An 85,153-nucleotide genomic window follows, 5' to 3' on the forward strand; every position below is an offset into this window, starting at 1 on the left:
TCCGAAGCAAGGCTTCTGAAGCAACAGCTGGATTAACTCCACTCCGAAGCAAGGCATCTACAGCAACCGCAGGATTTACGCCACTCCGAAGCAAAGGAACGACAAAAGCATCTAAAGGAACAAGCACCTTACGCACATCTACAGCATCTTTCTTTGCTTGTAAAAAAGCGCAAATTTCGTCAGCGTTCATCCCTATCCGCTCCAAAAAATTTACATTTCCTTTTACAAACTCACTCTGAAATAAAACATTTATTGGAACTCCAAGAGCATACATAGCATCTGCAATTTCAATAGGATTAGCAACCATAGCACCCATAGCACCCAATTTTTTTACAGCGCTCAAAACATTATCTAAAGAGCAAGCATAATTATCGACCACAGGTTGCTCTTCACTAACCGCAGGTTGTGGCTGCAAAGATTTTTCATAATCTTCACAAGCATTTTTCAACAATTTTTCGCGAGCCTCTACTGCTTTGTCATTTCCTCTAATCTTCCAATTTTTAAAAGCAGTTTGATGACAACTCCAAATTGCATCGACAAAAGCCTTATAAGAAAGGTTTGATTCATCAGGAATCGCAACTTTTTCGAAATATTTTTTTACGGGTTTCGATACAGAATGGAGACTTGTAAACATATGAGGTATTTTTTCAAAAGCCCAATAAGATTCTTGATCCTGCTTACCATTTGTTTCTTTTACATTTTCTATCATTTTTTTTAAATTCTCTAAAGCCGTTCCATGAGCTCCATTATTCATATACGCAATCGGTTCGGGAATGTACCCATTTTGGGGCCCATCAGTATATCCAGTTCCCCCAGAAGTCAAATTCCAAAAAACCGTTCTCCAATTTTTCTCATATAAATTCAATATTTTGAAAAATTGAGGAAGAGACTCCCATGGTTTATTTGGTCTCCAATTGTAAATTCCCGACAAAACACAAGGGCCTTGACGACAAAAATCAATATAATATTTCCTTTTCTCTTTATCTGTTAGGCTTTTATTTATCTCATCTATAGAAGTGTCATCTCTCGCATCACTATCAATCCAACGATATAGATGAGCTCCAGAATTTTGAGACTCTTCCATAAGCATCGCTCTTGCTTCATAAAACGGGAAAGTGTACGATTGCGCCTCAGGATAATAGCCATCACTAATAGCAGAGCCATGATCAATAGTATTTACAATTATTTTTTCTTCCATCCAATTTGGGTCTATAACAACTTGTTTATCACCCAGTTTTGTAAATTTTTTTTTCATAGCATCCAGTTCTGTGGCAGACATTTTGTTAGGTTCCTTTTGGGGGACACCCTGCTTTGAAGCATCCGATTTTGAAGCACTCGTTTTTCTATCTCCCAATCCAACTAAATCATACATAAAAGGAATTATGGTTATAGAATGATATGGAAGTTTATAAGTCTCTATTTTCGACTTTACATTACGTACATAATTCTGAACTTCGTTTTCTGGCTCTCCAAGTTCTTTGTGGGAAACTTTTTTTTCATCCTTATTATAATGATATCGACAAGCATTTACTCCCATATATACGGAAGCCTGTCCCTTATATTTCCTAATTTCTCTGTTGTACAAATCACCCAACTCCGAAACTCTATCCCCCCCCCCCAAACATTCAAAAGCAATATGAGGCAAAAATTTATTAGCCATCATTCTATTTGGCAACACCTCCTTTGATCCCGTTAAATAAATATGCTTATATTCGGATACACATTGAACTGCATTATTTGAGGAGTTTATACATTTTAAAGAAAATAGTCCATTTTTTCCATTTTCCATTTCTTTGCACTGCACAGCCTTCTCCCCCATGACATCTGCTTCATGCTCCAGCCCTGCATTGTCATTCACCGGCATGCCGTTGATATTTGTAGTTGGCGAAACCCTTCCTGCCATTTGCTGAGCGACGTGCCATGCTTCATGCGGGAGGTGCTTTTCTTGTCCGGGGGCAACATGTATGTCTGTTCCTTGCGTGTATGCGAGCGCTTGCACGGTAGCGGGTTTTGAACTGTTGTAATGCACACGCACGTCGTCCATGGAGAAACCGGAGAGGCTCTCAATACCAGACTTTAAATTGTCCGGCATCCCTGTGTTGTTCGGTCTCGGGGCTTCTTCACGCTGGGCGGCGTTGTTTGCCATATCGGCTTTACGCTGGAGGGCTTCGCTTTGCGAAGATGCGTCAAGAACAGAGGATGCTGTGTTCTTTGATGCTTTTTGTATCGGTTCAATTTTTTTAGAATAATTTTGTTGCATTGTCAAATCCTCTAATAAAATGAACGGGCCCTAAATGGATACATCATGGATGTTGCTTGTTGTTTTGTTATAGCTTCTAGTTCACATATTCTGCCGTGAATCCTTCTTACTTGGTAACATCCTGCTGGCATGTTGTACAAGTCCTCATAGGAGTATGTGTTCCAGTATTTGTTGGGGGTATTAAGAATATGGAACCGGAATCGATGCCCCAGGTTTTGAATTGCGGAGTCGATGTCGCTAGAATGCCTTTCTCGAGTTAATATGATGTTGACTCTTGCGGTAAATAATCTTTGTGGCGAGAAAAACGGATGGTAGAATCGCTCTTGCCTTGCGCGGCCTAATGAATGAAAGGCGACGTCGTTGTTGCTTGGCAAAAAATCATTTTGATCTTGGTATTGTCCTTCGTCTGGGCTTGGGCCGGGGTTCTGCATAATCAAATCGCACCTTGTAATGTTTGTGTTATTGGTGAATCGCTGGTATAGTAACCCAGCGATGACTGTACCCCTGCTGAATCCTGTGATGGTTAAATGTATTTTTCCTAATGCTCTTATTCGCCTGTTGAGCAATAGGGTCGCCGCGTTGACTATGGCATTTATGCTTGGCGAGGCGCTTGATGCTCCGCCCATTGCCGATGCTCCCGAAAATGTGTACTCTTCTGTCGAATTGCCTGCATTGCTGGGGCCGTTACCTTGGTTTCCCCATGTTTGTTGGGGGCTGCCCTCTTTAAAATTGATTTTTATAGTATGTACTGGTTCTGCGGGCTTTAATTGCGTTAACGCCTTTGTCTGAGCGGTGTTGTTTATTAAGTCCGCTTTGCGCTGCAGGCTTACGTTTTGCGAGGAATCGTCAAGAATGGAGGCTGCTTCGGGGGCGGCCTTTTGCTGCGCGGGAGCTTGTTGTTGAGCGTACTGCTGTGCAGGCATTTTTTCCTCGGCGTTTGGGTTTAAGTCTCTTTGGCGGGTTTGCTTTTAGGCGAGTTCTTCTTCCTCTTCGGGGAGGGCTTCGCGCTGGATAGACTTGCCCTGCACGGGTTCTTCCTCATCTTCGAGGGAGATGCGCTGGAGTGCTCCGTCAGCGAGGTCGGCTTTGCGCTGGAGGCTTGCGCCCTGGGCGGAATCGTCCATGATGCTTGCGGCGTTGTTGTTGGCCACTCGCTGGAGGGTGTCGTTTTTTTGCGTGTAAGTAGCGTTCATTTTTTTCTCCTATTTGATGTTCCTTTTGGGTAAATCGGTGCTTTGGTACACTTTCAATAGCGAAACTGCGATTACGGAAAGTAAGAGTATGACGATGGGCAAAAACCGGATGGCGCTTGAGAGTGTTGCGGTTACTGGGTCGAAGAACATGAGAATGGTCGTGGTCAGTGCTGGTGGCAGAATCACAACACCCACGAACAGGGCGAGGTGCTTGTCGAAAAAGGCACTCGCGGTGCAAGAGATAAAATAAGCGAGCAGCAGCATGATGACAATGGCGTACACCAGTGTATTCAGCAGCCGGAATATCCAACGGTACATGCAAAAGAACGGGACTGCTTCTCGAACTTGCGAATTGAAGGTGATGTCAATGTCATCTTTTTTATAGAACTTGTTTATGCAAGTCCCGATGTTGCCAGAGCTGCCGCATAGATTGGCGGCATCCATGTCTGTAAAGAAAGGGGCGATTCCCATTCCGTAGTATGTGTCGTTGTAGTAAGAGATGTCGTCGCTCAGTTGGTCCCATTGAATTCTATTTAACCAGATTACGGGGGCGAGCGCTTTCCGGACAATATGACGGTCATCTCCTTTGAGACGTAGGCTTAAATCGTTATGGAGTAGTCGGTTGCTGCGAGAAAAGGGCTCTTCGTTTATCACTAATAGCCGGTTTGATAGACTATCAATGATTTCTTCTATTGGTGGCTTCACCCCGTTTACGCTTTCGGGCTCGGTGATGATTTTACGGAAGTTTTTATAGGTGTAAATTCCTCTGGAAATGTCGGTTGTGATGGAATCGTTGCGAAAACTATAAATGTCTTTGGAGAGTTCTATACGGTCTGCCATCATGTTCAATTGTGCGTCGAGATTTTTTGCACGCATCCTCTTATGCAGATTTTTGAAAAATTCGTTGAAGATTGCCGTTGATGCCGAATCGGTGGGATAGTTCTTGAAATAGAGGGTGACGCCGTCACCGCGGAATCCGTTGTCGTCGCCGGAGAAACTCAGGTGGTTCACGATGCGCTGGAATAAGGAATTATTTTTTTCGCTCACCAATGAGTCGATTTCATTGGAGAGGGTGCTGAAGAATGTTGCAAGTTGTTCAGGGGTCTTGTATGTTGACCAGTTGGATTTCGTTACAATCCAATCCATTTTGACATAATGCCTGTGTGCCGTGGCCACGAAATTGGAAAAACCTTTTTTGTTTAGGTAGGCGAGCGCGGGCATGCCCGAGGGCATGTGGAGTAGCCCTTCTGCGTCGGCGTATAAACTGAAAAAAGAAATCCGGGTTAATGCGCTGAAATCAATCCACTTGGTGGTATCTCCGGCTAGCCAGTAGGGGTATATGCCGATAACTTCTCCGTTAAGTTGATCTTGGAGGCTGCATCCGCAACCATTGTCATTCCATACAATTGGCTTGCTGTCGTCAAATGCGATTTCGATTTGCATCGCCTTGTTTACAGAACGTTCCTGCATCTTCATATAGAGGGTATCGAGTAGTGTGAATGCTCGGTACCATCGTTCGTCGCTGCAACTGTGCCCTTGATACCATTTTAAGATTTTGATGCGCTCGTCGGGTGTTAGTTTGCGTGGTTCGTTTCTTTTTGCGCCAGATTTGCCGGCCTTGTTCTGTTGCTCCTGTTCCTGCATTGGAAGCTTTTGCTTGATGAGATCGTAAAAAGCATCAATTTCTTTATTGCCCCAAACGACGGAATCAAATAAATCAATAGCATTTGCGGTGTCTATGCAAATTCCAAGGGAGAGCGCCAAAAGTGATACTGCATAGTGGCGAGCGGGTAGAGAATCGATGAACCGAATGCCTTGCAAACTTGTTAGTAAATTGAGTGTTGGCGTAGAAAATGAATCGTCATTGATGTCTTGGACTATTTTTTGTTTGAGTTTGCTCATCCCAATTGAGTCAATCCAAATTTTCTCAATTAGCGAATCTCCCCAAACTGAAGATCTCTTCATTTCGATGACGGCCGCATCGCCGGAAATAAAGTTGTTGATTGTTCTTGAGAACTGCGGATAATCATGGATGTCGTTTGCAACCAAAGCGAGTAGTTCTTCACGGGTGTTGCTTCTCCAGTCAATGTATTTGTTGAGGATTTCAAAGATTTCCGTGGTGTCGTTCTTTTTGCTTTCTTCTACGTATTTTACAATGTTATCGGCAGTGACCTCGTAAGTACAGAGCTCACATATTTCCGCATGAGCGGCGACAGCAAATACGACGGCTAAACTACGCACAAGATTTCGGATAATGCGCATCATAATGCTTTTCCTTCTTTTTGAAGTTCTTTGGATATACCTTGTATCAAATCTAGTCTGGTTATCTTTTTTCGTTTGTCTATAATTGCGGACAGTGCTGCGTAGCGTGCGACGTTGGTGAGCGCACCACCGGCCAGTTCGTATTTTTCTGCGAAATATTCAAAATTCTCTTCGCGATTTTCTACGTCGGTCTTTTCGAAGATGTTTTTCCACAAAATAAGGCGTTCTTCTGGCTCGGGCATGGGGAAATAGACCGCACTCTGGAAGCGGCGTGAAAAGGCTTCGTCGATATTTGACTTGAGGTTACTTGCCAAGATGACGATGCCCGGGAAATCTTCTACGCGTTGCAACAGGTAAGAGATTTCTTGGTTGGCGGCACGGTCGTTGGAATTGCTGGTTTGCGTCCTTGCGCCAAAGAGGGAATCGGCCTCGTCAAAGAAGAGTATCCAGTTACGGCTTTCGGCCTGGTCAAAAATGCCGGAGAGGTTTTTCTCGGTCTCGCCGATGTATTTGGAAATTACCTGCGAAAGGTCTACGCGGTAAACGTCCATGTTCATTTTTTTGCCGATGAGAGTCGCTGTCAATGTCTTGCCTGTGCCGGGCGGGCCATAAAAGAGGACGCGGTAACCGCTCTTGAGGTTTTTGCGCAACCCGAACCCGTCCAGAACTTCTTCGGAGTGGCCAATCCAGGTAACGAGCTGGTCGATTTCTTGCCTTGTTGTTTCGGCAAGGACAAGGTCTTCCCATTCTAAACGGGAGGTGATGAGCTTTGCCGGAAAGTGCATGCTGTAATCGGGCTTGTTTTGCACGCCGGTAGTGAAGTATTCCAAGTATTCCGAAGAAATGCGGAGTGCCGCAGAATTTTTGGGCTCGCCAGGTTCGCCGTATTCAAGTTGTAGGATCCGCTTCAAGACGAGTTTATGGTCGCTGTCGAAAATCCGCATGGCCTCCATGCGGCGCGAAAGGTCGTTGCCGGCGAGCAAGAAGAGCGCTGTTTCGCAGGTGGGCAAAAATCCTGAGTGGCTTTTCCCGTGCCACCCGCCGAATTCCGTGTAAGGCCTGCCGAGCAGTTTGTTGTTCAAGAAGAACGAATCGAGCGCTTGTGGGCAAAGGTGCGGGAGCAGTGCGAGCGTGAGCACTAGCCGCTCGTCAAAACCGAGCTGCATTTCGGTGACGATTTTCCCGTAGGGCGATTTTGAGGTGAGTTCTGGAGGTGTGCACTGCTGTATATCCAGCATTTTGCGTTCATCGTTGTCGGCGCAAAAATACTGCTCAAAACGCAGGTCTATGACCTCGCGGCACCAGTCGATTTCGTTCTTGAGCGATTCTTCCATTTTCACCTCTAGCGCCACTTCACATGCAAGGGAGTCTTCATCCAGGATAGTTTTACGGTAGAGTATCCCCACGGCAGCTTGTCGAGCAGCATGTCGTATGTGGAACTTTCAACCGAGAGTTCTTGCCCTTCTTCGCCATTTTCCAAGATTCCCCGGCGAATCAGGAAAGAGGCTCGCAAGCCGTCGGCAGATGTGTGCCCAAGAGCGCCCCAGTTCGCGATAACCCCTTGGAGCAGGCTGTCTGCCAGTGCCTTCAGTTCGTCTGAAATCGGGGGCAGTTCCGTGAGCTTTTCTCCGGCATCGAATCCGCAGATTAGTTGTGCTATCGACTTTTCGGCCTTGGGCGGTTCGTAGCTACCGCAAACCGTGTAGTTCAGGAGCGCAACGGCCATTTTTTTGCTCCCGTCGTCGATGAATTTGCCTGCTTTTATGCACCCTGCCTTTTCGAGGAGCATCGGTATGTACGGAGTGAGCAGCACGATGCCGCTGTCCCCTGCGTGCGGCTGGCGCGGCGCAGGAGCGGTCGGTTTCTTTTGCCCGAGCGATTTCAATTTTTCAAAAACGCTACATGCGATTTGCCGGATGTCGAGCCCCGGATTTTGTGCTTGGACTCGTTTCAAGATGACTTCGGCAACGCGCAATGGGTCAAATTTTTCGTCGGCATGTTCCAGGCACCATTCGGCGATGCAGTTGTTGATGAGCTTTTCGAGCATCGTTGATTTTTCAAGAGTAAGGCGCTGGCCGCAGGAATCTTGCAAGATTTTTGCGACAGGGATACACTGCCTTTTGAGCAGGTCCATTTTGACTTGCTTCTTGAATTCTTCGGGCAATTTCTGGAGAATGTGGCCGAGCGGGTCTTGTGCAGAGATTGTCCCAAGGTCTATAGAAAGTTTGTCTAAAATTATATCTTCGCCTTCGGGGGCAAGCGAATCGAGGATGCTGTCCAGAGTTTCCATCAAGCCGTTTCGTGCGAAATCGTAAAGACGGCTCTCGATGTCGTTCGCCTGTTCGGGGTTGGCGCAGGTCAGGTCCAGAGTCATGTCGCCGATGCGGTTACATTCAATCATAGCCATAATGCCTCCGAAACGTAGTCTTCATGTCCATCGAGCCATTTCTTTGCCGTGTCCGTTCTTTCGGCGCTCCTGTAAAATTCTTCGGACATTTCCGAAGTCACCCAGTAAAAGATGGGGACCAGATGGGCGGGCAGTTCGTCACGGATAAAGCGCTCTATTCCTGCCCGCTTTTTTTGTGTATTGGTGTATGGTGTTTCGTTCGACCAGACAACGTATATTTTGCCGAATCCGTTTTCGAGATAGATGCCGTCCAGTGCGTGCATGTGTATGGAGGATTCCTTGCTAGACAATGGGATGCCAAGCATCGTCTCTATTCGGGGTTTCCACCAGATGCCGCAGCGATGGAGGTGGAGTTCGGGCAAGTGTCGCAGGTAACGTACTTTGGCGCGGAGTAAATTCCGGTATGTGGTGGTTGCATCCATGACTATTTCGCTGTCCGTATTGTCGTTTTCCCGCAACAACAGGAATAGTTCTTCTGGGAATTTGACTCCGTACATGGCGAGCATCTGGTTCAAGATTTGGTTGTAGTGCTCAAGATCGGTCTTGAGGGAATATACCGAGAATATGTCGGCAAAGTCTTGCATTGCTTGCAAGAAAATCAAGAAGATATGCTCTATCGGTTCCAGATATTTTTTGAGCTCGTCGGCGTTTTTGCTGTAACGGTAAATTGAAGGGAACTGCTCAATTAGGGGTGTAAAATCCATAAAGTTGCATGGATTGCCCTTCGGCAAACTTAGCGAAGTATTTTCGCGAATTTCGAATAACGTTTTGTGTTGGTGGTGTATCGGTTCAGTCTTGCCTTCGCTAATGGTAATGTTGCTGACTTTCTCGCCAAGGCAACGCCAGTTGCTCCAGAGAGTCGAGAATTTTTCTGCAAGAGAATCGCTGGATTCTGTGGATGATTCTGCCGGCCAAAGGCGAACTGAATAGATTCCTGGAGATTCTACATGGAACAGGACTCGCTCACAGTCAAGTTTGGTTTTGAAAAAGTGCTCGTAATCGTGGCGTGTTACGGGGAATTGCCGCATGATTTGTTCGCGGCTGTAAAGCGCTTCGCGGCTATAGTCTATTTTGCCGTCTGCTTGCGCAAGGAATGTTTCGATGTCAAATCCAGTTTTGTAACCCAAATCGGTCAGGGCGAAGACTATCTGCTCCAGGATAGTGATGCCCGGATCGTGCGGGTTGTAATCGGTCCAAACGTTTCCGCACAGTTTTTGGATATAACGGATGCCTTCGAGGCGAAGCGTCTCGTAGTCAAGCTCCTGTGGCTCCGTAATTTTTTTAAGCTGCTTAATCAAGGGCCGTTACCATGAAGTTATCGTACCAGAGTTTTGTCAGGCGGTAGCGTATGTAAGAACCGTCTTTATAAGCGCAGTGAACGCGCAGTTGTAACTTGAAGCTGTATTTTTTGCTTCCCGATTTCCAGCGCACGTCAATTTTCGAACCGCGCCCGCCGTAATATGACTGCGTCTTGTTTATTTTACTGTGTCCGTGAAAAACGTTCAAGGCAATGGCGTGAGTCAGTGCGAAGCGTCCTTCGTCTTCTTGGCCTCCGGCACCTGCCATAATTTCAAATGCCTGGCAACCGCTCATCTCGTCGGTGATGTCGTGCCATTTTCCATCGGTGGGGACTTTAAATTTTTCGTTTTCTTTGCCAATACGCCCTGAGGAGGCGATAATGCCATGAACGTCCAGTTCGCATTCGGGCTCGCGCGTGCCGATACCAACGGCAATGTCTTTTTTTTCGCTGTCGGGCTGGGGCCCCACCAACGAGAGTACGCTTGACGCTTCGTCAACTCCGGGGGTACTCAGGTGCATCCCGCTCCGCTCCGCATTCATGTCCAAGCGCATTTCGGCCTGCCACAAGGGTTGGCCTTCGGTGGAGTTCTCATAAAAGCTCATCAACTTGCCGGAATCTGTGATTTGCGAAATTTTGAGACCGGTCTCGCGAGTTTTTTCAATTCCTTCTTCTTCCATGTTGACCATGGAATCAATGAGGTCAATAAAGTCTTCTTCGCAGGGCATTTGTCCTGCTTTGAATCGATTTTTCAAAAGGGAGCGATTTAATTTAGCCATTGTTTCTCCTCTGTATGATAAAGGTGGAGCCGACTTCGAGATCGCCGTAGCCTATGGTGATGTCTCGGAATTCTTCAACTTTTGTAACAACATTGATAAAATGCTTTTTCATGGGTGTGAGAATGCTCCATGGGTATGTGCCGCGAATTTGGTTGGTGTTGTTTTCTCCAGTTTCTTCCATATGGTAATCGGTGTGGTCTTTGGAACTGATGCGGAGTACAGAAAAGTCATGGACCGCTTCAACATAGGGCAAACTTTGAATGAACATCAGGAGGCGTTCTTTGTCAAGTGTACAACCAAAAAATTGCGTCAATCCACCTTCATTCCATGGAGAAAGGTAATGGTTGATTTGTTCATTCAGTTTCAGAAGCTGTTCACCTTCATTGATGTCGTTGACAAAATCCACATTGCAGCGCACCTGTATTTTTTCGAATTGCGGGTTTATGACGACGATTTTCGAAAAAGCCGAAGTCCGTTGTTTTAGGAAGGTTTTGATGTTGTCCAAAATCATTCCGCTCAGGCATGGGTCCCAAATACGGCCTTCGTCGTAAAGGGGAGAAACGGGGACAACGAGCATATGCCCAGGGCATGCGACATCGGGTGTTTTGGGGTTGAGCCCGGCGAAGCACTTGACCAAGTGTACGTCGGGGAATTCTTCCAGAATCATGCGTTCACAGTCTTTTGCAGTCAAAACACGATTGCGGTGGTACAGGTATTCGGCAACGCGGGTTCGCATTCCGTCGTCATCTTCTTCGGGCTCCCCGCCAAAGGTCTCGTCGAATTGATAGACCTCCGAAATGCCGCTGATACTTTCTACCAGCGTGTCAATGCTTCCTGGCTTGCAGTGGCTGAAGTTTTGTATTTGCCCAAAACCTCCGCAGCGCACGACTTCGACTGCTTGCGCATAGACCGAGAAGAGGCTACTGCAATGGCGCCATTCTCCTTGGGGCTCCAAGCGAATCCAGCATAGCCCTTGAGGCATCATGGGGGAGTCTACCTGGAAATCCTTGGGGAGCGAAAGCGAGACAATCCCGGAGGTTGTAAAGTTTGCCGTTGTGTTGTACAATATGTTGTCGGCAGAGAGTTTCATCCATCCGTTTGTTCCCAGGTAAGCCCAAAGGAATCCGATTTCGTCTTCTCCGTAAATGTTGTCGGAATCGCGATTCATCTGGAAATATAGATTGACTTTTTTGCCGGCGGCTGTCGGTGAAAGCCCTAGAAAGAGAGCCCCGTCCTGGAGTTTCAAGTGATTCTTTGTGCTGATTCCCCAAGGCCGCAAGAACACGATTTGCCCATCGCTATGATCTCTGCGCCTCATATTGATTTCTGCGGTGGCGGTATAATTGACAGAAAGATTTTCCAGTTCCGGTGTGTAGGGCTGATTCGGCAAATCAAGTTCTGCACCCAAGTTCTTTTTGATGGCTTGGTGCATCAGGCTGCCACAAAGGACTTTCGAATATTCCTGATGCAAAAAGGCTTTTTCGGGCGATGCCAATTTTAGTTTGAAGAATCCGTCGCGTGAACTTGGCGTGAATTCAAAATTTTCGGCATCGTAATTTTGGCTGAACGATTTCCCGCCAAGAACACTGTCGCACGTTATGGAAAATTTGTTAGAAATGCTGTCGGGATGGGATTCGAATAAGTCGTAGAGTACAGGTGTTTGCGAACTGGACGGGTACCAGTATCCGCCCAACAAAGCCGATACCGACACTTTGAAATCTCGAGTAAGGGGAGCATCGGGGTATTGTTTGTACCAATCGCAGAAATTTCGCGTGTTGGGAATTCCGCGCCAGTTTCCGCGAATTTCGAAGGACGAAAGTCTCTTGCCCCGGATTTCTTCGCAACCTACGACAAATGAGTTCCCCAGAGCGGGCAGGGGGCCGAACGGCTGTACCGGAGTGTTCATTGAAAGCGGCCCGATATCGCTGCTGAGTGCGAGCCGTCTGCAACCCGTCACTTTTGTTTGTAACCTCACCTCGCGCAAGACCATGTTCCTGAAGTTTTTCCATGGATTGTACGACGAACTTGATGTCATGAGAATGCGCATCACAGGGTGATTCATGGTGAAATCTTTGCCATGAACAGAGGGGTCGCAATTTACGATTGACGGGGCCATATCCGGAATTTGGAAAATTAGGCCAATGCTGTTCGGGAGGTATTGAGGGTCTAGGACACATGACTCGAGTTGGTATCCCTCCGCTTCGTACCAGCCTTCTTCTGTTGTAAGCGATATGCGAAATGCGTTTGAAAATACTCTGAGGAACTGTTCGGGGCTTTGTCCTTTCTCTAGGAGTGTGCCTTTGACTGATTCTTCTTCAAAAACCATCTGTACCCTTATACGTCGGGTACCCTCGTTCAGGTAGAGTAATCGTGAAGATACGGCTAATCCGACTCGTGCATATTGCGAGGTTGTTACGCGGTCGCCAGATCGTGTGAGGCCGAACAACGGATAGGGCGTATGTTCCTTGCTTTCTAGGGCCTGCTCCGGTGTATAGGTGGGGATTTCCGTAAACATCGGAGCGCTGTTTTCGGGAATGGCAAGGGTTAAAATCTTTTGTACCTGAGTGTCGTTGAGTTCGGCGTTGGTTACGGATTCAAACTCAATGGTTTCGCCTTCTTCGTTTGTGCCTGCGGTAAATCGCGTTCCTTTGGGTAATTTGTAGTTGAAATCTTCTACCTCGATGGGGAATACGATATGGGCATGGTCACCATGTGCTTCGTTTGGCTTTTCTCCGAGCACTTTGCGGAAATAGAAGTCAATACGGCGTTCCGGCAATTCGTTCAGGTGCTTTTGGATGTGCTCTAGAAGTTTTGCGAATATGGCGTAAATGGCTGCCGAGGGTTCTGCATTCCCGTCGGCCTCCGATTCAATGGCGCGCACTAGGGCCGGAATATCTTTTTTATCGAGGACTTGCGGGCAATCGTGTTGCTGCTCGTAATCGTAGATTTTTTCGAGTAGCTGCTCTAAGGACATGTCGTTGATTGCGACAAAATCCCTCGCTAGTTCCTTGAACGAGCGGGCTTGCTGACTCAATCCATCATTGACGAAAACGTGGTCCTTCACAAATATTCCCTTATATTGAGGTGTCTGTAGCTTCGTTTATGTAGAACGGATACACCAAATTGCGGCGGCTGTTGGTGGCGATGATTTTGTAATAGATGCAGATTTCCATTACCTCGTCCATTGCTTCTGCTTTAATGTCAATGTTCTCTATTTCAATTCTTGGCTCGAATTGTTTTATGGCATCCTTGATTTCGTCCGTGATTTGCAGGAGTGTCACGTTGCTGTAATCATTGAAACAATACTTATGGATGCCGCAACCGAATTCGGGGCGCATTATGCGTTCGCCAGGGTGTGTCCCTAGCAAAATGCGCAGGCTCTCTTCGATGTCTTCTTCGGCTTCGGACATGGTGACGGTGCCATTTTCAAATTTCAATGGGAATTTCCACCCACGTCCAAGAAAAGTCAGAGAATCCATTTATCCTCCTATCTGCACCGTAGGGCAACCCAAGACGATGGTGCCGCCATGAGCGGTGGAATCGCCCATGCGCGCGGCGGGTTTCTTGTTAATCATGACCGTGGCGGAACCTTTGACAATTACGTCGGGAGGGCCTGAGCATACGCAGTTGTCTCCCATGACGGCGGCGGGCATGCCGCCAATCAAGACGGTGGGAACTCCGGGGCCGATGACTGGCCCGCCTACGTGCGGTACAGGCGGAACAGCGGGAGTCTGCATGGGGCATGTGTGCATATCGGTAATTCTTGCTGCTGGTGGCATATTTTCTCCCTAGTTGATCATGACCATGGCGCCCTTGACAACGGTCTGTCCCGAAGCCGAAATTTCTGCCGTGGCAGTCCCTTGGGCCTTGAGCCCGACTTTTGCTTTGAATTCTACGTTCAAACCTTCGCCTTTCAGGTCTGTTGCCGATTTGAGGATGATGCCGCCCTTGGCATCGACATTGAATTTCCCTTTGGTGCTGACGACGATATCCTTCGGCGAATCAAATTTGATTCCGCTGCTGCTCATTTCGACTTTGTTCTTGTCGGGATCTTCCAGAGATATTTTTTTGCCATCGTCGTCCAGTACGATTTTTCTTTTTCCCGGGGTGGTTATTGTAATGGATTTTTTTTCTTCGTCAAAAACAACACTGAGTTTTGCTCGGGTTAAAAGTTGCTTGATGTTGTTTGGCTGTTCTAGTTTCTGTGGGACATTGTTTTTTGAACTGTAGAGGCTCCCGAGAATTACAGGGCTGGATGGGTCTCCGTTAAAAAATCCGAGTACGACTTCGTCGCCTTTTTCTGGGAAAAAGAACCCGCCAATACCGTTGGAGGCGTATGGAGTCCCGAGGCGAGCCCATATTGTTTTTTCATCGCCTTGCATCAGAGGGATTTTTACTTTGACTCGATTGAGTTTGTCTGGATCGTCGTTAATCTGTTCGACAATGCCTGTCATGAGGCCCGTGATTCCACAGTTGTAACCGGAAGCTGCTGGAGCCATGGTATTGAATTTTTCGGCATACCATTCTTTTTTCATCCCAAAGGAGAAGGTCGTTTTCCAAAAGGCGGGCTCTAAGTGGTGGCGTATTCCCGATACGAGGGCGTCGCCATTAAAACGTGTGCTTATATAATCAAGTTTGAGCTTTTCGCCTAAATTTACTTTTGCGTTCCCGATGCATGTCGCATTGCCATAAATGCGGGAAAGTTCATTTTTTAGTTGTTCCGCTTTTGCCCAAGCTTTGAGTGTGTTGCTGTCTATTGGAGAATTTGTTTGCAATAAGGCGTTTGGTATGGGGAGGGCTTTTTGCAAATCAGTTGCAGCTAGGTTTCCTTGAGATTGAACGGTTTGCGCATCGGAATTGTTGGAAATCATATCTTGTTTGGTGATATCCCAGGAACATGATACCGCTTTTTTTATTTGGTTCTCGGCATCAACTGTCGCATTGAAATCAATGAGGTCGGTTCCCCAAGTGAGCGAAATGGCCGCATTCCCTCCGGCGGCAATGGGTTTTATTGAAAGGCCTTTGTTATCTGCCAATAACCAGCAACCATTTGCTTCGGCTCGGGTCATGATGAAATCCCAGTCTGTGCAGTAATATTGCAATATTTCTTTATGGGCGGCGCCCCCCATGGATGAGCTGATGTCCACATTATATTTTGATGTTATTTCGGAGACGATTTTGTCGTCGGTCTTGTTCACATAACATACGCTTTGGCGTGATTTTGTCATTGCGATTGCCTTGTGGCGGCACTCGATCTTTGTACAACTTCTTCCATTTGCTTGAGTGGTGACCCCTAGGCGTACGATTGTGCCTGTAAAAATAGGCTCAAGATTTGCATCGTATCCCGCTTTGAGCGTAATCTCCTTGCCTGGCTTTAATTGGTCATCTTCACACAGCTCAAATTTACCTCTGGTGATATCTCCATCGGCAAGGACAATCGTTGCCTTTGGGATACAATTGATGTGATAATCTACATCTGCAGATAAAATCGTCGTCGTTGAAGGTAATGCTTTCCCTCCACAGAAAAGCGCGCATTCAACAACCTGGCTGGCACTATTTAAAGGAGACTCTGGCATCTTTTACTCTCTGATTGGCGGAAATTCCAGCATCATCCCTGGCTTAATCTGTCTGAAATTTGTCAAGCCGTTGATTCGTGCTATTTGAAGATAATACGAGGGGTCGTTATAGATACGATTGCACATCAGCGGTAAAGTATCGCCTGCTTTTACTTCTACAAGGTGTGTTAAATCAGGAGATTTGTATTCTTCGTACGGCCAACCCTCAGAAAAATCTTGGACGAGATCCAAAGTGACTTCAGCGCGTAATGGGACTCCTTTGACGTTGAATAAAGTGTAATCTGTTTTTAGCCCTGAAGCATAAGCCGTAAAAGACATTCCGCACCAATGTATTTTTATTATGGGGACATTATGAGCTTCTCCATAAGGCATAATGGTTGCTTTTTTCAGGCAATCCATCATATCTTTGATGCTGTTGCATCCTTTGGGCCACAAATCTTTTGGAATCGCTCCCGTTGCATCGAGGAGGATGGTCGAAAGTTTGAATGTCGAACTTTTGAGCATGTGGAATTCTTGATTTATTCTTCCATCGAAAAAAGAAACCTTTTCAATTCCATCGATGACTGTAAATGTTTCTGGGTTCAACATGACGCTGAACGGGTCCCGATTAGGGATGCGTTGCAATTTTTTCCCGCTTTTGAAATATGGGACTAATGTCAACCTACTTAGATGTTGTGACATCTTATCTCTCCTTGTCCCATCGGATGGATTCTTCAATCATCTGGCGACATTCCCTCAAGACATCTTTTTTAAGGGAATCTGAAGATTCATGTTCCTTTTCGCCTGCTTCGATTCTTACGCTGATACTAAGGTTCCTGATTTCTAGCGACATGGTTATAATATCCTCTCTATACTTCGATATTTCAACGAAACCGTTTCTATCATCACTTCGGCCTTCATGGCGTCAAGTGTGCTGAACGACCATTTGAACGGATATGCCCCTTCAAATGTCCACGTTGCTATGGGCTTGCTCTTCTCATCTAGCAAGGTGACTTCGATGGGTTGAGGGTCCACTTGGAATGCGTTCATCGACGAATTCATGTTCTTCATGCACCATCTGAAAAATGGGTCGCTATCCTTGAGTATGGCCCGTTTCAAGACCAAATCGGAAAGCTTTATTTTTTCGGGTAAGTGGTAAACTGTCGAATTGTCACCCCCGCTGCGAACTTCCTTCGTTTCTATCGTCGTTTCCAAACCAGAGACTTCGCTGAACGCAATCTCCGATTTGCCCAACTTTACAGAAAAGTGGAATACAACGGGAATTGACCATTCGACAGTATCACCCATGGCGTCCCTTAGCTATTTGAAATCGTCATGCCTTCATGGACAATTTCAATGCTTTCTACTGCGACTTCGTTCCCTTCGGCTTTGAGTTCGTATCCCGAAATCTTGGTCGGCCAGGCGTTCTTGAGCGTCCAGGTCATTGCCGGGGCGTCTGTTTCGTCCAAAAGACTAATCGTAATATCGATCCTCTTGATCGTATTCATCTTAATCTGGTTGAACCAATCCCAGAACTTGTTGTCGCCCTTGAAAATGCCCTTCTTCATTGTGACATTGCTGTACTTGATCAGGCCAGGCATCTTAACAACAGAATAAACCTTGCTGTTGCCAACGCGGTACTTGATTTCTTCGGATTGTGCATCCAGGCCGGTAACTTCCTGGAAAGACATTTCTTGATCGCCCCATTTCACCTGAAAGTGGAATTTGGGCATCGGCCATACGCTGGCGTGTTGTGTAGAACCATCTTCTGCCATTTTTATTACCTCCTATTAGGATTTCTGTTGCTGTTGCTGGAAAGTGAGTTCAATGAATTCTGCCGGGCGAATCAAGGCGACCTTGATGGTGATGCGCAGAATGCCTTCGAGGATGTCTTCGGGGGTCATGGTTTCGCCAAGGCCCACGTGGACTTCGAATGCGTCTTCGGGGCTCGTGCCGGCGAGACCACCGCGCTTCCAGACGCTGGTCAAGAAGTTACTGATCATGCCCTTCATGGTCACCCATGTGTTCGCGGTGTTCGGCTCAAAGACGAACGCCTTCGATGCGAGCTTGATGGATTCTTCGAGCATAATCATGGTGCGGCGGACATTCACGTAACGCCAATCGAGGCTGTTGCCATCGAGCGTGCGCGCGCCCCAGACTTTGTTGCCGTCGCCCACGAAGGTGCGGATGGCGTTCACGGCCTTGCCGTTGATAGGAACGTTCAAGTCTTCTTGTTCGTCATTCGTGAGGTTGACGGTCGGAGTGATGACTCCGTTCACGCCTACGTTGGCCGGAGCTTTCCACACGCCGATGGAGTTGTCCACCAAGGTGTAGATGCCAGCCATGGCACCTGCGGGCGGCATCAAGTTCAGCTGTTCGCGGACCAAGTCCATAATCGTTGCATAGTTCGGGCAAATCACCGAAAGGGTGCGGTGGATTTTCTGCACCTGTGCATCGTCCTTCACGTCGGCGGCGGCCATTTGGGCGATTTCGGCCTTGATCTGTTCGGCCTTTTCGGCGGGCTCCGGCGGGACAGCTGCTGTGAGCATCGTCGTGAGTGCGTCCAGGTTTTCGACGTTCGCAAACGTGACTTCGTTCGGCTGCACCACGCTCGTGTTGAGCCACGGATAGTAAACCGCACCGTAATTCAAGAACGACGTCACCTTTTCGCGGAAGGTGGAGATACATTCGCGCGGTTCCTTGTAGCCGTCGAACACGTCGAGAATGGCGAAGCGGTTCTTCATCTTCGCGCAGTGGGCAAGCATCGCGTTCTGCACGTTGGCGCAGGCATCTGCAGTTTCCAGCGAGACGGCTTCGGGAATCACGACCAATGTCGGTTCCTGTTCCTTTTCGAACGGGATGATGGCTTCGGTCAAGGCTTTTTCCGAGATTTCCTCGCCGTAGGGGCCCACCGCCATGATATAGCAGGTGGCACCACCGTTCTGGTAGAACATGCGAATGGCGTCGAAGAGGCGGAAGCGGACTTTTGGCGGGACCACTTTTCCACCTTCTTCGAGCTTGTAGCGCATCAGAGCGCCCTCGCCAAAGATGGCCCTGTATTCCGCAAATGACGAAATGCGGAAGGGCTTGTTGAACACGGATTGTCCCTTGTATTCGGCCTTTTCGGTATAGCCGATAAACATGGGTATTGCCGTGGCAACTTCCACTACAGAACTTGGGAATGCGTTTTTCTCGACGAGATAGACGCCCGGAGTTTTGTATGATGTAGGCATTTTGTTTTATCTCCTATGGGGTTATGTGTTAACAAATGATTCAGCGACAATCTCTCGCCTACCGTCGAGAATGACCGTGGAGACCGATCGCGCGTCCATGTTAGGTAAACACTTTATGATTGCTTTTGACGTTTTCTTTTCACGCAACTGAAAAAGCGGAGGTGCGCCATAACGTAGCGGGATTTCTTGTTTCGATACGAATACCGATTCTCCTAGATTTCCCTTGGTGGTGTCGAAAGGGGAGGCTTCTTTGTCGCCTTTGATTTTTACGATTTCGGCTGTGTCGTTATCGGGTAGGCCCGAAATGTAGTAGTACCATTTCATTTTTTTTGTCTTGAGCGATAGCGTGATGCTTGCGCCTGATTTTCCCTGGGAATTCGCGATTTCCATGCCGAACATGGGCTTGGGAAGTTGCATTGCCTCGGGAATGTCGCCTTTTGAAGTTGTATCCCATTGCAGGGATTCGTCTTTGATCTTGGCAAACGGAATGGAATCTGTCGGGATTTCGCCGAATTCTGTTACATTCCACAGGTTGCGATGCACTGGGTATGCCCAGAAAACGAGGCTTATCTCATGGGAGAATGCAGATTCATCTGCAATCAGCCGGAATCCTCCTGCTGTTTCGCGCATCATGATGCCTTCGCGCTTCATGGTTTCTGCTGTTGGCGGGTCTGGCCGGAAGGTGAAATCTTCGCACCTGCCGCCAACGTATTCGTGTTCCATAAAAATGTCTGCCCAAATCCCGTAATTCATCAGTAGGCTCCAATAGATGCTTCTTCTGGGACGTGAACGACGTAAGGACGGTAGTACGAGTAGCCACTCCCGAGTGCGACCGTGCGGACCTTGTACATGACGGAAGGGACATATTTGCAACCCACGAGGCTCCACAAGTTGCACATTTCCTGCAAGTTCAGGTTTTCCACATCGACAATCAGCTTTTCGAGCCCTGAGTTGAGTTCCGGGAAGGAGGTTCGGTCGAAAACGCTATGGTCTTGGAAAAAGCCCACGGCTCGAGAAAGGTATTTTAGCGATTCCTCGTAATGGCTTGCCTTGAAATTGGCCGCCAAGACAATGTGCAAATTCAAGAAAATCGGCTTGGAATGAATGATGTTGCGAAATCCGTCGAATTCCGGCTTTGTGCTGGCTTGCGTCATGGAATCTTTTTCGACGTTGGCGAGGAACATGACCAGCTTGTTTGTTGCACTTTCGGATTCTCGCCCATCGTTGTCCATCATCTTCGACACAATAGCGACATTTTCTTGTGCAGAAAACTTTCTACGCAAATATTGGTTTAGCTGTGAGACTAAAAATTGCAAAGCAGCGTTAATCATAAATTTCTATTCGGTTCTTTGCGTGCAAAATAAGATAACTTTTCGAATAAAGCAATATGGAAAATTTACAACAAAATATTTTTCCATTTTTTAGGAAAAATGGTGCGTTATATTCTGTAATTACTTTTGATGTAAAATGTGTATAAAAGAGCGTACGTTATCGCTACTTTGTTATGCAGATTCTAAATAATAGTGTAAATATTTTTTTACTGCATAACTTTTGCATAACTTGTGGATGCTTAGTTAACTTCTATTTTGTATGTAAAAAGCCCTGCACTGGAGCGTAGTGCAGGGCTATATTTTTTATGTTGTTCTATAGGCTTGTTTGCCGACTATTAGTATTTGGGTTTGTCGTAGACCGCTGTTATCATGCCGGCACCGACTGTACGTCCCCCTTCGCGGATTGCGAAGCGAAGGCCCTTTTCTAGAGCGACGGGTGTGATGAGCGTGACGTAAATGCTTACGTTGTCACCCGGGAGTACCATCTCAACACCTTCCGGCAACCGGACTGTGCCGGTAACGTCTAGAGTGCGGATGTAGAACTGCGGACGGTAGCCGTTCCCGAACGGGGTGTGGCGCCCGCCTTCTTCCTTCGTGAGGACATAGATTTCTGCATCGAAATAGGAATAAGCCTTTATTGTGCCGGGGGCGGCGAGGACCATGCCACGGAGGATGTCCTTCTTTTCGGCACCGCGGAGCAGGATGCCGACATTGTCGCCGGCTTCGGCGTAATCAAGGAGCTTGCGGAACATCTCCACACCGGTGACGGTGTATATGGCGGGCTCGAGAATGCCGACGCGTTCGACCCTGTCGTTCAGGTGGATGACGCCGCGTTCGATACGGCCCGTGGCGACGGTGCCACGGCCAGTAATGGTGAACACATCTTCGACAGGTAGCAGGAATGGCTGCTGGATTTCACGCTTCGGCAGTTCGATGTAGATGTCGCAGGCTTCCAGGAGTTCCATAATCTTGCCCATGTAGAAGTTGTCTCCTTCAAGGGCCTTGAGTGCGGAACCGCGGATGACCGGGGTGTTGGCTCCGTCAAAACCGTACTGGGTCAGTAGATCGCGGATTTCCATTTCGACGAGGTCAATTTGTTCTTCGTCGTCGACCATGTCGCACTTGTTTATGAATACGACGATGTACTCTACGCCGACCTGGCGGGCAAGCAGGATATGCTCGCGCGTCTGGGGCATCGGGCCGTCGGTGGCTGCTACGACGAGGATGGCTCCGTCCATCTGGGCGGCACCGGTCACCATGTTCTTCACGTAGTCGGCGTGCCCCGGGCAGTCAACGTGAGCGTAGTGGCGGTTGGCTGTGGTGTATTCCACGTGGGAGGTGTTGATCGTGATGCCGCGGGCCTTTTCTTCTGGGGCGTTGTCGATTTCTTCAAAACGCTTGGCGTTGGCTAGGCCCTTGGCGGCGAGGGTCGTGCAGATGGCGGCCGTGAGGGTGGTTTTGCCGTGGTCAACGTGGCCGATGGTGCCGATGTTGCAGTGCGGCTTGCTTCTGTCAAAATGTTCTTTTGCCATTTTTCCTTCCTTTTGTGGGTAGTGGTTTGTCTCCAACCTTGCTAAAAACAAGTTTTTGTAAGTTTATTTTAAATAAAGATAATAAACGAATTTATTGACTTGGACTGCCATCGCTGGTTTAATTTATTCTGTAAATATTATGTTCGCTTGAATGGAGTAATCAGGGCGCGTGATAAAGGAACAGATGTCGTTTGTTTTGTCAAAGATGTAATATTGTGTTAACATTGTATATGTATTGTATTACAAATTTGAGGCGGCGACCGAGGAGACTTCGGTTTGCTCTGGGAGTCGTTTTGTTCCGTTAGCAAACAAAAAAAAGGGAGTGGTGCCTTGGCATCGCTCCCTCAGTTTTTTTTTTTGGGGGGGGGCTGTTATTACGGGCCGACTTTACGGATGATTCCGGTTGCGACAACTTTAGTTTTGTTGCGGATCCTCACCTCAAGGCCGGTTCCCAACGCCACGGATTGCGCCAATTTGATATGGGCGGAGAAGTACTTGCCGGGAGTGACTATTTTACTCAAAATTTGGATCGTTCCGGGCACCCTGGCGGTGCGGATCTGGAATTCCAGTTCCGAAACATTCTTATGATTCGGAACATTCTTCTGATCCGTAAACGGATTGTGGGGTATGCCTATGTCTTTCACTGGAATTTTAATATCGGCATCGAATTCCTTGCCTTCTTTTACGGTTCCTGGGGTGGCGACGACCATGCCTATGACAACGTCGTCTTTGCCGGCTCCACGGAGGAGAATGGACACGTCGTCGCCTTCTTTGGCGCTTTCGCGGTTTTTGTCGGAAACGCTGATGCTTGTAACGGCGTAGTTAGCTGTTTTGCCAAATCCTACACATTCGCTCATGTCGAGCAAGTTGAGAGTGCCTTGCTCGACTTTGCCCGAAACGATGGTCCCGCGCCCTGTTACTGTGGCTACGATTCCACTGATGGGAATGAGGTACGGCCTGCGCAGAATGAGTTGTTTTACGATGCCCATTCCGATTGTTCGTCCTCCTACGCGAATTGCAAAGCGCTGGTCTTTTTCCAAGGCAATCGGAGAGATCAACTGAATAGTGGCCGATGCGGTGGTACCGGGCGTTACCGTTGTCACGCCCCTTGGGAATTGCATCGTTCCTGTCACGTCAGTAGTGCGGAAGTAAAACTGGGGACGGGAACCGCTCGTGATAGGAGTGGCGCGTCCACCTTCATCGCTTGTTAACATGTATATGTCGGCATAGAAGTCGGTGTACGCTTTTATTGAACCTGGTGCTGCAAGAACCATCCCGCGCTTGAAATCGTTTTTATCTGCGCCACGAAGGAGCATGCCGACGTTGTCGCCTGCTCGTGCTTCGTCAACAGACTTGCGGAACATTTCGATTCCGGTAACTACGTATTTTTCTGTTGTGTTTGAAAGCCCGACGCGCTCAACTGTGTCTGCCAGGTGTATGACGCCTCGTTCAATGCGGCCGGTCACTACGGTGCCTCGCCCGGTAATGGTGAAAATATCTTCTATTGGCAACAGGAATGGTTTGGTGAAGTCGCCTGCGGGAACCTGAAGATACTCGTCGCAAACATCCAAAAGTTCAATAATCTTGTCTTGGTAGGCGGATTCTCCATTAATGGCTCTTTGGGAGGAACCGTGGATAACTGGTGTGTTGTCACCGTCAAAGCCGTAGCTGGGCAATTGTTCGCGTAACTCGCACTCAAGGAGATCGAGGATTTCGGGGTCGTCTACTTGGTCTGCCTTGTCTATGAAAACGACAATTTCCTTTAGACCGATTTGTTTGGCGAAAAGCATGTACTCTCGCGCTTGGGATAGAGCGGAGTTCTGGGCCTGCATGACCAATATGGCTCCATCCATTTGGGCTGCACCGATTATCATGTTTTTAATGTAATCGGCACGTGAGTTGGAGGTGTTTATAATAGCGTAGTGGCGGTTTTGGGTGTTGAACTCCTTGGCGGATGTGCTTACGCTGCAAATGCCTCGTGCATTAAGAGTCGTTAGGATCGCTGTGACCAAGGCGTTGCGGTCGCTTTCGGCCCCTAAGAATCCAAGATTCATGTGAGGCAGGCTCCTTTGAAAATGTTCTTTTGCCATATTTTCCTTCCTTTGGTGGGTGGTGGTTTATCTCCAAACTTTTTGAAAAACAATTTTTTGTAAGTTTATCGTAAATAAAGATAATAAACAAATTTATTTGTTTAGACTGCTGTTGCTTGTTTAATTTGTTCTTCAAATATTATGTTCTTTTAGATGTACTCAAAGAAGTGCGTGAATATTGTATAGCATTTGTAATACAAAGCGAGACGACTACATTTTTGATTGATTGTGTACAAAAAAAGGAGTGATGCCTTGGCACCGCTCCCTTTTTTTGGTGGGGGGGGATTTGTAGTCTTATCCTTTGATTAGTTTGCCGATTCTTGTTACGGTTCCGCTTGCAGTTTGAAGATTACTGCTGCGAACGGTAAAGGAAAGGCCTTTTTCCAATGCAACGGATTTCGCTAATTTAACGTGGACGCTGGCCGTTAATTTCGTTGTTGTGTGAGAAAGTGCTTTTATAAGGGTCATTGTTCCAGTGACAACGGCCGTACGGATATAGAATGTTAGTTCTACTTTTTTTGCTGGTTTTAAATCTTCTAAATGCGGGATGAGTTCAGGAACTTTCTTTCTGATTGCGGTGATGTCCGCATCGAATTCTGTATTCTCTGCCACGGAATTCGGGGTCGCAACAACCATGCCTCGGACGATATTTTTGTTGCTGGCGCCCCGAAGGAGCAGGCTTGCTTTGTCACCTTTCTTGGCTTTGTCAACTTGGCCAGCTTCTGTGCTAATGAGGGTAACTATGTATTCGGCGGTTTTGCCAAAACCGATGCATGCGACGGTATCTCCAACTTTGACCGTGCCTCGTTCGACCTGACCAATGACAACAGTGCCACGTCCGGTAATGAAGAAGAAGTCCTCGATGGGCATGAGGAATTTTGCCAAACGGATGTTGCCGGGGATTTTTTCCAGTGTGCCGGGCTTTAGTGTCAAATCAAGAGCCGGATCGAGCGGTTTTTTTGTAGCCATTGTTTTTCTCCTTTGTTAGGGTGAGGTGTAAGATTACGTTAAAAAAATAATAAACAAATTTTTGCCCGAACCGCCAGTGCTGGTTTAATTTGTCTAATAAATATTATGTTCGCTTGAATGTACCACAAAAAAAGAGCGGTGCTTTGGCACCGCCCTTTTAAATGAATTTGGAAAAATTAGAGCTTTTTGAACACGAGCGACGTGTTGACTCCGCCGAAGGCGAAGTTGTTGCTCATGATGTAATCAACGTCCATTTCGCGGCCGCTGCCGGTAATATAGTCGAGCGGAGCGCAAGCGGGGTCTACATTTTTGAGGTTGAGGTTCGGGCTGAACCAACCCTTGTGCATCATGTGGATGCTTGTCCAGGCTTCGATTCCGCCGCAGGCACCGAGCGTGTGGCCGATGTAGCTCTTGAGGCTGCTGATAGGCACTGCGCGCTTGCCGAGTGCATTGTAGGTGGCCCAGCTTTCGGCGTTGTCCCCCTGCGGGGTGGCAGTGCCGTGGCCGTTCACATAGCCAATCGCTTCGGGCGAGATGCCTGCATCTTCGATGGCGAGCTCCAATGCGCGTTGCATGGTTTCTGCCTTGGGCGAGGTGAGGTGATCGCCGTCGGTGTTGGTGCCAAAGCCGACAAGTTCGGCGTAAATCTTGGCTCCGCGGGCTTTTGCGTGTTCGTACTCTTCGAGGACGAGCGTGCCGCTGCCTTCGCCGATAACGAGCCCGTCGCGGTCCTTGTCATAGCTGGCGGGAGCCAGTTCGGGGTGGTCGTTCATGGTCGAGGTGGCGAACAACGTGTCGAACACAGCGGACTGGGTCGGGTTCAGTTCTTCGGCGCCACCAGCAATCATAGCGTCTTGCATGCCGTATTTGATGTATTCGTAGGCGGTGCCGATGCTGATACTGCCAGAAGTGCATGCCGTATTAGACGTGTAGAGGCGTCCTGTGAGGCCGAAGTACACCGCGATATTCACGGCGCAGGTCTGCGGCATGGACTTGATGTAGGTGGTCGCCGTAATCTTGGAGCAGTCGTCGGTGACAAGCATCGAGAAAAAGTCCACTAGCGGGTAGACGCTTCCCATGCACGAACCGTAGGCGACACCCACGCGGCCCGATTGCAAAAAGGCGGGGTCTTGGTCGAGCCCGGAATCTTTGAGGGCCCTGACGGCAGATGCCGTGGCGAGCAGGGCAACGCGGCCCATCCCGCGGATTTTTTTGCGGGGCAGGTCGGGGACTTCGAAATTGACCGGCGAGGCGAGCCGGGTGTTCATTTGCGTGTAACGGTCCCAATCGTCCATGCGGACGACCTTGTTCTTGAGCTGGTGAAGACTATCGAAAATTTCGTCGACTTCGCAGCCCAGGGCGGAAATGCAGGAGCCGCCGGTAACGACAACTCTACGGGTCATGCGAGACCTCCATTGACAGAAATGACTTGACGTGTGATGTAGGCGGCTCCCTCCGAAAGGAGGAATACCACGGTGGCTGCCACTTCGGATGGCTTGCCGACGCGCTTCATGGGCACTGCCTGCAAGATGATGTCGAGCGGGGCTTCCTTGATCATCTCGGTTTCGATGACGCCAGGGGCGACGCTGTTGACGGTGATGTTCCTGCTCGCAAGTTCCGTGGCGAGTGCTTTGGTGGCTCCGATGATGCCCGCCTTGGATGCGCTGTAGTTCACCTGACCACGGTTGCCGATGACGCCAGAAACCGACGAAATGGTGATGATGCGTCCGATGCGTTTGCGGCACATGGGCATGACGAGCGGATGCACGACATTGAAGAATCCGTTCAGGTTGGTGTCGAGCACCTTGTCCCACGATTCATCGCTCATGCCGGCGAATGTCATGTCGGAGCATACGCCTGCGTTAGAGACGATGCCGTAGTAGACGCCGTTTTCTTCGATGTCTTTTTCGAGAACTTCTTTGCACTGTTCGCGGTTGCAAATGTCGAATTGCAACGTGCGGATGCTACCTCCGGCGGCTTGAACCTTTTCGACGAGGGCGTCAACAGCCGCCTTGCCGCGGTTGTAGTGCGCGACCACAGTGTAGCCGGCTTCGGCCACGGCGAGAGCAATGGCGCTGCCAATGCCTCCGCTTGCTCCTGTAATGAGAACTTGTTTCTTGTTGTCCATTTTGTTCCTTTTGTGTTCCTTAATTTTCAAGTACCGCTTTGGGGTCGTCAATTTCAATCGTGTTGAGGACGGCGGTCGCGAAGACGGTGTCGCCTATGGAAATGTTTCCGTCGAAGGTGACGATGTTGTCCATGCGCATCGTCTGCCTTACAGAAATTTTTGCGACGGAGTTCGCCGGGAAAACGGGCTTGTTTGCGGTAAAGTTGTTCACGCTCATGATAAACCCGATTTTCGGCTCTTGACCCTGTGTCTTGCCGTAGATGCCAGAAAGTGCGGAAATGCTCTGTGCCATGTATTCGAAACCGATCCAGACCGGGATCCCGTCGATGTCGTTGTCGAAGAACATGCTGCCGGGTACGATGTCCACTTCGGTGTGGATTTCGAGCTTTTCGAAGTTGTAGTCAACGACCCTGTCGAGCAGGGACATCTTCCCGGAGTGGGGAACGATTTGCATTATTGCTTCTTTTGTTTTGTATTCTTCCATTTTAGACCTTTTCTACGATAAGCGATACATTGCAGCCGCCGAAGGCGAAAGAGTTGCTTTGGATGCGACGGATGCCTTTGCATCGGTCACCTTGGCGTACAAGGTGGACTGCGGGAATTTCGGGATCGAATTCCCCGTCGTAAAGGTGGACGGGCAAAAGCCCTTCGGGGTTGGAGTCCGAAAGTACCATGCAGCAGAAAGCGAGTTCCAAGGCACCGGCCGCACCGAGTGTGTGCCCGGTAAGCGCTTTGGTGGAACTGCAGGGGACGTTGTCGCCGAACACTTTGTGTACGGCGATGCCTTCCATGGAGTCGTTCAGGCGGGTGCCCGTGCCGTGGAGGTTGATATAGCCGATGTCGCTTGGTTCCAGGCAAGCGTCTTTGAGTGCGCTTTCCATGGCGCGGCGAGCGCCTTCGCCATCGGCCCTCGGGGCGGTGATGTGGTCGGCGTCGGCGCTTTCACCGATGCCGGTAATCTTGAATTTTGCGTTGCCGGGTTCCCTTGTGACAAGGAAGAATGCAGAGCCGTCGCCGAGGGTGATGCCTGTGCGGTTCTTGCTGAAGGGGTTGGTAGGTGTCGGGGAGACGGCCGCGAGTGAATTGAACCCGAGGACGACCGCTAACGAGGCGATGTCTACGCCTCCGATGATGGCTGCGTCGCAATCCCCTGCATAAATGTGGTGGCGTGCGGTCGCAATAGCGGTGGCACTCGAGCCGCATGCGGTGGACTGTAGTGCGCACGGGCCGTGGATGCCGAATCTGGACATGATGTATTCTAGCGGGAAGTCTGCCTTCTGCTTGTCCAGTTTGTACCCTGCGGGGAATTCTCCGTGCTGCTTATGGTAACGTAGCGCATTGATGGAAATTTCGGAACCGTTGTCGCACGACCCGATAAAGGTGCCGATGCGCCCAGCGCCATATTTGTCGATGGCCGCCTGCACGCTTTGAGCTATGTCGCGCAGCGAAATTTCGGCGAGGCGGTTGATTCGTTCGTTGTAGTAGGGGTTTTCCGGTGCAGGGAAATCTGTTGTATCGATATTCGAAACGCAGAAACGTTCTGCGCCGTGTTCTAGCGTGGTGAAATCCCCGCGTTGCCCGTTAATAAGTTTGTCAAAAACCTGGGCCTTATCGTGGCCGAGTACAGAATGGAAACTAAAATCTTGTATGTAGAGCGGCTGGTTCACTGTGCCTGCCCTCCGGTCACTGTGTAGCTGTAGTTGCGTAGGGAATTTGCCAGTTCGATGGTATTCCCGTTTTTTCGGATAGTGAGGATGTCCGTACTCCCTTTGGAAAGTTTGCGGACGGTCGTGTCCCCTTCGGTTGTCTCGGTCAGCGTGAATCCGTACGATTCAAAATGCGGTTTGAGAACGGCCATGTCGAAATAGCAGAGCTGGATATCGGCGATGATATATTCCGCTTTGATTTTCCCCATGTCCATCAGGGTGCTGTTGAAGCGGATGGAATCCCGCGAGCAGGTGATTTCGGCCAGCGTATTGCCGAAGGAACTGAACAAGACGACGCTTAAGAGCGAATCGTTCATGCGCATCCAGGCGTCCATCGAGAATTCTTTTTCACCATAACGCCCGTCGATATGCTGGGGAGCATCCATCGAGAACCCACTGCCAGAAATATCGAGCAGGTGAACAAAACTATCGTCGGTGTAGTAAACCGGTTCCACGGATAGTTTATTTTGGTTGCTGTGGCAACAGCACAGGAGCATACCAGCCATCGCGATGAGGACTTGAGCCAAACCAAATGCGCTATGATGATTGCCGTTAGAATTCATCGGGTCAAAGATAGAAAAGTTGGGGGGTCAGTTCCGTTCTTGGGTAAGTGGAGAAAGGAGGAAGCAGGTCAGTGTGCCAATAAATATCGATAATCCGAAGACATGCACGGGCTGGAACTCGCTAAAGGAGAGCGTTCCGAACGAAAGTACCGTCGTGGCCGCCGAAAGGGCAATGGCGAGAGCCGTCGTGCCGACGTGGTTGCTCCCTTCGCGGAAGAAGAGCGAGTAGTCGATCCCGACCCCTAGGGTGAGAATGACGCCCGCGATGGCGAAGAAGTTGAAGTCGATTCCGGCCAGACCAAAAATACTTGCGACCGCGATGCCTGCGCATACGGGAATGCGGATAATCTTGAATGCGGTCTTCAGGTTGTACACGGGAATGAAGATGATGAACATGAGTAAGTTCGTGATGGCGACGAGAATAATCAGGATGTGCGATATGTCTGTGAGGGACTTGCTGATTTCTGGTACTTTGTTCACGAAGTAGACTCCGTCGCAGCCGTCGGCAAGCCTAGGCAGTGCGGCAGCGTCTTTCACGTGGAGCGGGAAGACGGCGCTGTAGTAGGCACTGTCGATTTTCCCGAGCCAGAGCGTTTGCAATGCGCTTTGCCAATCGCTGGGGAACGAGTCTTCGGGGGTGATGGCGCTGAAGTTATCGAGGCTCTTTTGGAACAGGGAGTCACTGCCAAGTTGCTGTGATTTTAGGAAATCTGCGGCGTCACCTTGCAGTGCTTGTTTGATGGTCGCAAAATCTTCTTGCTGCCGTTTTTGCGATGGGACAAAGTAACTCATGGCAAGGTAGTTGCGGAAGACGGAATCCTTTTTCCCTTGTTCCATCTTGCGTACAAATACTTCTTCTTTTTGCAAAACATCTTCGGCCGACGCCCCTTTGACGATGTAGTAGCTGCCGCTCATGCCGAAATCAATGACCTTGTTTGCAAGGAACTCAGATTCTTTGAGGGAATCGGATACGGTGTAGAGGTTGTGCAAGTCGGTCTGGATGTTCAGGCGGATGAGCCCTGGAATGGCGAGCGCACAGAGCAATGCCGGTAGCGCGATTTTCAGCGGCCAGCGCAGGCGGTAGTACCAGTCGTACATGTGCGAAAGCGATGTGGCGAAGCGAGTCGCTTGCCCAGCATGGGCCGCCTTTGCTTTGGGGAATGCCTGGAAGAGGAACAACGTTGTGCAAAGTGCGCTTGCGAGCCCAGTGGCGGAGAATAGGGCCATCTGCCTCAGGAGCGGGAATGGTGCCACGGAAAGTGCAATATAGCCCAGTTCGGTTGTTGTGAACCCGAGGATTAGCCCCTTAAAAATGCGTTTGCGGACTTCTCTGCCATCGTGATTTTCGTTGGCGAATTTCCAATCGGTGAAAAAGTGGATGGCGTAGTCGATGCTGATGCCAATGATGCTCGTGCCGAATACCAGCGTGAACATGTGAATTTCCCCGAATGCGCTCCATGTGATGGCGAGAGCCGATACGACGGCCATGAGGATGGAGAACAGCGTGCTCGCGATGGGGATGAATGTCCTGAAAATAGCGATGAGGAGAGCTAGCGCGAGAATGATAGAGATAGTTGAAATCCAGGTGATTTCTTTTTGAGCGTTCTTGGAACTTTCGTAACTGTGGAACGGGACTCCCGACTTGGCGACAGAAATACCCGGATAACGTTCACGGAGGGTGTCGATTGCGGCATTGACCTGTTCCAGCACATGTCCTTCGCCTGCAATTCCCTTTTCGCCGGGCCGGATTTTTGCACTCCAGAAAATGTATGTCTTGGTAGAGTCGCTTGCGACGAGGCGCCCTTCTTTGAGGGAGAGCTTGTTCGAAAGCAGGGGAGAGTGCATCGTGAATCGCTCAAAGGCGTGCGCTCCGAGCAGGTAAGGGTCTTCTTCGAGGTGGGAAAGGTCGCTTAGGCTGAATGCGCCGTAAATGCGCTGGAGCGCTTCGTCGCGTGCGAATTGTACTCCCGCCGTGCTGGCGAGCGCCTGTATGTAGGTATCCCCGAGCAACGAGAAACGGTGATGGTAGGTGTATTCGGCAGTTCCTTCGAGGGCTCCGTCGGATACCATGTAACGGATAGATTCCAGCCTGGGGTCGCCTTTCAAAGTGGAGTCGAACCAGTCCGCCGCATCGCATGCGGTCTGGAAATCCTCGTGGCCTACGAGGATGTTCAACTGGTTCATGGTCTGTTCGCCCATCTTCTTTTCGGCATCGCCGACTTCTTTGAGCGAATTTGCCGTAGGGAGGATAGAGTAAAGCGACGTGTCGATGTTCCAGGGGCGCGCGCACAATGCAAGCACGAGCATGGTGACATGCACCATGCTCCAGATGGCGATACCTATGAATTTCGACTTATTTTTCAAGGAGAGCCTTTTCTTTGGCGGTAAGTTCGCTACTGGGCTTGGGGTTTGAAAGTTCGTATAGGAGGGGGCTCCCGCTCCCGTCTACCAATTTTATGCGTTCTAGCCAGGCGCTCCCGCTCAGTTCGATGGACTGGATTGTCTTTTTCACGGAGGATTCCCTCGGGACAAGGCCCACTGTCCAGTTTTTCCCGTGTCTGTCGAAAAACACGTGGAATCCGGCTTGCAACTTGGCTGTGCTGCCCGAAAAAACGGACTGGATTGTCTTGGCAATTTGTGCGAAGACTACGTTATCCTTGGCGCTGACTTCGCTGCGCGTACCATTCGCGTTCTGTTGTACCATCCCGGATTCGGTAATGGCGAGCTGGCTTGCGAAGGGCTTTTCGGTATCCCAGAGGAGACCGTTCCCGTTTGCGATGGTGAATTTCCCGACCGATACAAATTCCCGGTTGAGCTGCGCGATGAACTTGGTCTGCTTGAAATCTCCGCGCACGACTTTGTGTGCGGTCATGGGAGCAAAGGTGCTGTCGATGGCCGTGGATTCGCTATCCTTGACGGGGTGCTTCCAGATTTCTCCTTCGGCGGAGAATCCGTTTGTGGCAAGTAGCGCGCAGGCGCAGAACAGAATGGTGGCAAATTTCATCGGGCTTAGCATGGTGAACTATCCGTTCGCGTTAGCGAGTTTCTGCCGGTAGGCTTCAATTTTTTCAACGAGTTGCCTGGGGGAGACGAGGCTTGTTTCGCGAGTCCTCATGTCGACGGCCATTTGTGTCGATTCCGCCTTGGTGGTCACCTTGCCGGTCTCGATGTCGACGAAGGTATAGGAAAGACGGAGCCCGAATTCGTATTCGGTGATTTTCGCCGTGACGCGGACCTTTTGGCGGAACTGGAGCGGCCTCATGTACTTGACATGAACATCGACTACGGGCCAACCAAACCCGTCTTTTTCCATGTCTATGTAGGTGTAACCGATTTTATCGAGGAGTGCGCAGCGGGCCCTTTCCATGAAGTTGATGTAGTTGCCGTGCCACATGATTTGCATCGGGTCGACTTCGTAAAAGGCGACTTCGATGTCGATGGAATTTTCAATGATGGGTTCGCTCATGGCTGTTGTTCCTTTTTTTCCCAAAAATCAAAAAAGTTGTACCACTGGTAGGGATGCTCGCAGCAGCATTCTTCGACAAATGCGATGTATTCTTCTATCAGCGGCTGGATTTGTTGTTTCCGTTCTTTGCGGCTGCCCGAAAATTGGGTCGAAGCCTTGCGGATCTTGAATTCGTATTTGGAGTTCAGGCTGAAATTCTTGCAGCGGATACCGGCACCGAAATAGACGGGGGCGCCGAGGATGCTTGCGAGTATGAAGGTCCCCTCTGGAAATTCGGCCCATTCTCCGAAAAACTTGGCACGGAGAGTCCGTCCGCGGTTTGTGGCGGAGGTCCTGTCGCCGGCGATGACAATGAGATAGCCCTTGTCTATCTTGTCCTTGATCATGATTGCCGAATCGACGCCGATGTCGCTTGCGTTGATGAGGTTATCCATCAATTCCGGGTTCAGTTTGCGTAGGAGATCGTTATACTTGGAAGTACTTTCGATGTCGACGATGGGGCAGATACGCAAATCCTTGATTTTGGCATTCCCGTCGATATCGCCTAGGGACCGGAACATGTCCAAGTTGCCGAGGTGAGAACTCAATAAGATGGCACCATGCCCTGTTGTGAGGAATTTCTGGAATTCTTTTAGTTCGGGGCTAGGTTCCAAGTCCGACACGTTCAGGCGTCCCATCCAGCTGAGCATCTTTTCGAGCATCTGGAGTGCGAAACAGAGAACGTGCTTGTAGCAGTCAAGTGTTGTCGGGCTTTTTCGCCCGGTCGCTTTTGCCACCTTTTCGAGGTAGGCTCTCGAGTTTTTCCGGATGGGTTTTGCGCCGAGGAAAAAGAAAAAGCATATTATGGCGGATATCGTTACAATCAGGGGACGCGGCAGGTACTTTGCCATGAGGAGCATGAAGGTGAACGTCCAGGACGTTCCCGACGATACTTCCTTGTGCTCGGACCAGTGTTCCTGAGAGTTATCCATTTTTCTTGATTTTCCTCAAAAGCAGGATGGGGAGGCGGAATACCATGCCGAAGAAAAGCTTGGTGTGCAGCCATGAAATGGAAATGTTGTCCCGAACCATCCTGAAGTTGGAAATACCGTTTTCCGGGTACCGGACCTGGATGGGGTAGAAATTCATCTTCACGTTTCTCCACTTGAGCCTTACGAGAATTTCGATATCGAAACCCATGCGGAAGTCGGAAAGTTTGCGGATAACAGGGAGAGTCGGTTCAATCGGATAAATGCGGAATCCGCACATGGCGTCGGGAATGTCGAACGAGAGCGTCTCGACGGCAATCCAGAAGTTCGTAATCTTGCGGCCGTTTTCGCGGCTCTTGGGCACGGATTCATCGTACTGCGGAAAACCGGCGATGAGATTTCCGGGGTGCTTCTTGGAGGCCTTGACGAAAAATTCCAATGCGCCCAGGTCGTGTTGCCCGTCGGCGTCGACTTGTATGGCGTAAGAGAAACCGGCCTCGGATGCGGCTTCGATTCCCTTTGACACGGCATACCCTTTCCCGCAGTTTTTAGCGTAGGAGATGAGCGTGATTTCTGGAATCCTCTGGGCAATGTCTTCGAGAACCTTCTTGGCTTCGGGGGTGTTCCCGTCGTCGACTATGAACACATGAAGCCCTTTTTTGATGATTTCCTTGGCTACCGCCTCAACGGTGCCTTCGTGCCTGTATACGGGGATGATTGCGCAATAAGCTGTATTTTCCATAGTTTATACTTCCGTTCCGATCTTGATGGCTCCATTGGAGTATTTCTTGCCTTCCGCATTCCTGAAGCAAAAGGCAATACGTCCGGTGTCTTTGTCGTAGTTGAGATCCAGCAGGATTCGCGTGTCCGGCAAAATCGGGCTTGTGAACTTTGTACGCTGGATTTTCTGCATCGAGAGGGATGTGCCGAGATACTTGTGTGCGAGTTTCATGACGAAATTCACCTGGACTACGGCGGGGAGCAACTTGAATGTGTCGAAGTGCCCGTTGTAGAAGTCGCTTGTTTCGGGAATCTCGATTTCGATCGTTGCCGCGTTTCCCTGGACATCCGCGTTATGGATTTTGTAGTTCGGGTCTTCTTGGGAGTCTTCGAAAAGGGCCTTGATGTCTGCCGTCTTGATCTTGCCCATGGCATCCTGCGGGAGCCTTTCGGGGAACCGCCAGCGTTTGGGAATGACGGTCGATTCGAGATACTGCGAAAGGAAGTTCCTGAAGAACTTGTTCATTTCGAGCTTTGCCGCATCCTTGAATTTTTCCTTGCCGTCGCAATTGAGGGCGATCGCTGCCGCGAGGTATTGGCGCTTGCCGGCCATGGCGATGACGCGGACATCTTGCACCAGGCCTGTCTGGCGGAGTCGCATTTCGACTTCGGGGAGGGAAATGCGCTTTTCTTCGATTTTGACAATGGAATCGATGCGGCCGAGCAGCGTGAAGCGGCCGTCTTCTTCGAGCTTGACGAGGTCCGCTGTCGAGAAACCGCCCTCGTCGTAGATGTAGGGGGATTCCACGTGGAGGCAACCGTCTTGGGTCAGCGTGATGACGTTGTGCGGGAATGGCTTGTAGAGAGGCCCGTTTTTGCTCTGCCTGTGAGCCATGCAACCCGTTTCGGTGCTTCCGTAGATTTCGGTGGGCCAGTATTTGAGAATCTTTTCTGTTTCGGCGGCGGCGTCTTCGGGGAGCAGGCCACCTGCCGACAAGATAAACGGCGTTTCGGCAAAATCGACGGGCTCGTTTTTCCCGCCGGCAAGCCTCTTGAGGAACGCCGGGCTTGCGACAATCACGAGCCGGTGGGCTTTGAGCGCTTTCAACTCTTCGGGGAACTCGACCGTGTTCCTGCGGAACGGGGCTCCGCTCATCAGTGCGAGCAAGAGCGAGAAGGTGAGGCCGAAAATGTGGTGGTGATTCACCGTCCTCACGACATAGGCATGATCGTATTTTTCGAGGAACTGGGTCGCGAACTCGTTGACTTCGTCTTCTAACTGGATGAATTTCTTGGGGGATATTTTGGGCTTGCCTGTGGTTCCCGAGGTGTACATGTCCACGTCGGACGATTTCGGGTCGAACATGACCCACTTCCCGTCATCTTCGTGCTTTTCGATAACGTCTTGAATCAGTGTGGCACCGTCGGCGGGAATATCGGTCAGGAACGAGACCCCTTCCGTGCAGATTTCCTTGATGAATTCTTGCGAGCGGTTGGCAGAAATTTTTGCGGCCTTGCCGCCCTGCATCACGGCGACCAGGGCGACCATGAAGTAGTAGCTGTCTTCGAAATTCAGGAGCCATGCCTTTTGCGGCCCGGCTTCGATTTCTTGGCGGACCTTGGACACGTCGGCGGTGAAGTCGGCCCATGTTTTTATGTTGCGGTCTCCATTGCCGTCAAAGGCGAAAATGGAATCGGCGGCTCTCGAGTCGCGCGAGAAGGTGGATATGTATTTGTATTGGATCATTTTTTTCTGCACTATTTTTCGAATAATAAATTCACTTGCGAAGAGAATTCCCATGAGAATGTAGGAAATTAGCCCGTTGTACAGGGCCCATAGCTTGTCGGAGCCGGCGAAACAGGTGTATGCCGCGATACTGCCGTTAAAGACGAAGAAGGCGCACCAGACGATAGTCACTTTGGTGCAATAAGGCTCCACGAATTGGCGCTGTGCAGAGTTTTTCAGGGTCTTGTCGCCAAGGCATGCCAGCCTGAATACGAGGCTGGGGCCAAAGGCCAACGTGGAACCGAAAAGGGCGAGTAGCCCCACGCTGACGGTTACCGGGTAGAATTTCAGGGACAGGATATTGTCTGTGGCGAATGCGAAAAGTCCGCAGGCGAGAGCAAAGAAAAAAAGCAGGCTGCTTTTCAGGGCCTGCTTTCTACCCCGTCCGGCTGTCTTTAACAGGGCGACGAGGTTAAAAAATGCTATTGCTAACAGGGCGATGCTCAGGACTCTCGGGCGCAGCCCCCAAAAACAGAGACCGCAAAAAATGAGCCCTGGGTAAAGAACCGAAAGGGCGGCAAAGGAAATCTTTCCCGCCGCGGTTCTCATTTCTTCTCGCCCGATTCCTGGATGAGGTTGTAGATGGCGTCGACGACGTCTTGCAACGTGCGTACGGACTTGAACACTTCCGGGTTGATGTTGCGCGGGAGCATGGACTTGAGTTTGACGATGAGGTCGACGGCATCGATGGAGTCGAGGTCGAGGTCTTCGTAAAGTCGAGCTTCCGGAACGACCTTGGAGCTATCCATGCCGAATTCACTGATAAGGGCGTCTTGGAGTTTCTTGAGAATTTCGGATTTTTCCATGTGTGTATCCTATTTGTTGGCCGAAATAAATGCGGCAAGTGCGTTTATCGAGGCAAAATGCTTGCGGGTTTCTTCGTTTACAGCCGTGAAAGTGACACCGAAGTTTTCCTTGATGGCAAGGCCGAGTTCCAAGGCGTCGATGGAGTCCAGGCCAAGACCTTCGCCTTCGCCGAAGAGAGGAGCGTCGTCGTCGATGTCCGCCGGCGTGATGTCTTCAAGTTCAAGTGCATTGATGAGGATGTTCTTGATTCTCGTGTTGAGGTCTTCCATAAGTCCCTTTTTGTGTTATTTTTGTTTTTTTCCGAACCAAATATAGAATAGTTGTCAAATATTTTTAAATTATATTTACATATCATTATTTTGTTTTTGCGTATAATGTCCAGACATATATATATATGCAGGTTTAGCTTCTGGGCTCCGGGTTTGGAAACCGCCGAGGACTTAGCTGCCTATGCGCGTGGGGATAAGAATATTTCCTGTGTTTCCGCTGTCCCGGCGCTTCCGTTCGTGCCGATGCTCATGCGGCGCCGCCTTAGCGACGTCTCCAAGATGGCCGTCTACGTGAACCATTTTGTTTCGGAAGGGCTCCCAGAAGCGAAAATAACCTTTGCCTCGGAATTTGGCGAGGTGCGGCAGCAACTGAAAATATCGGAACACCTGATCGATACGGAGACCGTGTCTCCTGCGGCGTTCAGCCTTTCCGTGTTCAATGCCCCGGTCTCGTGCGCGACGATTGTCGAAAAAAACATGGCCGGCTATTCTGCCGCTTATGCCGGTGCGGGCTCCTTCCTGAACGGCCTTCGGGATTGCGCCGATGCGCTTTCTACGGGCGAGGGTGGCGAGCGGGTGTTCCTCTTTGCCGACGAACTTGTCCCCGAGGTTTATGCTCCGGTCGTGGAGGGTTACCCCAATGTGCCCTGTGCCATGGCTTTGCGACTTTCTGCCGAGAAGCAGCCCGGCTGTATCGAACTGGATATCGACGAAATCCCGGAAACGCACTTTGCCGCCGAACAGGCGCTTTGGCTCCTTAAAAAGATACTCGTGGAGAATCCGTGATGTTCCTTTTTCGGCGGATAGCCTACTGCTGGCGTGTATTCATCAAGTTGATGACGCTCTTCTGGTTCGGCATGGGAAGCTTGTTCCTCGCGACATCGGTGTTCCCGACGCTTTACCTGCTGTCCGGTTTCTCCAAGGAGCGGTTCGGCCGCTGGGCGCGTCTGGTTGTGCATTATTCCCATAAATTGGCCCTTGCGCATTTTGTCTATTTTGGCTTGGGGACGATCCATGTGCAACACCGAGAAAGGCTCAAGGGGCTCCGGTCCAAGGTCATCGTCGCGAACCATCCGTCCATCTTGGATGTGGTAATCCTGTTTTCGCTGATTCCCAATGGCGACTGCATCGTGAAGGGCAGCCTGGGCCAGAACCGGTTCATGAAGGGCATTGTCAATTCGATTTACATTGTGAATTCCAAGATGTTCACGAAACAGCTTGCCGAGACGGACAAGTCGCTCCAGCGGGGCAACTGCCTGATTATCTTCCCGGAAGGGACTCGTTCCGTGCCGGGGGTGCGCTGGCAGTTCAAGAAGGGCGCTGCGCGTTTCGCTCTCCATTCCAAGTGCGATGTCGTGCCGGTTTACATCGGGAGCAATGACTTTCTCGGGTTACGCAAGCACGATCCCGTATTGTCGGTCAACCGGACGGAACGGTACCATTATAACTTGGATATTCTGGATCCTATCCCAATTGAAAAATTCCTGGATTATCCGCCAAGCCAGGCCGCAAACCTCTTAACGAGGGAAATGCAGAACGTGCTGGAAGCCCGCCGTGACCAAGATGCCGCAAATGCGTAATGTACGTATGCGGTGGTAGGTATTTTTATCCATCATGCACTGACGGCTGAAATGGATGAATGCTATATTGGGGATAAAGAGGTAGAATATGAAAAAGAGTATCGGAATCTGCGTATTTTTTTCTTTGTTGATGGGTTCACTGTTCACTTTGACGGCGTGTTCCTCCTATGAACGTGTCCAGACTGCGGAAATGATGGAAGGCCTTCCGAATTGTCTCGGCTTGCACATGACGGGAGCTCGTTGGCATTATACCGACGTCAATGGAAATGCAATCGATGTTATTGGACGGTGTACTCAGGGACGGTTGCATGGAAACTTCGACTATTCGATGAACGGAATCTTGGTGGCCAGGACCAAGTTCGTCAATGGAGCGGAATATAAGACTGCTTGTCTCGTGGGCCAGAAACACAGAGCGTTTTTGCAAGCTTGTTTGAACGAGGCGGCAATGTTATATGCGCAGGGCCAACCCCGCCCGGTTTCTGAAGGGTCTGCGCAACAAACTCAGACGGTCGTGGTCCCGGTGCAGGCCGGGCAACAGGTCATGGTTCCCGTTCAGCCTGGGCAGACGGTCTTGGTTCCTACACAGCAGGATGGCCAGACGGTTCTAGTGCCTGCGCAAGCGGGCCAGGCAATCGTGGTCCCGGTCCAGCAAGGACAGCCTGTCGTGGTCCCAGTACAGCAAAATCAGACTCCAGAACAATCGGCGCCTTAATTTTTTTATCGGTAATCCGTAAAAATTATTTTTTTTTAAATTTGCGCCTAACATTCTGGATTTTTATCGTCTAATTCTGTATTTTGAGGTCATTGATTTTTAAACGACGGTTACATAAGGCCTTTTTGAATGGCCTTGCGGGTGCGCTTATCGCGGTGGGATTCGCCTATGCACAGGCGGCGTCTGCGCCCGAATCGCAATCTTCGGATACAGATCCGGCTGAAGCCCAGCCGGATCCTGCCGAGACGGAATGGCAACCGTCGATCAACTACATTGACCTTCCTCCTTCTGCAGCTCCGCTTGACAATCTTTTGCCGTTCAATGGTGTCGGTGCGAACCCGAGCCTGATGAACACGAACAAGGGGCGGGTGTTCAGTCACGATATCGACATCGCCACCCGTGAACTCGACGTGAGCGAAAAACGCGTGAATTCCATTTCCCGCGATACGACGACTCTCTGGACCGCCCACTACCCGGAACTGGCCGACTACGTGTCCGACATGTACGATGTGGGCCGTAGGCGCCTGTGGTTGAACGGGCTCGTGGGCCAGCCGAACGACGGATACGAGGCCCCTGAAACCGGTTCCGTGTTCGATATTACGATTCCGGTCAATATGCCCGCATGGATGAGGGATTTCGGCCTCGACAAGCCGAAACTCATGCTGCAGGGTACCATGGATATCCGCCTCAAGGGTTACGGCGAGAAGGACGACGCCCAAGGCAGCGACAACACGAGCCTCTGGCCGTCCCCGTCGCTTTCGTACGATCCGAGCTTCATGGTGAAGGGCAAGATTGGCCCCTACATCACGGTGGAAATCAACAACGTCGAGAGCGGCCTCGGGGTCAAGAACCAGGTCCGCGTGGTCTACGAGGAATCGTACAAGGACGAGTTTGAAGACTATATCTTGCAGCGCGTGGAAGCGGGTACCACATCTCTTACGCTCTCGGGTACGGAGTTGACGGGTTATTCCGAACAGCACCAAGGCCTGTTTGGTATCAAGGCCGACTGGAAACTGGGTGACTGGCGCCTCACGACGATTGCCTCGCAAGATGGTGGAAGCCAGGAATCTTATTCCATCAATGCGAGCGAGTCTACCACGGAATTCCAGATTCTCGATAAACAGTTCCTCGCTTACCGTTATTACTTCTTGAATCATGATGCGAGGAATGCCTATATCAATTCGGCTATTGCTGGGCGCACGGTGTCCAACTATCCGGCAAAGGACCTCAAACTTTATAAGCGTATCTCGTCGAATGCCAAGGATGTCATCGACAGCATGATTGTCGTTTATACGACTCCCGACGGTAAGAGAATTGAAAAGACCGTGATGCGCATGGCCGAAATCCCCAAGGAAGATTTCGACTACGATAGCAAGACGGGTATTTTGAAGGTGTCTGGTGCGAACCGCAACACCTTGATTGCGGCAAGCTGGAGCGATGATGGTACCGGCCGTAAGGGCGGTGACACCAAGATCCGTGACGGTTCGAAGGTCGTCCTTATCCAGTGGGATGCGACGCTCCCGGAATTGACCGACATCGACAAGTTGATGCTCAGGAACGTGTATTCTGTAGGCATTTCCGATGCAAGCTCCAGCAGCTTTATCTTGCGCATGAAGAACAAGTCCGGCGTGACGAACAGTTTCTTGAAGGATTTGGGTGTTGCCGACGAGTCGACCGGAACTCCGCTCGTTAACGACGCGACGATTTTCAAGAAGGACGCCTCCGGAAACTACACCGGCGAAATGTGGTTGCCTTGTAAGCCTCTTTCCAAATATAAGGGGCAGAAAAATGCAGCCGAACTCGCCCGTGCAAATTGCTTGGAACCTTTGCGCAATCTGGATTCTTCGGCAGCGATGTCGCAACTCTACACGCTTCCGGTTTATAACCTGAACCGCTACACGAGCAGGTTCTACTTTGAGTCAGTCGGTAAACGCCGCAATTCTACAATCAGTGTCCGCGACCCCAACTCCAGCTATTCTGTGAGTGCGGGTTCTTGTATGGACATTTCTCCGGGTTCGGAAAAGTTGACAGCCGGTTCCACGGTGCTCGTCCGCGATGTGGACTACGAAGTCAACTACGAACTGGGCCAGATTGAACTTTTGAGCGAAAGAGCCCTTGACCCCAATAAAGAAATCAAGGTGACGTTCGAGTGCGAACCTCTGTTCGAAATAGACAACAAACTGTTGTTGGGTGCTCGTGCAGAACTCCCATTGGAACGCTACGGGTTCGGCAGTGGGTCTGTGTTCGGTCTCACGGCCCTGTACAAGAGCCAGAGTACTACGGCAAAGACTCCGACACTCGGTAACGAACCGTACAACAGCTTCCTTTGGGGGATGAACCTCCGCTTGCAGGATACTATTTCTGCATTGACTTCCCTTGTCAACATGATTCCGCTCATCGAAACGCAGGCGGTTTCTAACTGGCGCTTCGAAGCCGAATTTGCAAGCAGCCGCCATAATGCCAATACGAGCGAAGCCAATGCCGCTCTGGTCGAAGACTTTGAATCGACTGCTTCTGGCCTCGTGTTCCCGATGTCCCGCCTTTCTTGGTATCCGGCGTCTCCTCCGGGTGGCGTGAGCACGAATCCTTCGACCTATATTGAAAATTTGGACTACCGTCATAAGGGTGAGTTCATCTGGCATAGCAACAGCACCGAACTGTACAAGTACATCTATCCGAACGTGGGCAATTCCGATGTCGACAACCAGCACTTGACCGTGCTCAAGATGACGTTGCGTGCCAACGACAACCTCATGGGCAATTCCTGGGGCGGTATCATGCGCCCGAACAGTTCGTATTACCAGGATTTGAGCGACTTGAAGTATATAGAGATTGTCGCCCGTGGTAATGTGGGGTCTATCTATATCGACTTGGGCTTGGTCAGTGAAGATATCTCTATCAATGGCCGGGCCCCGAACGGGCAGTACAATGGTGAAAACGAAATTGGAACGACCACGGCGTTGCACGACATGGGCCTGGATGGTGTCACCGGGAGTGACGAAGCCGACAGCTTGACGAAGTGGGTCTGCCGTGGCCCTAGCGCAAGCGATTGCGAAGACAAAACGCCCAAGGCCGATGCGGCGACAACCGATATTGCCCGCGATAACTATTCCGATAAATACGACGATGACAGTGATCCTCCGGTGAATATCAACGGTACGGAAAACAACTCCGGCGAACGCAAGTATGATACCGAAGATATCAACCGCAATGGAACTCTGGACCAGGATATCAACTTTGTCCGTTATCGCATCGATTTGTCCGATACGACATCTCCGTATATTGAAAAATTGAGGAACGGCTGGCGCAAGTGGACTATCCCGTTGAGCCAGTACGATACGATTGTTTCTCCGATGGCTGCCGACTATTTGAGCATTTTGGCCGGTGCCCAGTACACGCGTCTCTGGCTTGGAAACCTGAATCCGGGCGTTGCCGAATCCAAGGTGCAAATCGTCAGCATGGGTGTCTTGGGGAACTCCTGGGAAGAAACGACGGTTGCTGACCGCTATGTGACTTCGACTTCCGAGAACTCGCAGGTGGTGGAAGTGAACGGAGTAGAGACGATTGTTACAGAACAGGTGGCAAGCCGCGATACGAACTATATCGAAGTCTCCACGATTAACAACCGCGAAAATTCCAATACGTATTTCAAGTCGCCCAATATCAAGACCGAACGCGATACCGAAACGAATGCCCCGCTCAAGGAAACTTCGCTCCAACTCAAGTACAAGAATATGTACGCCGGTCAAGAAGTGGGTGTGACTCGTATTTTCGAGACGGACAAGAAGGACTTCTCCATGTATAAGTCCCTCAAAATGGAAATCCATTACGAAACCAAGGCCGACCATGTGCCCATCCGTTTTGCCTTGCAGTTTGGTGAGGGTTCGCTTGAAGGGTCCAATGATTATTACGAATGGAGCTTCCGCCCGGTAAAGCTGGAAGAACATTGCGGAGGCCGTCCGCAGGATTGCCACGAACAGAACTGGCTCGATAACGCCTTCTCCATGGACATCATGGACTTTTCGCAGATGAAACGTGGCCGTCGCCCGCCTTTCCTTGAACCGATCGAGAAAGATCTCGGTGGCGATCGTGAAGAACATCTGCGCTTGGTCGGTAATCCCTCTATTACGAACATCGATTGGGTCCGCTTTGTCATCATTGCCGATTCCAGCGCCTCTCCCGATGACCTCGAGGGTACGTTCTGGATAAATGATCTTCGCCTTTCCGACATGGATACGGAATGGGGCTATGCGGCGCGTGTGGGTGGCCAGGTCGACTTCGCCGATTTCGTTTCTGTTTCTGGAGCGGTTCGTTACCAGGATGGCGACTTCGCGACGCTTTCAACTTCGGGTGGTTCGCCGAAACCGAAACTGTCCGATGCGGCGACACAGCTTGATGTTTCTGGCGATATCAACTTTGCCTTGAACAAGTTCCTGAACGACAGTCTCGGTTTCCATATCCCGTTGAGCTTGGGTTACGCAAGTTCCACGAAGCGCCCGTACATGAAGCCTACGGACGACATGATTCTTGACAAGAGCAGCTTCTCCGACATTACGGGAGACATGTTCCAGAACGACTTGAGCGTGACGTCGAACAAGGAAGAACAGAAACTTCGTGACGAGGGTAAGTCCAAGGGCTATGAATCTTATACCCGTGACAAGACGCTCGGCTTGAGCTATAGCAAGGATTACAAGGCTAACGAATCGGCTATAGGCGAAGTGCTTTCGCAGGTGCTTTTGGAACGCCCGGCATGGAGCTATTCGTACCATGAGACGGAGGCGCGTGCGACAACGAGTGCGGACTCCACCTATTCTTATCATACCATTATCGAATATAAGTTGGGTACGTTCAGCTTGTTCAAGTTGACTCCGTTCGGTGGACTTGCTCGGTATGGCTGGGCTTCGGACTTTTCTAAAATCGAGTTTGAACCATGGCCGCAGACATTCGATGTTACGTTGTTCGATTTGAGCTATATCCGCTATGTGGACCAGGATCGTGATCCCGATTTTGTAGAACCGCAGGTAGACAAGGTGGTCACCTACACGACGGATTTGTCCCATAAGTTGAACATGCGTTGGAACATCTTCAATTTCCTCTCCACCTCTTACAGCTTGAACGTGAGACGCGACATGTATGGTGGTGGCGACCGTGAGGCATTCGTCAAGGAAAACTTCTTTAGCCCAGATGACGGCGGCCTCTTCGCAAGCGATGTGGTTTTTGATTACGACCATACCGACCGCAAGGTTTATGTATCCAAAGACAGTACGGTGATTATCCCGTACGACACGATTCCTCGTGTAGATGCCGACGGCAAACCTCTCGCTATCGACATGCAGAACCCGGATAGTTATGAAATCCGCTACGATACCACTGCGTTCTATAAGGTCGATAGTGTGGGTACGAGGGAATACGGTAAGTCTTACGGTATCCTGCGCAACGAACGGTCCAGGACGCAACAGTTCCGGGTGAATTTCAACCCGAATATCATCCCGTTCATTCCGTTCACGACTTCGTTCTCCTCTGATTTCAACCAGCAGAAGACAATTCCTGATGAATACGATATTTATGACGAGACGAACGTTGAGAAAAACTACTGGACTATATCACAGACCAACCGTTTTGATTTCAACCCGACGTTCAGGATTCTCGATTTCGTGAAGTCCTTCGGTAAGACAAACCCCGTGGCTCGTGGCATGGAAACGATTCGCTGGCGTGAAATCCGTTTCAACTGGACGGCAACCACCAATACTCTCGGTGAGAACTTCACTTTGGCCCAGCTGTACGAAGAACAGGGCGTCACTCCGTTCCAGTACTATCTCTACGGTCTCGGTATTGGTAACGGCTACCGTAACCGCGGGCTGTGGAACATCGTCTCGGGTGACATGGGTCTAGACCATCGCGACGACTTTAGAGATTTCGCGGAATACCGCAACCGCCATGTCGACACGCTTGTGTATCAGGGCAATTTCCGTCACTCCGTCTCCCGTTCGTTCCAGACGGGGACCAGCATCATGTTGCCGTTCTGGGATATCGGCGTGACTGGCGATTTGCAATGGAAGGAAGAATTCTCCCAGGCGCGTGAGTACCCGCTGTATATCGACACGACCACGGTCTGGCCGAAGATTGGAGTCGCTGTCAACGTGCCGAACTTCTCGCAGCGAGTTTCGTTCTTGAACGGTTTCCGTAGCGTTTCGGCGAACAGCCGCCTTGACTACACCTATGTTACCACAGTTCGCCCGTTCCAGAGCGCCGAAGATTCTTGGGGCACGGAATGGAACTTCAACCCGCTTATCCGTTTGAGCTTCCTCACGCAGAAGAACATTCGCATCGAGAACTCTGTCCGCTTAAAGATTACCGATGTCGACCGCCGACCGAAACAGGAAGTCATCGGTATCACGAGCTGGCCGGATTCTGCTGGGCATGGGATCGACACCTCGAAGTACTTCTGGGAAACCCCGTGGATCCACACCTCGCTGTATAACGACTTCGATATCAACGTGGGCGACGATTTCTCCGTTTCTTACCCGCTCAAGACGAAGCGCGGGTTCCAGTTGTGGAAATGGTATTTCAAGTTGGATAACGACATCGACCTCAAGTTTACTGCCGGCTACGATTACAAGAAGAGCATCCGCAAACAATACGATCCTGATCCAGATTACGACATGTGGAACAAGGAAAGCGGGACCGACGGAATCTTTAGACAGTGGAAATTTGATGTCGACGAGCCATACACAGTGTATAATCCGAAACTTTCGCTTACCGATCGTACCGTACCTTCGCGCACGCACGAATGGTTTGTTCGCCCGAGTGCCGGTTACCAGTTCAACAAGATTGCTTCCATGAGCAGTTATATTGAATACAGGCAAATTCACGAAAAATTGGACGACGAAACCGCCCATTTACGCCAAATTCTGCAGTTCGAAATCGCCTTGATGCTTAGGTTCAACTAATTTTCCCGATTCCGGTTTTCCGGGAAAGGATAAATTATTCTATAATGACGTTATAAGTTCATTATCCTGGAGCGTCAAGACAATGCAAATATTTTCGGCAGGGGATTATCTGTACCGCATTCGACGGTTTGTGCGGAGCCATCTTTTCGACAGGCTTGCGCAGGACGATTACGAAGTTGCACTCCCTATACCGGATTGCAGTATCATCGATACTGAAGATGCCCATCTGTATTATCCGATTTTCAAATCGGAAATCGATATCAACAAGGAAATCGATTGGCATCTAGACTTGTCGACAGGCAAACGCTTCCCGGCAAGGTTTGCTTACGATATCGATATTCGCAGTGGTTTCTTTGGCAGCGTGAAATATGTGTGGGAAGTGAACCGGATGCAGTTCCTGTTGCATCTCGCTTTTGTGTACAGGGCTTGCGGCGACCTGAAATGGCTCGTGTTGTTCTGCCATTATATCGCCACCTGGAGGGAAGATAACCCCTACATGGAAGGCGTGAATTGGTACAGCAATGTCGAAGTGAACTTGCGACTGATATGCTGGTATTTCTGTTGGCAGATACTGAATGTGGACGACTTGCGGAAGCACAATAGTGCCATAGACGAGTTTATCGGGGATGCGTGGATGCAGATGATCTGCGAACATGCAGAATACTCGTACGTACATCCGTCTCTCCATTTTTCGGCGAACAACCATAGGGTTGCAGAACTTGTCGGGCTGTTTGTGGCTGCTGCGGGCTGGAAGATTCCACACAAAAAATCGCGGCTCGCTTACGCGAAGAAGGGGCTGGAAAAAGAAATCCTCTTGCAGAACACTCCAGAGGGCGTGAACCGCGAAGAAGCTGCGGAATACATCCAGTATGTCAATGAACTCTTCTTGGTTGCGGCCATTGTGGGCAAGCGTGCCGATAGCGAATTTTCCAAGGCTTACGACGAACGCCTGCATGCCATGGCGAACTACATGAACGCATTTGTCGATAGCCACTACAACTATCCTATGTACGGTGACGGTGACGACCGGTATGTGTTGCGGCCAGATGCGGGCGGGCATTTCAATAATTTCAAGTCGCTGCTTGTTTCTTTTGCCACCTATTTTGGCGATGCCTCGTTTAAGCGCGAAGGCCTTGTCTGGGACGAGAAAAACAGTATCCTTTTCGGGGAAGAGGGCAAGAAAAAATTTGAGTCGCTTCCCTGCACGCCGCTCCAAGACGGAAACAGGTTCTTTGCGCAAAGCGGCCACTTCGTATTTAGGAAGTTGGAGCAGGATCACGAAACCTATATGCATTTTGATGCTGCTCCGCTTGGCTACTTGAGCATTGCGGCGCATGGGCATGCCGATGCGTTGTCGTTTATCTTGCATGTAGACGGGCACCCTGTCATTGTGGATCCGGGAACGTACTCCTGCTATATGGATAAGAACCTTCGCGATTATTTTGTGAGTACGTTAGCCCATAATACCATTTGCGTGAACGGTAAAAACCAGGCAGAGCAGATTGGGCGTACGATGTGGCAGAATCATTACAAGGTGAATGTCATCTCGTGCGATGAAACTGCGGGCGAGGTGACTGCTTCCCATGACGGTTATGCACCCGAGGGCGTAATACACACGCGCCAAGTCCGGTACGACCGTGAAAGTGACGAATTTACAATCACAGATTCCTTGCTGTGCGCGAAAAATGCCGTTTTAGAAATCCCGTTCCACTTGCATCCGGATGCCTCTGTGGAATTGCGCGGATCGACGGCTGAAATTTCTGTGCCGGGTTGCCGCCGCGTGGTCCTTGAACTGGATTCAAAACTCTCTTACTCCGTCCGCGACGATGGTTGGTATTCCGAACACTTTGACGATAAAGTACCGACAAAGTTCCTTTATGCCAAAATCGAATGTAGCGGCAATACCGATTTTGTGACCAAGGTAAAAATCATCTAGAACATTTGTTCCTGATAAATCTCGTTATTCTGAACAAAAAAAATTACATTCGCCTGCGGTGAATGACTTTATGTTATATTTACAACGGGGTATGGGAAACCTAAACGATGTGGAGTTTTTATGCCGTTGTCTCTGGGGTTGAAGATTGCCTTGCTTGTGGCCTTTTTCGCAGGCAGTCTTATGGCTGAAACGTTGTCTTTGGATAACCTCGATTGTCCCGAGAACGAATACTATTATGCTGCGAGGAAACGAACCGCTCTAAAGATGTTCCAGTATTGCCAGAAGAAAAAGCCTTCTTCGTTTACGTTTTCGGTTGGATTGTGGATCGGAGGCTTCAGGGTGGTGGATGTACCGGTCTATCAGAAGGACACGGATTCCTACGAAGACGATACGCAGGGCATGCCGTTCGAACGGCCAGAAGTGAAAAAGCTTGAAAAAGACGAGTGCCTGAATCAATATACGATGTATGTGGATACGCTTGCGGCGTGCCTTTCTAAAACGTTCCCGCAAAAGAGCCTATTCTCAAGGGAAGAACTTTCTGCTTATTTTGTTGTCGGAGAGGCTGTCGGGCCTTTCTGGGAAATGATTGATAAGTATGGGCAGGAAAATTCACCGATGCTTAACGAAAACGTTGTTGACCGTTATAATGAAAAAGACGAAACATTTCTTGCATGGCTTATGGATGAAACCCGTTTTGTCGGACGTATGTCCGCCTTGCCGATTACGCGCGAAGATAAAGATGTCGCTTTGCTCTATTTCCGGTATTTGAAAATGAAATACGACCGTAAATACTGCGTTGCTCAATCGGAGGGATATTCGGAATGCAGAAAGAAAATTTGGGTTGAAAGGCAAAGGTCGGCTTTCTTCGAGAAATATCCGGACTCGCGCCATCGGGCATTTATCAAGAAGGAAATGGTGTTCGAAGAGCTTACTCCAGAAGAAGAGGAAAATGCAAAGCGTTACGATGCGGCAATGATGGAATCGAATAGGATTGTCGAAGGGGAGTACGATGAATTCGTGAGAAGAATGAAAGAACGACGTGAAGATATTAAGGAAGAGAAGGAAATTGCGGCAGAAAAATTCCAGTGGGGTATCTCTGCTTTTGGGGCGTATGGTCCTCTATTATGGGCTCCTTGTAGTGATTATGACGATCAGTACGATGTTTCTGCCTTGGCGACGCTCGGCTCTAAGTTCCAATATCGTTGGTTCGCCGCTCAATTCCAGTACGACATCTCTTTTGGAGACAACGCTCATGGCGATGTCGTGTCGTATAAGGGATTTTCTGTTATGGCTGGAGTCTCTGCGGGTGCGTACAAGGTGTTTGTGGCGGATCTCCTTTTAGGCGTTTCGGTCGTTGATGCTTATCCTGTTGAGGAAAAACTGCATACCATAAAAAATACGGTTGGATTTGCGGGAGCCTTTCAGTTGAATTACTTTATTCCGATAACAAAATCCTTGGATATTTTTCCGCATGTTGAACTTTCGACTAGGCTTGCTCCGTATTTTCAATGGAATGCTAGACAAGACAGAATCTGGGGGACGTCTGGCGATCTCATGACCACGATTAGTTTCGGTTTGGGTGTCCGTTTTTGGAAGCCGAAAACAAAGAAGTCTGCATCCGAAGAAAGACAGCAAGCTGTTGAACCGGATGAGTCGGAATATGTTGATTCGGGAGAGTTCCATTAGGGAGGTTTGATGTCTAGACGCGTTGCTTTGTTTGTTGTTGCGTGTGCGCTTTTCCTGGCGACCGACTTGTGGGCAGCAATGTTTGTGTGCCCTAAAGACGAAAGCCAGTTTGTTCAGAAGAAACACGAAATGTTGCAAAAATTCAAGAACTGCCAGAAAGAGTATTCTGTCAACAGTGTTTCCGTTTCCACTGGAGTCCCTGGCCTCAGTGTGAAGGTTTGGGAAGGCGAATCGGGTGTTGAAGATAGGCTCCTGTGTCTTGAAGCGTATACACAAGAAATTGCCTTGGTAGAACAATGCCTCCAGGCTGTGCTGCCCGGCAAAAACTTTTTTTCCCGTGATGAATATGCGGGGCTCCTCTTGAACCGTGAACAGATGAGCGAATACTGGCAATTGATAGACCGCTATGCGACTGAAGCCCGCCCAAGGACGTTTGAATCCGTGATAGACCGCTTCGATACCAAGAACGAGGAAGTCATGTTCAAGACGTTGTCGGAAACAAGGCTTGTTGATGGCCTAAATACTATGTCGCTTTCCCGCGAAGATAAGGATGTCGCAATTCTTTATTTTCGCTATTTGATGTCGACATATAACTATGAGTTTTTCCATAAGCGGAATGACGAATGGTATTCAGGTCTCGGATGGCTGGATCAGGAGAAAAAGAATTTCCTAGAGAAATATCCTAATTCTCGACACAGGGCATTTGTGGAAAGAGAAATGATTCGTATCTATCCGACCGAAGAGGAAAAAATCGAGATGGGTACGGAAAAAGTCCGCCAGCAAATCGCCAAGAAGGCCGTATGGATGTCCCTTTCAATGTTCGGCATCGTTGGGCTTCCTTTAATGGATGGCTACGATACAGAGAATGTTGATATTCCGGCCCTGTTCTCTTTGGGCTTGAAATACCAGTTCCGTTTTTTGTCGGCTCAGTATGAATACTTCTTCTCTTGCGGCGGCAATAGCCATGACGGAGCCTTTTCCGAAAAAGGAATGGCGCTGATGCTTGGGTTCTCTGCCGGATCGTACAGGCGTTTTAATATTGATTTCCTTCTGGGTCTATCTCTCCTGGATGTGTATCCGAACAAAGAGGATCTCCCTATACAGAAGAATGCCGTATATCCTCGGACAGCCATCCAAGGGAGCGTGTTCTTCCCTATCGCAGAATCTTGGGACATGTTCCTCCACACTCAATTTTCGCTAGGCCTCAATCCTGCGGGTAGCTATTCCCATTATCATGAGGAAGATGAAGTTGAAGTGGGTTTTATGGGCGTAGTGAGTGTCGGTATTGGTTTCCGCTTCTGGAAACCGAGGCCTGTCTCGAGCTATCCTGAAAAATACACGAAAAATTTATAAAGGAAATGCTTCATGAATCGGTTACTTGTCTTGTTCCTGTGTTTTGCTGCGATGCTTTTGGTGTCGTGTGGCGGCACTCGTTTGAACGTTGACCCCACATGGAACGAAAAACCGAAATCTTTGACTGTCCTCATTACAGAACCCTATGTGTCAAATACGGATGACCTTGAAGACGACCTCCCGGAATACACCACGAAATTTGGAGAGTGGATGGCGTCGCAGTTGCAAATGGAACTGCAGTTGCGCACAGGGGTGAATGCCGAAATGAGAATCGAAAAGGATGAAAATTTTGCATTTGCCCAATTGCCTATAGGCAAAAATATGGTTGACTTCCAGCTCCCGAATCCCGAAAAGATTAAAGGCCTGCACGGGATGGTTCTTACGGTTCATCCGATTCAGTTTTGGCGTGATATGGCCCCGTGTGTAGGGCAGGGCGGTTGCTTCAATAACAAGTTCTTGATGGCCAAGGGAACCTACGTCTTTACAGATGTGGATAGCCGCCGTATTATGGGCCATGGCGTCTTTGGCGTTAGCAGCAGTTTTTCTTTTGCGATGACCAAAGGGAACTGGGAAGATGTCGTCAAGTCAATGGCGAAGGAGATTGTCGAGGATACCCCGCTGGAATAGCGTTGCTTACCTGACAATTCCCACGTTGGATTTTTTCACGAAGCCGCGGATGGCGTCGCCCAGGCGGATTTCGACGAAGTTGCCCTGTTCCGAGAGCACTTCGAAGCTCGTACCTTCGGAAAGCGTGTTGAGTGTTTGAGACCTGTCGCTCGGGGCGCTGGTGATGTCGGCATCCTTTGCGGTGACGACTCCCGTGATTTCTGTTTCGGCGACAAACGCCTTGTAGGCGGCACTCGTGCCGATGACACCGAATATGACGGCGATAAAGAATACCGCTCCAGTGCAGGCGTTCTTCGCGCGGTCCCCGTGGACGAGGATGCGCAATACAGAGACAATAGCAATGAGCCAGAACAGGCCGAGCAGCACAAAGAGTTGCACCTTGAGCGATAACGCATGGTGCGCCTTGAACAGCGCCGAGAGAATCGGGTTCTCCTCTTCGTCGTCCACCTTGTCCTTGGTCATGGCCTGGGCGAATTCCAAGTTGTGCATGTAGTCTTCGTCGTTGGGGCGGAGTCGTAGTGCGGTCTTGTAATTATAGATGGCAAATCCGAGCTGGCCGTTACGGAAATAGGCGTTGCCCAGATTGTAGTAGAGGTCCGCGTTCTGGTAGCCGTTGTCGACGCAGTTCTGCCATTCGTCAATAGCGCGTTCGTATTCACCTTCGTTGTAGGCCTTTGTCCCGGCGTCGATCCCGGCACAACCCGCACTTTCCGCAAAACTAGCGACAGTACCACCAATCAGTACGATCAATGCGAATAGAAAAGATTTCAACTTCATGTTACTACGTTCCTTCCAAATTCTATTTACTTCTTCAATCAGGTTCGAGGCCCGAGCTGTGAGGTCATCGATGACCGGCGGAGATTGCTTCCGCCACGCTTCGCTCGCGGCAGGCTCTGGCAATCGCCCCTCGCAATGACAAAACCTAACCACCAACCACTTCCTACTTCCTACTGTCTACTTCCTACTACCTACTAACTCACACAACTCTTCCACGCTCTTGAGCATGGCGTCTTGTTCGTTGCGGGTGGTTGACACTGGCGCAAACCGTGCAAATGCACACTTCTCGAGCCACTTGTCAATCTTGTCGATGGCGCCCTCGTCGAGCCCGAGCTTCCCGAGTTCCAGCTTCATCTGGTCGCGGGTCATGCCTTTGAATTCCAGGTTGTTGATGTCGCTCAGGTAGTCGATGAGCCCGGCTTCGAGTGCCGCGTAGAATGCCTTGGTGTCGCCGTTTTTCATGGCTGCATGTGCGCTCGCGAACTTGCCCTTGAGCATCTTCTTCGCCTTGCCTTTGCGGATGAGCGCCGCGTCGCTGCTATGCTTGCGGTGGCTGCGGATGAGGCAGACTGCCACGAGGTAGAACGGGATGGCTGCGGCAAAGAGAATCCAGAAAACGATGTTCCTGTGCGGAGCCGGAGATTCTCCGTTGCCCTTGATAGCGTGGATAAAGCGGATGTCGCTGCCGAGCGCTTCGATTTCTTGCTTTTGCACTGTGGTGGGGCGGGTGGCTGCCGGCATGAATGCGGCTTCGGTCGCTGCGTCGCCCTTCTCAACCTCGATGGTCCAAGGGCCGAGCGTTTCGGACTGGTATGCCCTCTTGGCCGGGTCGAACCACGAGTACGAAATTTCCGGGATTTCGAACGTGCCCTTCTTTTTGGGGTAGAGGAATATCTTGATGCTCTTGGTTGTCACGACCTTGCTGCCGGATATCTTCTTGTCGATGCTGTTTTCGGGCGGCACGGAACGGAAGTCGTCAAAGCTGGGCAGTTTCGGGTCGGTGATGGTGCCGGGTGTTCCGTCGCCCCTGATGGTGATGGAGAGTGTGAGCGCTTCGCCGACCTTCAGGTGGTCTTTGTCGAAGTCTGCATTAAAGCTGTAGTTGCCCACCATTCCCGAGAAGTTTGCGGGCCTCCCCTCGGCAGGGAGCGGCTTTACGCTGATGTTCACTACGGGGGTGGTCGCTTCGGTCTCGATGGATTCCTGCTTCACGCTCCGGCTCGAGAACGACATGTTGCCCATCTGTTTTTTCTCTTCGACAACCTTGGGCTCGCCGCGTTTGGTATACTTGAACTTGAACGGCGGAATCTGGAGGTTGCCGCTCTTGGTGGGGCTGAGCCAGGCGAATTTCGCGCTCGCCTGCATTTCGCGGCGGGCACCTTCGACCGGCTTGAATTCCATGTTGGAGAGGTCGCTCCTGTGGACGATAAAGTCGCTGCCGGTGTTCATGTCGGTGGCCTGGAGGTTCCCTTCGAAATGTTCGAAGGTGTGGAAGCCAAGCGTGACGTAGAACTGTTCCCCTTCGTAGATGCTCTTTTTGCTCGGGGTGAGGCTCACGGCCAAGGCGTCGTCGTTGTAGGAACGCTGCACGTTGACGGGAATGCTCCCGCTGACGGCCTGCGGTTCCCCGTTGATTGTCCAGATAATCTGTCCCACGTCAATCTGTCCCGTCCTTTTGGGGGCCCGGACCTTGAATGTGTAAATGCGCGCCTTGTAGGCCCTGCCGCCGCCACCGAAGAACGATTCGAACATGTCGTCAAAACCGGGACGGATGACTTGGTCTGTACTGTCGAGGCCCATGAAGGTAAAGCCGTTCTTTGTCTCTAGTTGGGGGACTTCCCTGTTGCCCGGGAGTTCCTGCAGGGGGACGATAAACTGGAGGCCGAATGCCTGCCCGGCTTCGATGCGTTCGCGGTCCAACTGGAGCGTTGGCCGTGCCGCTGCGAGAGCTGCGAGGGCGAGGCAAGTAATTAAAACGCGTTTCATGCTCCCAAATTTACCAATTTTCCTTGTGCGAGATGTAATCGGTTGTGGGCAAATGGAGCCGTGAAATCCGCTGTCGGGGAGGGGGTAGTTTGGCAGGTAATGAAAAAAAAGCATTTCTTATATACTTTTTTCCCTTGAAACGTTAGTAAAAAATTGTTAATATTGGCGCCGACAAAAGAAAATGGCGATAAAACGTCGGAAAACAAGGTTAAAAGGAGAATAAAATGTACTGCATCCTCGCTGTCCTGCTGGTCAAGGGATTCAAGAAGTACGCTAAGCACGCCTAATCGGTAAAGCTGGCTTGATTTTTTGGGATCACTTTGGAAAACAAGGTACCCCCGGTTTATTGACCGGGGTTGTCTTTTTTTAGGGGGGAAACGGCGCCTCCCGTTGCCTGTTCCGTTTTTTTGTGTTATAATTAGTATAGAAGCTGTTCCTTAGGAACAGGTGAAGGAGAAAAAATGGAAGAAAAGAAGGAATACGTTGCTCCCGAGATGAAGGTCGTGGACATGGAATACACGCAGATGCTGTGTGGCAGTTGTGTGTGCCCTGATGAGAATCCATGCACCTGTGATGAGATAGGATAAAAATCTTCTTCTCTCACTAATTATATAGATGCATGGAAAAATCACGCAATATCTTTTCGCGCGTATAAGCACACGTTGGCTAGCCCGCTGTGCTTAATTTTTTAGGTCGGTAGCCTTAGTCAAAATTTAAACTGCGCCGGTACGGCGTGAATCCTGCATTCCGTATAAATTCTTCGGCCGCCTCGATGGTCGTGAGCCCGTGGTTCTGTAATACGTTTTCTTCTATCACGATGCTGTTGATGTCGTCGGCGCCGCTGTGCAGCCCGAGTTCGCCGAGCGATAGCCCCATGCCGAGCAGCGAGACTTCGATGTGCGGGATATTGTCAAGGTAAAGGCGGCTGAGGGCGAGCAACTTGAGGTATTCGTCGCCGCGCACGTGCCGGATGGGAAACTTGTCCGTCTGCGGCTGGAATGTCCACACCACGAAACTCTTGAACCCTTGCGCAATGTCCTGCGTCTTGCGCACGTAATCCAAATGCTCGATGATTTCTTCGGGCGTCTCCACACTGCCGAACACGATGTTTGCACTGCCGGGGAGTCCCTTCTTGTGGCAGGCTGCGAGCGTATCGCACCACTGCTGCGCGGGGAGCTTCTTGGGACTGAGCATTTGTCGCATGCGGTCGGAGAGGATTTCGGCGCCTGCGCCCGGCACGGAACTGAGCCCGGCCTCCTTGAATATGTCGAGCAGTTCGTCCAAAGCAATGTTGCTGAACTCCGCGATGCGCACGAGCTCCACCGGCGAGAATCCGCGTACTTTCACGCCCATTTCTTGCGTGAGCATCTTGAGCACGTCGGTGTAGTAGCTGAGCGGGATTTCCCGGTTCACGCCCCCTTGCAAAAAAATCTGGTCGGCGCCTTTGGCCTTCGCTTCAATCGTCTTCTGCCGGATTTCGTCGAGGCTAAGTATGTAGGCTTCGGGGCTATGTGCCGGCCTGCAAAAACTGCAAAAACTGCACGTGACTTCGCAGACGTTCGTGTAGTTCACGATGCGGAATGCCGTGTAACCCACTTTGTTTTCGGGGTGCATGCGCCTGCGCACGGCATCGGCGGTCTCTGCGACCTCGGTCCACGGGGCGTTTTTCAATATATCGAGCGCTTCGGCGGGGGTAATTCGCCCGTTTTGAACAGCTTTTTGTAAGATAGGGTTCACGCAAACAAGATAATTCTTTTCTTGCCGTTTGTAAACTTTTTGCCGTGGATTTATTGTCCATGAAAAACATTCCGGGGCTGTGACGTTTCCCACATTATGAGGATATCTTGATAAGGCAATATGAGGAATATTGGCAATATGAGGATGTTTTGGTATGAAAAGTACACTAGCAATAGCTGTGTCGCTCGTTTGCTCTGTTGCTCTCTCGGCAGTTGAGGCGAGTGCGTTCACCGTAACCGGTAAGGTCAATGACGAAAGTGGCAAGGCCATCGAAAAGGCTTCTGTCACTCTTTTGGGCAAGGGCCTCCGTGCGGAAACCGATGCGACGGGATCGTTTTCCCTCCATCAAGACGAGGCCGTTCCTGGGAATCCGGGGCAAGTCGGTCCACAGGACTCGGCGGCTTCTGTTGGAGGTAATCTGACAGATTCGCTCCAGGGGCTTGCGGTATCGCGACCTGTGGGGTATTTGTCGGTGAACAATGGGGTGCTTTCGTTCTCCCAGAGTTCAGGCAGCCCAGTTCGCGTGCAAGTGTTCGACATGGTGGGCAACCGCCTGCTCGACGAGACCCTGTACGGCACGGGAACGGTAGACATGAATGCGTCTATTAAGGCTAGGGGTACTTACTTTGCCCGCGTCAAGGTTGGCAGTGCGCAACAGAACTTCAAGTTCACTGCCGACGGGAGCTTTTCCGCCGCATTCGGCGAAAAAGCCCACGCACGGGCTTTACTCAAAGTGGGCGACAACGATGACCTTCGCGTGATTGCGAATGGCTACGATACGCTCACGGTTCATCTGACCAATTTGGATACGAACTTGACGCTCGTCTTGAAAAAGCCTGCGCCGCCACAACCGCAGTATGCTTATGGTTGGGGCTTGAAGAACGACCCCGTTCCCAGTAGCGGTTGCGGTAAAGACACCAAGCTCGACTACAAGTACCGTGGCGACAAGCCCTACATCGAATTCAAGTGGAGCAAGGGAACGCGCACCGTGCGCATCGATATCCCCAAGAGCTACGACAAGAACAAACCGTACAAACTCATTTTCGGAATGCAGTGCATGGGCGGCTGGGCCGGCGGCGTGCAGGACGAAGGCTATTATGGTCTGAAGCAGTTTGACAAGGATGAGACTGTCATCTTCGTCGCCCCCGAGGGCAACGGAAACCAGGCCCCGTGGGCTCAGGATGACTACACGCTTTTCGATGAACTTCTCGCTTATCTCGAAGGCAACTTCTGCATTGACTCTAGCCGCGTGTTCTCGACAGGCTTTAGCTACGGCTCCATGTTCAGTAACGGACTTTCATGGAACCACCAGGAAGTGCTCCGCGCCGTGGCCGTGTACGAGACCGCCGAACGCAACATCTGGCTCCCGGAACGCAAGAAAATGGGTGTCGGTTGGATGGGTGTGCTCGGCTTGCAAGATGACTTGTGCCGCCCGGAAATGGGACGTGCCGCCCGCGACATTATCCTGGAACTCAACTCCGAAGGTGGCAAGGCCAAGAACGAAAAGGCTCAGGAATATGGTGGCAACGGTCCGCATGTGTGCTACGATTACACGACTGTCGAGGAACGCTTCCCAGTTCGCTGGTGCACGCAGAACGGTGGCCACATCTGGGATCACAAGGATCCGGGCCAATTCCAGTCTTGGGTTCCGCAGACTACATGGGATTTCTTCAATAAGTTCTAGGCAAAATTTATACTCCTCCAAAAACAAACATCTTTCTGCATTGCAGAAAGGTGTTTTTCTTTATGGGTTGTTTGATGAGATGGAAATTCAAGGGTAGCACCGCATAGGCCCGTTTTCTATATTTGATATTATGGAATTTAAGCGTTTTGAGGCCTTAATCGAGATGTTCCCGCAGGTGCAGATTTTTAGCACCGAAGGCGAGGACTTGGATAGGGTCATTACTCATTTTTTGAACCAGCAGAAAAACGTCTCCACGATGTCGGAAGCGATGCAGCGGAAAATCCAGCATGCGCTCGCCCCGTTTTTCCAGCAGCGGTTCATCAGCCTGCACGACGAAGAAGCTCCGTTGGTGCGGCACCTGCTTTTGAAAAAGAAGTTCTTTTTGCAGACGGACCGCTATATCGACGATATGGCCTGGCCGGAAACCGACCCCGAGAAATTGGACGAAGCACTTTCGATTGCGGAACTTTCGCCGGAAATTCTAGACCGCAAACTGCTGAGCCTTTCGAACGGCGAACTGCGCCGCGTGTTGCTTGCGCGCATGTGGATGGAAAAACCGGAATGGATTTACTTCAACGACTTGTTCGGTGGACTCGACCCGGAATTCCGTAGCCACTTGGCCGCGAGTGTGGTGGACTTGTCGAAACGCCCCGGCGTGAAACTTGCCGTGCGCCTTGCTCGCGAAGATGAACTGCTGCCGGAAATCCCTGCGTTCGTTTATGCGAATAAAACCTTTACGCAGTACGCAGGAGAACTCCCGAGTGCCGCCGCGAAACCCAAGTACACGAAGGCGGAGCTGAAGGACTACGAGATAGTGGAACTTCGTGGAAGTTCCCTGAGCTTGCCGAAGGGAACTGTAGTTGATTCAAATCAGGTGGTTCGGCAGGCTCACCAACCTGATTCGCAGTCCACTGCCGAGATTTTGTTTGACCTCAAAAACGTCAACGTCCAATTCGGGGATACGACGGTGCTCAAGAATCTCAACTGGACGGTGCGCAAAGGCGAACACTGGGCGGTGATGGGCGAGAATGGTGCCGGCAAGAGTACGCTCCTCGGGATGCTCACGGCCGACCACCCGCAAATCTACAAGAACGACATTACTTTGTTAGGAGAACGTCCGGGGCATGGCCTCAACATTTGGGACCACAAGGCGAAACTCGGGTTCTTCTCTCCTGAACTTGCGCTCCAGTATCGTGAAGACCTGGACCTTTCCGAGGTGCTTTGCACGGGCTTTACCGCTAACCTCTGCAAGGCGGAGAACACCACCTGGGAAGAACGCGCAAAGGCGAAGGAGTGGCTTGAGTACCTTGGCTTTTCGGATGTGCATGCTCGCTTCCGCAACCTTTCGCCTATCGACAAGCGAGTGGTGCTCATGGCGCGTGCCGCTATCCGCCCGCCCGAGGTGCTACTGCTCGACGAACCCACGCAGGGGCTCAAGGGCGAATACCGCGAGAAACTCTTTAACCTGCTGCAACTGCTTTCGACCGAGACGACCATCATCCTGGTGAGCCACTACGAAGAAGAATGGCCACCTTGCATGACGCATCTCTTGAGAATGCCTAAGTTTTCGTAACCACCAACCACTTCCTACTGTCTACTTCCTACTTCTAACTTCCTACTTCCAACTCCCCTATGCAACTGAACGAACAAAATATCTTAAGTGCCTTGCGTGCGGTCCAGGATCCGGACCTGCACAAGAACATCGTGGAACTGAACTTTGTCCAGAACCTGAAGATAGAGGGCGACAAGGTGAGCTTCGACCTGCGGCTCACGACTCCGGCATGCCCCATCCGTGACCAGTTCAAGGACCAGTGCATTGCCATCGTCAAGAGCCTCGGCGCAAGCGAGGTGAACGTGACGTTCACGGCGCAGGGCCGTGTAGATGGTGGCAACGCCGCAACGCAGGCTCCGAAGGTTTCCTACATCGGTGAGGTGTCGCATGTGGTCGCGGTCGCGAGCGGCAAGGGCGGCGTGGGCAAGTCGACCGTGACGGCGAACCTCGCGATGGCGCTCAGCCTCTCGGGGGCCCGAGTGGGAATCTTGGATGCCGACATCTATGGCCCGAGCATGGGGCTCATGTTCGGCATCGACCGCGCTCCCGAAGTTTTTGACGACAATACGATTGCGCCTGTCGAGGCGAAGGGCGGTATCAGCATCGTCAGCATGTGCATGTTCGCCGATTCCGACAAGGCGACCATCTGGCGCGGACCGATGGTTTCCCAAATGATACAGCACTTTATCCACCATGTGCGGTGGGGCAAGCTTGACTACCTGCTGGTGGACTTCCCTCCAGGAACGGGCGACATCCAGCTTACGCTCACGCAGAACTGCCCGATGGCCGGTGCCGTCGTGGTGACGACCCCGCAGGAGGTGGCTCTCGCCGACTGCCGCAAGGGGCTCGCGATGTTCGATTCCGTGGGCGTACCCGTGGTGGGCGTGGTCGAGAACATGAGTTACTTCATTTGCGACCAGTGCGGCAAGCACCACAACATCTTCCGCGAAGGCGGTGGCGAACGCATCGCGAAGAGCTGGGGCGTGCCATTGATTGCAAAGGTGCCGCTGGAACCTGCGGTGGCGGGCTGTGGCGACGAAGGAACCCCTGCGGTGCTCCGCTACCCGAACTCCGAATCGGCGAAGGCGTTCATGCAGGCGGCCGATGCTACGGTACGCACGCTCTCGATGTTCGCATCCGAAGGTGACGGTGTGCTCAAGAGCTTCAACTACGAGTTTGAACAACTTCCGGTGGAGGACGCATGATTCAGCCCAAGAAGATTTTCAGGACGAAGGACGGGAAACTCGGCTTTGAATGGAGCGACGGGACTCGCGGTGCATGCGGCATTCGCGAACTTCGCCTTGCATGCCCCTGTGCGCTGTGCGTCGATGAGCATACGGGAGAAAAACTTTTGGACGATTCCACAGTTCCTGCGGACATAAAACTTACAAGGATTCAATCCATCGGTCGGTATGCTGCGGGACTATCCTTTAGCGATGGTCACAATTCGGGAATTTACCCTTACGATAAACTGTTCAATTTGACGAAACGGGAGTAAAAAACCATATTTGTTTGACCGACGGTTTTTTGCCCGAGGGATTGATAGGTGTGTATTCCATGAGTGATTTTAACGAAGCGCTATACTTCCGGGACTTGAATAGGTATCCTACGCTGACTCCGCAGGAGGAATCGGCGTTGTTGAAGATCATCAAGACTGGAGAGACGGAAGAGATTCGCAAGTCCGCACTGCAACGCCTTATCCGAGGCAATTTGCGGTTTGTGGTCAGCGTTGCGCGCAAGTACCAGGGCCGCGGTCTTTCCCTTTTGGATTTGATTAACGAAGGCAACCTTGGCCTTTTCAAGGCGGCCAAGCGTTTTGATATGGACAAGGATGTCAAGTTCATCAGCTACGCCGTGTGGTGGATTCGCCAGTCCATCCAGAAGGCGCTGTTTGAACAGGTGGGTGCGGTCCGCATTCCGCCGAACAAGCTTGCCTTGGTGAACCGCTTCAAGCGTGCCTTGATGCAGAACGGCGGTGACTACGAAAAGACCATCGCGATGGAAGAATTTGCCCCGTATGAGAGGGATATCGTCGAGGTTATGGAAAAAATCGTCGACATTTCTTTGGACGCCCCGATCGGCGACGATGCCGGTGGTGGCTCCAGCAGTGCGGATTCGGTGAGCACCCTCATGGATGTGCTCGGTTCCGACGGCAACCAGGACGAGGACCTCGAGCGCGACGAGCGCCGCAAGCTCATCCAGGAGACGCTGTCGTCCTTGCCACAGCGCGAAGAAGAAATCCTCCGCATGTTCTACGGCCTGGATACCATTGAGGATACGACTCTCAAGGATATTGGCGAAGACCTGAAACTCAGCCGCGAGCGGGTACGCCAGATAAAGAACAAGACCCTCCGTAAATTGCAAAAGAGCAAAGAGCATAAAGAAAAACTCGTGGACTTCCTGGAGCTGTAATGTCTACTCCGTCGGCATTTGCCCGAAGGGCTGCCTACTTATTCCTGGTTATGTGTGTCGGCGCGGCAATCGCGTTCGTTGGCTATTACTTTTTCGACATCTACGGCCCGTCCAAGGTCACGGTCGAAGGAGTCCCCTTCGGGCTCCCGGCTGGCACGTCTTTGATGCTGGGTGATACCCCGGATTTCCAGAAGGGCGTGTCTTCGCTCCCCGTCCAGACGCAGGCTGAACTGCGCCGCGCAACAGAACTTTCCCGTTCTGGCTCGCTGAAGGCCGCCTACGACATTTACGAGGCTATCGTGATGTTGTTCCCCGACTGCATACCGGCGGTGTGGGGTGAAGCTAATACTTTATTTGAAATGGATACGCTTACGGATGCCCAGCAGAGCCGCATGAACATGCTGGTCGCAAAAATTCAGGCGAATTTCCCCGGCTCGGGTGTGGCGGCCTACATGGATAGCCGCAAGGCCTACGCCGTCGGCAATACCAATGCGTCGCTGGAACTGGCCCGTATCGCCTGCGACAAGGCCCCGGCCTTGTACGAGGCTCGCCTCTGGTATGCCAAGTTGTTGGCCGAGCATTCCCGCGTAAACGAGGCGTTCGCCGAGGCCCACGCCGCCGTGAGCCTTTCGTTCGGCAAATCCTCGGAAGCTTTTGAACTGCTTGCGGGCATGTACCATTCCCAGGGCATTTTGGACAGTTGCGCCTCCCTTGTGGACTATGCGCTCTCGCAGTATCCGGTGAACGTCCGCCTGCTTTTGCTGAAAGGTTATTTGGAAGAATATAAGGGACACTTCGATTCCGCCGAAAAAATTTACCAGCGCATTTTGGCCATCCGTCCGGATTTCAACCCGGCCCGCATGGCCGTGGCGACCATCGGCGAAAAGCAGTCGCCTGTGGGCGGCATGGGCACCCAGCTGACTCCGCGTGACAGGGCGAAGGTCGCCTGCGAAATCCTTGAACCGCTGGTGGAACGTTATCCCGAAAACCTCCCGCTGCGCGAGGCCCTTGGCCTTGCCTACCTCAACGGTCGCGATTTTGATTTGGCCCGCAACCAGTTCCAGGAAATCATGGCTCGCGATCCGGAATACCCCGATATCGCCCAGCGCATCCAGGAAACCAAGGTCAAAAAGCCGGTCGTGGTCGAGACGAACAACGCCGGGCTCGCCAGTGATTTGAACCGCGCCGTCGACAGCCTCCGCCAGTCGATGGAACCCGCGACAACGCACGACTTCTCCACGATGCTCGGGCATTACCTTGTTCGTTATGGCGTGACTCCGCGTGAGTTCTTCAAGAAGTATTCCATCTCCAACTTCCGCCCCGTTGCAGACAACGTTTGGCAGGAGTCCTTCTATGTTGCGCCGTACATGCACCGCTATACGGTCGTGTTCGATTCCAAGAAGCAGTTCCGCGAGGTTCACGTAGTGGTGTACGATTCCTCGTCGGCATCGAACCACTTGGGTGTCGCTCCCGAAGTTTACACGCGCCTGCTCAAGCAGAACTCCCGCATTTCGGGCATTGGCAACAGCACGGGCGAAACAGACTGCGGCGATGGAGTTGTCATGGATGCCGCCGTGTGGGAAACTCAGGACAACTTCGAAATTCTGGCCCGCTTCATCGGCAAGCCTGCCGAAGTCCGCATGGTCCGCTTCGACAAGAGCGCACTGCCGCCGGGAATCAAGCTCTGCGACTACGTCAAGTACCTGAATCAGTATTAGGCTCGAGGTACGAGGCTCGGGGCACGTGCCTCCTTTCAATTTGGCTTGACTTTGTATAAAAGTTTGGATATCTTTTTGTGGTAAAAATCACATCAGTTTGTGAACTGTTGAAAAGGGATTCTTATGCCGTTCCTGAAAAAAAGACCTTGGATTGCTATGGCGCTGGTAGTAGCGTGTATTTGCATGTGGGGGTGTGAATATCTTGGAGAAGAGCCGAAGCTGGTTGAATCGGGGTCAAATAAGGGTATTGGTTTTGCCATGGTTAGCGATTCTACAGCCCTTTTGGCAGTGGATTACTATGAAGTTTACGAATGGAGTAGTGGAGCCGAAAGGCGTGATTGTGTCAAGAAGGGAATACGGTTGGTTGGCACGAAAGGGGTCGAGTACAATTATTGGGAGGGACTTGTTGATTGTAGGGGTGAATATAACCCCCTTTCAAGGATACATCCATTGGGTGATTCTACGGTGTTGTTCCAGTTATCAGACAAAAAAAATGAGTTTATCTATTACGTTTGGAAAGTGGGACAGGAACCAGTAGAAAAAAAAGCTGTTTGGAACAAATATATAGATGTTTTTTATGGAAATGAGATTCTTCGGCAATGGAAGGAAGGGAAATTTCTTTTTAAGTATTATGATAAATTTGCCTTGCTAGACACTGCTGCGAATACCATCACGCAGATTACGAAGGAAGAGGCCGGTTGGCCCGATGATGTAGATGATGCGCAGTATTTCGGAGATGATTTGATGACAATTGTCTTGTATCCAAACAAGTTTAGTTTTGCTATTATACGGAATGGTACTGATACGTTGTCAACATTCTACGAAGAAGCTCCGAATGACTACGATGAACGCCATGAACGTTTTAACGGACGATATATAAATCGGATGAAAAAAGATGGATGGTATTTGTATTCAACTGATAGTAACTGGCAGATTTCGGAAAAACCGGTAGCCAGATATCGCGATCAGCGTTATTTTGCCCCTTTAAATCAAGAGTAAAACAAATATGAAAAAGAAGATAATCGCCCTGTTTGCCCTGGTTCTGGCAAACAGCCTGTACGCCTCTTGGCCCATGGAAAGCGTGGATATGTATAATATAGTGCTTGTCCATGGTGCGGCTGACAGATGGCAAGGATTGGACTGTGAAAATGGGGATGGCGGAAATCCATATACAGAGGCATATAGTAACAAACAAGGTGTCGTTACAGATCCTTCTACATGCCATCTGGATTCCGTTGAGGTTCCGGTTCCTAACGAAAGCAAACCCGATTCGACTAGAGATTCCGTGTTCACGAGATGTGACACGGCGTATTACAATCCCAAACGTATCGGCGGTGTCATGAAACCCAATGGCGACATTGGTGGCATGGCTGTCGGCATGATAAAAGACCTGTTCCCTTTCCTGAATGACGAACTTTTTGAAAATCCGTACGCTGCCTATCTTCAGCGGCCCTTCGTGCTTCCAGCAGGTTCCCCAGCGAACAATGCCGACGAAATCGGCAAATCGAACTGGATGGGCTCGGGCATGTGCTCTGCACGCCGTTCTCTTATCGAGGAGGCCAAGGAATTCAAGGCTCATGGACAGGACACCCTGAAAATGTTCCGCGAGAGTCCTACTGCCGAATACCGCAAAATCGCCTCTCGCAATATCCTTGTCGGGCACAGTATGGGCGGCGTGGCCATCCGCGAATATGTTCAAGGTCCGAACTACAACAAGGATGTGGACAAGATCGTTACTCTTGATAGTCCTCACGAGGGAACTGGATCGTTAAACATGCTGCTTGCGCTTAAGGAGCGAATCAAGTCCGGGAAAAAGGTGACTAGCGAAGCAAAAGACGCTCTATTGCCTTTAGGCATTGCGATGGTGCATGATCCGATGACTGTGTCGCTGGGGCTCGAGGCGCTTGTCAGTGCCTATATAATTGACGTTGTGCAGGTTGCCGTGGATAGCGCCATTATCGCAATATTGAACGACAAAGGCGGGTTCGACTATTATTTCGATGATCCCTTGGCGGATTACATTGACCCTAACAAGGACGGCGGCGTAAAAGATTTGGTAAAAAGAGAAACTCCCGATATGCCTATGATACGCATTCTCGGCGGCGAGCACAGCATGGTTTTTACAGATCCTGAAGATTATACTGTTGCAGGTCCGCTGAAGGGGATTCTTCCGGACGAAGTCGCGTTGCCGACTCTCAATGCATGGACGTTCCTTGGGGAATCGGGTGACAAGTCCACGGATTACGTGAACGCCTTGGCCGGATTCATCTTCGGCCTAGTTGGGGGTGTCGCTGTCATGGACAGAGGAACGGCGCTTGTTCCCGAATGGTCAAGTTACGGGGACAACACCAAGGCGTTCAATGCTGCGGGTGCGGATGTAAAGAAAGTTCGTTACGAGGCTGCCTTGCATGCGAGGGGATACAACCCGCTGACGGATACGGCTACTTGGGCAATTGCGGCGGTGGATATAGAGGGCGAATTCGCACATATGGCTGCGGCTGTACATGCTCTTGTAGTTTCATCGAACTTGCCGATTCCTGAGATAACTACGACGATGGCAATTGCTATGGCAATTACAGGTGCGGCTAATATTGCTAAGGATATTGTGAGTTCTACTACTGGTGCCGTTGTTAATGTCCCTGTTTTGCTCGCCGCCGTGAGTGATCTGCAAGAATCCCACAAGATTCCAGCGGAAGGAGATTTCCACCGTGAACATTTCGGAGAGGACCGGTCGTATTCCATAATCAATGGCGGTTCAGCTACAGCCCGTTCCTATCTCATGGAGGACTTCCTCTACGAGAAGCCCTTCGTGAACCTCGCGCTCTCCGTGTCGGACCCTGCGTTGCGCGCGGTGGAACCGGGCTGCTACTACGAGGCCGACAGTGCGGGCAAGCAGCAGCTCTGCGAGGTGGGCCTGTACGATTCCCTCGGCAATGTGGCAGCTTCCTCAAATGGCAAGATGAACTACGCGGACTTCCGTAAGTTGCCGCCGCTCAGATTCAAGTCGGAATCTGACTGGTCTAGGGTGGGCTTGAAGCTGGACCGTTGGGAACGCGTAGACGGACTCGGTCCGAGTGGCGATTCAGTCAAGATTCCTATTCGTCATGTTGAAAGATATTCTGTTCCTGACATTGTAGTGGATTCCTTTATCGTGAAATATTCCTTCGTGATTGACGACTTGATGCCGCACCGTTTGCGTCAAATCCGTCTGAATTTCAACTATCAAGAAGAAATTGCATGGGAATGCGATGTGACAAAGGACCCTTTGGCGGGTGATGCTTGTACGGTGTACAAGCGCTCCGGTGGCAGCGGCTGGGATACCTTGCAGCTGGAGAAGCATCCCGTCCAAAAGGACGGCCGCTTCGACTTCGAGCCCCGCAAGTACAACTACACCATTTTGTCTGCGCTCCAGAAGGACAACCAGAATACGGTGACGATTTCTACGGTGAACAAGATCGGGCTTTCGAATACGCAGCGTCTGTACTACTTGTTCAAGGCGACGGCGAACAAGCTCGACCCGGTGTGGCCGCAGCGTGATGTTGTCCTGAACAAGATAAAGGGTTTCGCATCATACGCATCGGCGCTTGGCTATCAGGGCTTCCGCGTCAAGGGTGCGAAGGATACTATCTTCAGGACCGATGGCACTTCCAGTTTCTCACGGCTTGACATGGACATGACCATTGATTCCGTGTACGACGCTTCGCGCGTTGGGCAACCGGGCGTGAGCCCGACGGGCTTCGTGTACGACAGCTCAAGTGCGTACTTCGCCTCCCGCCAGCATGATAGCGACCCGGCCGAAGGCAATTATCTGTGGAAGTTCGTGGCGAACATCCGCAACACCGCCGCAGTGAGTGCTGGTGCCGACTCGAATACGTACGAGGTGCCGTTCCGCGTGGACCGTACTGCACCCGATTTCACGCTCGAACCCGAGCGGTCCGTGATGAACCCGGACAGCACGATGTTCATGGCCCGCTACGCGTGGGCCGGCGATTCCGCGCAGGGCCCCGACATCTTCGCGATGCGCCTCACTTTAGAAAAGTTTAGCAACGCGAGTAGTTCCGGTAGCCCCGTTTTCACCAAGGTGGCTGAATTGCGGCCCTACGCCGACGTGATTTCGCCCGAGTTCGCCATCCAGTGGGATGCCTCCTCCCTTAATACGGTGAGGTCCCGTGGCGATGGGCTGTATCGCGTCCGTGCCTACGCAGCAGACTACGCTGTGCCCGATACGGTTGTCTATGGCAAGATGCTCAGCCTTTACGATTCCATTATCTTGGGCGGCACCGTCTCGGATAACATGTGGCCCGTGGCCTCCGACTCCATGAACACGACCACGAGATTCGCCGAGTTCTATGTCGACCGCAGCGCTCCCGTCATTTCGAACGTTTCTGTGACCTCCGACTCTGGGGCAACTTCGATTTACTCCACCCTCACACGCCCGCAACGCAATTCACAGTATGCTTATGCCACTGGGGATAGCCTTGCGAAGATTACTTACAGAGTTGCCGAATCGCTGAACGGCCGCGACAGCGTCCCGGTGACGGTCGCATGGAACTTTGTACATGTGGGCGACACTACCGCGATGGACCGCGCGGGCGATTCTGTATGGGTCAAGTCTAGTGGCACGGCCTCCGCAACATGGCGTGAGGGTGCCACCATGCGTCTCATGGATGGTGATTACGCCATCCGCGCCCTTGCTCGTGATGCCGCAGGCAATACCGCCCGTTATACACATTCCAAGACGCTCCGTGTCGATAGGACTCCGCCGCATATTGTGAGCCTCGTGAGCACTCGTTTGGTATATCCGGATTCCGCGGGCCCCTTCTCTGCAACAATTGCCGTAGACGAGAAATATGACGCTCCGACGAATCGTACGGGCATGCGCTGCTATTATAATGTAAGCGGCTGTGGTCGCACGGCTCCGTCCCTGTGGAAACCTGTCTCGAACAATGTGCTTCACGGCGATTCGCTGACTTTTTCTCTTGATTCCGTTGTGGGCACACACGGCAAGTGCTACCTGAATGCCGTCTGTGTCGATGCTGCGGGCAACGCTTCTGCCAGGACAGATCTGTTCTACATTGGCGAACGCACTCCTGTCATTACCTCGCCAAAGTCGATTGTCGCGACGCCTCTTGTGGCGATTACGGGTGTTGCCCCGCCACGCGGCGGCAACGATTCCCTGCATACGGTGTACCGTATCCGCTACGCAGCGGCCGACACGACCGGCAGTGGGGCGCCCCTTGCCTGGAATACCGCGAAAGTCTCGGTCGTCTCGGCTATTCGCAACGATACGCTCCCGTATGTCTCGAAAATTTCGCAGAGCGAGGACGGCGTGCTGGGCTACATTGACCGTAGTCTCGGTGGCAAAAAATATCTCGAGGGTACGTACGTTATCGAACTCGGGACATGTGCCGGGCCGGAATGCCTCGGCGGTGCCGACAGTCTGTGGCTCACCGACACGATGACCGTCTTGTTCAATGCTCCGCAGGATTCCCTTTTCGGCGATACGCTGCACTGGAAACTTGTACTTGATCCCAAGAGCGTACATGTCGGGCAGGATACCCTTGGCGTGTCGCTTGTCCTTTCCGGCGATTTCAACGGCAGTTACTTTGCACGAGTCTATGCCAAGGATTCCAAGGGAGTGGGCATGTTCGACGAGTCTGTCAACAAGGTCTGGAAGAATCCCTATTACGGAAGTCCTGCCGATACGCTGTCCGATAGCAGTGCCGTGTGGTTCTATGAACTGGATGACGGATATCATCTGCAGTGGAGAGGGCTTGCTGCCGGTGATTCCCTGCGGGTGTCTTTCGATTCCGCCGGATTCGGCGGGACGTGCATGGCTCCGGATGCAGTGTCGAACTTGGCCGATTGCAGTGTGCGTACTGGTGGCTACGACCTGTCTTCGTTGTATTCCGCGGCCAGTTGGTATCTTGAGGATTTTTCGAAATGGCTCCCGCCTTCGGTCGTGAACGGGGAAATGCTCGTGAGCGGTGATTCCGGGCATGTGGTGATGAAGGCGACAAACGCCTTCCGCATTTCGCGTGCGGGAAACCTTGGCGATACGGCATTGCCCAAAATGCGAGTCTATTTCGGTGAAAATGCCCGTGACGGTTTCTACTGGGTGGCGAATGGGAGTTTCGGCAGCGATACGCTCAACCCGCTCGCAATGGGCTGGACCGTGAATCCGCAAACTTACGGGCTCAAGTTCAGATGGCCGGGCTTCCCCGAGACGGGTATGTACCCCGCTTCCGGCACGATGAAGGTCTATATGGAAATCACGGAGAACGTGGTTGACAATCCCCGCATGTACCTGGATTCCCAGGAAGTCGACATAACGCTCGATTCCGTGAAAGTCGTGTTGCCGAGTTCCTTGCCCGATTATGTGTTGCTCAAGAACGACTCGACGCTTGTATGCAAGTCGCCTACGGATCCCGCCAGTTGCGAAAAGAGGGTGATGTGGCTAAAGACGATGGTCGCGAAGTACGGCGTCAAGAACAGGGATGCATGGGTCAAGGTAACTGTTTCGGACGCTTCTGGCCCGGTAGCCGTGTTGCAGGACGACTCCTCGACTATTTTGCGCGCGAATGCGAGCGATTCCGCCTATCAGGTACGCTGGAACGGCAAGAACAACCTCAGTACGGCAGAACTGAAGGAGGGAACGTACACGCTTACGGTTGTGGCGACGGCGGTGGATGGTTCCGGTGCCGACACGGCGTCGGCGACGTTCAATGCGAAGTTTGCGGAGACCATGTACGACTTGACTCCGGCTGATCCGACGGATGAAAACTATTATGGTCCCGCAATCCATATTTCCGAGGCGAAGTACGACACTAGTGTAAAGACATACCGGTACGAGCCTGTTGCGGACTATCTGGTGAAGGCGGAAGTCTCTGGGTATGATTTGCCTGCCGACACGCTTGCAAAGGGAATCTCGCTGCAGGGACAGATTACCGGAACGCAGGAGATTCTCGGGTACGAACCGAAACGCTTCAACCTGGCCATAAAGAGACACAGGAAGGAACTGAATTTGGTTGTGATAACGCATTTTTATGGAGAACTTGATGAAATTACTGGGTCAACTATTTTGGGGGCATCATCGTGTTCGGAGGAAGATTCTCATGATATAATAAATGATTTCGACATTCATCGAATGACTTTTTCAGAATACAATAGAGATACAGTACTTAACATCCATAAAAATCGTTCTGGAAGAGGATTTGATGGAGAAAATGGACCGTCTAGCGGTTATATGGAAATAATTGTACTCACGGAAATGCAATTTGAACAATTTAATCTTTCTAAGATAAGTTCACAAAGTCAATTTGATGCATTGAAAGGTGAAGCTGTATGGAATTTGAAAAATTATATAGAGGGGGATACTTTGAAGGGGGATACTTTGAAGGGGGATACTTTGAAGAGGGATTCTGTGTTCCATATTCCAGGAGGGAGTTCGGGAAATATCCTTTATGGATCATCTAAACAAGATGACTCATGTAAACCGAAATTCGATTCTTTGGGAATGATGGTGTCGTCTTGTAAAGACTCTACTGATAATTATAATCCAAATAAAAATTTGTTTGAAATAACTTTTGCTCCAATAGATGATTCGCGCTTTTATTCTGATAAGGGCTTGCCAAATCCAGATTGTGCAGATTATGAAAGATATAGGTTTGCGCATTTTAACATAACTTTTTTGATTCCAAATTCCTATTGGAACTCCGATTTCGGCATGGACAACCTCGTTAATCGTACGGTACGCTTTGACCATACGAATATTTCGTTGTTCGGTGACGATGGCTACTGGGCCGCATTGGATTCGCTTGGTCGTGTGCAACCGGGTTCAGGAAACTACTTTGATGGTGACTCGTGGGTTTTTGACATGGATTATGGCCTCCTGACCCCGTTTGAGACGCAATACCTTCCCTACTATGCCTCGAATACAATGCCGGGCGGCCTAAATACGTTCCTGTTCCCCGACGAGGATGCGCTGCATTCGCAGGCGGCACGATTTGATTTGCACTTCTATGGCGCGAATGCTCCAGGCGAAAGCTTTGTCACAAAGGTGCTTGGTGCACCGGATGCCGGTGAAGACACGTCTGCATGTAGTTACGATTCGACAAACATTTTCGTGGCTACAGGGGGGTATCCATATTGTCAAATTGAACACGATGGGACAGATTCCGTCAAGCATACGCCGTACTTTGCGGCGAACTCGAATGTCTCCTTCTATGTCGGTCTTAACAAGCGCCTTGGCAGCGTTAACCATAAAGTAACGGTTGCTTTCCCGCAACTTAGTAACTGGGTGAATACATCCGCCGATTCCGTTTGTAGTGATACCAACGATTGGAAATTTGTAATCGATGGTTCGAAACCTTGCTATAAGTATTACGGCTACGGTTCGCGTGTACACTATTACTATGGTGACTTTACGGATTCTGTTTGGGGTGCAAATATGATACGTCCGCAGGACGGTACGATAAGGAACCTGACGAATGATCCCTACTTTGTATTTAGGAATTCTCAGAACGTGTTGAAGAGCAGGCTTCTCAGTATGGGAACGGTTGGTTCTAGGGAATTCTCCTTGAGTGTGGTTCCGGACCCGAACGACTACGACCCGGCAAATCACAGGTTCGTCGTAAGCCTCGATACAGTGAGGGCCTTGGTCTCTTTGAAAGCCTCAGAATTAACGCTCAGTGTGGATACGCTGTATTCGTTGATGCACAATGATTCCCTCTCCCTGGCGGCTACGTACGATACTCTCTACATTAAAGCGCGTTCCATGGACACGAACGTCATCTATCGCAAGGCCGATGACAAACTTGCGCAAACGCCCGTGCGCCCGAAATCTGTAAAACTGTCAAGTTCGCAGCTTTATGCGGGGGGTAGCGTATGGATGAAGAACATTGCTGTCAAGTCCGCCCAGGTCTTGCACCTGGATTCCAGCGACCATTCGCACCTACAAGCCGACGGGAATTTCCCCAGCTTTAATGATCTGGAAATCGGTTTCAAGGACTCCATAGCGGTCAAGCGTCCGAAGGAACTCGTGGAGATAAGGGCTTACTTGAGGGAAAACGAAAAGTATCAGCTGGCATACTTGAACGGGAACGCATTCTATGTCGTTCCAAGGGACATGCTGGATTCGATGTGGAGGGATTCCATCAAGACGGGTTCCAGCGGATGGTATCGGCTCGGCTGGTTCGACGTGAACAGGTTGCAGGGCAATACCCAGTTCCTGCTCATGTGGGGTGACGGCTCCGGCGCTTCCAACATATTCAGCAAATTCGACATGGTCATAGGCCGTGCCGTGGATTCGACTGGAGGCAAGACGGTAAAGTCCCTGTTCGAAGAAGTCAATGTCACGTTCCCGGCAGGCTCCCTTGCAGAAAGTAAGGATATTACCGTCCGCACCATCGACGCCAAGGATTATCCGTTCGAGGTGTTCAACAATCTCGCACTCAAGGGCCCGATCGTGGAAGTTTTGCCGTCGATGCCCTTTACGAACGATTCCGTGCTTCCGCGAATCCAGATGAAGATAAGCTACGACGAGATGGAGGCAATGAACTCAACACCGGAGACAATCCGCCTGTACAAGGTGGACACGGCGAGCAAGAAGTTTGTCCCGCTGGAGAAAGCGTTGTACGGCTACCTGGATGCCAATGGCAATGCCCTTGTGTCCACCGGGGATACCGTGGCGACGTGTTCCTCCGCAAAGGATTTACGCTGCTATGACAGTACGTTGCAATGGGCCTACCTCCTGATTTCTGCCGAGACTCACTCCTTCTCGGTATTCACGGCGATGGATTCCGCCGTGGCGGAGACTCCTGACTTCAGCGTGACGGTGTTGCCGGAAGTGGCTTCCGCTGCAGGGCGCCATGTCCGTGTGGACGGCATTACGAGATTCAGGCTGTATATAGATGACGATTCGCTCTGGGCCGACCAGGGTGATGCGACTCCGCCTGTCGTGCTTGCGTTTACCGCGGATTCCAACGGCTTTGCGCAGGTGACGCTGCCGTCGCGCAACAAAGATATCGACACGAGTTTCGTGTTTGTGGTAGCGTTGAGCGAACCCGATACGGACGGAACGGTGGTTGAACTGCCTGCGGCTCCCGCTGTGGCGCGTGCATTGACTGTCAATACGCAGTTCTCTTGCACGGTTCCTGCCGATTCGCTGTGGCTCGGCCTAGACAACGGCTACTTGGCCTACGGTGCGGCTTGCACCCATCCGGGGTACGGGACCGTATCGCTTTACCGCGACGGGATAGTTGCTGCCGAGATTCGGGGCGATATTCCTGACACCGTCATATATGACGGATACAAGGCAGTTGGTATGGGCAAGATTGCACCGGGTGTTTACGAGTCACGCTATTTGGGTGTTTCGGCCCTTGGCTTGGATATGCAGCTTGCAGGGCCCGATGTCCATACGGATTCTGCCCGTCCCGTAATAGTGGAATGGTCCGTCACCGATTCGTCGGATGTTCTTGACCGGCTCTTTGTCGTGAATGCGCGACTGATGGATACCGAGTCGGGTGTTGCCCGTGTTGTAGTGACTCCGGTCTTCGGCGGTGATACGCTTCGCATAGTGACCGCGGTTCCCGACTCTGCCGGGAATGTAGAAATACCGGTAAGGCTTACGCGCAAGCGACTTACGGAATGTGCCGGTTGTGTACTTTCTATAGCTTTCCGCGCGGAGGACTATGGTCACAACCATGTTGAAAGGATGTATACTTCGCCAGATAAACTTTATCCCTATCCGGCGCAAGTCGCCCTGTGGTACCCGGCCCGCGAAGGAGTGGGGAATTATGCCCACGAGTTCCTAGGCACCGGTCACGACTTGGAACTTTCTGGGATGGGCAATCCGTGGAATAGCGACGTAGGGCTCTACTTCTTCCGTTGGGAAGATAGTGCGCTGGGTGTGGATACGGTAAATGCGGGTACTTCGGATTCCTATTCCTTCGAGGCCCGAATCAAGGATGGCAATGCGAAGGGAGTCGTTTGGCGGCGCATCCTCGGCTTTAGCGGCATTGGAGGGCTTGAAATTTCGCTCGAGGCCCGCAACGGAAGTATTCGTCTTGTCGAAGGAACGCATATGTGGGGGTCTTCGAAGGCCCTGCTTCGGGACAAGGAATGGGTACATGTTGTCGTGACGGTCGATTCGTCGATGGTGCGCTTCTATGTTGATGGCAGTCCCGTAGATTCTTCTACGGCGGTGCCCTTGGAGCGTGAGTTCTACGGTGTATTCTCTGCTGGCAAGACAGATTCCGTTTCCTTCATAGGGAACGTGGCCGATATCCGCATGTACACTTCGGCGCTTTCGCCGGAACAGGTTTTGGCGCTTTCGCTGCCTGTGACCGACGAGGGCGAGGAAGTTTCCGACCTCATTGTTGTAGCGATAAAGGATATGAACGCTGTAAGCGGATTCAAGAGGGAGTTCTCCTGCTCCGTGGCAGGGAACAAGTATCTTACTTCCGTCGCGGATGCGGCGACCGTATCGTTGCCCGTCATTGTGCAGGATGCTGCTGAATACAATGTCGTCCTGTACGCTCGCTCGGCGACTGCAGGGAACGTTTCTGTCGCCGTGGGTGAATCTGCGATGCAGACCGGTGTGGTTGCCGTATCGAATGTTTGGCATGCGGTAACGCTATCGGGAGTGACTGTCAATCTTGCTGCGGGTACGCATACGCTCAAGCTCAGGGTGCCGAAGGGTGTTGAAATAGGTGGGTTTGCGCTCTCGACGGCGGATATTCCAGCCTCGATGATTGCCTGGGGCACAAGTACCGCGGACAAGGTTGCCGGAGTTGTCGCTGCGGATACTGCCCGCAAGATAAAATCCTACTTGCGCTACGAAGGCTACCCGGAAACGTCGACGCTCCGTCCGCGTATTCGTCTGCGCAATGTTTCCTCCACGCCGGTGAACGGGTTCTCCGTCCGCTACTATTTCCGTGGTGAGGATGCCTCGCAAGCCAGGGTCGATCGCTATGTGCCCAACGACGTGTCGACGTTCCCGTCTGTGCATTTGGAAAGTGGGCGTACTGGCTACGTGGAATGGAAATTCCCCAATAAGCAGATCCCGGTGAACGGGACGGTGTTCAATGGTGATGGTCCGCATTTCGGCCTCTACAATTCCGATTTCTTCCCATGGAATGTCTCCGATGATCCGTCCTTCGTGGATCCGACATCGGGCCTTGTCCCGAATGTAGATGGCTTCTATGAGGATGTGGGTATTATCGTCTTGGATAACGACTATAACTTGATAGGTGGTTCGTGCGCTGAGATGGAGGATCCAACGTCGCTTGTGACCAGTGCCCGCGCACTCGCCGCAGCCGAACGCGATAACAACCAGATGACCGAAGTCCACATCAAGGTGGAAAATACGGGCAATGTCCCGCTTGGCAACATTGATGTACGTTACTACTTCTACGTGGGTGGAAACATGACTCCCATCTTGGATGTGTACTACCTGTCAGGCTGCTCGTCGGTTACATTGCAGAATCTCGGGAACGGGCGCTGGCAAGCGACAGCCCATTATAACGGGAGTCTTGCGCCTGGACAAATGTGGAACGATCCTGTCAAGTTTGCCTTGCGTTTACAAAATTGGGAACATGCATGGAATGCTTCTGATGACCCGTCCCACGATGGTCTTGGACACAATTTTGTGGAGGCCCATGGAGTTTGCGTCTATGATTCGGCCGGAAACCTGCTTTACGGGAATGCTCCGGCGTGGGGTAATCCTGCATCCAGCAGTAGCGGCAGTGGTAGCGGTGGTACTGATCCCACGAACCATCCTGGTAATGGATCGTCTTCTGGAAACATTCCACCCATCGTGCGTACGGATGATGGCTTGCTGGTCACGATGGACTCCTATGCCTACGTAAGCCTAAAACTTGTAAATGCACATGGTGAACCGATACGGACTTTGTTCAGGGGGAATCTACAGGCTGGGCAAAATCTGGTGCATGTGAACTGGAACGGTATAGACATGAGGAATTCGTTCTTGGTGTTCAAGGTGAATGGAACCGTTCGCTCAACGACAGAACTATCTTTGCTATAAAGGGATGAATATGAATAAGATTTATTTTAATGCTTTCGTAGTGATTACTTTCGCGCTTTTTACTGCGATACCTTCATGGGCGGTAAGCCTGGAATCGATATTTGACTACCAGAAAAAGTCAATGTTCCCAGATACGTGCGAAATGCAGATGCGTACCACGGTGACGCTCTCGGGCCGGCCATCTCAAGTTGTTAACACGGTTGTACTGACAGCGGGAACGTCGAAATCAGTCACGACAATCAAGTCAAGTTTGATGCAGATGCAAATGGTGCAGAATGATGGACGCATGAAGACGATAGACCTCAAGACGGGTAAAAATCTACCTGTGCAGAGCGTGCCGAATCGTGGTCCTGCCGAGGTGAACAAACAGATGGGGACGCCTGCGGATTACAATGCTCCTGTTCGTGATGGGGGATTTTGGAAACTTGTTCCCAAAGATTCGAAAAAGCCTACGCTCTACTATTCGGAAAAGGCAAAACGTGTGGTGAAAATGATTGCTCCGGTTGAGGGTGCTACAGCCGAGAGTTTACTCGAATATTGCGACAACTCTTGCCCACTTCCGGGGACACTCAAGAAAGTGACCATTACGACAACGCATGCGGAAGGCATATCTAGTACTATCGTTTTGGAAATAATTATGGCAAAACAACGCCATGCGATACCGATGAAGATATTCGATATTGAATAACTTAGGGGCCTCCGGCCCCTTTTTCTTTTCTTTTTCCCTTACTTTTTTGTATCTTTGCGCTATGCGTTTTTATCGCTACATCGCGCTTGCTCTTTTGGCCCTCCTGTTCGAGGGTTGCACTTGTTGTGCTTACCTGAACCACATGTTCAATGCGGAACGCCTTTACGACGAGGCGACGGAAATGCGTATGGCCCGTCTGGACAGCGTTCCAGACGAGACGGTTTCCAAGCCCGGTAACGAGGAGCGCGTCAAGTACGACAAGATTATAGAGAAGGGCTCCCGTGTCCTCGAACGCTTCCCCAAGAACAAGAAGCGCACCGCCGAGGCCGTGTTCCTTATCGGTGAATCCTTCAGGCATAAAGGCGAATACAGCAAGGCTATCGTCAAGTACGACGAGTACGAACGCTACTTTGCCGATTACGACTCCATGCGCGCTGTCGAATACCAGAGGGCCTACTGCCTTTACCGCACCCAGGAATATAACCTGAGCCGTTTCGCGCTGGAACCGGTCGTCGCCTCCAAAAAACATCCCTACTATTTCCAGGGCCTGAACCTGATGTCGCTCCTGGATGAGCAGTCCGAGTCGCCGGACCAGGCCATCGACGCCCTCGAGGCGCTGCTTGCCGACACGGCGGGTACACCCTTCATGCGCGGCAAGGCTCATTTCCGCCTGGCTGGGCTTTATTTCGCCAAGGAAAAATGGGACAAGGCCCGCGAGCATTACCGTGCCAAAGAAATCGAGCAGCTGAACGTGCGCGAAAAACAGACGGCCGCCGAGCAGGCCGCGGAATGCCTCGTGAACAAGAAGGAATATCTGGCCGCCGCCGACGAGTACAAACTGCTGTACAAGAACGACGAATACGAGAAAAAGCGTGCCGAATACCTGGTGCGCCTGGGCGAAATCATGTTGCTCGCCAAGCGCTACCCCGATGCGATTATTGTGCTGAACAAGGTGAATTCAGACTACAGCCGTACGGTCCATTCCGCAAGGAGTTACTTTGCGCTGGGCGACTACGAGCAGACGATTACGCTGAACTACCCGCAAGCGATGGTTTACTACGACAGCAGTTTCGTCACTTATTCCGCGTCGGAGTGGGCCCGCATGAGCCGCGAACGCCGCGAGGCCCTCAAGCGCCTTATCGCGCTGCGCCAGCAGAACGACGACGATCTCAAGAAGGATTCCATCCCCAACGTGAAGAATTTCTTCAATGCGGAATTCCAGATAGCGGAACTGTTCCTCTTTAAACTTTCAGAAGTGGACAGCGCCGTCAGCCGCCTGAACAGCGTAATCGAGGGGGACAAGGATTCCCTGAAGGTTATGCGCGCCACGTACGCGAGAGCCTTCATCTACGACGAGTTCAAGCACGATCCGGATTCGGCGGAAACGCTCTACAAGGAAATCATCGAGAAGTACCCGAACACGGAATACGCCAAGCAGGCACAGGTGAACCTCGGTATGCGCGTCACCGCCCAGACCGACGAAGACAAGGCGAAGGCTCGCTACTTGCAGGCTGAAAGCCTTTGGACTGCGGCCACGGAAGTCCCCATCGACCAGATAGAACGTGTGGATTCTTCGTACCTTGCCGCGCTTGCTGCGTTTGACAGTATCTACCAGGAGTTCCCGAAAACGCAGGCGGGTATCCAGGCTCTGTACATGAAGGCCGTTTACTTTACGATGACGCCCGACCGCAAGGACAGCGCCGTGACCATTTACCGGCAACTGCAGAGGGAACATGGTTCCACACCATGGGGTAAGGAATCCGCTAGGATCCTGAATTCCCGAGTCTCGCTTTCTGATGCCGACTTGGAGCGCCTTCGCAAGAGGGTGCAGCATTCCGTTGAGCATATCAATAGCCTGTCCAAGCAGTACTACGAGTCCTTGAGCAAGAAGCCCGAAGAGAAGAAGGCCGAAGTCAAGAGCCAAGAAGATGAAGTTCTTGAGAATACGTACAATAGCATGTACGACTTCGAGTAAGCGGAACCCATCATGAAAAACTTCACGAAAGAGAATGAGGCGCGCATACTGTCCTGCTTCGCTCTATTCATGAGTCTGTTGATGGTGGTGTTTGTCATTCCGGGATGCGCCGGGAGCGCAAGCATTGCCGCACGTCCGGGGTACGACCGGGGGTATTCTTCGCCGAACTACCAGACCTCCAAGAAAAAGGCTGCGGTGGGGACCAAGATTTCTGGCGATGCGAGCTACTACGGCAAAGGCTTCGATGGAAAGAAGACGGCGAGCGGTGAAATCTTCGACCAGAACGCTTTGACCTGTGCGCACCGTTCGCTCCCGTTCGGCACCAAACTCAAGGTCACCCGCAAGAGTAACGGCAAGAGCGTCGTCGTGCGCGTGAACGACCGCGGTCCCTATTCCAAAAAGCGCATCTTGGACTTGAGTGTTGCTGCGGCTAAACAGCTGGACCTCGAGAAGGCTGGGCATGCCGAGGTCGTGGCCGAAGTCGTAGATTAAAAAATGGCGAAATTGCCATAAAAAACAATAATTTTTCAGAAAAGTCCCGAATGTCATATTTTGACATCCGGGCGTATTTATATTTGGTGTTCAGAAGGGCACTTGCTTTTTTGTGTGTGAAAAAACAGGCGTCAAAAGGAAAAATGGAAAAGGAAGGTCAAAAATGACAAGGAAGAAAACGAAGGAAACTCCTTTTGGTAATTCGGGAAGCACATTCGCAGTCGGTGCCGAACCTAGCTTGTGGAATACTGGTTTTTCCGCGTTCAAGCGGCGCATTGGCGAGCAGTTGCAACTGTGCGGCTTTTCGGACGAGCTCGTCGACGACGATACCCTGATGCCTTTTTACCGCATGGGCGAAAGCGAAACTTACGTGCTCGGTGCCTTGGGTTGTACTGTGGGAATGTAGTCCCGGTTCTGTGGCCTACTTGGCCCTGTAGCTGACAAAGCGGATGTTGCCGCAGTAGTCCTTGTGGATTCCTTCGAATTCAAGCCAGGGGTAGTTGTCGGCCTCGTTCTTGAGGACTTCAGCCTGTTCCGAACCGATTTCGAGGAGGACGGGGGCGCCTGCGGAGAGCTTGCCTTCGGTTTGCTGGAGCAGCTTGCGCACGAGGTCCAGGCCGTCGGGGCCGCCGTACAGGGCGAGAGCCGGGTCGAACTTGTCCACTTCGGGCTGGAGCTTGCCCTTTTCCCCGTCAGGGATGTAGGGGAGGTTCGCGATAAGGCAGCTGATTTTAGGCAAGGTTGCTGATAAGGTTGGTGAGCCTGCCGAACCAGCCGAAGCGCCGACAATCTTCGCCACGATGTCGCCCGTCACTGCGTCAAGCAGGTCGCCCTGCGCAAATGTCAATTCTTCATTGAGCCCGTTGGCTTGCGCGTTTTCGCGGGCAAGCGAAAGGGCTTCGTCCGAGATGTCTGTTGCGAGGACTTTCGCTCCGGCGATTTCCTTCGCGCAGGCGATGGAAATCGCCGCTGTTCCCGTGCCCACCTCAACGATGAAGGGGTTTTCGACACCGTTCAGGCGCTCAATTGCCATGTCCACCAGCGACTCCGTCTCGGGGCGCGGGATCAGCGCCCGCGGGTCGCACTTGATGATGTGTCCGCGGAAGCTCGTGTCGCCCACGATGTGCTGCAACGGTTCGCGGTTCGCGCGACGTGCGACCAGCGGCCGGAGCGTGTCGAGTTCGGCTGCCGTCAGGGGCTTCTCGAAGTTCAGGTACAGGTCCATCCGGTTTTTCATGCCGAGCCCGTGGCTGATGATGTACTCGGCGTCCAGGCGCGCGTCGGGCACGCCCTTCTTCTCGAAGAAGACCTTGGTGCGGTTCAGAATTTCAAGTACGGTCATCTGCGGCATTAGGTACCCTAAGCGTTAAACTTCCCCAGCTTCTCCTGGGCGTTCGCCATCTGGAGCCCGTTGATAATCTCGTCAAGGTCTCCGGTAATCACCTTGTCCAGGTTGTACAGCGTAAGGCCGATGCGGTGGTCGGTCACGCGGTTCTGCGGGAAGTTGTAGGTGCGGATTTTTGCGGAGCGGTCGCCTGTGCCCACCAGGGCCTTGCGGCTGGCCGCTTCTTCTTGTTCCTTCTTCGCGATGAGCGCATCCAAAATCTTGGAACGCAGCATTTCCATGGCGTGCAGGCGGTTCTGCAACTGGCTACGTTCGGTCTGGCAGCTCACCACCACGCCCGTCGGGATATGGGTGAGTCGCACGGCGGAGTCCGTCTTGTTGATGTACTGGCCGCCCGCGCCCGAAGAGCGGTAGGTGTCCATGTGGATGTCGGCTTCGCGGATTTCCACGTCGACTTCCTCGGCTTCGGGGAGGATGGCGACGGTCGCTGCGGAGGTGTGCACGCGGCCCTGCGTCTCGGTTTCGGGCACGCGCTGTACGCGGTGTACGCCACTTTCGAACTTGAGCGTCCCGTACACGCTGTCGCCCTCGATAAACACGCGGATTTCCTTGTAGCCGCCCACGGTACCTTCGCTCGCATCCTGGATGGTCATCTTCCAGCCCATGCGGCTGCAGTAGCCCTGGTACATGCGGAAAAGGTCGCCGGCAAACAGGGCCGATTCGTCACCACCGGTACCGCCGCGGATTTCGAGCGTGGCATTGCGGTAGTCCCACGGGTCCTTGGGCACCATCAGGATTTGCAGTTCGTCGGTGAGCTCGGGGAGGGCCTTTTCGATTGTCGAAAGTTCGGATTTGGCCATCGCGACCATTTCGGGGTCGGAGTCGCCGAGGGCCATTTTCCATTCTTCCTGGTCGCTAAGCATCTGCAAGTATTCCTTGGCCTTGGCGACTGCCTTCTCGATACCCTTGTACTGCTTGTGAATCTTGTTGTATCGGGCCTGGTCGGCGAGAACGTCCGGGTTCCCGAGTTCCGATTCCAGCTCCTCGTACTTTTCTATAAGTTTACGGGCTTTGTCTTTCATCGGGCTAAATTTAGAATATTCTCGGTTTATTGCCTACTTGGATGTCGGTTTCTTGCGGAAAAGCCTATGTTAATTTTGATTTTACATTGTAAAGTGTCGTATATCATACATTTTTGCTTTTGGAGTGATATAAAATTTTTTTTGAAATCAGTTCTTGCGAAAATGATATATATTTACCCATTAGAGAAAGAAATAACTTTTTTTGTAGAGGTTACTATGAAAAAACTCATTGGTTTACTGGCGACGGGCTCCATATGTATGTTTGCTGCCTGTTCTAGCGGTGAAGATGATCCGATTACTCCGCCGAATTCGTGGAATAATGGTGGTTCCAACACGCAGGTGACTGCCGAAACTTGCCAGCAAGCTGGAAAGGTTCTGAGCGTTGACCCTGTCACGAGCACGCTTTACTGCGCAGATCCTGCGCTGTCTTCTCCTGGTATGCAGACGGGTTTCTCCAGCTCTAGTGCAGATCCGTATGGTGGTACGGGCATTACGCCTCAAGCGGGCATCACGCCGACGACTCAGGCTTCTTCTTCTTCTTTGTCTATTGTCCCGCCCGCTACAAGCAGCAGCTCGGTGCCGTCTTCTCCGGCGTCTTCTCCGGCAACGCAGACTCCCAAGTCTAGCCCGGGTACCCAGACTCCTCCTGCCGATGAATCAGATGGAAAGTGGCACCTTGCCCTGTGGGACGGCACTGCCGGTGCTCCTCAGGTCCCGACCGGAAACAAGACCGGTGGCTACTGGTACAGCTACACGGATTCCGGCGACAAGGGTAAGTCTGTACTCGTTTGGGACGCAACTGACGACGGTACGTCTGCCGATGGCCTTGTTCCTGTGATCACGGAATGCCAGGGTCTCTGCGGCTCGTTCGACTTGATTGTCGGTGCCAACCCGTACAAGCCGTACGTCGGTGTCGGGTTCAACTATTCCAAGAGCGCCAACGAAGTGGCCGATGCGACTTCTAGCAGGGGCGTGTGCGTGACCTACACGTCTACTATCGATATCATCTTGGAAATGGGCCTGGGCTCTCAGGATTCGAAGATTGGCTATGCCAACCCGTTCGTGACGCTGCCTGCCTCGGCTTCCCCGAAAACCGTAGATTTCGGCTGGGCTGACTTCGAACAGCCGGACTGGGCCTCTGCAGCCCAGACTGTCACTAATCCGCAGCAGGCGCTTGCTTCTCTCAAGTTCAAGTTTGCCGGCACAAAGGATAGTACAGACGGCGGTTCTGGATCGTTCAAGATCATGAAGGTCGGTGCACCCTCTGAATGTAATTAATCTTTTGTTTAAGATAAAACATTGTAAAAAAGACTCCTTCGGGAGTCTTTTTCTTTTACAAGTGCTGGGAATAAATGTATATTTACGCATCATAGAAAATTATTTCTCGAGGTTCTTATGAAAAAAATTTTTGGTCTCCTGGCAACGAGCTCCATTCTTATGCTTGCTGCTTGCTCTGACGATGAAAGCAACTCTGTATCGCCGAATAGCGCGAGCAGCGTTACGGCAGAAACTTGTGCAGCCAGGAATATGGTCCTGAATACTGATCCGGTTTCGGGTGTTGCCTATTGCGCTACACCGGCACTGACCCAGTCTTCTTCCAGCGATGGCTTGAACGGTAGTACGCTTCCGACTTCTTCTCAGCCGGAGCTTACCCTTTCTTCGTCTTCTGCTCCTGTGGCTACTGTAAGCAGCAGCTCTATCGCTCCTGTGGTGGCTTCTTCTTCTTCCGTTGCCCCGACTCCCACTTCGACGACTCCTCCTGCCGAAGAATCTGATGGAAAGTGGCACCTTGCCCTGTGGGACGGTACTGCCGGTGATGCTCAGGTCCCGACTGGAAACAAGAGCGGTGGCTACTGGTACAGCTACACGGATTCCGGCGACAAGGGTAAGTCGACTCTCACTTGGGATGCTGCTGACGACGGTACGTCTGCCGATGGCCTTGTTCCGGTTATCACGGAATGCCAGGGCCTCTGTGGCTCCTTCAACTTGCTTGTTGGTGATAATCCGTACAAGCCGTACATTGGTATCGGGTTCAACTACTCCAAGAGCGCCAACGAAGTGGCCGATGCTACTGCCAGCAAGGGTGTCTGCGTGACCTACACGTCCGATATCGCAATCATCCTCGAAATGGGCCTGGGTGCTCAGGATTCGAAGATTGGCTATGCCAACCCGTTCGTGACGCTGCCTCCTGCAACTTCCCCGACGACAAAGGACTTTACTTGGTCTGAATTCGAACAGCCGAGTTGGGCCTCTGCCGCTCAGACTGTCACCAATCCGGAACAGGCACTTGCTTCTCTCAAGTTCAAGTTTGCCGGCGAAAAGGATAGTACGGACGGCGGTTCTGGAAAGTTCAAGATCATGAAGGTCGGTGCACCCAATCAGTGCAACTAATTTCCTGAAACGGATTTTATAGGAATGGCGTCCTTCGGGGCGCCTTTTCTTTGTATAAAGAAAACTACCGGCTACGCCGGTAGTTCCGTAAAAGCCTTCTGGCG

The 85,153-nt window shown here is 51.2% G+C and carries 62 protein-coding genes and 2 pseudogenes; 23 read left to right on the forward strand and 41 right to left on the reverse strand.

Translation table 11 applies throughout. The features are described 5' to 3' along the window. Positions 1 to 1,804 precede the first annotated feature (1,804 nt). The 36 genes and pseudogenes from Q0Y46_RS14900 to Q0Y46_RS07925 form a co-directional block, all read right to left on the reverse strand. Positions 1,805 to 2,119: pseudogene (locus Q0Y46_RS14900) on the reverse strand (DUF4157 domain-containing protein); the annotation flags it as partial. A 152-nt stretch (positions 2,120 to 2,271) separates the two neighbouring features. Next, positions 2,272 to 3,183, reverse strand: a complete 912-nt coding sequence (locus Q0Y46_RS07755; RefSeq protein ID WP_297946383.1) for a hypothetical protein — start codon at positions 3,181 to 3,183, stop codon at positions 2,272 to 2,274. A 45-nt stretch (positions 3,184 to 3,228) separates the two neighbouring features. Next, on the reverse strand, positions 3,229 to 3,453 hold the full coding sequence (locus Q0Y46_RS07760) for a hypothetical protein (protein ID WP_297946386.1): 225 nt from the start codon (positions 3,451 to 3,453) through the stop codon (positions 3,229 to 3,231). 9 nt (positions 3,454 to 3,462) lie between these two features. After that, positions 3,463 to 5,718, reverse strand: a complete 2,256-nt coding sequence (locus Q0Y46_RS07765; RefSeq protein ID WP_297946389.1) for a hypothetical protein — start codon at positions 5,716 to 5,718, stop codon at positions 3,463 to 3,465. Next, positions 5,715 to 7,049, reverse strand: coding sequence for an ATP-binding protein (locus Q0Y46_RS07770; RefSeq protein WP_295680053.1), 1,335 nt, complete (start codon positions 7,047 to 7,049; stop codon positions 5,715 to 5,717). Before Q0Y46_RS07770 ends, Q0Y46_RS07765 begins: the two co-directional genes overlap by 4 nt. 8 nt (positions 7,050 to 7,057) lie before the next feature. Then, the gene (locus Q0Y46_RS07775) at positions 7,058 to 8,122 is read right to left on the reverse strand and encodes a contractile injection system tape measure protein (RefSeq protein WP_297946392.1); all 1,065 of its coding nucleotides are present in this window, start codon (positions 8,120 to 8,122) and stop codon (positions 7,058 to 7,060) included. Continuing rightward, complete coding sequence (locus Q0Y46_RS07780; protein WP_297946394.1) at positions 8,113 to 9,420, reverse strand: hypothetical protein; 1,308 nt, start codon at positions 9,418 to 9,420, stop codon at positions 8,113 to 8,115. The genes Q0Y46_RS07775 and Q0Y46_RS07780 overlap by 10 nt, the downstream gene beginning before the upstream one ends. Beyond that, the gene (locus Q0Y46_RS07785) at positions 9,413 to 10,198 is read right to left on the reverse strand and encodes a hypothetical protein (RefSeq protein WP_297946397.1); all 786 of its coding nucleotides are present in this window, start codon (positions 10,196 to 10,198) and stop codon (positions 9,413 to 9,415) included. Before Q0Y46_RS07785 ends, Q0Y46_RS07780 begins: the two co-directional genes overlap by 8 nt. Continuing rightward, positions 10,191 to 13,262 carry a baseplate J/gp47 family protein gene (locus tag Q0Y46_RS07790; RefSeq protein WP_297946400.1) on the reverse strand — a complete coding sequence of 1,024 codons (3,072 nt, stop codon included), beginning with the start codon at positions 13,260 to 13,262 and terminating at the stop codon, positions 10,191 to 10,193. The genes Q0Y46_RS07785 and Q0Y46_RS07790 overlap by 8 nt, the downstream gene beginning before the upstream one ends. Positions 13,263 to 13,272: 10 nt before the next feature. Then, positions 13,273 to 13,677: a GPW/gp25 family protein gene (locus Q0Y46_RS07795; protein ID WP_297946403.1), complete on the reverse strand. Its 405-nt coding sequence runs from the start codon at positions 13,675 to 13,677 to the stop codon at positions 13,273 to 13,275. Continuing rightward, positions 13,678 to 13,977, reverse strand: a complete 300-nt coding sequence (locus tag Q0Y46_RS07800; protein ID WP_295680070.1) for a PAAR domain-containing protein — start codon at positions 13,975 to 13,977, stop codon at positions 13,678 to 13,680. Between the two features lie 9 nt (positions 13,978 to 13,986). Further along, positions 13,987 to 15,774: a type VI secretion system tip protein VgrG gene (gene vgrG / locus Q0Y46_RS07805; protein WP_295680073.1), complete on the reverse strand. Its 1,788-nt coding sequence runs from the start codon at positions 15,772 to 15,774 to the stop codon at positions 13,987 to 13,989. 3 nt (positions 15,775 to 15,777) lie between these two features. Beyond that, entirely contained in the window at positions 15,778 to 16,455 is a 678-nt protein-coding gene (locus Q0Y46_RS07810) for a hypothetical protein (RefSeq protein ID WP_295680077.1), read from the reverse strand. Position 16,456: 1 nt separating this feature from the next. Further along, a complete protein-coding gene (locus Q0Y46_RS07815) occupies positions 16,457 to 16,606 on the reverse strand; it encodes a DUF5908 family protein (RefSeq protein WP_295680079.1) in 150 nt (49 codons plus the stop codon). Positions 16,607 to 16,608: 2 nt separating this feature from the next. Then, a complete protein-coding gene (locus tag Q0Y46_RS07820) occupies positions 16,609 to 17,061 on the reverse strand; it encodes a phage tail protein (protein ID WP_295680081.1) in 453 nt (150 codons plus the stop codon). Positions 17,062 to 17,069: 8 nt separating this feature from the next. Continuing rightward, the gene (locus tag Q0Y46_RS07825; protein ID WP_295680084.1) at positions 17,070 to 17,528 is read right to left on the reverse strand and encodes a phage tail protein; all 459 of its coding nucleotides are present in this window, start codon (positions 17,526 to 17,528) and stop codon (positions 17,070 to 17,072) included. Between the two features lie 15 nt (positions 17,529 to 17,543). After that, positions 17,544 to 18,986, reverse strand: coding sequence for a phage tail sheath C-terminal domain-containing protein (locus tag Q0Y46_RS07830; protein ID WP_297946408.1), 1,443 nt, complete (start codon positions 18,984 to 18,986; stop codon positions 17,544 to 17,546). A gap of 21 nt (positions 18,987 to 19,007) precedes the next feature. After that, on the reverse strand, positions 19,008 to 19,739 hold the full coding sequence (locus tag Q0Y46_RS07835) for a hypothetical protein (protein WP_297946411.1): 732 nt from the start codon (positions 19,737 to 19,739) through the stop codon (positions 19,008 to 19,010). Next, entirely contained in the window at positions 19,739 to 20,317 is a 579-nt protein-coding gene (locus Q0Y46_RS07840; RefSeq protein WP_295680092.1) for a DUF4255 domain-containing protein, read from the reverse strand. The genes Q0Y46_RS07835 and Q0Y46_RS07840 overlap by 1 nt, the downstream gene beginning before the upstream one ends. Before the next feature lie 335 nt (positions 20,318 to 20,652). After that, positions 20,653 to 21,849, reverse strand: a complete 1,197-nt coding sequence (gene tuf / locus Q0Y46_RS07845) for an elongation factor Tu (RefSeq protein WP_295680095.1) — start codon at positions 21,847 to 21,849, stop codon at positions 20,653 to 20,655. Between the two features lie 374 nt (positions 21,850 to 22,223). Beyond that, the gene (locus Q0Y46_RS14905; RefSeq protein WP_366522501.1) at positions 22,224 to 22,838 is read right to left on the reverse strand and encodes an EF-Tu/IF-2/RF-3 family GTPase; all 615 of its coding nucleotides are present in this window, start codon (positions 22,836 to 22,838) and stop codon (positions 22,224 to 22,226) included. Next, positions 22,815 to 23,939, reverse strand: a pseudogene (locus Q0Y46_RS07855) (elongation factor Tu); the annotation flags it as partial. The pseudogene Q0Y46_RS07855 and the gene Q0Y46_RS14905, both read right to left, overlap by 24 nt. 294 nt (positions 23,940 to 24,233) lie before the next feature. Beyond that, the gene (locus Q0Y46_RS07860; protein ID WP_295680098.1) at positions 24,234 to 24,908 is read right to left on the reverse strand and encodes an EF-Tu/IF-2/RF-3 family GTPase; all 675 of its coding nucleotides are present in this window, start codon (positions 24,906 to 24,908) and stop codon (positions 24,234 to 24,236) included. Between the two features lie 176 nt (positions 24,909 to 25,084). Further along, the gene (locus tag Q0Y46_RS07865) at positions 25,085 to 26,311 is read right to left on the reverse strand and encodes a beta-ketoacyl-ACP synthase (protein ID WP_295680101.1); all 1,227 of its coding nucleotides are present in this window, start codon (positions 26,309 to 26,311) and stop codon (positions 25,085 to 25,087) included. Then, positions 26,308 to 27,036, reverse strand: a complete 729-nt coding sequence (fabG, locus tag Q0Y46_RS07870) for a 3-oxoacyl-ACP reductase FabG (protein ID WP_295680104.1) — start codon at positions 27,034 to 27,036, stop codon at positions 26,308 to 26,310. The genes Q0Y46_RS07865 and fabG overlap by 4 nt, the downstream gene beginning before the upstream one ends. Positions 27,037 to 27,055: 19 nt before the next feature. Beyond that, a complete protein-coding gene (locus Q0Y46_RS07875) occupies positions 27,056 to 27,490 on the reverse strand; it encodes a thioester dehydrase (protein ID WP_297946416.1) in 435 nt (144 codons plus the stop codon). Between the two features lie 31 nt (positions 27,491 to 27,521). Continuing rightward, positions 27,522 to 28,703, reverse strand: a complete 1,182-nt coding sequence (locus tag Q0Y46_RS07880; RefSeq protein ID WP_297946419.1) for a beta-ketoacyl synthase N-terminal-like domain-containing protein — start codon at positions 28,701 to 28,703, stop codon at positions 27,522 to 27,524. After that, positions 28,700 to 29,305, reverse strand: coding sequence for a DUF3261 domain-containing protein (locus tag Q0Y46_RS07885; protein WP_295680114.1), 606 nt, complete (start codon positions 29,303 to 29,305; stop codon positions 28,700 to 28,702). The genes Q0Y46_RS07880 and Q0Y46_RS07885 overlap by 4 nt, the downstream gene beginning before the upstream one ends. Positions 29,306 to 29,332: 27 nt before the next feature. Further along, a complete protein-coding gene (locus Q0Y46_RS07890) occupies positions 29,333 to 31,669 on the reverse strand; it encodes an MMPL family transporter (protein ID WP_297946423.1) in 2,337 nt (778 codons plus the stop codon). Continuing rightward, a complete protein-coding gene (locus Q0Y46_RS07895; RefSeq protein ID WP_295680120.1) occupies positions 31,659 to 32,321 on the reverse strand; it encodes an outer membrane lipoprotein carrier protein LolA in 663 nt (220 codons plus the stop codon). The genes Q0Y46_RS07890 and Q0Y46_RS07895 overlap by 11 nt, the downstream gene beginning before the upstream one ends. A 6-nt stretch (positions 32,322 to 32,327) precedes the next feature. Continuing rightward, complete coding sequence (locus Q0Y46_RS07900; RefSeq protein ID WP_297946426.1) at positions 32,328 to 32,771, reverse strand: acyl-CoA thioesterase; 444 nt, start codon at positions 32,769 to 32,771, stop codon at positions 32,328 to 32,330. Beyond that, the gene (locus Q0Y46_RS07905; protein ID WP_297946429.1) at positions 32,768 to 33,742 is read right to left on the reverse strand and encodes a lipid A biosynthesis acyltransferase; all 975 of its coding nucleotides are present in this window, start codon (positions 33,740 to 33,742) and stop codon (positions 32,768 to 32,770) included. The genes Q0Y46_RS07900 and Q0Y46_RS07905 overlap by 4 nt, the downstream gene beginning before the upstream one ends. Further along, positions 33,735 to 34,481, reverse strand: a complete 747-nt coding sequence (locus Q0Y46_RS07910) for a glycosyltransferase family 2 protein (RefSeq protein WP_295680130.1) — start codon at positions 34,479 to 34,481, stop codon at positions 33,735 to 33,737. The genes Q0Y46_RS07905 and Q0Y46_RS07910 overlap by 8 nt, the downstream gene beginning before the upstream one ends. Positions 34,482 to 34,484: 3 nt before the next feature. After that, positions 34,485 to 36,794 carry an AMP-binding protein gene (locus tag Q0Y46_RS07915; protein WP_297946433.1) on the reverse strand — a complete coding sequence of 770 codons (2,310 nt, stop codon included), beginning with the start codon at positions 36,792 to 36,794 and terminating at the stop codon, positions 34,485 to 34,487. Next, on the reverse strand, positions 36,791 to 37,051 hold the full coding sequence (locus Q0Y46_RS07920) for an acyl carrier protein (protein ID WP_295680137.1): 261 nt from the start codon (positions 37,049 to 37,051) through the stop codon (positions 36,791 to 36,793). Before Q0Y46_RS07920 ends, Q0Y46_RS07915 begins: the two co-directional genes overlap by 4 nt. A 9-nt stretch (positions 37,052 to 37,060) precedes the next feature. Then, entirely contained in the window at positions 37,061 to 37,321 is a 261-nt protein-coding gene (locus tag Q0Y46_RS07925; protein ID WP_295680141.1) for a phosphopantetheine-binding protein, read from the reverse strand. Between the two features lie 105 nt (positions 37,322 to 37,426). Between Q0Y46_RS07925 and Q0Y46_RS07930 the strand changes: the two genes are divergently transcribed. From Q0Y46_RS07930 to Q0Y46_RS07965, 8 genes are all read left to right on the forward strand, one after another. Then, a complete protein-coding gene (locus tag Q0Y46_RS07930) occupies positions 37,427 to 38,107 on the forward strand; it encodes a beta-ketoacyl synthase chain length factor (RefSeq protein WP_295680145.1) in 681 nt (226 codons plus the stop codon). Further along, on the forward strand, positions 38,107 to 38,901 hold the full coding sequence (locus Q0Y46_RS07935; RefSeq protein ID WP_295680148.1) for a lysophospholipid acyltransferase family protein: 795 nt from the start codon (positions 38,107 to 38,109) through the stop codon (positions 38,899 to 38,901). The genes Q0Y46_RS07930 and Q0Y46_RS07935 overlap by 1 nt, the downstream gene beginning before the upstream one ends. 88 nt (positions 38,902 to 38,989) lie before the next feature. After that, the gene (locus Q0Y46_RS07940) at positions 38,990 to 39,613 is read left to right on the forward strand and encodes a hypothetical protein (RefSeq protein WP_295680151.1); all 624 of its coding nucleotides are present in this window, start codon (positions 38,990 to 38,992) and stop codon (positions 39,611 to 39,613) included. A 125-nt stretch (positions 39,614 to 39,738) separates the two neighbouring features. Then, a complete protein-coding gene (gene sprA / locus Q0Y46_RS07945) occupies positions 39,739 to 46,563 on the forward strand; it encodes a cell surface protein SprA (protein ID WP_297946438.1) in 6,825 nt (2,274 codons plus the stop codon). Between the two features lie 82 nt (positions 46,564 to 46,645). After that, positions 46,646 to 48,499 carry an alginate lyase family protein gene (locus Q0Y46_RS07950; protein ID WP_297946441.1) on the forward strand — a complete coding sequence of 618 codons (1,854 nt, stop codon included), beginning with the start codon at positions 46,646 to 46,648 and terminating at the stop codon, positions 48,497 to 48,499. A gap of 120 nt (positions 48,500 to 48,619) precedes the next feature. After that, a complete protein-coding gene (locus tag Q0Y46_RS07955) occupies positions 48,620 to 50,185 on the forward strand; it encodes a hypothetical protein (RefSeq protein ID WP_297946443.1) in 1,566 nt (521 codons plus the stop codon). Between the two features lie 9 nt (positions 50,186 to 50,194). Further along, positions 50,195 to 51,538, forward strand: coding sequence for a hypothetical protein (locus Q0Y46_RS07960; RefSeq protein ID WP_297946446.1), 1,344 nt, complete (start codon positions 50,195 to 50,197; stop codon positions 51,536 to 51,538). 12 nt (positions 51,539 to 51,550) lie between these two features. After that, a complete protein-coding gene (locus Q0Y46_RS07965) occupies positions 51,551 to 52,165 on the forward strand; it encodes a hypothetical protein (protein ID WP_295680162.1) in 615 nt (204 codons plus the stop codon). Positions 52,166 to 52,171: 6 nt separating this feature from the next. Here the strand turns inward: Q0Y46_RS07965 and Q0Y46_RS07970 are convergent, their stop codons facing one another. Further along, positions 52,172 to 52,942 (reverse strand): tetratricopeptide repeat protein, encoded by a 771-nt coding sequence (locus tag Q0Y46_RS07970; RefSeq protein WP_297946449.1) that lies wholly within the window; start codon positions 52,940 to 52,942, stop codon positions 52,172 to 52,174. Between the two features lie 177 nt (positions 52,943 to 53,119). Then, positions 53,120 to 54,928: a BatD family protein gene (locus Q0Y46_RS07975; RefSeq protein ID WP_297946452.1), complete on the reverse strand. Its 1,809-nt coding sequence runs from the start codon at positions 54,926 to 54,928 to the stop codon at positions 53,120 to 53,122. A 461-nt stretch (positions 54,929 to 55,389) separates the two neighbouring features. On the opposite strand from Q0Y46_RS07975, the gene Q0Y46_RS07980 reads away from it, so the two are divergent. Then, entirely contained in the window at positions 55,390 to 55,515 is a 126-nt protein-coding gene (locus tag Q0Y46_RS07980) for a hypothetical protein (protein ID WP_297946454.1), read from the forward strand. A 115-nt stretch (positions 55,516 to 55,630) separates the two neighbouring features. Here Q0Y46_RS07980 and Q0Y46_RS07985 read toward each other — a convergent pair whose 3' ends face one another. Then, positions 55,631 to 56,665, reverse strand: a complete 1,035-nt coding sequence (locus tag Q0Y46_RS07985; protein ID WP_297946457.1) for a CofH family radical SAM protein — start codon at positions 56,663 to 56,665, stop codon at positions 55,631 to 55,633. Positions 56,666 to 56,819: 154 nt separating this feature from the next. Here Q0Y46_RS07985 and Q0Y46_RS07990 point away from each other — a divergent pair, with 154 nt between their 5' ends. From Q0Y46_RS07990 to Q0Y46_RS08045, 12 genes are all read left to right on the forward strand, one after another. Beyond that, positions 56,820 to 58,349, forward strand: a complete 1,530-nt coding sequence (locus tag Q0Y46_RS07990) for an esterase (protein ID WP_297946460.1) — start codon at positions 56,820 to 56,822, stop codon at positions 58,347 to 58,349. A 130-nt stretch (positions 58,350 to 58,479) separates the two neighbouring features. Continuing rightward, entirely contained in the window at positions 58,480 to 59,922 is a 1,443-nt protein-coding gene (locus Q0Y46_RS07995; protein WP_297946463.1) for an ATP-binding cassette domain-containing protein, read from the forward strand. A 59-nt stretch (positions 59,923 to 59,981) separates the two neighbouring features. After that, positions 59,982 to 61,106: an Mrp/NBP35 family ATP-binding protein gene (locus tag Q0Y46_RS08000; protein ID WP_297946466.1), complete on the forward strand. Its 1,125-nt coding sequence runs from the start codon at positions 59,982 to 59,984 to the stop codon at positions 61,104 to 61,106. Next, positions 61,103 to 61,399: a DUF971 domain-containing protein gene (locus Q0Y46_RS08005; protein ID WP_295859905.1), complete on the forward strand. Its 297-nt coding sequence runs from the start codon at positions 61,103 to 61,105 to the stop codon at positions 61,397 to 61,399. Before Q0Y46_RS08000 ends, Q0Y46_RS08005 begins: the two co-directional genes overlap by 4 nt. A gap of 59 nt (positions 61,400 to 61,458) precedes the next feature. Next, a complete protein-coding gene (locus Q0Y46_RS08010; protein ID WP_290961249.1) occupies positions 61,459 to 62,313 on the forward strand; it encodes an RNA polymerase sigma factor RpoD/SigA in 855 nt (284 codons plus the stop codon). Continuing rightward, the gene (locus tag Q0Y46_RS08015) at positions 62,313 to 64,031 is read left to right on the forward strand and encodes a hypothetical protein (RefSeq protein WP_297946470.1); all 1,719 of its coding nucleotides are present in this window, start codon (positions 62,313 to 62,315) and stop codon (positions 64,029 to 64,031) included. The genes Q0Y46_RS08010 and Q0Y46_RS08015 overlap by 1 nt, the downstream gene beginning before the upstream one ends. A 123-nt stretch (positions 64,032 to 64,154) precedes the next feature. Further along, positions 64,155 to 65,030, forward strand: coding sequence for a hypothetical protein (locus tag Q0Y46_RS08020; RefSeq protein ID WP_297946473.1), 876 nt, complete (start codon positions 64,155 to 64,157; stop codon positions 65,028 to 65,030). A gap of 7 nt (positions 65,031 to 65,037) precedes the next feature. Further along, a complete protein-coding gene (locus tag Q0Y46_RS08025) occupies positions 65,038 to 77,076 on the forward strand; it encodes a LamG-like jellyroll fold domain-containing protein (RefSeq protein ID WP_297946476.1) in 12,039 nt (4,012 codons plus the stop codon). Positions 77,077 to 77,086: 10 nt separating this feature from the next. Next, positions 77,087 to 77,764 carry a hypothetical protein gene (locus Q0Y46_RS08030; RefSeq protein WP_297946479.1) on the forward strand — a complete coding sequence of 226 codons (678 nt, stop codon included), beginning with the start codon at positions 77,087 to 77,089 and terminating at the stop codon, positions 77,762 to 77,764. 61 nt (positions 77,765 to 77,825) lie between these two features. After that, positions 77,826 to 79,739: a tetratricopeptide repeat protein gene (locus tag Q0Y46_RS08035; protein WP_297946482.1), complete on the forward strand. Its 1,914-nt coding sequence runs from the start codon at positions 77,826 to 77,828 to the stop codon at positions 79,737 to 79,739. A gap of 12 nt (positions 79,740 to 79,751) precedes the next feature. Continuing rightward, the gene (locus tag Q0Y46_RS08040) at positions 79,752 to 80,231 is read left to right on the forward strand and encodes a septal ring lytic transglycosylase RlpA family protein (protein ID WP_295680201.1); all 480 of its coding nucleotides are present in this window, start codon (positions 79,752 to 79,754) and stop codon (positions 80,229 to 80,231) included. Positions 80,232 to 80,394: 163 nt separating this feature from the next. Next, positions 80,395 to 80,637 (forward strand): hypothetical protein, encoded by a 243-nt coding sequence (locus tag Q0Y46_RS08045; RefSeq protein ID WP_295680203.1) that lies wholly within the window; start codon positions 80,395 to 80,397, stop codon positions 80,635 to 80,637. 15 nt (positions 80,638 to 80,652) lie between these two features. Here Q0Y46_RS08045 and prmC read toward each other — a convergent pair whose 3' ends face one another. Together prmC and prfA are read right to left on the reverse strand one after the other, a co-directional pair. Then, positions 80,653 to 81,582, reverse strand: coding sequence for a peptide chain release factor N(5)-glutamine methyltransferase (gene prmC / locus Q0Y46_RS08050; RefSeq protein ID WP_297946486.1), 930 nt, complete (start codon positions 81,580 to 81,582; stop codon positions 80,653 to 80,655). Between the two features lie 8 nt (positions 81,583 to 81,590). Continuing rightward, entirely contained in the window at positions 81,591 to 82,658 is a 1,068-nt protein-coding gene (prfA, locus tag Q0Y46_RS08055; protein WP_295680209.1) for a peptide chain release factor 1, read from the reverse strand. Between the two features lie 216 nt (positions 82,659 to 82,874). On the opposite strand from prfA, the gene Q0Y46_RS08060 reads away from it, so the two are divergent. Then, a complete protein-coding gene (locus Q0Y46_RS08060; protein ID WP_295680210.1) occupies positions 82,875 to 83,936 on the forward strand; it encodes a hypothetical protein in 1,062 nt (353 codons plus the stop codon). Between the two features lie 117 nt (positions 83,937 to 84,053). Then, positions 84,054 to 85,049 (forward strand): hypothetical protein, encoded by a 996-nt coding sequence (locus tag Q0Y46_RS08065; RefSeq protein ID WP_295680212.1) that lies wholly within the window; start codon positions 84,054 to 84,056, stop codon positions 85,047 to 85,049. The last annotated feature ends 104 nt before the right edge of the window (positions 85,050 to 85,153 follow it).

It is taken from the genome of uncultured Fibrobacter sp. (assembly GCF_947305105.1).
Taxonomy (GTDB): Bacteria; Fibrobacterota; Fibrobacteria; order Fibrobacterales; family Fibrobacteraceae; genus Fibrobacter.

Bases quoted from the DNA above. Each gene is read 5' to 3' on its own strand.
- Q0Y46_RS07820 (WP_295680081.1), bottom strand. From the start codon at position 17,061: ATGGGTGATACTGTCGAATGGTCAATTCCCGTTGTATTCCACTTTTCT.
- Q0Y46_RS07930 (WP_295680145.1), top strand. From the start codon at position 37,427: ATGTCCAGACATATATATATATGCAGGTTTAGCTTCTGGGCTCCGGGT.
- Q0Y46_RS07940 (WP_295680151.1), top strand. From the start codon at position 38,990: ATGAAAAAGAGTATCGGAATCTGCGTATTTTTTTCTTTGTTGATGGGT.
- fabG (WP_295680104.1), bottom strand. From the start codon at position 27,036: ATGGACAACAAGAAACAAGTTCTCATTACAGGAGCAAGCGGAGGCATT.
- Q0Y46_RS08020 (WP_297946473.1), top strand. From the start codon at position 64,155: ATGCCGTTCCTGAAAAAAAGACCTTGGATTGCTATGGCGCTGGTAGTA.
- Q0Y46_RS07840 (WP_295680092.1), bottom strand. From the start codon at position 20,317: ATGATTAACGCTGCTTTGCAATTTTTAGTCTCACAGCTAAACCAATAT.
- Q0Y46_RS07825 (WP_295680084.1), bottom strand. From the start codon at position 17,528: ATGGCAGAAGATGGTTCTACACAACACGCCAGCGTATGGCCGATGCCC.
- Q0Y46_RS07810 (WP_295680077.1), bottom strand. From the start codon at position 16,455: ATGTCACAACATCTAAGTAGGTTGACATTAGTCCCATATTTCAAAAGC.
- Q0Y46_RS07905 (WP_297946429.1), bottom strand. From the start codon at position 33,742: ATGGATAACTCTCAGGAACACTGGTCCGAGCACAAGGAAGTATCGTCG.
- Q0Y46_RS07755 (WP_297946383.1), bottom strand. From the start codon at position 3,183: ATGCCTGCACAGCAGTACGCTCAACAACAAGCTCCCGCGCAGCAAAAG.
- Q0Y46_RS14905 (WP_366522501.1), bottom strand. From the start codon at position 22,838: ATGGGCATCGTAAAACAACTCATTCTGCGCAGGCCGTACCTCATTCCC.
- Q0Y46_RS07935 (WP_295680148.1), top strand. From the start codon at position 38,107: ATGTTCCTTTTTCGGCGGATAGCCTACTGCTGGCGTGTATTCATCAAG.
- Q0Y46_RS08040 (WP_295680201.1), top strand. From the start codon at position 79,752: ATGAAAAACTTCACGAAAGAGAATGAGGCGCGCATACTGTCCTGCTTC.
- Q0Y46_RS07995 (WP_297946463.1), top strand. From the start codon at position 58,480: ATGGAATTTAAGCGTTTTGAGGCCTTAATCGAGATGTTCCCGCAGGTG.
- Q0Y46_RS07955 (WP_297946443.1), top strand. From the start codon at position 48,620: ATGCCGTTGTCTCTGGGGTTGAAGATTGCCTTGCTTGTGGCCTTTTTC.
- Q0Y46_RS07775 (WP_297946392.1), bottom strand. From the start codon at position 8,122: ATGGCTATGATTGAATGTAACCGCATCGGCGACATGACTCTGGACCTG.
- Q0Y46_RS07800 (WP_295680070.1), bottom strand. From the start codon at position 13,977: ATGCCACCAGCAGCAAGAATTACCGATATGCACACATGCCCCATGCAG.
- tuf (WP_295680095.1), bottom strand. From the start codon at position 21,849: ATGGCAAAAGAACATTTTGACAGAAGCAAGCCGCACTGCAACATCGGC.
- Q0Y46_RS07765 (WP_297946389.1), bottom strand. From the start codon at position 5,718: ATGATGCGCATTATCCGAAATCTTGTGCGTAGTTTAGCCGTCGTATTT.
- Q0Y46_RS07865 (WP_295680101.1), bottom strand. From the start codon at position 26,311: ATGACCCGTAGAGTTGTCGTTACCGGCGGCTCCTGCATTTCCGCCCTG.
- Q0Y46_RS07760 (WP_297946386.1), bottom strand. From the start codon at position 3,453: ATGAACGCTACTTACACGCAAAAAAACGACACCCTCCAGCGAGTGGCC.
- prmC (WP_297946486.1), bottom strand. From the start codon at position 81,582: ATGCCGCAGATGACCGTACTTGAAATTCTGAACCGCACCAAGGTCTTC.
- Q0Y46_RS07860 (WP_295680098.1), bottom strand. From the start codon at position 24,908: ATGGCTACAAAAAAACCGCTCGATCCGGCTCTTGATTTGACACTAAAG.
- Q0Y46_RS07895 (WP_295680120.1), bottom strand. From the start codon at position 32,321: ATGCTAAGCCCGATGAAATTTGCCACCATTCTGTTCTGCGCCTGCGCG.
- Q0Y46_RS08000 (WP_297946466.1), top strand. From the start codon at position 59,982: ATGCAACTGAACGAACAAAATATCTTAAGTGCCTTGCGTGCGGTCCAG.
- Q0Y46_RS07815 (WP_295680079.1), bottom strand. From the start codon at position 16,606: ATGTCGCTAGAAATCAGGAACCTTAGTATCAGCGTAAGAATCGAAGCA.
- Q0Y46_RS07950 (WP_297946441.1), top strand. From the start codon at position 46,646: ATGCAAATATTTTCGGCAGGGGATTATCTGTACCGCATTCGACGGTTT.
- Q0Y46_RS08045 (WP_295680203.1), top strand. From the start codon at position 80,395: ATGACAAGGAAGAAAACGAAGGAAACTCCTTTTGGTAATTCGGGAAGC.
- Q0Y46_RS08005 (WP_295859905.1), top strand. From the start codon at position 61,103: ATGATTCAGCCCAAGAAGATTTTCAGGACGAAGGACGGGAAACTCGGC.
- Q0Y46_RS07900 (WP_297946426.1), bottom strand. From the start codon at position 32,771: ATGAGCGAACCCATCATTGAAAATTCCATCGACATCGAAGTCGCCTTT.
- Q0Y46_RS08015 (WP_297946470.1), top strand. From the start codon at position 62,313: ATGTCTACTCCGTCGGCATTTGCCCGAAGGGCTGCCTACTTATTCCTG.
- Q0Y46_RS08010 (WP_290961249.1), top strand. From the start codon at position 61,459: ATGAGTGATTTTAACGAAGCGCTATACTTCCGGGACTTGAATAGGTAT.
- prfA (WP_295680209.1), bottom strand. From the start codon at position 82,658: ATGAAAGACAAAGCCCGTAAACTTATAGAAAAGTACGAGGAGCTGGAA.
- Q0Y46_RS07965 (WP_295680162.1), top strand. From the start codon at position 51,551: ATGAATCGGTTACTTGTCTTGTTCCTGTGTTTTGCTGCGATGCTTTTG.
- Q0Y46_RS07925 (WP_295680141.1), bottom strand. From the start codon at position 37,321: ATGGAAGACCTCAACACGAGAATCAAGAACATCCTCATCAATGCACTT.
- Q0Y46_RS08060 (WP_295680210.1), top strand. From the start codon at position 82,875: ATGAAAAAACTCATTGGTTTACTGGCGACGGGCTCCATATGTATGTTT.
- Q0Y46_RS08065 (WP_295680212.1), top strand. From the start codon at position 84,054: ATGAAAAAAATTTTTGGTCTCCTGGCAACGAGCTCCATTCTTATGCTT.
- Q0Y46_RS07830 (WP_297946408.1), bottom strand. From the start codon at position 18,986: ATGCCTACATCATACAAAACTCCGGGCGTCTATCTCGTCGAGAAAAAC.
- Q0Y46_RS07960 (WP_297946446.1), top strand. From the start codon at position 50,195: ATGTCTAGACGCGTTGCTTTGTTTGTTGTTGCGTGTGCGCTTTTCCTG.
- Q0Y46_RS07910 (WP_295680130.1), bottom strand. From the start codon at position 34,481: ATGGAAAATACAGCTTATTGCGCAATCATCCCCGTATACAGGCACGAA.
- Q0Y46_RS07770 (WP_295680053.1), bottom strand. From the start codon at position 7,049: ATGGAAGAATCGCTCAAGAACGAAATCGACTGGTGCCGCGAGGTCATA.
- Q0Y46_RS07795 (WP_297946403.1), bottom strand. From the start codon at position 13,677: ATGGATTCTCTGACTTTTCTTGGACGTGGGTGGAAATTCCCATTGAAA.
- Q0Y46_RS07915 (WP_297946433.1), bottom strand. From the start codon at position 36,794: ATGAGAACCGCGGCGGGAAAGATTTCCTTTGCCGCCCTTTCGGTTCTT.
- Q0Y46_RS07980 (WP_297946454.1), top strand. From the start codon at position 55,390: ATGGAAGAAAAGAAGGAATACGTTGCTCCCGAGATGAAGGTCGTGGAC.
- Q0Y46_RS07920 (WP_295680137.1), bottom strand. From the start codon at position 37,051: ATGGAAAAATCCGAAATTCTCAAGAAACTCCAAGACGCCCTTATCAGT.
- Q0Y46_RS07875 (WP_297946416.1), bottom strand. From the start codon at position 27,490: ATGCAAATCGTTCCCCACTCCGGGAAGATGTCCCTGCTCGACAGGGTC.
- Q0Y46_RS07835 (WP_297946411.1), bottom strand. From the start codon at position 19,739: ATGAATTACGGGATTTGGGCAGACATTTTTATGGAACACGAATACGTT.
- Q0Y46_RS08025 (WP_297946476.1), top strand. From the start codon at position 65,038: ATGAAAAAGAAGATAATCGCCCTGTTTGCCCTGGTTCTGGCAAACAGC.
- Q0Y46_RS07785 (WP_297946397.1), bottom strand. From the start codon at position 10,198: ATGGCTAAATTAAATCGCTCCCTTTTGAAAAATCGATTCAAAGCAGGA.
- Q0Y46_RS07970 (WP_297946449.1), bottom strand. From the start codon at position 52,942: ATGAAGTTGAAATCTTTTCTATTCGCATTGATCGTACTGATTGGTGGT.
- Q0Y46_RS08035 (WP_297946482.1), top strand. From the start codon at position 77,826: ATGCGTTTTTATCGCTACATCGCGCTTGCTCTTTTGGCCCTCCTGTTC.
- vgrG (WP_295680073.1), bottom strand. From the start codon at position 15,774: ATGCCAGAGTCTCCTTTAAATAGTGCCAGCCAGGTTGTTGAATGCGCG.
- Q0Y46_RS08030 (WP_297946479.1), top strand. From the start codon at position 77,087: ATGAATAAGATTTATTTTAATGCTTTCGTAGTGATTACTTTCGCGCTT.
- Q0Y46_RS07990 (WP_297946460.1), top strand. From the start codon at position 56,820: ATGAAAAGTACACTAGCAATAGCTGTGTCGCTCGTTTGCTCTGTTGCT.
- Q0Y46_RS07975 (WP_297946452.1), bottom strand. From the start codon at position 54,928: ATGAAACGCGTTTTAATTACTTGCCTCGCCCTCGCAGCTCTCGCAGCG.
- Q0Y46_RS07885 (WP_295680114.1), bottom strand. From the start codon at position 29,305: ATGAATTCTAACGGCAATCATCATAGCGCATTTGGTTTGGCTCAAGTC.